At 45.7% G+C, this 115343-nt stretch carries 105 protein-coding genes and 1 pseudogene (1 of these 106 only partly in view); 93 read left to right on the forward strand and 13 right to left on the reverse strand.

The features are described from left to right. The 32 genes from MWG26_RS08985 to MWG26_RS09140 form a co-directional block, all read left to right on the forward strand. Window positions 1-547: the end of a pyruvate formate lyase family protein gene (locus MWG26_RS08985; RefSeq protein WP_025655695.1), read on the forward strand. It extends 1928 nt beyond the left edge of the window; 547 of the gene's 2475 nt are visible here — the last part of the coding sequence; its start codon lies off the left edge, out of view; it ends in the stop codon at window positions 545-547. A gap of 43 nt (window positions 548-590) precedes the next feature. Then, a complete protein-coding gene (locus tag MWG26_RS08990; protein WP_044926753.1) occupies window positions 591-1538 on the forward strand; it encodes a glycyl-radical enzyme activating protein in 948 nt (315 codons plus the stop codon). 2 nt (window positions 1539-1540) lie between these two features. Next, window positions 1541-2260 (forward strand): YczE/YyaS/YitT family protein, encoded by a 720-nt coding sequence (locus tag MWG26_RS08995; RefSeq protein ID WP_025655697.1) that lies wholly within the window; start codon window positions 1541-1543, stop codon window positions 2258-2260. A gap of 125 nt (window positions 2261-2385) precedes the next feature. Further along, entirely contained in the window at window positions 2386-2982 is a 597-nt protein-coding gene (locus MWG26_RS09000) for a response regulator transcription factor (RefSeq protein WP_117441025.1), read from the forward strand. Between the two features lie 26 nt (window positions 2983-3008). Further along, entirely contained in the window at window positions 3009-3305 is a 297-nt protein-coding gene (locus MWG26_RS09005) for a hypothetical protein (protein WP_025655699.1), read from the forward strand. A 16-nt stretch (window positions 3306-3321) separates the two neighbouring features. After that, window positions 3322-3720: a pyridoxamine 5'-phosphate oxidase family protein gene (locus MWG26_RS09010; RefSeq protein ID WP_025655700.1), complete on the forward strand. Its 399-nt coding sequence runs from the start codon at window positions 3322-3324 to the stop codon at window positions 3718-3720. Between the two features lie 22 nt (window positions 3721-3742). After that, window positions 3743-5116, forward strand: coding sequence for an MATE family efflux transporter (locus MWG26_RS09015; RefSeq protein ID WP_025655701.1), 1374 nt, complete (start codon window positions 3743-3745; stop codon window positions 5114-5116). Between the two features lie 39 nt (window positions 5117-5155). Further along, window positions 5156-5965 (forward strand): tetratricopeptide repeat protein, encoded by an 810-nt coding sequence (locus MWG26_RS09020; protein WP_025655702.1) that lies wholly within the window; start codon window positions 5156-5158, stop codon window positions 5963-5965. Then, on the forward strand, window positions 5962-6975 hold the full coding sequence (locus MWG26_RS09025; protein ID WP_049915585.1) for a DUF4037 domain-containing protein: 1014 nt from the start codon (window positions 5962-5964) through the stop codon (window positions 6973-6975). The genes MWG26_RS09020 and MWG26_RS09025 overlap by 4 nt, the downstream gene beginning before the upstream one ends. 5 nt (window positions 6976-6980) lie before the next feature. Beyond that, a complete protein-coding gene (locus tag MWG26_RS09030) occupies window positions 6981-7583 on the forward strand; it encodes a DUF4125 family protein (RefSeq protein WP_025655704.1) in 603 nt (200 codons plus the stop codon). Between the two features lie 23 nt (window positions 7584-7606). Continuing rightward, complete coding sequence (locus MWG26_RS09035; protein ID WP_153973464.1) at window positions 7607-7963, forward strand: hypothetical protein; 357 nt, start codon at window positions 7607-7609, stop codon at window positions 7961-7963. After that, entirely contained in the window at window positions 7960-8688 is a 729-nt protein-coding gene (locus tag MWG26_RS09040) for a F0F1 ATP synthase subunit A (protein ID WP_025657886.1), read from the forward strand. The genes MWG26_RS09035 and MWG26_RS09040 overlap by 4 nt, the downstream gene beginning before the upstream one ends. Window positions 8689-8723: 35 nt before the next feature. Next, window positions 8724-8876, forward strand: coding sequence for a hypothetical protein (locus tag MWG26_RS09045; protein WP_244062715.1), 153 nt, complete (start codon window positions 8724-8726; stop codon window positions 8874-8876). Between the two features lie 2 nt (window positions 8877-8878). Beyond that, entirely contained in the window at window positions 8879-9100 is a 222-nt protein-coding gene (gene atpE / locus MWG26_RS09050) for an ATP synthase F0 subunit C (RefSeq protein WP_025657872.1), read from the forward strand. Between the two features lie 22 nt (window positions 9101-9122). After that, a complete protein-coding gene (atpF, locus tag MWG26_RS09055; RefSeq protein ID WP_025657871.1) occupies window positions 9123-9641 on the forward strand; it encodes a F0F1 ATP synthase subunit B in 519 nt (172 codons plus the stop codon). Continuing rightward, a complete protein-coding gene (gene atpH, locus MWG26_RS09060) occupies window positions 9629-10168 on the forward strand; it encodes an ATP synthase F1 subunit delta (protein WP_117440579.1) in 540 nt (179 codons plus the stop codon). Before atpF ends, atpH begins: the two co-directional genes overlap by 13 nt. Further along, window positions 10165-11679 carry a F0F1 ATP synthase subunit alpha gene (atpA, locus tag MWG26_RS09065; protein ID WP_025657869.1) on the forward strand — a complete coding sequence of 505 codons (1515 nt, stop codon included), beginning with the start codon at window positions 10165-10167 and terminating at the stop codon, window positions 11677-11679. The genes atpH and atpA overlap by 4 nt, the downstream gene beginning before the upstream one ends. Further along, entirely contained in the window at window positions 11672-12547 is an 876-nt protein-coding gene (gene atpG, locus MWG26_RS09070) for an ATP synthase F1 subunit gamma (protein ID WP_025657868.1), read from the forward strand. Before atpA ends, atpG begins: the two co-directional genes overlap by 8 nt. After that, window positions 12540-13934, forward strand: coding sequence for a F0F1 ATP synthase subunit beta (gene atpD, locus MWG26_RS09075; protein ID WP_275891930.1), 1395 nt, complete (start codon window positions 12540-12542; stop codon window positions 13932-13934). Before atpG ends, atpD begins: the two co-directional genes overlap by 8 nt. A gap of 45 nt (window positions 13935-13979) precedes the next feature. After that, window positions 13980-14255 (forward strand): F0F1 ATP synthase subunit delta, encoded by a 276-nt coding sequence (locus MWG26_RS09080; RefSeq protein WP_240285743.1) that lies wholly within the window; start codon window positions 13980-13982, stop codon window positions 14253-14255. Window positions 14256-14493: 238 nt separating this feature from the next. Next, entirely contained in the window at window positions 14494-14985 is a 492-nt protein-coding gene (locus tag MWG26_RS09085) for a Na+/H+ antiporter subunit E (RefSeq protein ID WP_025657866.1), read from the forward strand. Next, window positions 14975-15322 carry an MrpF/PhaF family protein gene (locus tag MWG26_RS09090; RefSeq protein ID WP_049915940.1) on the forward strand — a complete coding sequence of 116 codons (348 nt, stop codon included), beginning with the start codon at window positions 14975-14977 and terminating at the stop codon, window positions 15320-15322. Before MWG26_RS09085 ends, MWG26_RS09090 begins: the two co-directional genes overlap by 11 nt. Next, the gene (locus MWG26_RS09095; RefSeq protein WP_025657864.1) at window positions 15309-15698 is read left to right on the forward strand and encodes a cation:proton antiporter; all 390 of its coding nucleotides are present in this window, start codon (window positions 15309-15311) and stop codon (window positions 15696-15698) included. The genes MWG26_RS09090 and MWG26_RS09095 overlap by 14 nt, the downstream gene beginning before the upstream one ends. After that, window positions 15695-15964, forward strand: coding sequence for a hydrogenase subunit MbhD domain-containing protein (locus tag MWG26_RS09100; protein ID WP_025657863.1), 270 nt, complete (start codon window positions 15695-15697; stop codon window positions 15962-15964). The genes MWG26_RS09095 and MWG26_RS09100 overlap by 4 nt, the downstream gene beginning before the upstream one ends. Next, window positions 15961-16917, forward strand: a complete 957-nt coding sequence (gene mbhE, locus MWG26_RS09105) for a hydrogen gas-evolving membrane-bound hydrogenase subunit E (protein ID WP_025657862.1) — start codon at window positions 15961-15963, stop codon at window positions 16915-16917. Before MWG26_RS09100 ends, mbhE begins: the two co-directional genes overlap by 4 nt. Before the next feature lies 1 nt (window position 16918). Beyond that, the gene (locus MWG26_RS09110; RefSeq protein ID WP_025657861.1) at window positions 16919-17293 is read left to right on the forward strand and encodes a sodium:proton antiporter; all 375 of its coding nucleotides are present in this window, start codon (window positions 16919-16921) and stop codon (window positions 17291-17293) included. A 125-nt stretch (window positions 17294-17418) separates the two neighbouring features. Beyond that, the gene (locus MWG26_RS09115) at window positions 17419-18795 is read left to right on the forward strand and encodes a complex I subunit 5 family protein (RefSeq protein ID WP_081733221.1); all 1377 of its coding nucleotides are present in this window, start codon (window positions 17419-17421) and stop codon (window positions 18793-18795) included. A gap of 31 nt (window positions 18796-18826) precedes the next feature. Then, window positions 18827-20320: a complex I subunit 5 family protein gene (locus MWG26_RS09120; protein ID WP_025657859.1), complete on the forward strand. Its 1494-nt coding sequence runs from the start codon at window positions 18827-18829 to the stop codon at window positions 20318-20320. 12 nt (window positions 20321-20332) lie between these two features. Then, entirely contained in the window at window positions 20333-21805 is a 1473-nt protein-coding gene (locus MWG26_RS09125; RefSeq protein WP_055152690.1) for a complex I subunit 5 family protein, read from the forward strand. Between the two features lie 129 nt (window positions 21806-21934). Beyond that, window positions 21935-23965: a complex I subunit 5 family protein gene (locus MWG26_RS09130; RefSeq protein ID WP_240285558.1), complete on the forward strand. Its 2031-nt coding sequence runs from the start codon at window positions 21935-21937 to the stop codon at window positions 23963-23965. 85 nt (window positions 23966-24050) lie between these two features. Beyond that, window positions 24051-24884 carry an arylamine N-acetyltransferase family protein gene (locus tag MWG26_RS09135; protein ID WP_025657857.1) on the forward strand — a complete coding sequence of 278 codons (834 nt, stop codon included), beginning with the start codon at window positions 24051-24053 and terminating at the stop codon, window positions 24882-24884. Between the two features lie 159 nt (window positions 24885-25043). Continuing rightward, on the forward strand, window positions 25044-26654 hold the full coding sequence (locus MWG26_RS09140; RefSeq protein ID WP_025657856.1) for an MBL fold metallo-hydrolase RNA specificity domain-containing protein: 1611 nt from the start codon (window positions 25044-25046) through the stop codon (window positions 26652-26654). Between the two features lie 118 nt (window positions 26655-26772). Here the strand turns inward: MWG26_RS09140 and MWG26_RS09145 are convergent, their stop codons facing one another. Then, window positions 26773-27534: a uroporphyrinogen decarboxylase family protein gene (locus MWG26_RS09145; RefSeq protein ID WP_025657855.1), complete on the reverse strand. Its 762-nt coding sequence runs from the start codon at window positions 27532-27534 to the stop codon at window positions 26773-26775. A 155-nt stretch (window positions 27535-27689) separates the two neighbouring features. Here MWG26_RS09145 and MWG26_RS09150 point away from each other — a divergent pair, with 155 nt between their 5' ends. The 13 genes from MWG26_RS09150 to MWG26_RS09210 all read left to right on the forward strand — a co-directional run bounded on the left by MWG26_RS09150 (window position 27690) and on the right by MWG26_RS09210 (window position 43135). Next, a complete protein-coding gene (locus MWG26_RS09150) occupies window positions 27690-28796 on the forward strand; it encodes a sensor histidine kinase (RefSeq protein ID WP_025657854.1) in 1107 nt (368 codons plus the stop codon). 4 nt (window positions 28797-28800) lie between these two features. Beyond that, window positions 28801-29847 carry a uroporphyrinogen decarboxylase family protein gene (locus MWG26_RS09155; RefSeq protein WP_025657853.1) on the forward strand — a complete coding sequence of 349 codons (1047 nt, stop codon included), beginning with the start codon at window positions 28801-28803 and terminating at the stop codon, window positions 29845-29847. Between the two features lies 1 nt (window position 29848). Further along, a complete protein-coding gene (locus MWG26_RS09160) occupies window positions 29849-31723 on the forward strand; it encodes a glycoside hydrolase family 3 C-terminal domain-containing protein (RefSeq protein WP_025657852.1) in 1875 nt (624 codons plus the stop codon). Between the two features lie 75 nt (window positions 31724-31798). Beyond that, window positions 31799-32857, forward strand: coding sequence for a uroporphyrinogen decarboxylase family protein (locus MWG26_RS09165; protein ID WP_117441147.1), 1059 nt, complete (start codon window positions 31799-31801; stop codon window positions 32855-32857). 607 nt (window positions 32858-33464) lie between these two features. Further along, window positions 33465-34922 carry an aminotransferase class I/II-fold pyridoxal phosphate-dependent enzyme gene (locus tag MWG26_RS09170; protein ID WP_025657851.1) on the forward strand — a complete coding sequence of 486 codons (1458 nt, stop codon included), beginning with the start codon at window positions 33465-33467 and terminating at the stop codon, window positions 34920-34922. Next, entirely contained in the window at window positions 34922-35776 is an 855-nt protein-coding gene (gene speE, locus MWG26_RS09175; RefSeq protein ID WP_025657850.1) for a polyamine aminopropyltransferase, read from the forward strand. Before MWG26_RS09170 ends, speE begins: the two co-directional genes overlap by 1 nt. 1 nt (window position 35777) lies before the next feature. Then, window positions 35778-37037 (forward strand): saccharopine dehydrogenase family protein, encoded by a 1260-nt coding sequence (locus MWG26_RS09180; protein WP_025657849.1) that lies wholly within the window; start codon window positions 35778-35780, stop codon window positions 37035-37037. A 209-nt stretch (window positions 37038-37246) separates the two neighbouring features. After that, window positions 37247-38389, forward strand: coding sequence for a carboxynorspermidine decarboxylase (gene nspC, locus MWG26_RS09185; RefSeq protein ID WP_025657848.1), 1143 nt, complete (start codon window positions 37247-37249; stop codon window positions 38387-38389). Then, window positions 38389-39501 carry an agmatine deiminase gene (aguA, locus tag MWG26_RS09190; RefSeq protein WP_025657847.1) on the forward strand — a complete coding sequence of 371 codons (1113 nt, stop codon included), beginning with the start codon at window positions 38389-38391 and terminating at the stop codon, window positions 39499-39501. Before nspC ends, aguA begins: the two co-directional genes overlap by 1 nt. Further along, on the forward strand, window positions 39494-40354 hold the full coding sequence (gene aguB / locus MWG26_RS09195; RefSeq protein ID WP_044927453.1) for an N-carbamoylputrescine amidase: 861 nt from the start codon (window positions 39494-39496) through the stop codon (window positions 40352-40354). The genes aguA and aguB overlap by 8 nt, the downstream gene beginning before the upstream one ends. A 935-nt stretch (window positions 40355-41289) precedes the next feature. Continuing rightward, complete coding sequence (sigG, locus tag MWG26_RS09200; protein ID WP_025657846.1) at window positions 41290-42069, forward strand: RNA polymerase sporulation sigma factor SigG; 780 nt, start codon at window positions 41290-41292, stop codon at window positions 42067-42069. A gap of 130 nt (window positions 42070-42199) precedes the next feature. Next, window positions 42200-42853 (forward strand): HAD family hydrolase, encoded by a 654-nt coding sequence (locus MWG26_RS09205; RefSeq protein WP_025657845.1) that lies wholly within the window; start codon window positions 42200-42202, stop codon window positions 42851-42853. 18 nt (window positions 42854-42871) lie between these two features. Then, complete coding sequence (locus tag MWG26_RS09210) at window positions 42872-43135, forward strand: glyoxalase (protein WP_025657844.1); 264 nt, start codon at window positions 42872-42874, stop codon at window positions 43133-43135. 39 nt (window positions 43136-43174) lie between these two features. On the opposite strand, the gene MWG26_RS09215 is transcribed toward MWG26_RS09210, so the two are convergent. Then, window positions 43175-43609: a hypothetical protein gene (locus MWG26_RS09215; RefSeq protein ID WP_025657843.1), complete on the reverse strand. Its 435-nt coding sequence runs from the start codon at window positions 43607-43609 to the stop codon at window positions 43175-43177. 173 nt (window positions 43610-43782) lie between these two features. Between MWG26_RS09215 and pth the strand changes: the two genes are divergently transcribed. The 4 genes from pth to MWG26_RS09235 all read left to right on the forward strand — a co-directional run bounded on the left by pth (window position 43783) and on the right by MWG26_RS09235 (window position 49831). Further along, the gene (gene pth / locus MWG26_RS09220; protein WP_025657842.1) at window positions 43783-44361 is read left to right on the forward strand and encodes an aminoacyl-tRNA hydrolase; all 579 of its coding nucleotides are present in this window, start codon (window positions 43783-43785) and stop codon (window positions 44359-44361) included. A gap of 5 nt (window positions 44362-44366) precedes the next feature. Next, the gene (gene mfd, locus MWG26_RS09225; protein ID WP_025657841.1) at window positions 44367-47726 is read left to right on the forward strand and encodes a transcription-repair coupling factor; all 3360 of its coding nucleotides are present in this window, start codon (window positions 44367-44369) and stop codon (window positions 47724-47726) included. Window positions 47727-47774: 48 nt separating this feature from the next. After that, a complete protein-coding gene (locus tag MWG26_RS09230) occupies window positions 47775-48815 on the forward strand; it encodes a peptidylprolyl isomerase (protein ID WP_025657840.1) in 1041 nt (346 codons plus the stop codon). Between the two features lie 455 nt (window positions 48816-49270). After that, the gene (locus MWG26_RS09235) at window positions 49271-49831 is read left to right on the forward strand and encodes a manganese efflux pump MntP (RefSeq protein ID WP_025657839.1); all 561 of its coding nucleotides are present in this window, start codon (window positions 49271-49273) and stop codon (window positions 49829-49831) included. A gap of 1 nt (window position 49832) precedes the next feature. Here the strand turns inward: MWG26_RS09235 and MWG26_RS09240 are convergent, their stop codons facing one another. Both MWG26_RS09240 and MWG26_RS09245 read right to left on the reverse strand, forming a co-directional pair. Next, on the reverse strand, window positions 49833-50705 hold the full coding sequence (locus MWG26_RS09240; RefSeq protein ID WP_117441146.1) for a metallophosphoesterase: 873 nt from the start codon (window positions 50703-50705) through the stop codon (window positions 49833-49835). Then, window positions 50702-51499 carry a DUF4474 domain-containing protein gene (locus MWG26_RS09245; RefSeq protein ID WP_244062716.1) on the reverse strand — a complete coding sequence of 266 codons (798 nt, stop codon included), beginning with the start codon at window positions 51497-51499 and terminating at the stop codon, window positions 50702-50704. The genes MWG26_RS09240 and MWG26_RS09245 overlap by 4 nt, the downstream gene beginning before the upstream one ends. A gap of 266 nt (window positions 51500-51765) precedes the next feature. Between MWG26_RS09245 and MWG26_RS09250 the strand changes: the two genes are divergently transcribed. Both MWG26_RS09250 and MWG26_RS09255 read left to right on the forward strand, forming a co-directional pair. Beyond that, entirely contained in the window at window positions 51766-52731 is a 966-nt protein-coding gene (locus tag MWG26_RS09250) for an SDR family oxidoreductase (RefSeq protein WP_025657837.1), read from the forward strand. Continuing rightward, window positions 52731-54002, forward strand: a complete 1272-nt coding sequence (locus tag MWG26_RS09255) for a dicarboxylate/amino acid:cation symporter (RefSeq protein ID WP_025657836.1) — start codon at window positions 52731-52733, stop codon at window positions 54000-54002. Before MWG26_RS09250 ends, MWG26_RS09255 begins: the two co-directional genes overlap by 1 nt. A 457-nt stretch (window positions 54003-54459) precedes the next feature. Here the strand turns inward: MWG26_RS09255 and MWG26_RS09260 are convergent, their stop codons facing one another. Then, the gene (locus MWG26_RS09260) at window positions 54460-54945 is read right to left on the reverse strand and encodes a cytidylate kinase-like family protein (protein ID WP_025657835.1); all 486 of its coding nucleotides are present in this window, start codon (window positions 54943-54945) and stop codon (window positions 54460-54462) included. Window positions 54946-55600: 655 nt separating this feature from the next. On the opposite strand from MWG26_RS09260, the gene MWG26_RS09265 reads away from it, so the two are divergent. From MWG26_RS09265 to MWG26_RS09385, 25 genes are all read left to right on the forward strand, one after another. Then, window positions 55601-56107, forward strand: coding sequence for a hypothetical protein (locus tag MWG26_RS09265; protein ID WP_025657834.1), 507 nt, complete (start codon window positions 55601-55603; stop codon window positions 56105-56107). Between the two features lie 71 nt (window positions 56108-56178). Then, the gene (secD, locus tag MWG26_RS09270; RefSeq protein WP_025657833.1) at window positions 56179-58335 is read left to right on the forward strand and encodes a protein translocase subunit SecD; all 2157 of its coding nucleotides are present in this window, start codon (window positions 56179-56181) and stop codon (window positions 58333-58335) included. A gap of 162 nt (window positions 58336-58497) precedes the next feature. After that, the gene (locus MWG26_RS09275) at window positions 58498-60222 is read left to right on the forward strand and encodes an LCP family protein (RefSeq protein WP_244062717.1); all 1725 of its coding nucleotides are present in this window, start codon (window positions 58498-58500) and stop codon (window positions 60220-60222) included. A 26-nt stretch (window positions 60223-60248) separates the two neighbouring features. Next, window positions 60249-62258, forward strand: coding sequence for a polysaccharide biosynthesis protein (locus MWG26_RS09280; RefSeq protein WP_025657831.1), 2010 nt, complete (start codon window positions 60249-60251; stop codon window positions 62256-62258). A gap of 20 nt (window positions 62259-62278) precedes the next feature. Then, on the forward strand, window positions 62279-63481 hold the full coding sequence (locus tag MWG26_RS09285) for a DegT/DnrJ/EryC1/StrS family aminotransferase (RefSeq protein ID WP_025657830.1): 1203 nt from the start codon (window positions 62279-62281) through the stop codon (window positions 63479-63481). A gap of 135 nt (window positions 63482-63616) precedes the next feature. Continuing rightward, window positions 63617-64312 (forward strand): sugar transferase, encoded by a 696-nt coding sequence (locus MWG26_RS09290; RefSeq protein WP_025657829.1) that lies wholly within the window; start codon window positions 63617-63619, stop codon window positions 64310-64312. A gap of 13 nt (window positions 64313-64325) precedes the next feature. Next, on the forward strand, window positions 64326-65549 hold the full coding sequence (locus MWG26_RS09295; protein ID WP_025657828.1) for a glycosyltransferase family 4 protein: 1224 nt from the start codon (window positions 64326-64328) through the stop codon (window positions 65547-65549). A gap of 16 nt (window positions 65550-65565) precedes the next feature. Next, complete coding sequence (locus tag MWG26_RS09300) at window positions 65566-66651, forward strand: glycosyltransferase family 2 protein (protein ID WP_025657827.1); 1086 nt, start codon at window positions 65566-65568, stop codon at window positions 66649-66651. Window positions 66652-66681: 30 nt separating this feature from the next. Further along, window positions 66682-68076, forward strand: coding sequence for an O-antigen ligase family protein (locus MWG26_RS09305; protein ID WP_025657826.1), 1395 nt, complete (start codon window positions 66682-66684; stop codon window positions 68074-68076). Beyond that, window positions 68073-69191: a glycosyltransferase gene (locus MWG26_RS09310; protein ID WP_025657825.1), complete on the forward strand. Its 1119-nt coding sequence runs from the start codon at window positions 68073-68075 to the stop codon at window positions 69189-69191. The genes MWG26_RS09305 and MWG26_RS09310 overlap by 4 nt, the downstream gene beginning before the upstream one ends. 136 nt (window positions 69192-69327) lie before the next feature. Beyond that, window positions 69328-70326 carry a glycosyltransferase gene (locus tag MWG26_RS09315; protein ID WP_117441144.1) on the forward strand — a complete coding sequence of 333 codons (999 nt, stop codon included), beginning with the start codon at window positions 69328-69330 and terminating at the stop codon, window positions 70324-70326. Window positions 70327-70337: 11 nt separating this feature from the next. Then, complete coding sequence (locus MWG26_RS09320; protein ID WP_117441143.1) at window positions 70338-71360, forward strand: glycosyltransferase family 2 protein; 1023 nt, start codon at window positions 70338-70340, stop codon at window positions 71358-71360. Window positions 71361-71368: 8 nt separating this feature from the next. Further along, window positions 71369-72826, forward strand: a complete 1458-nt coding sequence (locus tag MWG26_RS09325) for a flippase (RefSeq protein WP_025657823.1) — start codon at window positions 71369-71371, stop codon at window positions 72824-72826. A 1-nt stretch (window position 72827) separates the two neighbouring features. Next, complete coding sequence (locus MWG26_RS09330; RefSeq protein ID WP_117441142.1) at window positions 72828-74642, forward strand: hypothetical protein; 1815 nt, start codon at window positions 72828-72830, stop codon at window positions 74640-74642. A 23-nt stretch (window positions 74643-74665) separates the two neighbouring features. Beyond that, window positions 74666-75796, forward strand: a complete 1131-nt coding sequence (gene rffA / locus MWG26_RS09335) for a dTDP-4-amino-4,6-dideoxygalactose transaminase (protein ID WP_025657820.1) — start codon at window positions 74666-74668, stop codon at window positions 75794-75796. A gap of 17 nt (window positions 75797-75813) precedes the next feature. Further along, window positions 75814-76752 (forward strand): ketopantoate reductase family protein, encoded by a 939-nt coding sequence (locus MWG26_RS09340; protein ID WP_153921161.1) that lies wholly within the window; start codon window positions 75814-75816, stop codon window positions 76750-76752. Window positions 76753-76825: 73 nt separating this feature from the next. Then, the gene (locus tag MWG26_RS09345) at window positions 76826-78106 is read left to right on the forward strand and encodes an ATP-grasp domain-containing protein (protein ID WP_117441141.1); all 1281 of its coding nucleotides are present in this window, start codon (window positions 76826-76828) and stop codon (window positions 78104-78106) included. A gap of 13 nt (window positions 78107-78119) precedes the next feature. After that, window positions 78120-79100 carry a hypothetical protein gene (locus MWG26_RS09350; RefSeq protein ID WP_025657817.1) on the forward strand — a complete coding sequence of 327 codons (981 nt, stop codon included), beginning with the start codon at window positions 78120-78122 and terminating at the stop codon, window positions 79098-79100. 13 nt (window positions 79101-79113) lie between these two features. After that, window positions 79114-80901, forward strand: coding sequence for a hypothetical protein (locus MWG26_RS09355; protein ID WP_025657816.1), 1788 nt, complete (start codon window positions 79114-79116; stop codon window positions 80899-80901). A 13-nt stretch (window positions 80902-80914) separates the two neighbouring features. Beyond that, window positions 80915-81844 (forward strand): glycosyltransferase family 2 protein, encoded by a 930-nt coding sequence (locus tag MWG26_RS09360; protein WP_025657815.1) that lies wholly within the window; start codon window positions 80915-80917, stop codon window positions 81842-81844. A 17-nt stretch (window positions 81845-81861) separates the two neighbouring features. Continuing rightward, window positions 81862-82281, forward strand: coding sequence for a hypothetical protein (locus MWG26_RS09365; RefSeq protein WP_025657814.1), 420 nt, complete (start codon window positions 81862-81864; stop codon window positions 82279-82281). Between the two features lie 9 nt (window positions 82282-82290). Continuing rightward, window positions 82291-82986 (forward strand): acyltransferase family protein, encoded by a 696-nt coding sequence (locus MWG26_RS09370; protein ID WP_081733214.1) that lies wholly within the window; start codon window positions 82291-82293, stop codon window positions 82984-82986. A 50-nt stretch (window positions 82987-83036) separates the two neighbouring features. Further along, window positions 83037-84182, forward strand: coding sequence for an ATP-grasp domain-containing protein (locus MWG26_RS09375; protein ID WP_025657812.1), 1146 nt, complete (start codon window positions 83037-83039; stop codon window positions 84180-84182). Between the two features lie 98 nt (window positions 84183-84280). Beyond that, entirely contained in the window at window positions 84281-85348 is a 1068-nt protein-coding gene (locus tag MWG26_RS09380; protein ID WP_244062718.1) for an acyltransferase family protein, read from the forward strand. A 64-nt stretch (window positions 85349-85412) separates the two neighbouring features. Then, the gene (locus MWG26_RS09385) at window positions 85413-86690 is read left to right on the forward strand and encodes a lipopolysaccharide biosynthesis protein (protein ID WP_025657809.1); all 1278 of its coding nucleotides are present in this window, start codon (window positions 85413-85415) and stop codon (window positions 86688-86690) included. A 326-nt stretch (window positions 86691-87016) separates the two neighbouring features. Here MWG26_RS09385 and MWG26_RS09390 read toward each other — a convergent pair whose 3' ends face one another. Further along, window positions 87017-87952, reverse strand: coding sequence for a helix-turn-helix domain-containing protein (locus tag MWG26_RS09390; RefSeq protein ID WP_147324104.1), 936 nt, complete (start codon window positions 87950-87952; stop codon window positions 87017-87019). Between the two features lie 185 nt (window positions 87953-88137). On the opposite strand from MWG26_RS09390, the gene MWG26_RS09395 reads away from it, so the two are divergent. From MWG26_RS09395 to MWG26_RS09425, 7 genes are all read left to right on the forward strand, one after another. Continuing rightward, a complete protein-coding gene (locus MWG26_RS09395; protein WP_025657807.1) occupies window positions 88138-89151 on the forward strand; it encodes a uroporphyrinogen decarboxylase family protein in 1014 nt (337 codons plus the stop codon). A 146-nt stretch (window positions 89152-89297) separates the two neighbouring features. Beyond that, the gene (locus tag MWG26_RS09400) at window positions 89298-89639 is read left to right on the forward strand and encodes an arsenate reductase family protein (protein WP_025657806.1); all 342 of its coding nucleotides are present in this window, start codon (window positions 89298-89300) and stop codon (window positions 89637-89639) included. A gap of 16 nt (window positions 89640-89655) precedes the next feature. Continuing rightward, window positions 89656-90216 carry a flavin reductase family protein gene (locus MWG26_RS09405; protein ID WP_025657805.1) on the forward strand — a complete coding sequence of 187 codons (561 nt, stop codon included), beginning with the start codon at window positions 89656-89658 and terminating at the stop codon, window positions 90214-90216. A gap of 147 nt (window positions 90217-90363) precedes the next feature. Further along, window positions 90364-91326 (forward strand): glycosyltransferase family 2 protein, encoded by a 963-nt coding sequence (locus MWG26_RS09410; protein WP_025657804.1) that lies wholly within the window; start codon window positions 90364-90366, stop codon window positions 91324-91326. After that, window positions 91323-93107, forward strand: a complete 1785-nt coding sequence (locus MWG26_RS09415) for a DUF6020 family protein (protein WP_025657803.1) — start codon at window positions 91323-91325, stop codon at window positions 93105-93107. The genes MWG26_RS09410 and MWG26_RS09415 overlap by 4 nt, the downstream gene beginning before the upstream one ends. Window positions 93108-93219: 112 nt before the next feature. Then, a complete protein-coding gene (locus MWG26_RS09420; RefSeq protein ID WP_025657802.1) occupies window positions 93220-94314 on the forward strand; it encodes a DUF3048 domain-containing protein in 1095 nt (364 codons plus the stop codon). Between the two features lie 133 nt (window positions 94315-94447). Beyond that, window positions 94448-97003, forward strand: a complete 2556-nt coding sequence (locus MWG26_RS09425) for a YfhO family protein (RefSeq protein ID WP_025657801.1) — start codon at window positions 94448-94450, stop codon at window positions 97001-97003. 202 nt (window positions 97004-97205) lie between these two features. Here the strand turns inward: MWG26_RS09425 and MWG26_RS09430 are convergent, their stop codons facing one another. Beyond that, complete coding sequence (locus tag MWG26_RS09430; protein WP_025657800.1) at window positions 97206-98417, reverse strand: FprA family A-type flavoprotein; 1212 nt, start codon at window positions 98415-98417, stop codon at window positions 97206-97208. Between the two features lie 300 nt (window positions 98418-98717). Between MWG26_RS09430 and MWG26_RS09435 the strand changes: the two genes are divergently transcribed. The 3 genes from MWG26_RS09435 to MWG26_RS09445 are packed head-to-tail and all read left to right on the forward strand — an operon-like array spanning window position 98718 to window position 100971. Further along, window positions 98718-99431 carry a lantibiotic protection ABC transporter ATP-binding protein gene (locus MWG26_RS09435; protein ID WP_025657799.1) on the forward strand — a complete coding sequence of 238 codons (714 nt, stop codon included), beginning with the start codon at window positions 98718-98720 and terminating at the stop codon, window positions 99429-99431. Beyond that, window positions 99422-100198 (forward strand): lantibiotic immunity ABC transporter MutE/EpiE family permease subunit, encoded by a 777-nt coding sequence (locus tag MWG26_RS09440; RefSeq protein ID WP_049915928.1) that lies wholly within the window; start codon window positions 99422-99424, stop codon window positions 100196-100198. The genes MWG26_RS09435 and MWG26_RS09440 overlap by 10 nt, the downstream gene beginning before the upstream one ends. Further along, window positions 100186-100971: a lantibiotic immunity ABC transporter MutG family permease subunit gene (locus MWG26_RS09445; protein WP_025657797.1), complete on the forward strand. Its 786-nt coding sequence runs from the start codon at window positions 100186-100188 to the stop codon at window positions 100969-100971. Before MWG26_RS09440 ends, MWG26_RS09445 begins: the two co-directional genes overlap by 13 nt. A gap of 49 nt (window positions 100972-101020) precedes the next feature. Here MWG26_RS09445 and MWG26_RS22925 read toward each other — a convergent pair. Continuing rightward, window positions 101021-101554: pseudogene (locus MWG26_RS22925) on the reverse strand (putative immunity protein). A 237-nt stretch (window positions 101555-101791) separates the two neighbouring features. On the opposite strand from MWG26_RS22925, the gene MWG26_RS09460 reads away from it, so the two are divergent. Genes MWG26_RS09460 through MWG26_RS09470 form a run of 3 tightly spaced genes read left to right on the forward strand, consistent with a single transcriptional unit; the run spans window position 101792 to window position 104208 of the window. After that, window positions 101792-102451 (forward strand): response regulator transcription factor, encoded by a 660-nt coding sequence (locus tag MWG26_RS09460; RefSeq protein ID WP_025657795.1) that lies wholly within the window; start codon window positions 101792-101794, stop codon window positions 102449-102451. Then, a complete protein-coding gene (locus MWG26_RS09465) occupies window positions 102442-103848 on the forward strand; it encodes a sensor histidine kinase (RefSeq protein WP_025657794.1) in 1407 nt (468 codons plus the stop codon). Before MWG26_RS09460 ends, MWG26_RS09465 begins: the two co-directional genes overlap by 10 nt. 9 nt (window positions 103849-103857) lie before the next feature. Then, entirely contained in the window at window positions 103858-104208 is a 351-nt protein-coding gene (locus MWG26_RS09470; RefSeq protein ID WP_025657793.1) for an arsenate reductase family protein, read from the forward strand. Between the two features lie 578 nt (window positions 104209-104786). Here MWG26_RS09470 and MWG26_RS09475 read toward each other — a convergent pair. The 3 genes from MWG26_RS09475 to MWG26_RS09485 are packed head-to-tail and all read right to left on the reverse strand — an operon-like array spanning window position 104787 to window position 106634. Beyond that, window positions 104787-105740: a DUF4097 family beta strand repeat-containing protein gene (locus tag MWG26_RS09475; protein WP_025657792.1), complete on the reverse strand. Its 954-nt coding sequence runs from the start codon at window positions 105738-105740 to the stop codon at window positions 104787-104789. Next, the gene (locus MWG26_RS09480; protein ID WP_025657791.1) at window positions 105724-106320 is read right to left on the reverse strand and encodes a DUF1700 domain-containing protein; all 597 of its coding nucleotides are present in this window, start codon (window positions 106318-106320) and stop codon (window positions 105724-105726) included. Before MWG26_RS09480 ends, MWG26_RS09475 begins: the two co-directional genes overlap by 17 nt. Continuing rightward, the gene (locus tag MWG26_RS09485) at window positions 106317-106634 is read right to left on the reverse strand and encodes a PadR family transcriptional regulator (RefSeq protein WP_025657790.1); all 318 of its coding nucleotides are present in this window, start codon (window positions 106632-106634) and stop codon (window positions 106317-106319) included. The genes MWG26_RS09480 and MWG26_RS09485 overlap by 4 nt, the downstream gene beginning before the upstream one ends. 1443 nt (window positions 106635-108077) lie before the next feature. Here MWG26_RS09485 and MWG26_RS09490 point away from each other — a divergent pair. After that, the gene (locus tag MWG26_RS09490; protein WP_025657789.1) at window positions 108078-108749 is read left to right on the forward strand and encodes a response regulator transcription factor; all 672 of its coding nucleotides are present in this window, start codon (window positions 108078-108080) and stop codon (window positions 108747-108749) included. Continuing rightward, on the forward strand, window positions 108713-109765 hold the full coding sequence (locus MWG26_RS09495; RefSeq protein WP_244062719.1) for a sensor histidine kinase: 1053 nt from the start codon (window positions 108713-108715) through the stop codon (window positions 109763-109765). Before MWG26_RS09490 ends, MWG26_RS09495 begins: the two co-directional genes overlap by 37 nt. Before the next feature lie 110 nt (window positions 109766-109875). On the opposite strand, the gene MWG26_RS09500 is transcribed toward MWG26_RS09495, so the two are convergent. Both MWG26_RS09500 and MWG26_RS09505 read right to left on the reverse strand, forming a co-directional pair. Then, window positions 109876-110415 carry a BMC domain-containing protein gene (locus MWG26_RS09500; RefSeq protein ID WP_025657787.1) on the reverse strand — a complete coding sequence of 180 codons (540 nt, stop codon included), beginning with the start codon at window positions 110413-110415 and terminating at the stop codon, window positions 109876-109878. Between the two features lie 15 nt (window positions 110416-110430). Further along, window positions 110431-111780: a 4Fe-4S dicluster domain-containing protein gene (locus MWG26_RS09505; protein WP_025657786.1), complete on the reverse strand. Its 1350-nt coding sequence runs from the start codon at window positions 111778-111780 to the stop codon at window positions 110431-110433. 334 nt (window positions 111781-112114) lie between these two features. Here MWG26_RS09505 and MWG26_RS09510 point away from each other — a divergent pair, with 334 nt between their 5' ends. Together MWG26_RS09510 and MWG26_RS09515 are read left to right on the forward strand one after the other, a co-directional pair. After that, on the forward strand, window positions 112115-112876 hold the full coding sequence (locus MWG26_RS09510; RefSeq protein WP_025657785.1) for an ABC transporter ATP-binding protein: 762 nt from the start codon (window positions 112115-112117) through the stop codon (window positions 112874-112876). Further along, window positions 112876-114849, forward strand: a complete 1974-nt coding sequence (locus MWG26_RS09515) for an ABC transporter permease (RefSeq protein WP_025657784.1) — start codon at window positions 112876-112878, stop codon at window positions 114847-114849. The genes MWG26_RS09510 and MWG26_RS09515 overlap by 1 nt, the downstream gene beginning before the upstream one ends. Window positions 114850-115343 lie beyond the last annotated feature (494 nt).

Consider the following 115343-nt stretch of genomic DNA (forward strand, 5'->3'; position numbering starts at 1 on the left):
TGTAGATTCGCTTGGACGTCAGTTACATGCTGATTTCGCTGAAATCCATAACCGCAGACCTGACTACATGGGGCGTCCGACAATTACACCTTCTGCATACTCAGTAACAGGACATTATCCGTTTGGTATGAGAAGCTGGGCTTCACCGGATGGAAGAAAAGCAGGCGAGACATTTACGGATGCTACACTTTCCGCTACACCTGGAACAGATACAAGTGGACCGACAGCAGTTATCCACTCTGCAGTTAAACTGATTGACCCGGTAGTTTATGGATCTACTCACTTTAACATGAAGTTCCACCCAACAGCCCTGACCGGTAAAGAGAATATCGACAAATTCCTGACTCTTCTGAAGACATACTTCGATGAAGGCGGATACCAGATACAGTTCAACTGTGTAACACAGGAAAAACTGTTGGCAGCAAAGGCAAATCCGGAAGAGAACAAAGACCTCATCGTACGTGTTGCAGGATTCAGTGCTTACTTCGTAACACTGGCAGATGCTGTACAGGATGAGATTATTGCACGTACCAGCCAGACATGGTAATGCTTTGATTACAATGTTTGAGTAAATAATAGGGAGAGAGATTATGAGTGATTTAACAGCCCTTGTATTTAATATCCAGGGATTTTCTATCCAGGACGGTCCTGGTGTAAGGACAACCGTATTTTTAAAGGGATGCCCGCTGAGCTGTCAATGGTGTGCAAATCCGGAGTCACAGGTTTTTAGATCCGATATTATCCATGTCCCTAGCACTTGTGTACATTGTTATCGTTGTGTAAACTTTTGCACCAAAGGTGCGGTTAAGCTGCCGGAGAAGATGGGGGATAACCCAATCTTTGATCACGATGTCTGCGTTACATGCGAAGATCAAGACGTTTGTGAACATTCCTGCTATGAAGGAGCACTTGAGAAAGTCGGTAAACCGATGACTGTTGATGAGGTAATGGATGTAATCTTACATGATGAACCATTCTTTGTTAATGGAGGAGGTATTACCGTCTCCGGTGGCGAACCTTTGATGCATCCAGAATTTCTAGAAGAACTTTTTAGTGAATGTCAGGACAATTATATCCATACAGCTATAGAGACATGTGGATATGTGGCATGGGATAAATTTGAACCTGTATTAAGATATACGGATCTGGCTCTCTATGATGTGAAGCATATGGATCCGGTAGCCCACAAGGAACTGACAGGAGTATCCAATGAATTGATTCTGGATAATCTTCGTAAAATTATGGATGAGACGAATACAGAAGTAATCATTCGCATCCCGGTTATTCCGGGTGCGAATGATACAAACGAAAACATGGACGCGACTGCTAGGTATGCGAAAGAGATAGGTGCCAGAGAGATTCATATCCTGCCCTATCACCGTATGGGAATGGGCAAGTACACAGGTCTCGGACGGGAATATCCATTGGGAGAAGAGGTGGAATCCCCATCAGATGAGCGTATGGAGGTTATCCGTGACATTTTTAGGTCTTATGGCCTGATTTGTAAGATAGGCGGAACTGAAAAGGGGGACTCCTAATAATGAGTAAAGTAAAGTTTTTGGGCAAGCCAATGAGTATTAAGCGCTTGCTGACCTATGTGATTGGTTTGTGGATTATGAGTCTCGGTATTGCATTTGCCGTAAATTCTAATTTTGGTGTTTCACCAGTCACAACGTTGCCTTATGTAGTCGGCAGAATCCTGAATATCAGCGTTGGTACAGGAACATGGATTGCATATGGATGCTATATTATCATTGAAGCAATAGTTTATCGTAAGGAATTTAAAGCTGTTTATATTCTGCAGTTCCCGGCAGCTGTTATGTTTGGGTATTTTACAGACTTCAGTAAGTGGTTGATTTCTCCGCTTGGAACACCGGATAAATGGTATATCCAGTTAGTATTCGTAATTGTTGGTGTTATTATCCTTGGATTAGGATTGATGGCATATTTGGAAGCAGATATTATGGCTATTCCGCCTGATGCTTTGGCGGTTGCATTTGCTTGGCTGGTTAAGAAACCTTTGGGCAATGTAAAGAGAATTTTTGATTTATGTATTGTTGCAACGTCGTTGATTCTTTCTTTAGTATTTCTGCACAGCTATCAGGGCATTTGGATTGGAACAATTATCGCAGCTCTGGGTGTAGGAACGATGCTTAATTTCTGGAGAAAAATACTCCTTAGTAAGATAAAAGTATTCTTATGGGGAAAACAGCCGGTAGCTGAACCAAAATTAGACGAAGCACCGGCGGCAGCAAAATAATTTAAAAATGGCAGTGAGGGGTTATCACTTGGGGGAGAGATTTTCCGCCACTGAGGTAGCCCCCCACGTGTTGGATGAGATGTGACTTCTATTTAATCTGGATTTAATGGGAGAGAGGAACGTGTATGTTTTTAATTGCACATAATCAGATAATGTTACCAAAGCGTTATTTTAGCGATATTGTGCCGGCAGTTGAAGAACTGTCAAGCACGGTAGGTGCTGTATTTCTCAATAAACTGATTTTAGATGAAAGTAATAGACCAGTTGAGTTTAATCAGGCGATTTTTTCCGAGAAACCACTAACCCGTATCGTTACGATGCATTTTCAGAATGGAGATATGTTCGATCAGTTCTGGGATGCAAGAGAACGACAGGATTTATGGCTTATTGGGAAAAATTATGCCTATTTTTGTGATACGATCATGGAAACCGGCAGCACAGAAGCATCGAGAATTATTAAGCCAATACCAGAAAAAGAATCAGACATGGAAATATTAAAAGGACATGGACTTACGGAACGCGAGGCGGAAGTTATGTATTGGCTCTGCCAGGGCAAGAGTAATGGTGATATTGCCTACATACTGAATCTGAGTGTTAGTACAGTCAAAAAACATCTTTCTAATATATTTGACAGCATGGGAGTACGAAGCCGGTCTGCAGCAGTGGCACTAGCACTGGAAATGGTTGGTTCTCAGAAATCCAAAATTCATCTTGTATTTTAAAGAGATTTCGAAAAGGAGGACAGTGTATGATTAAGATAACCAAAGAAGGGAAGAAGATGTTGGAGACAACTTTTGGATCCAAAGGACAGACAAAATTTAAAATCCAGCATATCAAACCTACTTGCAATGCATGCCGGGATGAGCTTCGACTTGTTCCTGGTTCGTCGGAACCGAACGATGTGATTTCGATGGAATCCGGGTATGTTTTTTTTGTTGACAAAGATCTTATGCAGCTTGCGGAGATTATAACAATAGATGCGGCGGGGGATATACCAGTTCTGACAACTCGCAAATCTATTGATCTTCGTGAAAGAAATTTTTAATTTTGGAGGATTAGTTATGGAAAAAAAGGAATTAAATCAAAAGATACTGAAGTTTATAAGTGAGGCAGGTTTCTTCTTCTTTGCTACAACGGAAGATGGAATGCCAAGGGTTCGGCCTCTTGCATACATTGAGGAGATAAAAGATGAGCTGATTATTGCGATCAGTACAACAAAGGCCATGGCGAAGCAGATAGATGCCAAACCTGATTTTGAGATTTGCGCCAGCACACCGGAGACATGGCTGCGTATTAAGGGGACAGCACAGTCGGTGACTGACAAAGACGTCATTGCGAAGGCTATGGAATGCCCAGTTGTAAAAGCAACTTATACGGAAGAGACTGTTGGGGCACGTTACCTGGTTCTTGACAGTGTGGAATATTTTTCTCTGACGGGTGAATACAGCCGCTGGAAATGATTTCGGAAAGGAAGTCTTCTAAATGGCAAAAGAAGTGAACAAGGAAGTATTTGAGGTACTTCCTGTACCGCAGGCAGTGGCTAAATTTGTTCTTCCTTCGCTTGCCAGTACACTCATTACAATTATCTACAGCCTGGCGGACACACTTTTTGTCGGTATGTTAAATAATCCTTCGCAGCTCGCAGGACTTACAGTGGCATTTCCGTACTATCAGTTCCTGAATGCGTTCTCAAGCCTTTGGGGAGTTGGTACGAACAGCGTCATGTCACGTGCGCTTGGAGAAAAGGACTATGACCGGGTATCAAAAGCCTCTTCTCATGGGTTCTGGGGCAGCCTTGTATTTATGGCTGTGATATGCGTCATATTCCAAATACTGGAGAAACCGCTTCTTTACGTGGCAGGAGCCAGCGCACAGTCTTATGATTCGGCATCTGTATACATGCTGATCGTGTTTGTTATAGGCGGCATTCCTACTGTACTTTCTATCGTTATGAGCAATCTTCTGCGTGCAGAAGGACATGCAAAGTCAGCAAGCAGCGGGCTTATGCTGGGAGGCCTGTTAAACTGTATCCTTGATCCGATCTTTATCTTCGGAGCAGATATGGGAGTTGCAGGTGCGGCTGTGGCCACACTGATTTCTAACTGTGTATCGCTGATTTTCCTGATCATTGTTTATATCCGGATACGTGAGACTTCTTATATAACATTGAAACCATTCCCGGGTGGTGTGTCCTGGAAGCTGATAAAAGATGTGATACTGGTTGGGCTGCCGTCAGGCTGTTTGACCGTACTCGGTGCTACAGGATGTATCATACAGACCTCACTTTATTCTTTGTATGGCGATGCAGCAGTAGCAGGCTGGGGCGTTGTTAATCGTATCAGTTTTATTTCCATTTATACAGTTCATGGCGTAGCACAGGGAGTACTGCCTCTGATCGGTTACAATTACGGAGCCAAGAACTTTAAGCGTGTACGGAGTGTTAACAAATGTGCGTTCCTTATCACGGAAGTACTTGCTTGGGCAATTATGATACTTTCTCTGATATTCAGCGCAGGTATCATTAAGATATTCATCAATGATGTAGCAACAATAGAGGCTGGTGTCCAGATTATGCGTAAATATATGCTCTGTACACCGTTTATGGCAATTGTACTGCTGGTAAGTACACTCTGCCAGGCCGTGGGGAAATGGCAATATTCACTGATTATGCTCGCGATTCGGCAGCTTGTATTCAATATTCCGATCACATTCCTTTTAAATTCTCTTTTTGCTATGAAGGGTGTGGCAAGCGGCCAGCCAACTACAGAGTTAATTTGTTTTATCGGAGCATTGTTCGTATATCATAGATGTTTCTATCGAGCTATGAACAGAGAGGAATTGCTAAGTAAAAAGTAAGCTGAATATATAGCTTATGATATAAAGGGAGGAAGAAGGATGGTAATTAAAGAGATACTTGAAAAATCTGATGCATTATTTGCCGAAGGAAAACACCAGGAGGCGGCAGCATTTCTTGAAGGAAAGGCTGTTCTGGCACAGAATCAGGATGAATGGAAGGTGGAGCTTTCCATCATCAATGAATTGATGGGGTATTACCGCGGCATAAGCCAGCTCAGTAAAGCATGGGACTACGCATTCAGGGCAATACAGATTACCGAAGAGAATGCGGTAGGAGACAGTGCAGAAGGAATTACTACTTATCTGAATGTAGCGAATGTCTATCGGGCTGCCGGCAAGCCAAAGGAAGCATTATCACTTTATCAGCAGGTGGAAGAGACTTACAGCAAACAGGGAGTGGAAAAAGAGTACCGTGGAGGCGCCTTATATAATAATATGTCAGTGGCATATTTGGAGCTCGGAAAAAGTGAAGATGCCGTGCGGTATTGTGAAAAAGCGATCGACGTGCTGAAGACGATTCCGGAAGTTTGGGATGAGTGTGCAGCTGCTTACAGCAATCTGGCCGGTGTGTTATTAAGAAGTGAAGTGCCTGATGTTGCAAAGGCGGATGCATGTGTAGACGAAGCATTGAAGCTTTTTGAGGGAAAGGGAGATAGTGCTCATTATTGCAGTGTATTGGCCATGAAGGCGTATATTGCTTATCTGAAGAAGGATCTGCAGGAATCGCTGGACATGTACGAGAAGGCAATGAATGAGACAATGAAGTATTATGGTAAAAATGCAGACTATGAGCGTCTGGAGCGGAATTATAAGGGCGTTCAGGCTTTGCTGAACGGAGAAAAAAAATGATGAGCCAGTTGAGCGGATTAGAAGGTGAGATGAAAGGTCTGGATTTGTCACGGGAATATTATGAAAATGTCGGCAAACCCATTTTGATGGAATTATTTCCCGAGTATATGGAAAAAGCGGCGGTCGGTCTAGTTGGAGAAGGGTCAGAGTGCTTTGGTTTTGACGATCAGATTTCCATGGACCATGATTATGGACCGTCTTTTTGTGTATGGTTTCCAAGAAATATATATACCGAGGTCAGGGAGAGCATGTCCGAGATCTATGATGCACTTCCGAAAGAATACAAAGGTGTCAGCGCAAACTTGATTAGAGAGCAGTCTGCAGGGCGCCGGGGAATTCTGGAGATTGAGGGCTTTTATCAAAAATTTCTCACCCGGGATATAGTCCCGGAAAACTTGACAGACTGGCTCAGGATTCCAGAGCATTATTTTGCTGTAGCGACAAACGGAGAGGTGTTCGAGGATAATCTGGGCATGTTTAGTGAAATACGTGAGAAGCTTCTCAATTATTATCCTGAAGACATCAGGCTGAAAAAGATTGCAGCCTGTGCAGTCAAGATGGCGCATTCCGGACAGTGCAATTATGCACGTATGATGTGGAGGCACGATGTTGTGGCAGCAAAATTTGCTCTGGACGAATTCATGAGAAATGCCATATCTCTGGTGTTTCTTCTGAATCGTGTTTATTGTCCATATTATAAATGGATGTGGAGAGGCATGGAACAACTGCCAAAGCTTGGCAAGGTCAAAGATCTTTTGAAGAATATGGCGGCTGGGGCTTTGGACGTTAGTCACTGGGATTCGGGTAAATGGAAAGAGTGCCGGTATAAACTGAACAGGGAAGATCCGATGGTTGATATGGTGGAGCAGATAGCGGATTTGGTAAGAGAAGAACTGTGGAGCCAGGGGATAAGCAGCAGTACATCGGACTATCTCGAGGAACATGCCTATGCAGTGATGACCCGTATCCAGGATAAGCGGATTCGGTCATTACCGGTACTTATGGGGTAAAAATTATGAGTAATATAAGAGAAATAGTCGAAGAGGAATGGAGACAGTTTCAAAAGGTAAACAATCAGGGCGGAAGGGCATCCTGCCAGGATGACTGGAAAACCTTCTATATCATGAGAAAAAGTCAGTTCCTTGTTTGGCCGCAGGAGATATTGGACAGTTATTACGATGATTTGTGCAAAGCCCGTGAAGAGGGCAGGAATCTGTTGTTTGCAAAGTATGCGTATATGATGGAAAGTACGGCGCCTGAAGAGTTTGAAAAATTAAAAAAAGTTCTCCCCGTAATTTCTGATGAGCGGAAAATGCGCGTGGATGAAACGGTTGCTGCACATGTAAAATGGGCGGAAGAATTTGAGCAGGAACATCCTGAATACGCACGGCGGGGACGTCCTATCCGTGCATGTCAGGAGGCGCCGGGCCAAACCTCTATAGAGACGTATCAAAGAGGGGAATTGTATTCCTACGGTGAAAACACGGAAAAGCTGTATTCTCAATATGTTCAGGAGTGCGTTGCTCAGAATAGAAACCTGGCGTCTCTTATTCGAGAGAACACAACACGGATGTACGGGTATGAGTCAATTTCTGATATAGAAAAGAGAATGGAATAGCTGTCAGCTAAAGGACGATGGGAATGAGGGACAATAGGAGCGGGAAGTTAGCAGCTATCTATATTCTTTATATTATAGTGTCCGGGATAACCGGTATCTTATGTAGGACAGGATACAAGGCCATGATTGGGCTGCTTCTGGGATCCGCAGCCGCCTTCGCTAATTACTTCTTATTAAAATTGGCGGTAGGCCGGCTGCTGGGTGTCAGGAATATTTTTGTTGTCCAGATATTTCTTTTCCGTTACCTGCTTTATATCGCAGCCGCGTACGTGTCCATGAGGGCCGGGAGGGCGGCAGTGCTGATGTATGCAGCAGGAATCTTAGGCTTATCGCTGGCTATTTTCATCGTATATGGAATAGGAGGAGTAAAAAAACAATGATAAACGTGGAAGAACTCGGCGCCCGGATTATATTGGGCTTCGGAGAGGGAAAGCTGTTTATCACAGAGAGTACATTGTTTGGACTCGTGATTGCCGTGATACTGGCGGTGCTGGGGATCTGGCTCGGAAGCGGGCTGAAGACGGTGCCGAAAGGAAAACAGGTGGTGGCGGAATTTATCGTGGGCTGGGTGTATAAGTTTACGGAGAACAACATGGGGAAGGAGAACAAGTCCTATGCGCCCTATGTAGGGAGCATTCTTGGGTTCGTATTCTGTGCGAGCTGCCTGGGGCTGTTTGGGATCCGTCCGATTACGGCGGACTTAAACGTGGCGTTTGCCCTGTCAGGGCTGACGTTCCTGATGATCCTGGCCAACTCACTGAGAGTGCACGGGGTAAAGGGGAAACTCAAAGAGATGTGCGACCCGTACCCGTTCATGTTCCCGCTGAAGATCCTGGAGGAGTGTACATTACCGATCTCCCTGGGGCTCCGGCTTTTCGGGAATATCCTGGGAGGGTTCATCGTAATCGAACTGTGGCTGCATCTGATGACGCACCTAAGCAACATGATTACGACGGTCCCGTTTCTGCGTGCGGTTACGGTACTGCCGTTGAATGCGATCTTTGACATAGCGGAACCGTTAATCCAAACGTACATATTTACCACGCTGACCGTGATAAACCTTGGTGCAGCAGTCAAAATAATGTCTGTGGGACACAGCGAGTAACAGGAAAAAGAAAGACAGTAAATCAGTACAGGACGGTGTATTTACAGGATTGTCTGTACGAAAATATCAAATATGCGAAAGCAGGCCCCACTGCGAAAGGCGGCTTATATGGGCTTGCAGCGTATCTGCTGATGGTTTTGAAAAGATTCAAAGAAAAAATAATAGGAATTGATTACAGGAGGAAATAGATATGGGAATGGTTGCACTGGGAATCGGGATGTGTATGGGATTAGCAGCACTGGGCATCGGCCTGGGGCAGGGGCTGGCACTGAGTAAGGGGCTGGAAGGCATGTCAAGGCAGCCGGAAGTAGCAGGCAAGATCCAGACAGGTATGATTGTAGGTATGGCAATTATGGAGACCATCGGTGTCCTGACCTTCGTTATCGCCATTATGCTGTCGGGAAAGGTATAAGAGAGAAGGGAGGCAGCCGGATTTGAAAGTACAATTATATCAGGATCTGCTTACAATCAACTGGAACCTGCTTTTTTCGCTGATCACCGTGGTTGTGTTAGTGTTAATCTTGAAAAAATTCTTTTTTGAGAAAGTACACCAGTTTATGGAGGCAAGGCAGCAGCAGGTGGTGAACACGCTGCAGGAAGCCCAGACGACGCGCGAAGAGGCACAGCAGAAGCTGGAAGAGTATGAGGCGCAGATGGCGTTTGCAGAGTCCGAGAAACGGGAGATCATAAAGAAGGCAATGCAGGAGGCCCAGGCCCAGGCAGGGGCGGTGCTTGAGACCGCAAGCAAAGAAGCGGGGCAGGTGCGGGAGCAGACGCGCCGTGAAATCGAGCGGGACAAGATGATTGCGAAGAAAGAGCTACAAAGAGAGATTGGAGACATGGCTGTCCTTGCAGCAGGGAAAATCATAGGAGAAGAACTGAACCCGAAAAGACAGGCAGAAGTAGTAGAAAAGATTATAGAAGAAGCTGAGGATTCATCATGGAAAGAATAACAGAACAGACTGAGGTAAAGAAACTGTGCGGGCAAATAGATACAGTGACTGAAGAACTGGCTGTGCTGAAAAGACTCCTTATGGAGGAAGAGAACTTTTTCCAGATGCTGACGCTGGGTGAAATCGGGAAGGAAACAAGGCTTGGGTGGATGCGGGACATATTTGGGAGCCATATCAGCGATGAGACGCTGGCGTTCTTCTGCATCCTGTTAGACCGCCAGGGCCTGTACCATTTCAGCCAGGTGCTGGCCGAAGGGCTGGAGCTTCTGGGAGAAGAAAGACAGGGGATCCGTGGGACGGTATATTCGGTGGTGCCGCTGGAGAAGGAAATGGTGAAGCGCCTGGAAGAGCAGACGGCGGAACTGATCGGCAAGCCGGTGACCCTGGTAAACATGATCGATGAAGGCCTCATCGGCGGGGTATTGATCTCCGCAGACGGGAAACTCATTGATGCTTCCCTGAAGAAGAGAATGGAAGATTTAAGCTTGAGGCTTCGAAGCAGGCCGGAAGGGGGGAGTTCTCTATGATGTGGAATACAGAGGAGATCAGCAGCCAGATCAAAAAGCAGATAGAAACCTATACAAGCCAGATGGAGATCACGGATTTTGGCACCGTGCAGGAAGTGGGGGACGGGGTAGCCCGTGTGACAGGCCTGCGCCACTGTGTGGCGGGGGAACTGCTGGAGTTTTCCGGCGGGATCTACGGGATGGCCATGAACCTGGAGGAAAAGAATGTAGGGGCGGTTATCATCGGAGCAGACCGGGGCATCAAGGAGGGGGACATTGTCCGCCCGACAGGCCGGGTAGCGGAAGTGCCTGTGGGGGAAGAGCTCCTTGGCCGTGTCGTGAACCCGCTGGGTGAGCCCATTGACGGGAAGGGCCCGGTAGAGACGGATAAGACGCGGCCCATCGAGAGCCCGGCGCCGGGGGTGCTGCAGAGGAAGTCAGTGCACCAGCCGCTGCAGACGGGCATCAAGGCGATTGACGCCATGATCCCCATCGGAAAGGGGCAGCGGGAACTGATCATCGGGGACCGCCAGACGGGAAAGACGGCCATCGCCATTGATACCATCATTAATCAGAAGGGCAAGGACGTGATCTGCATCTATGTGGCCATCGGCCAGAGAAAGTCGACCATCGCGCAGCTGGTGAAGACGCTGGAAGACCGGGATGCGATGCGCTATACCATCATCGTGTCGGCGACGGCCAGCGACGTGGCGCCGCTGCAGTACATAGCGCCCTATGCAGGGTGTGCGATGGGGGAGGAATTCATGTATGAAGGGAAAGATGTCCTGATCGTATATGACGACCTGTCCAAACACGCGGTGGCATACCGTGCCATGTCCCTGCTGCTGAGGCGTCCGCCAGGACGAGAGGCGTACCCGGGGGATGTCTTTTACCTGCACAGCCGTCTGCTGGAGCGCTCCGCGAAGCTCTCCGATGAGCTGGGCGGGGGTTCCATTACGGCGCTGCCGATCATCGAGACCCAGGCAGGGGACGTGTCGGCGTATATCCCGACCAACGTCATCTCCATCACGGACGGCCAGATCTTCCTGGAGTCGGAACTGTTCTTCTCGGGCCAGAGACCCGCGGTAAACGCCGGGATCTCGGTGTCACGGGTAGGGGGCAGCGCCCAGATCAAGGCCATGAAGAAGGTGGCGGGAACGATCAAGCTGATGCTGGCGCAGTACCGGGAGCTGAAAGGGTTCTCGCAGTTTGGGTCAGACATTGACAAGGATACCAAAGAGCGGCTGGAGAACGGCATGCTCCTGATGGAGATCCTGAAGCAGGGGCAGTACCAGCCGGTTGCGGTGGAACACCAGGTCATGATCATTTATGCGGCAGTAAAAGGGCATCTGGCGGGCATTGCGCCAAGCCAGGTGAAGCGGTTTGAAAAGGAACTGTACCAGTACATGGATACGAATTACCCCCATGTGGGGAAAGCCATTGCGGATACAGGGAAACTGGAAGCGGAGACAGAGGAACAGCTTTTGAAGGGCATAGAAGAATGCAGGAAGGCGGGTAGATTCGATGGCTGACCAGATGCAGGCGATTAAGCGCAGGATGAAAAGCGTCAGCAGCACGGAGAGGATCACCAATGCCATGAAACTGGTTTCCGCAGCGAAACTGAAGCAGGCAACGAACCGGTTCGACTATATCCGGAAACACCTGGAGGAGGAAAAGCGGCTTTACGGGCAGGTCCTGCGTACCGAGGAGGGGGTGCCGGAAGTGTACCTGGAACCAAGGGACGGGGAAACGCTGTACATCCTGCTCACCAGCAGCAAAGGGCTGTGCGGGAGCTACAATACCTCCATCACGAAGGCGGCGGGGCAGATCGCAGAGGAAGAAAAAGGCAGCTGCTGTTTCGCGGCCCTTGGGACAAAGGGAAAAGAGTTCTGCATCCGGGAAGGCCTGGAGATGCTGGAGACGGAGCGGGAGCAGATGGATGAGATGGGGTACGAGGAAGCGTACCGGCTCTCAGGGGAAGTGCTGGAGCTGTACCGGGAAGGCCGTTTTACAAGCATCCGGGTGCTGTATGCTTCCTACCTGAACTCGATTTCCCATGAGGTGAAGGCGGCCCCGGTGTTCCCGCTGGAGGCAGGGGGGCAGGCAGGGGACTGTGACCTGACCCTGATGGAATACGAACCGGCCGGGCGGGAGCTGTTTGACAGCCTGGCGCAGGAGTACCTGGCTTTGTACCTGTACAGTGCAATCGCGGAGGCGACCTTGTGCGAGCATTCGGCGCGCAGGATTGCGATGAAGAATGCCAGCGACAGTGCCAACGAGATGCTGACAGAATTATCTATTTACTATAACAGAGCGAGACAGGCGGCGATTACCAGTGAGATCATTGAGATCATCGCCGGCTCGGAGGCTCAGAAATTAAGAGGTGAGGCAATTGAATAAAGGAATCATTCAACAGATTATCGGACCGGTTATTGATATTAAGTTTGATGAGGAACAGATGCCGAATCTTCTTAATGCAATACATATCGAGCAAAACGGAAAGACCATTGTAGCAGAGGTGGAACAGCACATTGGTGCGGATCAGGCCCGGTGTATTGCCCTTTCATCCACGGATGGGATGTACCGGGGGATGGAAGCGACCGACACGGGGGAGCCGATCAAGGTCCCGGTCGGGAAAGAAGTATTAGGGCGCCTGTTCAATGTGCTGGGCGAGACGATTGACGAGAAGGGCGCCGTAGAGGCGGAGCGTTACGATGCGATCCACCGCCCGGCGCCGGACTATAAGGACCAGGACACGTCTTCTGTGATCTTTGAGACCGGGATCAAGGTCATTGACCTGCTGGCCCCTTACACAAAAGGGGGGAAGGTCGGCCTGTTCGGGGGAGCGGGGGTAGGAAAGACCGTGCTGATCCAGGAGCTGATCAACAACATCGCCAAGGAACACGGCGGGATCTCTGTGTTTGCAGGGGTAGGCGAGCGTACCAGGGAAGGGAACGACCTGTATTATGAGATGCAGGAATCCGGGGTTATCGATAAGACGGCCATGGTATTCGGGCAGATGAATGAGCCGCCGGGAGCCAGGATGCGCGTGGCGCTGACGGGGCTGACCATGGCGGAGCATTTCCGGGACAGGGAGCACCAGGACGTGCTGCTGTTCATTGACAACATTTTCCGTTTCACCCAGGCGGGGTCGGAAGTATCGGCGCTTTTGGGGCGCGTGCCCTCTGCGGTAGGCTACCAGCCCACCCTGGCAACGGAGATGGGGGCGCTGCAGGAGCGGATCACGTCCACGAGGGATGGTTCCATCACCTCGGTGCAGGCCGTGTACGTGCCGGCGGATGACCTGACAGACCCGGCGCCTGCAACGACCTTTGCGCATCTGGATGCGACCACGGTGCTCAGCCGTGCGATCACGGAGCTGGGGATTTACCCGGCGGTAGACCCGCTGGAGTCCACGTCCCGGATCATGGACCCGTTAATCCTGGGGGAGGAGCATTACCAGACCGCCCGGGGTGTGCAGGAGGTGCTGCAGAAATATAAGGACCTGCAGGACATCATCGCGATCCTGGGGATGGAGGAGCTGTCGGAGGAAGATAAGCTGACGGTAGCCCGTGCAAGGAAGCTGCAGCGGTTCCTGTCCCAGCCGTTCTATGTGGCGGAGCAGTTTACGGGGATGGCCGGGAAGTACGTGCCGCTGAAAGAAACCATCCGGGGCTTTAAAGAGATCCTGGAAGGCAGGCACGATGAGATTCCGGAATCCATGTTCCTGTTTGCAGGAGGGATTGACGACGTGACAGAGAAGTACGCCCAGGGGCAGACCGCATAAGGGAGGCCCGGAAGCGGACCGTGTGCAGAAGGAGGCTTAGGGCGGATGGCAGCAAAAAGTTTTTTATTAAAGATTGTAACTCCGCAGCAGTTATTCTATTCCGGGGAAGTGGAGATGGTCGTGGTAGAGCAAGCCTCGGGGCAGGAGGGCTACATGGCAGGGCACAGCCCGGCCCTGAAGCGCCTGGAAAAGGGCGAGGTAAAGATCCGGGAGGCAGAGGGGAAAGAGCCCCGCATCGTGCAGATCCCGGGGGGCCATATCCACGTGGGAAAGACCATGGCAGTCTATACCAGATATGCCGGCTGGAAGGCGGAGGAATAAAAGCAGAGTTCATGCCTGTGAAATAAAAAAGAGGCGCGCAGATATTATACAGTATGTATCCTGCGCGCCATTTTAGAAGCAAAAAGCAGGCATGTCTACAGAAGACTGGTAAAAACGCAAGGCCCCGAAGGGGAATCTGAAAAATTCCGCAGGGAAATGAATGGGATCCTGCGGGGGGACGGGCAGAAGCCCGGAGAAAAATAGGCCAAAATTCTTAGGAAACCGATGAGGTGATGGGATGTTCATTGTTTTGTTTGTACTGTGGATTATATTAAACGGCAGGATTACATTGGAAATTGCAATATTTGGCGCGGTGATCTGCGGCGCCTTATATTTGTTCTTATATAAATTTATGGAGTACTCCCCGAAGCGGGAGCTGGTGATTGTAAGGTGCACCGGGAAGATCTTAAAGTATGTGGTGTTCCTGGTGGTGGAAGTGATCAAGGCGGCCCTGGCGGTGTCGAAGCTGGTCCTGGAGTTTGACCGGGAGCCGGAGCCGGTGCTTGTCCGTTTTAAAACCGGGATCCGGACCCAGACGGGGCAGACGGTGCTGGCCAATTCCATCACCCTGACCCCGGGGACGATCACCGCAGACCTGGAGGAGGGGAACTACATCGTGCACAGCCTGGACCGGGAATACGCGGTGGGGATCCACGAATCGGGCTTTGTGGAAAAGCTTGTGGAGCTGGAGGCTGCGGCAGAGGGAGGAGGAAAAGGTGATGTTTCATGACATCCCCGTATTGGGGGCATTGAGTGAGAAGTTTTTAATCGTGGTGCTGGCAGTGCTCTGCGTGATGTTCCTCCTGTGCCTGCTGCGCCTGGTGCTGGGGCCGTCGGTGGCAGACCGCCTGCTGGCGGTGAACATGCTGGGCGGGATCGTGACTGCGGCCATCGCGCTGCTGGGCCTGCTGCTGGAGGAATCCTACCTGCTGGACATCAGCCTGATTTACGGCCTGATCAGTTTCCTGGGGGTGGTGATCCTGTCGCAGATCTATATCGGGGCCTGCCGTGCACGCAATGAGAAACGAAAAAAGAGGGAGGAGGGAGCGCTGGATGATGGTTCTTGAATGGATCCGCTTTCTGGCAGGCGCCGTATGCATGGCAGCGGGGCTTGTCTTTTATATCATACAGTTTATCGGTGTTTTCCGGTTCAAATATGTGCTGAACCGGATGCACGCAGCGGCCATCGGGGATACCCTGGGCTGCGGGCTGATGCTGCTGGGTGCGGTGGTTTTCAATGGGTTCACCTTCCCGAGTGTTAAGATCCTGTTTCTGATCGTATTCCTCTGGATGACCTCCCCGGTTGCGGCCCATATGGTGGTGAAGCTGGAAGTGCTGTCCCGGGAAAAGATGGAGGACTGCTGTCCGGTTGAGGCAGCGGAAGAGGTGAAGGCGTGCTGCCCGTCAGAACAGGCAGAAGAGATAAAGGAGGGGGAAGCATGACAGTCATTACCTGGATCTTATTGGTGTTTCTGGTGCTGTGCGCAGCAGCGGTCAGCTTCCATAAGAACCTGTTGAATTCCATCCTGATTTTTATGGCCTACAGCCTGATCATGTCGATCCTGTGGATGATCATGGAGTCGCCGGACCTGGCGATTACAGAGGCGGCGGTAGGCGCGGGAGTGACGTCCCTTTTATTTTTTGTAACTTTGAAGAAGATCAAAGGGATCTCAGCTGAGAAGGATGACGAAAAGGAGAAGGAAGAATGAGCAGAAAACGTCCGCAGGAGGAGTACAATGAAAGCCTGTCCGGCCGGTTCAAGCGGTGGCTGGACGGGGAAAAGGACCCCTTTGTGGGGACCCTGGAGATGAAGCCCCCGGCCCCGGTGCAGGAGCCAGAGGAGCCGTATGGTCCCTCCGACTATGAAGCGATCAGAAAAAAGAGCCGGGACTATCCCCGGAATAAAAGGCTGAAAGGGTATGGGCATGTGTACCGCACGGTGAGCGTGGCAGTGTGCCTGCTGCTGATTGGGATCCTGGTGTATGCGGTGTCCTTCCTCCCCTCCGTGGGGGCAGAGTCCAACCCAGCCAATAATGAAGTGCCTGCGCGTTATATTACCCAGGGGCTGGAGGAGACGGGTTCCGTGAACCTGGTGACGGGGATGATCCTGACGTACCGTGCCTTTGATACCTTTGGGGAGACCACGGTGCTGTTTATCGCGACCTGCTGCGTCATGATCCTTTTGATGGTGGAGAATGAGGAGAAGCGCAGGAAACTGAAGCTGGATGACTACGGCCTGGAGCCTCTGGAGGACACGGTGCTGAAGAAGGTGGCGAAGGTGGTATGCCCGGTGATTTTTTTATTTGGGATCTATATCATCTTAAACGGGCATCTGTCACCGGGGGGCGGGTTCTCGGGGGGCGCGGTGATCGGCGCGGGGATGATCCTTTACGCGGCGTCTTTCGGGTTTCCCAGGACCCAGCGGTTCTTCAATGAAAAGATCTATGTGATCGTGAAGGTGACAGCCCTGCTGCTCTACGGCCTGATCGCCCTGCACTTTTTCTACACGGGGGCCAACGGGCTGGAACACCTTTTCCCGCTGGGGGAGCCCGGGGCTATTTTAAGCGGGGGGATCATCCTGCCCATCAATATCTGCGTGGGGACAGAGGTGGCATGTACAATCTATGCATTTTATGCATTGTTCCGGAGAGGGGGGCTGTAAGATGGGAAGCCATTTAACGGCAAATTTCATAGAGGTGGTGGCGGTCATTTTGTTTGGGATCGGGTTTACGGACCTGTTCCTGCATAAGAACCTGATCAAAAAGATCATCGGCCTGAATATCATGGATACGGCGGTGTACCTTTTCCTTGCGGTAAAGGGGTACATCAAGGGGCTCAAAGCGCCCATCATCGTGGACGGGGTGCAAAGCGTGGAGGCCTACATCAACCCGGTGCCCAGCGGGCTTGTGCTGACGGGGATCGTGGTGTCGGTGTCGGTGACGGCGCTGATGCTGGCGCTGACTATCTGCCTGTATCAGAGATACCACACGCTGGACCTGGATAAGATATCGCTCAAGATAAGGGAGAAGGAAGAATGAGTTTTGTACAGAATGTGCCCTGTTTTTCGATTTTAGCCGCCATGTTTGCGGCGATCATCACGTCCGCGCTGAAAGGGAAAGCGGCCCGGCGGCTCAGCCTGTGCATGACGGGGGCGGTGGGGGTGATGTCCGCCTTCCTGCTGGCGTTTTTGATGGGGACGGGGGAGAGCTATGTGTATGTGATGGGCCACTTCCCGGCGCCCTGGGGAAACGAACTGCGTGCGGGCATGCTGGAGGCGGCCATGGCGCTTTTATTCTGCGTGATCATGCTGCTGGCTTTGTGGGGCGGCATGGAAGAGGCGCGCAGGGACCTGGAAGCGGATAAGGCGAATTTTTACTATATCATGGCGGACCTGATGCTGGCGTCCAACCTGGCGCTGGTATACACCAATGACCTTTTTACCGCCTATGTGTTTGTGGAGATCAATACCATTGCAGCCTGCGGGCTGATCCTGGGGAAATTCAATGACCTGACCATTGCGGCGGGGGTGCGCTACATGATCATGAGCCTGATGGGCTCGGGGCTTTTGCTGCTTGGCATCAGTTTTTTCTACGATATGACCGGGCACCTGCTCCTGAGCAACATCAAGGAGAGCATCCTGCTGCTGTGGCAGACCGGGGAGTACCGGGTGCCGCTGATCGTGACCATCGGGCTGGTGAGCGTGGGGCTTGCCATTAAGAGCGCCCTGTGGCCCTTCCATGCGTGGCTGCCCAATGCCTATGGGAATGCCACGGCGTCCTCATCGGCCATGCTTTCCAGTATCGTATCCAAAGGCTATATCTTCCTGCTGGTGAAGATCATCTACCGGGTGACGGGGGCGGAAGTGTTTGCGGGAAGCGGGATCATCAATGTGCTGTTTGTATTCGGGATCATCGGCATGGTGCTGGGGTCCCTGGATGCGGTGCGGCAGAAGAACCTGCGGAGGATGGTTGCCTATTCCTCCGTGGCACAGATCGGTTATATTTTCATGGGCATCGGCCTGGGCTCAGCGGCGGGGGCCGGGGCGGGGCTCTACCATATCTTCGCCCATGCAGCGGCAAAATCCCTGGTGTTTGTGGCGGCCTTCGGCCTGATCAAGGTGTCTGCGGGGAACGCGGATATCCAGGGGCTTCGTGGAGCCGGGTTCCGCAATAAAGCAGCGGGTGTGGGCTTCGTGGCCGGTTCGCTGTCCATGGTGGGCATCCCGGGGTTCGGCGGGTTTGTCAGCAAGCTGATGTTTGCGGAGGCATCCCTGGAACGGCCGGCCTATGCGGTGGTGGTGCTGGCGGCGCTGGCGGTGAGCACGGTGCTCAATGCGATTTATTTTATGAGAGTGGTCCTGATCCTGTATACTCCGCTGACTGCGGAGGAAAAAGCGGCGGGGATGAAAGAGCAGACAGCGTGCAATCCCTGGCAGTTCAAGGCTGCCATTGGGGGCGGCGTGGCCCTGACGCTGTTTTTGGGCATTGGTGCGGCGCCCGTGATGCAGGTGGTCAGACAGGGGCTGGAGATCTTTGGATAAGGGAGCACTCTAAGGCAGATTAGGAGGAAATATGTACACACAGGCGTGGATTCTATGTTCAATCTTTATACCGGCAGCGGCAGGGCTTCTTTTTCTGGTGCTCCCTGCCAAAAAAATGGAGGAGAAAAAGATGTCCTGGGCGGCGGTGGCAGCCCTGGCCCTTACTGCAGTGTCTGTGGCCCTGCTGCTGGTTTCCTACGGCCGGGGGAGCGGGGCAGAGCTTACGCTGCTGACCCTGACAGAGGGCCTGGACATCACCTTCCGGCTGGATCACCTGGGGGCTTTTTTCCTGGGGTTCATTGCCTTGGTCTGGCTGCTGGGGGGCATCTTTTCGGTAGAATACCTGCACCATGAACACCATAGGCGGCGGTTCTGGGGCTTTTACCTGCTGACATTGTGTGCGCTGCAGGGCCTAAGCCTTGCGGGGAACCTGGTGACCATCTATCTGTTTTTTGAAATGATGACCCTGGTGTCCATGCCCCTGGTTTTGCATGCCCAGAGCCACGAGGCGGTCATGGCGGGGCTGAAGTATCTCTTTTACTCCATGTGCGGGGCTTACATGGCGCTGTTCGGGGTCTTTGTGTTTTACCACTTTGGGAGCAGCATGGATTTCCTGCCCGGGGGCGTGATGGACCCGGCGGTGCTGGCCCAGAACGGGACCATCCTGCACCTGGGGCTGTTCTTCATGATCCTGGGATTCGGCGTGAAGGCCGGTATGTTCCCCATGCAGGCGTGGCTGCCCACGGCCCATCCGGTGGCGCCGGCCCCGGCTTCGGCCGTGCTCTCGGCGATCATTGTAAAGGGCGGGATCCTGGCAGTGCTGCGCTCGGTGTATTACATTGCGGGGGCGGAGTTTCTGCGGGGGAGCTGGGTGCAGTATGCCTGGCTGGTGCTGGCGCTCATTACCATCTTCCTGGGCTCCATGCTGGCCTTTAAAGAGCCGGTGTTTAAGAAGCGGCTGGCCTACTCGTCTGTGAGCCAGGCTTCTTATATTATGCTGGGCATGGCCATCTTAAATCCCGTGGCCCTGACCGGGTCCCTGCTGCATGTGTTATTCCATGCATTGATTAAGACGGCTCTTTTCTTAAGCGCAGGGGCGGTCATTTACCAGACCGGATATACCAGGGTGGACCAGCTCCGGGGGATCGGGAAAGAGATGCCGGTGACGCTGTGGTGCTATACCTTTGTGTCCCTGGCCTTAATCGGGATCCCTCCGGCCAGCGGATTCATCAGCAAATGGTATCTGGCGGAAGGGCTTTTGGAGAGCGGGGTCAGGACCTTCTCCTGGCTGGGGCCGGTGGTGCTGCTTGTGAGCGCGCTGCTCACGGCGGGGTACCTGCTTCCGGTTACCATCGACGGGTTTTTGCCCGGCAAAGATTATAACTGCCAGGCAGGGAAGAAACGGGAGCCTTCGCTTAAGATGGTGCTGCCCCTTTTCATCCTGGCCGCAGGGGCGCTGCTCATGGGCGTGTTCCCGGGCAGCCTGATTACATTTCTTGGAAACATAGCGGCAGCGGTCGTATAAGGAGGTGGGGACATGAACGAAACGTTTTTAATCATAGCCGTGGTTTTTCCGATCGTGACAGCGGTCTTTATTCCGCTCATTCCGTTTCGGAAACGCGCGCACATGGAAGTCTATATCGAAGCCGTGGTCCTGCTGACTTCGGCCCTTGTCCTCCTGCTTTTGTTTAACCGGCCGGGGGAACTGGTGCTGCTGCAGTTTTCAGAGAAGGTGTCCTTTGCTTTGAAAATCGACGGGATGAGCATGGTGTTTGCGGGGCTGGTCTCGGTCCTGTGGCCCATTGCCACCTTGTATTCCTTTGAGTATATGTCTACGGAAGAGCGGGAGCAGCCGTTCTTCATGTTTTATACCATGACCTATGGGGTGACCCTGGGCATTGCTTTTTCAGCCAACATCGTGAGCATGTATTTCTTCTACGAGATGCTGACCCTGGTGACCATCCCGCTGGTGCTCCATACCTTTACCCGGGAAGCGGTCCTTGCGACCAGGAAATATATTTATTTCTCCATCGGCGGGGCGGCCCTGGGCTTCATGGGGCTGGTCTTTTTGGTCCGCTGCGGGGGCCCCGGCGGGTTCACCCTGGGGGGGATCCTCCAGGGGCATACGGCAGGCCTTGGGATGGACCTGGTGCTGCTGCTCTATGTGGTGGCGTTTTTAGGCTTCAGCATCAAGGCGGCCATGTTCCCTTTTTATTCCTGGCTTCCGGATGCGGGCGTGGCGCCTACGCCGGTGACCGCGCTGCTGCATGCGGTGGCGGTGGTAAAGGCGGGGGCATTTGCCGTGATCCGGCTGACCTATTACTGTTTTGGCACGGAGCTTCTGCGGGGGACCTGGGCACAGAACGTGGTAATGGCCCTGGCCATGTTCACGGTGGTGTTCGGCTGCAGCATGGGCGTGAAGGAGACGCACATGAAGCGGCGGCTGGCCTTCTCTACGGTGAGCAACCTGTCCTACATCATCTTTGGGGCCACGATCATGACGCCGGCGGGCCTTTTAGGCGCGCTGTGCCATATGGTGTTCCATGCGGTCATGAAGATCAGCGCTTTTTTCTGCGCCGGATCCATCATGCACCAGACCCACAAGCACTATATCTATGAGATGGACGGTTTTGGGCGGAAAATGCCCTGGGTGTACGGGGCCTTTACGGTGTCGGCCATCGGGATGATGGGGGTGCCCGGGGGGTGCGGGTTCATCAGTAAATGGTACCTGGCAAAGGGGGCCTTAGAAAGCGGGAACCACCTGGCCTGGATCGGGGTGGGGTGCCTGCTGGTGTCGGCGCTTTTGACGGCCATCTATATGATGACCATCGTGGTAAGGGGCTTCTTCCCGGAGAAAGGGTTTGATGAGAAGGCCCTGGCGGGGGTGAAGGACCCCAGCTGGCAGATGGTCCTGCCCCTGCTGCTGTTTTCCCTGGCGATCATCGGGTTCGGGCTGTACAGCACGCCGCTTACGGATTTCCTGGCGAAGGTTGTGACGGGCGTGTATTAGAGTGGATAACCGGAAGGCTTTTGTGAAAAGGCCGGTGTGTTTTTGAAGACGGTAACCGGTGAATTTGAGGAAGCAGTAACCGGTGGATTACAGGAGGTTGAGAATGAGGTATTTTAGGAGGTGGCACGCATGAATGGAATCCAACTGGCAGTCCCGGTGTTTTATCCCATGGCCGGGGCGCTGCTGACCTATCTGATCGGGAGGAAATCCAAGGAGGGACGGAATTACTTTGCGGATTTCATCGTCATTACGGAATTCCTGCTGCTGCTCTATGGGGCATTGCGCCTGCAGGGGAGCGAGGGCATCCTGGAGGGGATCTGCGGGATGGGCCTGCATTTCAGTATGGACGGCTTCCGGGGGATCTACGCGGTGGTGGCCGGGTTCATGTGGATGATGACCATTGTATTTTCGCGGGAGTATTTCAGGCATTACCGGAACCGGAACCGGTATTACTTGTTCCAGCTGGTGACCCTGGGGGCTACCGTGGGAGTTTTCCTGTCCGCGGATTTATATACCACGTTTCTGTTTTTTGAGATCATGTCCTTTACGTCCTACGTGTGGGTTGCACAGGATGAGAGGAAGGAATCCTTAAGGGCCGCCCAGACTTACCTGGCAGTGGCGGTGATCGGGGGCATGGTGCTGCTGATGGGGCTGTTTCTGCTCTACACGTCCGTGGGCACGCTGGAGACCGGGGCGCTCTATGAGGCCTGCCAAAGTTATCCGGATAAAAGGCTGCTTTATATAGCCGGGGGCTGCCTGCTGTTCGGGTTCGGGGCGAAGGCGGGCGCCTTCCCGCTCCATATCTGGCTGCCCAAGGCCCATCCGGTAGCGCCGGCGCCGGCTTCCGCCCTGCTGTCCGGTATCCTGACTAAGGCGGGGGTATACGGGATCCTGGTGGTCAGCTGCTACATGTTCTACGGGGACGAAAAGTGGGGCAGCCTGATCCTGGCCCTGGGCGTGGTGACCATGTTTGGGGGCGCGGTGCTGGCAGTCTTTTCCGTGGATTTAAAGCGCACCCTGGCGTGCTCGTCCATGTCCCAGATCGGGTTTATCCTGGTGGGGACGGGGATGCAGTGCCTGCTGGGGGAGGAAAACGGGCTGGCAGTGCACGGGACCTTCCTGCACATGATGAACCACTCCCTGATCAAGCTGGTGTTATTCATGGCGGCGGGCGTAGTGTTTATGAACACGCACCAGCTGAACCTGAATGAGATCCGTGGGTTTGGGCGAAAGAAACCGTTCTTAAACCTGGCCTTTCTGATGGGGGCCTTAGGGATCGGGGGCATCCCGTTCTGGAACGGGTATATCAGCAAGACCCTGCTCCATGAGAGTATCATCGAGTATTCCAAGGCCCCGGTGTTTGTGTTTGTGGAATGGATGTTCCTGATCAGCGGGGGGCTGACGGTGGCGTATATGCTGAAGCTGTATGTGTCGGTGTTCTGGGAGAAGAATGCGGATCCGGCAAGGCAGGCGGAATTTGACGGCATGGGAAAGCACTACATCAATAAGCAGAGCATGGCGGCGATTGGCGTGAGCGCGGCAGTCCTGCCGGTGCTGGGGATGACGCCGGTGAAAACGATGGAAGCGCTGGCAGGTGCGGCCCAGGGCTTTATGCGGATGGAAGGGGAGGCACATATCCCCCACTTCTTCAGCATGGAGTGCTTAAAAGGGGGGCTGATCTCAATCGCCATCGGGGCCCTGGTGTATCTGCTGGTGATCCGGAGGGTGTTCCTGCGCAAGAAGGAAGGGGGCGCCAGCACCTATGTGGATGCGTGGCCGAAATGGCTGGACCTGGAGAACCTGGTGTACCGTCCGCTGATCCAGGGGGTGCTGCCGTTTATCGGGATCTTTGTGTGCCGGATCGGGGATTCGCTGGTAGACGGCCTGGTGGTGGCGCTTAGGAAGACGCTGTATAGGGACCGGAAGATTCCTTACCGTACGGGGTCGCTGCCGAAAGTGGACACGGCCATCGGGAAGCTGCTGGATCAAGGCGCGGCGTACTTAAAGAAGCAGGAGGAGAATGTGTCATACCGTAGGAAGCTGGGGATCCGTGCGCTGGAGAGGAAGGAAAGCCGGGATATGATCCGTTACAGCCTTTCATATGGGCTGCAGCTGGCGGGGATTGGGATGATCCTGATCCTGGTGTATCTGCTGCTGTAGGGCAGGAAAGCTGAGGAGGAAAATAAATGGGGAACGACCATTTATAATAAAAGAGGAATAGAAGAGAAAGGATTGGTGTCAGAATATGGAAGAAGTGAGAGATATAATCAAAAAATTTTCTCCCGAACAAATCAAGCAATATCTGGATCGTATAGGAATGCCTCCGGTGAAGGGACCTACCAGAGAAGTATTAGACGAGCTGATCTATCGCCATCAGTGCACGATTGCATTTGAAAACTTAGACAGCTACGACTTCCATAAGGAAGTATGCCTGGATGGAGATTATTTGTTCCAGAAAATTATTCAGGGTACAAGAGGCGGCTACTGTCTGGAATTAAACGGCTTATTTTACCGTCTGGTCGTCAGCCTTGGATATGATGCAAGACCATGTTTTACAAGAGTTTTATTGGGAAAAAATGACCTGAGATGGCCAATTGACCACAGGGGAACTCTGGTAAAGCTAGACGGTGCAGAATACTTTTGCGACGTCGGCCTTGGCGGGCCAATGCCGTCAGGCGCACTAAACATCGAAACCGAAGAATGGCAGACCTTTGGAGATGAGTCATTCCGTGTCGTTCCCTGCATGAGAGGCTGGTTAGCAATCCATCGCAAAACCCGTATCAAACAAGAAGTCGAACCGGGAAAAGCACCTCAGACCGAAAGAATAGAAGTGGTTATTTCCGACATCGCATGCTTTGACACAGACTTCAACTTCTTAAACTACTATAAATCGACTAAAAAAGAGTCTTTATTCTGTGCCCACAGAGTCTTTAACCTTAGAATCGACGGAGGGTATCGGTCGATAAGAGACGATATATATAAAGAGGTAACAACAAAAGGCCTTGTTACAGAAAAAATCAGTGAGCAATTAGAAGAAATCGAACCATTGATAAAGGAAAAGTTTAATATAGAAATATAACTGATAAAGAAGCCAGCTCCAAAAGGCGCACCGCTGTAACCGTTCTGGCTTATCTGAACTGTTGCGTACCGCTTTCTGCCCCATCTATTTTCCAAAAGTACGGACTACTAGTTTTGGGCAAAAGATGATACAATGAAAAGAAAAGGGTTGGTGAAGCTTATGAAACTGACATTTATTGGAGCAGCCCATGAAGTGACGGGAAGTTGTCATCTGCTGCAGGCGGCAGGTAAAAACATTCTGGTTGACTGCGGCATGGAACAGGGCCCGGATCTGTATGAGAATCCGGGGCTTCCGATTCCGGAGACAGATATCGACTATGTGTTTTTAACCCATGCGCATATTGACCATTCGGGCATGCTGCCTTTACTTACGAAAAATGGGTTTAAAGGCCAGATTATCACAACTTATGCAACGGCGGATCTGTGTAACATTATGCTTCGTGACAGTGCGCATATTCAGGAATTTGAGGCGGAATGGCGCAACAGAAAGGGCAGGCGTGCAGGGCAGCCGGTGTATGAACCCATCTATATACTTCAAGATGCGCTGGATGCGATAGAGCTGATTGTACCCTGTCAATATCAGGAACGTATCCGGATCTGTGATGGCATTGAAGTACGTTTTACAGACGTGGGGCATCTGCTGGGATCTGCGAGCATCGAGGTATGGATTGCGGAGGGAGATACTACAAAGAAGATTGTATTTTCCGGAGATGTAGGCAATACAAATCAGCCTATCATCAAAGATCCAAGTTATACCGAATCGGCGGACTATGTAGTGATTGAATCCACCTACGGGAACCGTGTCCATTCTACAGAGAAGATCGATTACCTGAAGGATTTCACAATGGTTCTGCGGGAAACATTTGAGCGGGGCGGCAACGTGGTTATTCCATCCTTTGCAGTCGGCAGAACGCAGGAGATGCTGTATTTTATCCGAGAGATCAAAGAGCGGAAGCTGCTGAAGGAATATCCCGATTTTGAGGTTTATCTGGACAGTCCGCTTGCCATTGAGGCTACAAAAGTCTTTACCAAAAACATGCGGGAATGCTTTGATGAGGAAGCAATTAAGCTGGTAAATGAAGGAATCAACCCCCTGGTTTTTCCAGGATTAAAAACCTCGACAACCAGTGATGATTCCAGAATGATTAATTTTATTGAAAAGCCAAAAGTAATCATATCGGCCTCTGGTATGTGTGATGCCGGCCGCATCAGGCATCATCTCAAACACAACTTGTGGAGGCCGGAGTGTACCATTTTATTTGTAGGATATCAGGCAAACGGTACTTTGGGAAGAAGGCTGCTGGATGGAGACAAGAATGTCAAGATATTTGGTGAGCCAATCGAAGTGCGTGCCCGGATAGAGAGTCTTCACGGGGTCAGCGGCCATGCTGATATGAACGGCCTTCTGGACTGGCTGGGAGGATTCAAAACACCTCTGGAGAGAGTTTTTGTTGTACATGGATCAGACAAAGTAACAGAAGAATTTGCAGAAACGATACAGGAGAAGCTGGGGCACCCAACCTGGGCGCCATTCCCAAGCTGTGAAGTCGACCTGTTAACCAACGAAATCCTCGACGAGGGCGTCAAAATCCCAGTAAAGGCGAAGAAACCAACCCAGAAGAAAGCAGACGCAGCATTCGAAAGACTGCTTGCGGCAGGCAAAAGACTTCTGGATGTTATATACAGAAATCAAGGCATTGCCAACAAAGATAAGGCTAAATTCGAAAACCAAATCAACAACCTCGCAGACAAGTGGGATAGCTGGGAGTAGGAGGGGAAAACTAAACTGTTGCGCCGCCACATCTGAAACAAGATAAAAAAGAAAGATAGGGCTTGCCTTTACGTAGCAGCCCTTATCTTTCTATGTGATAAATAGCAGTATGAGATATTTACAGGGCATTTTTCATTAGTGATATTTCATATTGCAATTGTTTGGGGGATATATGTATAGCGGCTGGCTGTGAATAGATTTTGTACATAAATCCACCTTTTTTTGAACAGAGCGCTTGTATCATCTTAGCAGTATATTCTTTCATCTGTTCAGGGGTCATGGCAGGACTGGATTGAATATCTATTGGACACCAGAAACAGATTTTATCTTTCCACTGGCTAAGGATATCAAGCCCCATATTCATTTGCTGATCCAATTGAATAACATCAATTCCCATTTCGATAAATGTATCTAGAAGATAAATAATATGCCCGCAAGAATGTAATATGTATTTCATGTTTTTACCGTGTACATAGTTTACAAAATCTTTCATACGCTCATAATAAAAATCCTTCCACAAATCGTACGATATCATAGGGCCATTTTGAAGTCCCCAATCTTCCCATGCGATCACCGCATCAAGTCCGGCATTGGCATATCCGTCAACCATTTTTTTGCCTGCATCATAGATACAGTCAATTAATTGGTTCAAATTGGCTTCCTCATCATAATAATCCATCATACAATTCGCATATCCGCGCAGATTGATGATCTCCATCATCATCATACTTAAACCGCCAATCAAAAATTTATCCGGGTATTTTTTTCTCATTATATGAGATTCACGATATCGGCTATTTGATGTGAAATCTGGTAAATTTGCTTTCCAATGTTCAAAATTATCCCAACGCCCAAGTGGGGGATTGCGAACTTCTCCCATTGTTTCTCCGAATGATTCTAATTTATATCCCCATTGGGAATACCCATGCTTTAGCGGTTTGAAATCAGGATCATCCCCATAAATAGAAATGATATCACCTTCTTCTTCTGGCGGAAGTTCCTGTGCTATTTTTTGGTTATAGGGGGCTAGGAGTAATGGCTGTATATGTAGATAAAGCGTATTTTTATGATATTTTGGATGATTTTGAAATGCAAGGTGTTGGAATGTGCTATTTATTGAATGAGGATGGAAATGAAATAAACGGCATACAAATTCCGAAAGAGAATAGTAAAAGATATAGTTACCCATTAACGAGCAATGATTGGTCACTTTTATGTATACAAAATATAGATAAAATTAATTTAGATCTTGTTTTGATTCGGTGGCTTGCAATAGGCCTATTCCTAGTATTGGTTGTTTTAATGGTGCTTATAAGCATTGCCATGTCCCGTACTATATCAAAACCTATTATTGATTTGGAATATTCAATGAAAGAATTTTCCAGGGGGAATTTTGATATGACCATCTCTGCTAAATATAATGATGAGATTGGTAATTTACGCAGATGCTATAATCAGATGATTTTAGATATGGGCCGATTAGTAGAAAGAAACTTACAGGAAGAAAAATTAAAGCAGGAGGCTCAAATAAAAATGCTGCAAATGCAGATTAACCCTCATTTTTTTTATAATACATTAGATACCATCCACTGGTTAGCACAGATACATGGAGAGAATGAAATTGTTGAGGTTTCACAGGCATTTGGAAAATTGATGAGGTTTTCTTTGGAAAAAAATGAAATAATACCGTTCGAAAAGGAACTAGATGCTATCGATAACTATATGAAGATACAGTTTTATAGATTTGGAAATCAGTTATCTTTAGACGAGAAGATTGAAGAAGATTTGTATTATGAGTACATACCAAAACATATTATACTTCCAATAGTAGAAAATGCTATAGAACACGGTTTCTCTGGAATGGAAGATGAAAAAAAACTTATAATCAGAGGCAAAATTAATGATGACCAGATTATAGTAGATGTATTTGATAACGGATGTGGGATTAATAAGGAACAAATAGAAGATATATTGTACCGTAAGAACATATCGAAAGAAAAACATATGTCAATCGGCCTTGCAAATGTGCAGCAAAGATTAGCGTTATTATATGGAGAAAAGGCGGGTATTAAAATAAATAGTAAAAAAGATATGGGTACTGTTGTGTCTGTATTTTTACCGATGAATAGAAGAGGTGAGTAGCTATATGAAAGGAAAAGACTTTTTAAAAGACATTTGGAATATGGTGGAGGTAAATAGACCGGGATTTGTTTTGGAAGAGCCGGCATTTCGTTATCAGAGCCTGAGCGTGAATAAAAGTATTGAGCAAATATATCAAAACCGTTATCAGAAATACGAAGCTTTAAATGCAGGAAGAACAGATAATGTGGGAGTAATGGACTGCATGTTTGGTACACATATATTGCCGTGTCTTTTTGGCGGAGAAGAACGGGTTTTTGCTGATGGACATACTTATTTGGAAGGCCCGATTATTTTTTCGCCGGAGGATGTGTACAAATTAAAGGTGAATGATATTAAGACGGGGGTAATTGGCCGGCAAATTGAGATATTGAAATATATGGCCGATAAAACCCAGGGAGAGATTCCAATTCGGGTGGGTGATATTCAGAATCCATTGGGTATTTTGGATATGATGTGGGAGACTGCAGATTTTTATTGTTCGTTGCTGGAAGAATCGGATGCTGTTCATAAAGCATTGGAAATTATAACCGAAGTAGAAATTGAGTATATCCATGAAATGTATAAGATTAGTGAAAACATTGTGCCGCTTTCCTGGCCGTTTATTTGGGCACCGAAAGAAAAGGGCGTATATCTTGCTGATGATACAATGGGTATGATTTCTCCGGATATGTATGAGGAATTCGGTGTTACTTATAATAATAAAATATCAGAAGAATTTGGTGGTATTATGTTGCATAGCTGTACTACAAAAGAAGAATATTTTGATAAAATTATGAAAAATAAAAATATTCGCTCTATAAATTTCGCCTCACAATATTCATCGGATATGAATAAAATCTATGAATTTTTTGGAGGGAAGGTTGTAATAATTCCTCATTATTGCCATACTGACAATCCTCAAATTGGTACAGTGACAGAATTTTTAGAAAAAGTTATTTCTTGTTGGAAGCCCGAGTATCCGTCAATAATTTACATTATGGAGAATCCGGAACAACTGATACAACAGGATGTATATGAAGTTTTTTGTAAGTATTTCAATTTAGGAGATTAGTATGAATGATAGAGAACGAGCGGAACTATTGGTATCCAAAATGACATTTGCTGAGAAAATGGCGCAGATGCGGTACGATGCACTGCCTATCGAACGACTTGGAATTCCCGCATATAACTGGTGGAATGAGTGCTTGCATGGTGTGGCAAGATCAGGAAGAGCAACCGTGTTTCCGCAGGCAATTGGCATGGCATCCAGCTTTAATACGGAGTTAATGTATGCGGTGGCAGATGCTATATCAGATGAAGCCAGGGCAAAATATAATGAATATAAGAAGTTTGGAGAAACAGAAATTTATCAGGGCCTGACGATGTGGTCGCCGAATATAAATATTTTCAGGGATCCGCGCTGGGGCAGGGGGCAGGAAACATATGGCGAAGATCCATATTTGACAGGGAGAATGGCAGTTGCATTTATTCAGGGATTGCAGGGAAATGGCAGATATCGAAAAGTAGATGCTACGATTAAGCATTATGCAGTTCACAGCGGTCCGGAAGACCAAAGACATGGTTTTAATGCGGAAGTAACGCAGAAGGATTTGTATGAAACTTATTTGTGGGCTTTCAAATATTGCATAGATAATGCAGACCCTTCTGCGGTGATGGGAGCCTATAATAGTGTAAATGGTGATCTTTGCAGTGCCGGTAAGAAAATGCTCCGGGAAATTCTCCGCCAGGAATTGCATTTCGATGGTTATGTTGTATCAGATTGCGGTGCAATCTGTGACATTAACAAATATCATAAGGCAACTAAAAATGAAGCAGAGAGTGCTGCGATGGCGGTTAATAATGGCTGTGACCTAAATTGCGGAAACGCTTATAAATGGTTGAAGACAGCGGCAACAATGGGATTGGTATCAGAAGAAACTATCACAGATTCTGTGGTTCGTCTTTTTACAGCCAGATATCGACTGGGAATGTTTGATACAGATTGTGAGTATGATAAGATACCTTATGAAGTTGTGGAATGTGAAAAACATAGAGAGTTAAATCGGAAAATGGCTCAGGAAAGCATCGTGTTATTAAAAAACGATGGCATACTGCCGCTGAAAGAGGATGTAAGAATTGCAGTGATTGGTCCGAATGCAGATGATGTATCCGTTTTATTGGGGAATTATAATGGAACACCTTCATATTATACGACAATTTTGAGAGGGATACAGGAGAATGCGAAAGGACAGGTGCTGTATGCCAGAGGCTGTGAGTTATATGATGATGCTGTTCGTGAGTGGGCAGAGAAACCAATGAGAGAAGCGATAATAGCTGCACAGAAATCAGATGTGGTGGTTTTGGTTATGGGCCTGAATCCTTATATGGAAGGAGAAGAAGGCGATGAATATAATGGCTTTTTATCTGGAGACAAAAAAGACCTGGAATTTCCGGCGCCCCAAAAAAAATTATATGAGGCAATTGTAAAGACCGGGAAAAAAATAGTGTTTGTTAATGTATCAGGAAGTTGTTTGAATTTATACAATCAGGACAGGGAATGCTCAGCAGTGCTGCAGTGTTTCTATCCGGGAGCGGAAGGCGGAAGAGCATTTGCAGACATTTTATATGGACATGTCAGTCCCAGTGGAAGACTGCCGGTCACGTTTTATCGGTCTGTAGAAGACCTGCCTTTATTTAAAGACTATTCAATGGATAATAGAACTTACAAATTTTATAAAGGGAAACCAGTTTATGAATTTGGTTATGGCCTCACCTTTTCTGAAATCCAGGAAAAATGGGTGGATGAGAACCATGTTGAAGTCCACAATGTGGGGGAATATGATACTGCATATACAGTATTAAAATATGAATGGATACCGCACAAAAGTTTGTGTGGATTTCAAAAGATTTTTTTACGGAAAGGCGAAACAATAGAGGTTCGTTTTTAGTGTGGATAAAAGATTTATAATAGGGCTGACTAACTGGAAAACATCTGTAGATAGTCAGGAAGGAGGACACAAAAGATGGTATTCAAGGAGTTTACGGCAGAACAATTAAAACATATCATAGAAGGCAAAAATGCCTATGAAAGGATTCCGATGATTTATGATTTCTGGACCCCAGCAGAAAGATTGGGAAAAGATGAGGCAAGGGCGGTAGAATTGATGGAAGTGTATCCTTGTGATGCGCAGTTCATACAAATATGTATGCCGGACGTATCAGATGCACCTGCAGATGATCCGGAGTACAAATGGCTTTACAGAGAACAAAAGAAACAGGAATCAGCGAGCTATGACGCGCAGATATTAATCGAAGACTGGGAAGAGCTGGATGAGATTATTGCTCATTTTCCAGACCCCAAATATCCGGGGATATTTAAGGAGAAAGGAAAGGAAGACTCCAGATATAAAGTCGCCTGCTGGTGGTACTGTTTTTTTGAACGGCTATGGTCATTGCGGGGAATGGAAAATGCGCTGACGGATTTCTATTTTTATCCGGATGAAGTACACAGATTATTTCAGAAGCTGACAAATTTTTATATGCAGGTTATGGAGCGGGCTAAAAATGAACTTAATGCAGATGCTATATTCACGTCGGATGATATAGGTACACAGACAGGGCCTTTTTTTTCCGAGAAAATTTTTGTTGAATTTTTTAAACCCTATTATAAACAGCTGTTTGATAAGGCCCATTCTCTGGACATGCATTTCTGGTTACATTCATGTGGAAATATTGAATTATTTTTACCGCACTTCATTGAAATTGGTTTGGATGTGATTCATCCAATTCAGAAATATACGATGGAAGAAGCAAGAATTGCAAAGTTATATGGTGATAAGATCTGTATCTGGGCCGGATTTGATGTACAGAAGACCATTCCATTTGGAACGGGTGATGAAGTTCGAGAAGAAGTAAGATTTATGATAGACACATATGCCCGTAAAAACGGCAGATTTATGCTGGCCTGTGGAAATCGCATCACATCTGACTGCTCAATAGACTCCTTTGAGGCGTTGCTGGGAGAATCTTATGATTACGGAAACGAAAAAATGAAAAATTTGGTTCATGCGGAAGAGGTTTAAGGCAGTGCCTGAAGCGGAACGCCGGAGTTTCGGATCAAGTTAGCTCAAGGGAACAGTTCAGGCTTGCCTGAACTGTTACGGCTTGAGGATGGTTCACAAACTCATTCGCCAAAAACTATTGACTTTTAGGTGTGATATGCTAAAATTATCGTGACATGCATAGATACAATCGTTCTATCATGCAAATATAGGCCTGACAGTTTTTTCTGTGAAAAGCTCATCGGACAGGGCTGGCCGCTGCCGCGGGTGGCGATAGCGCCACATTTATTGATCGAGTTAAAAGCTCAGTTTTATAAGTTGGTTACTTTATAACCTGCAAATGCATACCACTTGTGAAATGTTCAATAGAGGAGTAGTAAAAGTATATTTGCTGTATAGACTCTGATAAGAGGACAAATTGATTGTATACGCTGTGCGGATATTCTATCTTTCCAGAGGAAAGGCGGACTTTGTAACCCATAATGTATATGACAGGTAGTGTTGCTTTTGCACACTGCCTTTTTTGATATAGGAAATTATTCTGAAATTTCCTATTGCGAATGTTTTCTGTTTTGTGTTTTATATCTGCAAAACTTAACGAAATCACAGATACACAGGAGAAAGAAGAATGGATAAAAAGCGACAATTACAGGCACCGATTTACAGCGCTCTGGAGCGCTTCCGCAAGCAGCGGGTCGTACCTTTTGACGTGCCGGGCCATAAAAGAGGCAGAGGGAATCCGGAGCTGGTGGAACTGCTGGGGGAAAAATGCGTCGGAATCGATGTGAATTCCATGAAACCGCTGGATAATCTCTGCCATCCGGTTTCTGTAATCAAGGAGGCGGAGGAACTGGCGGCGGATGCGTTTGGCGCGGCACATGCCTTTCTGATGGTGGGCGGAACGACCTCCTCTGTGCAGAGCATGGTTCTCTCCGCGTGCAAAGCGGGGGATAAGATTATACTGCCCAGAAATGTACATAAAAGCGTGATCAATGCGCTGGTGCTTTGCGGAGCCGTTCCGGTATATATTGACCCGAAAGTAGACCAGCTGCTGGGGATTCCGCTGGGGATGGAGCTGGAGGACGTACGCAGTGCGATTGAAGAGCATCCAGATGCCTCCGCGGTCTTTGTTAATAATCCGACTTATTATGGAATCTGTTCTGATATCAGGAGCATTGTGGAGCTGGCGCACAGCAAGGGAATGCTGGTGCTGGCAGACGAGGCTCACGGGACGCATCTTTATTTCGGCCAGGGTCTGCCCTGTTCTGGTATGGAGGCGGGGGCAGATATGGCCGCAGTCAGTATGCATAAATCCGGAGGGAGCCTGACGCAGAGTTCCCTGCTTCTTCTGGGACCGGGCATGAACGAGCGCTATGTCTCCCAGATCGTGAACCTTACCCAGACGACCAGTGCTTCCTATCTGTTAATGGCAAGCCTGGACATCTCGAGGAGGAACCTGGCGTTAAGAGGCGAGGAGACTTTCCAGAAGGTAGCGCAGATGGCGGAATACGCCAGAGAGGAGATCAATGGGATCGGGGGGTATTATGCCTATGGTTCCGAACTAAAGAACGGCGGCAGTATCTTTGATTTCGATGTGACCAAGCTGGCTGTCTATACGCGGGACATCGGGCTGGCCGGGATTGAGGTTTATGACCTGCTGCGTGATGAGTATGACATACAGATTGAATTCGGGGATATCAGTAATATATTGGCCTATATATCTATCGGGGACCGGCTGCAGGACATAGAGCGGCTTGTGGGGGCTCTGGCGGATATCAAGCGGCTGTACCGGGAGCCAAAGAAGAATGTTTTTCTGGCGGAATATATCGCCCCGGTTGTGGTAACAACGCCGCAGCAGGCATTTTATGCGGAGAAGGAGAGCCTGCCGATTGAGGAGACCGCGGGAAGGGTCTGCGGGGAATTTGTTATGTGTTATCCTCCGGGAATCCCAATTCTGGCTCCGGGCGAGCAGATTACGGAAAAACTGATCCACTATATCCGGTTTGCACAGGATAAGGGATGTTCTATGCAGGGGCCGGAGAGCCTGGATCTTTCAAGGCTGAATGTGCTAAAGGAGGATGGTTGATGGATTTTTGGGTAAGTGAGATGCATACCAATAATGTAAAGATCTCGATTCGTGCAGAGAGGCAGCTGTTTAGCGCGCAGAGCGAATTTCAGCGGCTGGATATTTTCGAGACGCCTGAATTCGGAAAAGTACTGACCTCGAACGGAAATGTGATATTTACGGAGAAAGATGAATTTATTTACGATGAAATGATTGTCCATGTGCCTATGGCGGTGCATCCTCATGTCAAAAATGTACTGGTGCTGGGCGGCGGGGACGGCGGAGTGGCGAGAGAGCTGTCGTATTATGAGGAGATAGAGCATATTGATGTAGTCGAGGCGGACCAGCTGTTTGTCTATGCGTGCCGGGAACATTTTCCGGAGGATGCAAACGGGCTGGATGACGACAGGGTGTCTATGTATTATGAGGACGGACTGAAGTTCCTGCGCTCCAGACAGGATGCCTATGACCTGATCATTAATGACTGTACGGATCCCCTGGGGCATGCAGCGGGGCTGTTCACCAAGGAATTTTACGGAAGCTGTTTCCAGGCGCTGCATGAGGACGGGATCATGGTGTATCAGCATGGAAGTCCTTTCTATGCTGAGGACGAGGAAAGCTGCCGGATCATGCACAGAAAAGCATACCGCAGTTTTCCCGTAAACAGGGTCTATCAGGCCCATATCCCCACCTGCCCTGCAGGCTACTGGCTGTTCGGCTTTGCATCGAAAAAGTACCATCCACTCAGAAACCTGGACGCTAAGAGATGGAGAGAACGGGAAATACAGACGAGATATTACACGACAAACTTGCATACAGGGGCATTTATGCTCCCCAGATATGTGGAGGATTTATTAGAAGAGGAGGAAGTTTGATATGAGCAGAATATTAGTGATCGGTTGTGGAGGCGTTGCTTCGGTTGCCATCAGAAAATGCTGTCAGAATGAGAAGGTATTTACGGAACTTTGTATTGCAAGCAGGACAAAAGCGAAGTGCGATGCACTTAGGGAAAAGCTGGAAGGGAAAACATCCGTAAAAATTACAACCGCACAGGTGGACGCAGACCATGTATCGGAGGCTGCGGCATTGATCCGCAGTTATCAGCCGGATGCGGTTTTGAATCTGGCGCTGCCATATCAGGATCTCTCTATCATGGAAGCCTGTCTGGAGTGCGGCGTCCATTACATCGATTCCGCGAACTACGAGCCGGAGGATACGGATGATCACGCGTGGCGTGCAGTCTATGAAAAACGCTGCAGGGAGAAAGGATTTACCGCGTATTTTGATTACAGCTGGCAGTGGGAGTACAATGAAAAATTTCGGGAAAAGAATCTCACCGCGCTGCTTGGATCCGGATTTGACCCCGGGGTGACAAGTGTATTTACCGCCTATGCAATGAAACATTATTTTGACGAGATCCATACGATTGATATACTGGATTGCAACGGCGGGGACCACGGCTATCCGTTTGCAACCAATTTTAACCCGGAGATCAATCTGAGAGAGGTGTCTGCAAACGGGAGCTACTGGGAGGACGGCCACTGGGTAGAGACTGAACCGATGGAAATAAAGCGCACCTATGATTTTCCACAGGTGGGGCCAAAAGAGATGTATCTTCTGCACCATGAGGAGATCGAATCTCTGGCCGTGCATGTTCCGGGAGTGAAGCGTATCCGTTTCTTCATGACCTTTGGAGAGAGCTATCTCACCCATATGAAATGCCTGGAAAATGTAGGGATGCTCTCCACCAGCCCGATTGTTTTTGAGGGAAAGGAAATTGTCCCCATCCAGTTTCTGAAAGCGCTGCTTCCGGATCCTGCCACACTCGGACCGCGCACAAAGGGAAAGACGAATATTGGATGTATTTATACAGGCGTGAAGGATGGACAGGAGAAAACCATCTATATCTATAACGTGTGCGATCACGAGGAATGCTACCGGGAGGTGGAAAGCCAGGCTATCAGTTATACCACAGGGGTACCGGCGATGATCGGGACTGCATTGGTTGCTTCGGGTATTTGGAATAAAAGGGGTGCTGTGAACCTGGAAGAACTGGATCCGGATCCGTTTATGGATATGCTGAACCAGTACGGCCTTCCCTGGGTGGTGGATGAAAATCCTGAAACCGTGGAGTAGGGGAACCCACATCCGGCAGGAGGTACGGCAGGGTAACAGTTCAGACAGGTCTGAACTGTTACGCATCCAGCCCATTGAAATTCGCCTGCGGCGAAGGGCTGAATGCCGGCAACCACTATGCTTTCTTACGGTCTGCGCAGTAAATGCGCAGACCTGTCTGAACTTTTACTCGGCAGGCCGCATAATCATGAAAACACGAGGAAAGAGTAGTGAAAGAAAACTTATTAAGAACAGAAGACCTTAGGACACCGGTTTATCTTGTGGATGAAGCAAAACTGGAGCATAATCTGGAGATACTTGAAAGCGTGCAGGAGGAGACAGGATGCAGAATACTTCTGGCTCAGAAAGCATTTTCCATGTATCGGGTGTATCCGATGGTCCGGCATTATCTTGCGGGCGCTACCGCAAGCGGACTGTATGAGGCGAGGCTAGCTGCGGAGGAGATGGGCGGAGAGAATCACGTATTTTCTCCTGCGTATACCGCAGAAGAGATGGAGAAGCTCTGCAGGATTTGCAGCCATATCAGCTTCAATTCGATTGCACAGCTTGAGCGCCACCGGCCCTTGTGGGAAACGAAGGGGATCAGTGCAGGGCTTCGGATTAACCCGGAGTACTCTACTCAGGAGGGGCCTGCCATTTATGATCCCTGTGCGCCGGGATCGAGGCTTGGAATCCGGCGGGATCAGTTTCCGGAGCGGCTTCCGGCAGGGGTGGAAGGCCTGCATGTCCATACACTCTGTGAGCAGGATGCGGCCCCGCTTGTGGAGACGTTCGAGGCGGTGGAGGAGAAGTTCGGGGAATACCTTCACCAGATTCGATGGCTTAATCTCGGAGGCGGACACCACATCACAAGGCCGGGATATGATATTGCTGTATTGAAGGACCTGCTCTGCCGGATACGGGATACCTACCATGTACAGGTTTATCTGGAGCCAGGGGAAGCGGTTGCACTGAGTGCAGGATATCTGATCACGGAAGTGATGGATATTGTGGAGAATGTACCTCCGGTTTTGATACTCGATGCATCCGCAGCCTGCCATATGCCGGATGTGCTGGAGATGCCTTACCGCCCGCCTCTGAGGGATAGCGGTAAACCGGGGGAAAAGGCGGTTACATGCACTCTTGGCTGCAGAACCTGTCTGGCAGGGGATGTAATTGGAGATTACAGCTTTGACGAGATGCCCAGAATCGGGGAACGCCTGGTGTTTGAAGATATGGCAATCTACACGATGGTGAAAAATAATACTTTTAACGGTATGCCGCTGCCGGACATTGCGCTTCTCAGAAAAGACGGGATGTGCGAGGTTGTAAAACGGTTTGGCTATCAAGATTTTAAGGAGCGTTTATCCTGATGAATAAGTTGACAACGCCGCGGGAAGACGGCTATTTTATGCCTGCAGAATTTGCGCCTCACGAGGCTGTTATTTTAATCTGGCCGGTGCGGCCGGGAAGCTGGGGAAAGAATCCTGAGAGGGCAAGGAAGGCATTTTTAGAGATTATACGAGAGGCATCCCGGAGTGAAAAAGTATATTTACTGGCAGACCGGGAACATAAGGAAGAGGCGGTACGCGCGGCAGGCAGGTTTGCGGAAGTTCTGGCAGTGGGGAGCGATGATGCCTGGGCCAGGGACGTGGCCCCCACTTTCGTAACCAATGGAAGGGATGTCAGGGGCATCAGCTGGCGTTTTAATGCCTGGGGCGGCAGCATAGACGGCTTGTATGCCTCCTGGGATAAAGACGATGCGGTTGCAGGTGTGCTTCTGGACAAACTGGGTTATTTCTGCTATGATGCCGGAGATTTTGTGCTGGAGGGCGGTTCTATCCATTCTGATGGGGAGGGAACCATATTGACAACAAGGAGCTGCCTGCTCAGCCCCGGCAGGAATCCGCGGCTGTCAAAGCTGCAGATTGAGGATAAATTAAAGCAATATCTGGGAGCCGAAAAGATATTGTGGCTGCCCAGGGGAATCTATATGGATGAGACGAATGAACATGTGGATAACGTCTGTGCGTTTACTGCGCCAGGAGAGGTTGTGCTTGCCTGGACAGATGACCGTGAGGATCCCCAGTATGAACTTTCCAGGGCCTGCCTGGATTATCTGGAAAAACAGACGGATGCAAAAGGCCGCCGGCTGACCGTGCACAGGCTGCCTATACCTGATGTACCCGTGAGGGTCACACGAGAAGAAGTGGAGCAGTTTGTGTTTGAAGCCGGAGAAGATATGCGGGAAGCCGGGGAACGGCTGGCCGCCAGTTATGTGAATTTTTATTTTACCAACGATGCCGTGCTGGTGCCTCAGTTCGGTGGTGACAATGAAGAAAGTGACAGGCGTGCGCTGGAAATACTGCGGCCCCTGTGTCCGGGACGCAGGGTGACAGGGATAGACAGCAGGGCGATTTTGCTTGGAGGCGGCAATATCCACTGTATTACCCAGCAGATTCCAGAAGGAGGAGGAAATGAGTGAGGTTACGGTTGCTGTGATTCAGATGCAGTGTACTGCAGATGTACAGCAGAATATGAAAACAGCAGAACGGCTGGTCAGGCAGGCGGCAGAGCAGGGCGGTCAGGTGATTCTGCTTCCGGAACTGTTCGAGCGGCAGTATTTCTGCCAGGAACGGCGATATGAATACTATAGCTATGCGCTTCCGACAGAGGACAATCCTGCGGTGCGTGCAATGCAGAACCTGGCAGGTGAGCTGGGGCTTGTGATTGTGGTCAGCTTTTATGAGCGGGCGCAGAACACACTGTATAACTCTGCTGCTGTGGTGGATGCAGACGGCAGCCTGCTGGGAGTGTACCGGAAGACACATATTCCGGATGATCATTTTTATCAGGAAAAATTTTATTTTACACCGGGAGACACCGGATTTACCGTGTGGGATACAAGATATGGCCGGATTGGAGTCGGGATCTGCTGGGATCAGTGGTTTCCGGAGACGGCTAGAAGCCTGGCGTTGAAAGGAGCGGATGTGATCCTGTATCCGACTGCCATAGGCAGTGAACCGATTCTGGACTGTGACAGCTCGGGACATTGGAGAAGAGCTATGCAGGGCCACGCGGCGGTCAATATCGTGCCGGTGGCGGCTGCCAACAGGTTCGGGCTGGAAAAAGTAGAGCCATGTCCGGAAAATGCGGGCCAGAGTTCCAGCCTGGTGTTCTATGGCAGCAGTTTTATAACCGATGAAACAGGAGCAGTTCTGTGCCAGGCGGGCAGAGATACGGAAAACGTGCTGTGCGCCCGGTTTGATTTCGAGAAGATCAGAAGAGAAAGGCTGGAATGGGGGCTTTTCAGGGATCGGAGGCCAGAGTGGTATTGAGTTGACGAGATTTAGACTCGTCGACGGATGGGGGGCGCACCGTAAAGGGATAGCCGGGAAGCGCCGGAAGAGTATATGCCCGGCGGAAGTGCAACCCGTACATTAAGAAATTCTAAGCAGAAAAAGGCAGAAAATTGGAGCACAGCTGACACATCGTAAGAAATCTGATGATTTCTCACGCTGGGTCAGCAGAAAACGCGCTTCGGAAGCACGTTTTCTCTCCAATTTTCTGCCTTTTTCTGCTAAGAATTTCTAAGATGTACTCCAGCATTTCCGCCGGGCATATACTCTTCCGGCGCTTCCCGGCTATCCCTTTACGGTGCTGCGTGCATCCAATCGGCAGGCAAGAACAGTTCGTCAGGAGGGCTCCAAACGGGGGCAGTGTATGAATTCGTTCTTTCCATTGATAAATGAATGCAGATTTTTGGTTCCACAAGCGAATCAATACGCTGCCCCGGTTCCGAGCCTCCCGAGTTGACAATCATAACTACCGATTGGATGCACTCAGCGAAATGAAGGGAGAGACGCAAGCCTCCCAAGTGCACATATGCCGTTTCGAGGTGCTAAAGCGGATCTTAGAAATTCTTGGAAGCCGGCAGCCGAAAAAGTAGGGAAATTTTGTGATCACCGAATCACAAAATTAGGCGGCCCAGCGCGAGAAATCATCGGATTTCTCGTGATGTGCCGCCGGTGCCCTGCTTTTTTTAGCTGCCGGCTTCCTAGAATTTCTTAGGTCCGCGTCCGCATATCGAAACGGCATATGTGCACTTGGGAGGCTTGCGTCTCTCCCTTCATTTCGCGCCCCCCTTCATCAATTCCCCCTTTCATTTGTCAAGGTCTAAAACTTTTTTTAATTTGCGCATCTTCGAATAACCCGCCTTCAGATTGAGAATGATTTTACTAGATTCAAATTTTCATCTAGGAGGGTTTATATTATGGCACTGAATAAAGTTGAATTGTGTGGGGTTAATACGGCGAAGCTTCCGCTCTTAAAGGAAGAAGAAAAAGAAGCTTTGTTTGTGAGAATCAAGGCAGGAGATGAGGAGGCCCGTGAGGAATATATTAAGGGCAATCTCCGCCTCGTTTTGAGTGTGATCAAGCGGTTTTCCAACAGCAACGAAAATGCGGATGACCTGTTTCAGATTGGCTGCGTGGGGCTGATGAAGGCGGTGGATCATTTTGACCCGGACAGACTGGTGAAGTTCTCTACTTATGCGGTGCCCATGATTATCGGAGAAATCAGGAGATATCTGCGGGATAATAATTCCATCCGGGTCAGCCGCTCCCTGCGTGATACGGCCTATAAAGCAATTTACGCAAAGGAAGGCTACATGAAGAAACATCTGAAAGAACCTACCGTGCAGGAGATTGCCGAGGAGATCGGAATCTCAAAAGAGGATATCGTCTTTGCACTGGACGCGATTCAGATGCCGATGAGCCTGCATGAACCAGTATATAGCGATGGCGGCGACACGCTTTACGTGATGGATCAGGTCAGTGACAAAAAAAATAAAGAAGAAAACTGGGTGGAGGAGCTGTCCCTTGAGGCTGCTATGGAACGCCTGAATGAAAGGGAACGCTATATCATTACCTTAAGGTTTTTCGAGGGAAAAACGCAGATGGAAGTCGCAGAGGAGATTAAAATATCCCAGGCTCAGGTGAGCCGGCTGGAGAAAAATGCGCTCAAGGTCATGAAACAGTATCTGCTGGGCTAAAATAACTGCTATGCATACCAGGGCCCTGCACTGAAACAAAAATATATAGAATCCCTGTATTTTATGGTTGAAATTTCCATGACTTCATACTATTATAAACGTAGACTAAAGGAGGGTATGGAGAGGAACCATGTATAAACTATGCATTTTTGATTTAGACGGAACTTTAACGGATACGTTGGATTCTCTGACTTTTTCTGTGAATGAGACATTGAAGGAGATGGGGCTTTCCCCGATCACCAGTGAACAGTGCCGCATGTTTGTGGGAAATGGAGCAAGGGTATTGATGGAGAAGGCGTTGTGGGAAAGCGCCAAGGCTGGTCCGGAAAGGCTGGACGAGGCAATGGAGATATACGGCCGTATATTTGACGCTAACTGCACATATCATGTAATACCATATGACGGTATCTTAAAGCTCCTGGAGGGCATGAAGGCGCGCGGTATCTGTCTGGCAGTGCTGTCCAACAAACCTGACAGGCAGACCGTGCATGTGGTGGAAGAGATATTCGGTAAGGATACGTTTCAATGGATTCAGGGCCAGAAAGAAGGCATACCCAGAAAGCCGGATCCTTATGCCGCCCTGCAGATTGCCGGGAGGTTTGGGGCTGAGCCGGAAGAGTCACTGTATGTAGGCGATTCGGAAGTGGACATTGCAACCGGCAGGGCAGCCGGGATGAAGACCATAGGAGTGTCCTGGGGCTTTCGGGGAAGAGCTGCGCTTGCAGAGGCGGGAGCCGTGCATGTTGTAGATTCTCCGGAGGAGATTCTGAATTTGATTACTTAAAAGGGAGGGAAAAGAATCATGTATGAATATGATGATGAGTGTCTGCTTACATTTCTAAAGAAGCAGTCTCAGCTATTTGATGAGCCGGTGGCAGAGACCATCGAGGCAGCGGAGGCTTTCCTGGAGGACTGCATGGCCGCAGTCGTGGATTCCCTTGATGAGGTGAGGGAATATTTTGAGGAAAGCGGGATTGACGTGGATGGAATGTCGGACGAAGAACTGGAAGAGGCGTCCGAGGTCTTTGCACTTCCGAACGGACAATATTTGATTGTGGAAGGTTAATCCGAATACTTAAAGCAATGAAACACAAAAGCCGCAGCATCATTTCACTGCGGCTTTTTCTGTGGCCTCTTTTATGGCATCCAGAATAACCTGGGATGTATAGGGGGTGTCGTCTGACAGTGAGATATCCTCCAGGGACTGCTTCTCATAGACCTGATCTGCTATATCTTCGATTGCCGGCTGAATCAGAGGAAACATGGTGGTCATTGCCTCATCCAGATTGGAAAATCGGATAGAATTGATATGGGATTCATCTACGGATACTTCCACTTCTAGATTTGTATTGTTTAACGTCAGCGTCGAGGTATAGACTCCCGGAGTATACTGCTTTTTCGCATCTGCACTCTTATCTTTTCCGCCGGGACGGAACATGACAATCAGCAGTATGATCAGAAGAATGCCAAGTGCCGCGAAGACTGCCGTATAGATGATTTCTTTCATATGCAGAACAATAATTTTTGTTTTGGAACCCATTGAAGAGACCTCCCGTGTTAGTCAATTTTACTTCCCTGTAATGGGCAGGTAAGGAAAACTGTCCATTGCGCTTTTTATAAGTGTATGACGTGAAGGGAAAAAATATTCGCGTCTTTTGCGTGACAAATAGAATGGCATCCTGTAAAATGGATAAGAATGAAGAGGTGAAAAGGATGTATATCATAGCAGGTCTGGGAAATCCGGACAGACAATATGAAGGTACGAGACATAATGTGGGATTCGAAGTGATAGATACCATTGCTTCGAAATATAATATAGCAGTGGACACGAAAAAACACAGAGCCTTCATTGGCAAGGGTGTGATAGGCGGGCAGAAGGTAATTCTGGCAAAACCGCAGACATATATGAACCTGAGTGGAGAGAGCATTATCAGCCTTGTGGAATATTATAAGATTGATGAAGAACAGGAACTGATCGTAATATACGATGATGTCAGCCTGGGGGTCGGGAAGCTCCGCATCCGTGCAAAAGGCAGTGCCGGCGGCCACAATGGAATCAAAAATATCATCGCTCATCTTGGAAGTGAGGTATTTCCCAGGATTAAAATAGGAGTTGGTGAGAAACCGCCCAAATATGATCTGGCGGACTATGTACTTGGACATTTTACCAAGGCGGAGCACGAGTTGATGGAGGAAGGTTATGGGAATGCGGTTCATGCCATAGAGATGATAATATCCGGTGAGATTCAGGCTGCAATGAATGAGTATAACCGGAAAAAGAAGGAAGAGTAGAGAATATGCAGGCTTTTTTAGCGCCGCTTGCCGAGCTGGCGGAGTACAAGGAGATATTCGGCAGACGAAAGAAAAACAGCGGGGTTCTGCAGATTACAGGCTGCGTCAATTCCCAGAAAACACATTTAATGTATGCACTGAGCGATGGTTGTTATTATAAAATCATCGCTTTTTCCAGTGATGAAAAGGCAAAGAAGGCTTATGAGGAATACCGGTTCCTGGATGATAATGTGTATCTGTATCCGGCGAAGGACCTTCTGTTTTACCATGCGGACATCAAGGGAAAGTACCTGATTAAGCAGCGGATGGAGGTGGTGCGTGCCATACTTGAGGCGGAGGAAATGGAGAGCCGGGGGAAGGGCGGAATCACGGTTATCACAACGATGGACGCTTTTTTGGATGGTATGCCTCCTCTGCGGGAAATTGCAAAACGCAGGATTCATGTGGAAGGGACGGGGACACTGGATTTAATAAAGCTGCAGGAAAAGCTTTCCGCAATCGGTTACGAACGGGAGGTTGAGATCGAAGGCCCCGGGCAGTATGCGGTCAGGGGAGGTATACTGGATGTGTTCCCTCTGACGGAGGAGCTACCGGTCCGCATTGAACTGTGGGGGGACGAGGTGGATTCCATCCGGACTTTTGATGTGGAAAGCCAGCGGTCGATCGAGAACCTGGATGATGTGGACATTTATCCAGCAGCGGAATTCCTTGGAGAGCGCGGGAAAAGCGTCTCTTTCCTGGATTATTTCCCAAAGGAAAAGAGTCTGTTGTTTTTGGATGAGCCTCTGCGTCTGGCAGAACATGCGGATGAGACCGCAGAGGAGTATCTGAACAGCCGGAAAAACAGGGAAGAAGCCGGAATGCAGGAGGAAGAGGAACCGGAAATCTTTTCTACGAAGGTGATTGTAGAAAAGATGAATCAGTATTACGGCATCGGCCTGACAACGCTGGAATCTAAATGCGGCGGGTTTCATGTGCGGGATACCTACAGCCTGCAGACGAAAGGGGTCAATCCGTACAACAACAGCTTCGAGATGCTAACAAGAGACCTGAAGCGCCTGAAAAGGAGCGGTTACCGGGTGATACTGCTTTCCGGTTCCCGGACCCGTGCAAGACGGCTCGCCGAGGATCTGCGGGATTATGATCTGAGTAGTTTTTACAGCGAGGATATGCACCGGGAAGTGCAGCCGGGGGAGATCATGGCTGCCTACGGACATGTTGCGGAGGGGTACGAGTACCCGATGCTGAAGTTTATGGTGATATCCGAGACGGATATTTTCGGAAAGCAGAAGCGCAAAAAACGGCGCAGGACCTATGAAGGCCAGAAAATCCAGAATTTTTCCGAACTCAAGGTAGGCGACTATGTCGTCCATGAAAATCACGGTCTGGGGATCTACCAGGGGATTGAGAAGATCGAAGTCGACAAAGTAACAAAGGATTATATGAAGATTTCTTATGCAGGCGGTGGGGCGCTGTATATTCTGGCTACCCAGCTGGATCTGATCCAGAAGTATGCCGGTGCGGATGCGAAAAAACCGAAGCTGAACAAGCTGGGCACCAGCCAGTGGACAAAAACAAAGAGCCAGGTGCGCAGGGCCGTCAGGGCAGTGGCAAAGGATCTGGTGGAGCTTTATGCGGCAAGACAGGAGTCCCAGGGATTTGTATATGAACCGGATACCGTGTGGCAGAAGGAATTCGAGGAGATGTTTCCTTTCGAAGAGACTGATGACCAGCTGCAGGCGATTGCGGACACAAAGCGGGACATGGAAAGCAAAAAGATCATGGACCGGCTGATCTGCGGGGATGTGGGCTACGGAAAGACGGAGATCGCGATCCGGGCGGCTTTCAAGGCGGTACAGGAAGGAAAACAGGTGGTCTATCTGGTACCGACTACGATTCTGGCCCAGCAGCACTACAATACCTTTGTGCAGCGGATGCGGGATTTTCCGGTCAGGGTAGACCTTCTGTGCCGGTTCCGCACAACGGCTCAGCAAAAGAAGACAGTGGAGGATTTAAAAAAAGGGCTGGTGGATATCGTGATCGGCACCCACAGAGTGCTTTCTAAGGACGTACAGTTTAAAGACCTGGGGCTGCTCGTGATCGATGAGGAACAGCGTTTTGGTGTTACCCATAAAGAGAAGATCAAAAAGCTCCGGGAGAATGTGGATGTTCTGACGCTGACCGCAACGCCGATCCCGAGGACGCTCCATATGAGCCTGATCGGAATCCGGGATATGAGCGTCCTGGAGGAGGCCCCTATGGACAGAATGCCGATCCAGACCTATGTCATGGAATACAATGACGAGATGGTCCGGGAGGCTATAGAGAGGGAACTGTCCAGGGACGGGCAGGTATACTATGTTTACAACCGGGTTAGTGATATCGCGGATGTGGCGGGGAGAATTCAGAAGCTGGTGCCGGACGCAGCCGTTTCCTTCGCGCATGGACAGATGAATGAACGCCAGTTGGAAAACATTATGTATGATTTTATCAACGGGGATATTGATGTTCTGGTATCCACAACGATCATCGAGACCGGACTGGACATCTCCAACGTGAACACCATGATTATCCACGATGCGGACCGCCTGGGGCTGTCACAGCTGTATCAGCTCCGGGGGCGCGTGGGCAGGTCCAGCCGGATGGCCTATGCATTTTTATTGTACAGAAGGGATAAGATGCTCAAAGAAGTGGCAGAAAAACGCCTTGCGGCCATCCGGGAATTTACGGATCTGGGTTCCGGGTTTAAGATCGCGATGCGGGATCTGGAGATCCGCGGAGCGGGCAACCTTCTCGGGGAAGAGCAGCACGGCCATATGGAGGCAGTTGGATACGATCTGTACTGTAAGATGCTCAATGAAGCGGTGAAGCAGCTCAAAGGCGAGATGGAGGAGGATGTTTACACCACAACGATGGACCTCAATATTGACGCTTATATTCCGGAATCCTATATCCCGAACGAATATCAGAAACTGGATATATATAAACGGATTGCCAGCATTGAGAATGAGGAAGAGATGGATGATATGATAGAAGAACTGATTGACCGTTTTGGGGATATTCCAAGGAAGGTGCAGCAGCTTTTGAATATTGCAGGTCTGAAAGCGCTTGCCCATTCCGCCTATGTGACCGCGGTCGAGCAGAAAGGGGATGCTTATCAGTTTACCATGTATGAAAAAGCGAAGGTACAGCCGCAGAAAATCCCGGGCCTTTTACAGGCCTATCATGGGAGCCTGGTGTTCAAAGCAGATGATCCTCCGTACTTCCTGTACCAGAAGAAAGGACGCAGCGGACGGGAGAAGGATGAGAACGTGCTGGAATTGGTGAAAAAGGTGTTAAATGACATAAAAGGCTTGTTAGAATAAGAAAAACAAGCTATAATAATGAAGTTAAAATGTACGTAGGAGGATGTTATGGGACAGTTCAGAAAAAGAGTGATGATAATGGCTGCTGCGGGCCTTATCGCGGTATCTTCCCTGGCTGGGTGCAGCCGCTCTATGAATAATGATGCCGTAGTTGCCGAAGTAGGAGAAGACAAGATTGTGCTGGGGGTTGCCAATTTTTATGCAAGAATGCAGCAGGCGCAGTATGAGACATATTATGCCGGGATGATGGGTACCACCGGCGAGGCCATGTGGACACAGGAAGTAGAAGAGGGCAAGACCTATGAGGATACGACAAAGGAAAGTACCTTGAAAGCAATCGAGGACATGTATCTCCTGAAGCAGCACGCGGCCGATTATCAAGTGGAACTGACCGACGATGATAAAAAGGCGATTAAGAAGGCCGCTGAAGCCTTTGTGGAAGACAACACGCTGGAGGACAAAGAGGTTGTTTCCGGTTACGAGAAGTACGTCAAGACATTTCTGGAGCTGGCAACCATTCAGGCAAAGATGAATGCTCCGATGAAAGAAGGCGTGGACGAAGAGGTTTCCGACGAAGAAGCGGCGCAGAAGAGTATGCAGTATGTGCTGTTCTCCTATAATAAGACAGATGAGGAAGGTAATTCAGAAGCCATGACAGACGATGAAAAGTCGGCCCTGAAAGAAACCGCAGAGGAGTTTGCAGAAGACCTAAAAGATAGTGACGGTCGGGATTTGGAGGCAGCGGCATCCGAAGCCGGTCTGGAAGTACAGACAGCAACCTTTGATTCCGAATCCACATCGCCCACGGCTGACCTGGTAAAGGCAGCAGATGCGCTGGAGGAAGGCGATGTAACCGGCATCGTAGAATCTGACAATGGAATCTACGTAGCAAAGCTGACCAGCAACCTGGACAGGGAGGCCACAGACGCCAAGAAGGAATCCATCGTGGAGGAAAGAAAGCAGGAACAGTACGATTCTCTCCTGGAACAGTGGAGAAAAGATACAAAGATAACAGAACATGAAAAAGTATGGAAAAAAGTAAAATTTGAAAAGCAGGGTGTGACCATAATGCAGAGCGAGGATGAATAGGTAACGGGTTTTCGTCTTGTTGGCAAATGGGGACGCTTCATGACAGCCCCAGTACCTTCCCGGCAGCCCTGTCATGAAGCTGGTTCATCCAATCGGGAGGATAATATACATTCATTTGGGGCCTCTGGGCGGGAGCAGCGGATGTGAACTGGCTATGCGCAGCGTGTTTTCTTCGGTATGCTTTTGTCTGTCCCCGTCTCGTTCAACGCTAGGCTTCCCCCCATCAAAAAACATTTTATACTTGAAGTTTTCTTGATGTGATGGTAGAATATTAAGAGTTCGTGAGGGAGTAATTAGCGTAGTGCATACGTGGTAAGTCAACATACTGGCCGAGGAGGTCTGGCTTATCTTAATTAATGAGACTCATGTACAGTTTATTTGCTGTACATGTGTCTCTTTTTATGTTGCAGCGCAGGCTGGCACGTGGGAAGGTTCACAAAGGAGGAAGATGACAGATGGGAATTCTTGAATTGTTTTTATTGGCGGTAGGTTTATCAATGGATGCTTTTGCGGTGTCTGTCTGTAAGGGGCTGGCGATGCCAAAGATTACCGTGAAAAAGGCTTCCGTGGTAGGGGTGTGGTTTGGTGGATTTCAGGCGCTGATGCCGCTGGTTGGTTATTTTCTAGGGGTGCAGTTTAAAGATAAGATTACGGCTATTGATCATTGGATCGCTTTTATTCTGCTGGGCATCATCGGATTTAATATGGTCAGGGAGGCGCTGTCCCCGGGCTGCGAGGCGGCCAGTGATGAGCTGGATGTCAAAACGATGTTCGTTCTTGCTGTTGCAACCAGCATAGATGCACTGGCCGTTGGTATTACTTTCGCTTTTCTTCATGTAGATGTGATATCAGCGGTCTCCTTTATCGGAGTGACGACCTTTCTTTTATCCGCAGCCGGCGTGAAGATTGGAAATGTCTTTGGAACAAAGTATAAGGCGAAAGCGGAGCTGGCGGGGGGCGTAATTCTGATTCTGCTGGGATTGAAAATTCTGCTGGAGCACCTGGGGGTTCTGTAAATCAGAAATCCCAGCTTTCCCCCAGCTTTTCTCGCGCAACATATAGGGTGCGGTCTTCTCTGGTGCGCAGCGTCCATTTTACCAGCGTCAGGCGCCGGTTTTGAATTTCAATGCAGGTGATGCACCTGGGGTGTACACAGCTGCCGGTATTGAAGTAGGGAGAGGCATCCGATCCGGTCATGGGGCGGTGGGTATGGCCTGCTATGAGTACTTTCTGTTCCCTGAGCGCCCAGTCGGAGAGACGCTTTTCTACTTTTTTCTTCCTGGAATAATTCCTGGCGGCACTCGTTGGATCGGAGACCCCAAGCGCCTCCAGCGGTTTCCAGAGGTACCGTACGAGAAATCTTGCGGCCGCGCTGCCCGTACTGTTCAGAAAATCAGCCTGGTGTCCGTGGGTCAGATACAGATCTCTCCCATGTTCCATATCTTTTAATATCATCCCCTGAAGATAGCACATATCAGGAAAGAGAGGGACTTCGTCCGCCTGTCCGCTGGCATGGTATGTGGAGCAGTGCTTTCGGCAGTAGCCGCAGTGGCGTTTGCTCTGATCATGGTTTCCGTAAAGCATATACAGCCGCCCCTTGTTTTTAAATTCCCGGAGCAGCCAGAACACATTGCTGTGAATGTCTATAATCCTGGAAAATGACCTGTTTTCCCACAATTCATCTCCGTCACCCAGTTCAATATATGAAAATCCCCTCTCATAATAGTAATTTAGGGCCGCAAAATAGAGGTTCTGATTCTTTAGAAAATTGTCGTTGTGATCGCCGGTTCCACGATGACAGTCGCTGATGAGCACAAAGCGGGAGGTGCTGTATAAGGGAATCTCCAATGCGTCTGAAAAGGCACGGGAAATCCTCTGATACCAGCTCATGAGTGCCTCCTGGTTCTTTTTCCGATTCTGCGGATGCGAAGTGTCTTCCGAAATAGAAAAGGAGACAGATAATAGAGGAAAAGAAGCCTGTCAGCAGTGCTGTAAAATGGCCTGGTTATCCAGAGGTACAGCCGGCAGGCAAACCTGGATTTCCACAATACATAGCTTTGTACCCAGGTATCCCACGGGACGCCCGGCACCTTGGGGTCAGTGAGGTAAAATTGTACGGTAGTGCCGTAGGCCAGGATTTCACTGTCTTTATAGCCCAGCCCAATGAGGGCACGGGTAAAAGCGCGGCACATAGATTCCTCCGGAAAAGTCAGTACCGCCTCCAGTAGCAGATCCTCCGGCTGCGTACAGGTACCCATGACAAATCCCCCCGGCCGCCAGTGAGTCTGGGACAGATTGAAAAACGGACATTCTGGTCCCATCAGCCTGAGCCGGACAGGCAGCATTTCATCCGGTTCTGCGGCTGGAAAGATTGTCTGGCGCCGCAGCGCAGGCGGTACGATGGTATCTGCATGGTAGATTCCAGCCTCGGCTCCAGTACTGATCCCATACTGCCCCTTCCAGAACTCGATCAGCCAGGTCTTTCCCCGATAATTAAAGTAGACGGGCTCACGGTCAAAAACCATGTTTGCAGACAGGGCTGTCTGGTCGTAAAATTCTCCGCAGCCGGATTCTTTTTGCCACGCGTCCGTACTGGTAGTAAAAATATCCTGTACAAACTGATATGTGAAGCCGAAAGGCTCCGCGAGTTCATTTAGGAGACTGCATTTTTTCGTGCAGGACATTTTCCGGACATTTGTCAGGCTCCGTTTTCTGCGGATGCAGAAAAACGCGCAAAGTAAGAGCAGTATTACAATGAAAGAAGTGATGATAAGATACATACGCAAAATCCTACAGTGATTCTTCCTATATTATATGCAAAATTCTGTAAAATGGCCGTAAAACCTTGAAATTTGGGGAAATCCCATATATAATACACGGGTTGTGGATATGACAGGAACAGTGTGCAGCGAGGAATCAATTGAGGACTTTACTGAAGGGAGAAGAGCGAATGGGATACGACTATGGGAAAATCTGGGTTGCAGGCGCGTCCGGACGTGTAGGTACGATGATACACAATATGCTGGATATGCGGGATGTTGAACTCCTGGAGACAGATGTGGAGGAACTGGACATTACTTGTGCAGCTGATGTGAATTTGTTTGGCAGCAGAAATCGTCCGAACACAATTATTAACTGTGCGGGAATGACGGATGTGCAGGAATGTGAGGATAATATAGAACAGGCCTACAAGGTAAACGCATTGGGTGCGAGAAACCTAAGCGCTATTGCCAGAAAAATTGATGCAAGGATTATTCAGATATCAACAGATGATATTTTCTGGGATAACAGCTGCAGGCGGTTTCACGAGTTTGATACGCCAAATCCGAGAACGGTCTATGGGAAATCAAAGCTTGCCGGGGAAAATTTCGTCAAAGAACTGGCACCTAAGCATCTGATAATTAGAAGCTCCTGGGTATATGGAAAGGAAGGGCATAACTTTGTAAATTCTATTATAGAGCAGGTTCAACGCGGCGGCATCATCGAGGCAGCCGTCAATGAGTATGCATGTCCCACCAGCGCAAGGGAGCTGTGCAAGGTAATCCTGCGTCTGATCCAGGAGGAGCAGGAAGGAATCTACCATGCAGTCTGCAGCGGGTCCTGCAGCCGTTATGAACTGGCGCAAGAGATACTGCGGATCATGGGCAGACAGGATGTTAGGCTGGAACCGGTAGAACTGGGAGACCCTGGACAGATTCCTGGCGGGTCCGCAGCAAACTGCGGAATAAGGTATACCCAAAGGGCATCCCGTAACTCATGCCCTGCGGGCGGATCCGCAGTAAACTGCGGAATAAGGTATACCATCCTGGATAATATGATGCTTAGGATGTGCGGAATTGAAGAGCCGGAACCGTGGCAAGCTGCACTGAAAGAGTATTTACAGGAGCTTAACCTGCAGGAAGGAGCGGAAATTTAATGGAAGAGACAAAGAAGAAAAAATTTGGGCTTACGACATTGATTTTCATCAGCCTGCTGCTCGGTGCTGCGGCAGGGATTATTCTCCACTATCTGGTGCCGGCAGGCTATACCAGAGATACCGTTATCATTAACGGGATCTTTTATGTGGTCGGCAATGGATTTCTCAGGGCCATGCAGATGCTGGTTGTACCGCTAGTGTTTTGCTCTCTTGTCTGCGGCAGTATGGCGATAGGGGATACTAAGACGCTCGGGAAGGTGGGCGTTAAGACGATTATTTTTTATCTGTTTACTACGGCAGCGGCGATCACACTGGCACTGGGGATCGGCAATCTGATCAATCCTGGAGTGGGGCTGGATATCAGCAGCGTGGAAAAAACAGAGACAGCAGCTGCAGAGGCAGTCAGTTTTGCGGATACGATCCTGGAAATAATTCCGAAAAATCCAATACAGGGACTGGCGGAAGGGAATATGCTTCAGATTATTTTCTTTGCTATATTTGTGGGGATTCTGCTGGCAAAAAGAGGGGAGCGTGCGGCGTCCGTGTCTCAGTTTTTTGCCCAGTTCAATGACCTGATGATGGATATGACGATGACGGTGATGAAGGCCGCCCCGATCGGGGTATTCTGCCTGATTGCAAAGACCTTTGCCGGAATCGGATTCGATGCATTCCTTCCCATGCTCAAATATATGGCGGCGGTATTTTTGGCGCTGCTGCTGCAGGGGTTCGGTGTATACCAGATCCTGCTGAAAATATTTACAGGGCTGAATCCTGTTAAATTCGTAAAAAAGTTTCTACCGGTTATGGGATTCGCATTCTCTACGGCAACGTCCAATGCTACCATACCGCTATCCATAGAAACGCTGGATAAAAAAATGGGAGTGTCCAAAAAGATATCCTCCTTTACGATACCGCTCGGAGCAACGATCAATATGGATGGAACAGCAATCATGCAGGGGGTGGCTGTCGTTTTTGTGTCCCAGGCCTTTGGGATCAGCCTGTCGCCGGCGGATTATATTACGGTGATCGCAACCGCTACCCTAGCGTCAATCGGTACGGCGGGAGTGCCGAGCGTAGGTCTGATTACACTCTCCATGGTGTTCAATGCGGTCGGGCTTCCGGTAGAGGGAATTGCACTGATCATGGGCATTGACAGGATACTGGATATGACGAGAACGGCGGTTAACATAACGGGGGATGCGGTTTGCACAACTATCGTGGCACATCAGAATAAAGAACTGCGCAGAGAGGTCTTCGAGAGGGGAGTTTGACGCCCAGCGGACCGCAAGAGGAAGGATGCCTTGTGAGATGCGGGACAGAATGCGCGGCAAGGTCTGTGCTGTTTTGCAGGGCGACCCGCAGGCGAACCAGCAGTAGGAGAAAAAAGACAGGATTGCAGAGAGCCAGAGACATTCACCGCTGAAGCTGATGCTTAAGCGGCTCAGGTCTCTTTGGAAATTGCTTTGGCGAGCAATTCCCATCTCTGCAATCCTGTCTTTTTTTCTTACTGCTGGTAAGCCTGCTCTACGCCCTGCAAAACAGCACAGACCTTGCCGCGCATTCCGTCCCGCATCTCATAGGGCATCCTTCCTCTTGCGGTCCGCTGGGCTGGTGCATCCTGGCGGGAGTGGGAGAGGCGGATTGAACTGGGGGACGGGGCTGTATTGGACTCGGACGGGCTGTTTAGCTATCTTTGATTGCTTATCTTCAGGCGGTTAAATACTTTGTTTATATGTATTCTAATTTTTCAAAGTAGTGCATCAGGATGTCGGCGCAGTTTTCTACTCCTAGTTCGGAGGTGTTCAGAATCATGTGGTAGTCGTTTACGTCGCCCCAGGTTTTACCGGTGTGCTCGTAGTAGTAGGCGGCTCTTTCTTTGTCGGTACTCTCGACTTTTTCTTTGGCCTCCTCGTGGGTGAGGGATTCCAGCTCCATGATGCGGGATATACGGTCTTCTTTGTCTGCGCAGACGAAAATGTTCAGGACGTTTAAACGGTCTTTCAGAATGTCGGATGCGCAGCGGCCGAGAATGATGCAGGGGCTTTTGGCAAGTTCGCGGATTGCTTCGGCTTCTGAGTCGTACATTTTGTCATCTATTGTATGTTCAATGTAGGCTTTGTCGTATACCGGGATGTCCAGTCGCTGGGACAGCTCATTTGCAATTATGCTTGCTCCGGTACCAAAACGGCGGCTCATTGTAATTATTAATTTCATAGTTTTTCCTCCTTCGTGTATACACTTGGGTTTGGCTTATAGGTCTATGTGTTTCCTTATTATAACACTGATGTGTGGAAAAGTGTATATTTTATTGCTTAGAAATCTTAGTATTTGCGGGAGGGGGACGCTGAGAAAAAGGGGAGGAAGGTTTCTGCCGGGGCTGTATATGCCGTTTCGGAAACCGGCCGCCCGCTAAGAATCCGTAGAAGAAAAAGCGGGAAAAACAGAGGGATCAGCGGCATGCAACCCGAAATTTGATAATTTCGGGTCTTAGGCCGCCTCGGAATTTGATGCGGACATCAAATTCCGCCCTCTGTTTTTCCCGCTTTTTCTTCAACGGATTCTAATACGGACTTTAAGGCTTCCGAAACGGCATATACAGCCCCGGCAGAAACCTTCCTCCCCTTTTTCTCAGCTGGTGCATCCGGGCGGTAGGATCTAATTTCCAAGAAGGGGGAAATCCGGGAGTGGCTTATGTGTGTTTCTTTGGTGTTGCTTTATCTTCCGGGGGGGGTGAATGAATGATATGTGAAAGAAGTGCATTTTTAAGAATATGGAAGTGCATTTTTTAAGAATTTGGTGTTGTGATAAATGGGGAGGGAGGTTATAATGGGGCTGTGACAGAAATCAGCGGAAAGGCGGGAAGGACATCGTGAAGAACAGGAATCAGAGAGCAGCTGTGGTTGTTTTGATTGTTTGTATGGTGTTTTTTGCGGCTTTGGAGAGCGTTGGCGGATTTCGGACGGGCTGTCGGAACGAAGGGGGCGGCGTGCTACAGTCTGCTGCTGTTTCGGGAAACGATATATGTGCAGAACGTTTGGGAGAAGGATTCCGGGCTGGCGGATGTGGATATGCGGGGCAGAGGATGGACGCGGGAGACAGCCTGCGTACGGGGAGTTTGGATTTTATGCCTGCTTCGGAAGCGAAGGATACGGTTTTTGTGCGCGGCGGCAGGATGGATGAGGATTCTGCGGAGCCTTCTTTGTTTTTTGTTGAAGTCTTTCTTATATTAAGTGTTTTTCAATTTCTTCTGGATGGCAGAACGTGGTCTGCGGTTCAGTCTTTTTGCATGGGTTTTCAAAATTATGCCATGCTTCAGGTTCATATTATCCAGCAGCGGGACGGGAAAAAGGGCCGGCTTTCTTATTCTTTTTCATAATGAGTGTTCATAAGTGAAAATAGGGAGGATCCTCAGGGGATCATCTGGTTGAATAAGAGGAGGCTTATACTTTGAAAGAACATAAACGAAATATATGGATTGTGCTGTGTGTAACCGCAGTGTTTCTTTATGCTGCCATTTTCGGACTGGGCAGTGATTTTAAGGGTGCGGTAGATATGCGTTTTGGGATTGATATACGGGGCGGTGTGGAAGCGGTCTTTGAGCCGGAGGGTGTGACAGAGACTCCGTCTGCAGAGGATCTGGATGCGGCGAGAACGGTGATAGAAAACCGGCTGGATGCGCAGAATATTTTGGACAGGGAGGTAACTGCAGACAAGGAGCATGGAAATATTATTGTACGGTTTCCATGGAAGTCGGATGAGAAAAAATTCAATCCGGAGGCTGCCATTGCTGAATTGGGTGAGACTGCGAAGCTGACCTTCAGGGACTCTCAGGGGAATGTTCTGGTGGAAGGCAAAAATGTTGCAGACAGCAGTGTGGTTAAAAACAAGCAGACAGGAGAGTATGAAGTTTCTCTTGAATTTGATAAGCAGGGGGCAGAAGACTTTGCAGATGCCACGGAGAAGCTGGTCGGCCAGTCCATGGGCATTTATATGGATGAGGAGCAGATATCCAATCCAGTGGTCAGGGAAGCAATCAAAGGCGGGCAAGCCGTGATCAATGGCATGGGTTCTCAGGAAGAGGCGGAAACGCTGTCTGAAAAAATCAATGCGGGGGCGCTGCCGTTTTCGTTGAAGACGACGAATTATAACACCATCAGCCCTACGCTGGGAAGCGGGGCACTGAAAGCGATGACAACGGCTGCGGCCACGGCCTTCATTCTGGTTTGCATTTTTATGATTTTATATTACCGGCTGCCGGGGACGATCGCCTGCCTGGCGCTGGTATTTCAGATGAGCCTCCAGGTTCTGGCTTTGTCTGTGCCCCAGTATACATTAACGCTGCCCGGGATTGCAGGGCTCATACTATCCCTGGGAATGGCGGTGGATGCAAATGTGATCATCAGCGAGCGGATCGGGGAGGAGCTGCAGAAAGGCTCCAGTATCCGGACGGCAGTGCGGCGCGGCTATAAGAATGCTTTTTCCTCTGTACTGGACGGAAATGTGACGACCGCAGCAGTGGCAGTGATCTTGATGATTTTTGGCTCGGGTACCATGCTGAGCTTTGGCTATACTCTGCTGACGGGAGTACTGATCAATCTGGCAGCAGGCGTATGGCTTTCCAGGGTCATGCTGAGTTCTGTGATTCTTTATCCGGGATTCCAGAAGCTTAAGTTGTTCCGTGTGAAAAAGGAGCGTAAAGTAATCGACTTTCTCGGCAAGCGTAAAGCTATCTTTATATTCACGGTATCTGTGCTGGCTGCCGGAAGCATTATAAGCGCGGTGAGGGGTGTAACGCTGGATACACAGTTTACCGGCGGGGTTATTTTAAAATATACCTGTGAGGGTGCGCCGGATACGGAAAAAGCTTCTAAGGCAGTCGAAGGCGTATTAGATCGTCCTGTCAGCGCCCAGGCGGGAGAGGATTTTGTGTCGGGGCAGGAGAAGCTGGTTTTGAATCTGGGAGGCAATCAGGGCATTTCGCCCCAGGAGCAGGAAAAGGTGCTGCAGCAATTGCAGGCAGTTCAGCCGGAATTAAACTATCAGTCATCGGAAACCTATGCGGTGGAACCGTATATCGGAGCCAGGGCTCTGAAAAATTCTGCAATTGCCATCGTTTTGGCCGCTCTGTTTATTGTTATGTATATCAGACTGCGTTTTTCCGCGCTGTCGGGCTTTTCTGCGGGAGTGTCGGGGGTGATTGCTCTTCTGCACGACGTTTTCATTGTATTTCTGGTATTCGGAGTTTGTAAAATACCCTTAAATGATGCGTTTGTATCAGTAACTTTGACAATAATCGGGTATTCTATTAACGATACGATCGTACTGTACGACAGAATACGGGAGCATATGAGCGGCCACACAAAAGAAGGCCTGGTTCCGCTTGTGAACAGGAGTATAACGGAAACATTAGGGCGTTCTGTTAATACGGCGTTTACTACGGTGCTGTGTGTGGCAATTGTACTGGTGTTTGCAATCTTTTATAATATAGAATCTATAAAAATATTTGCACTTCCTATGCTGATCGGCATGATCAGCGGCTGCTATTCCTCAATCTGCGTAGCCGGAGCGATCTGGGTTACCTGGAAGGAACGGAAAAAATCTTAATATTTGCGTAATATAATATTAATAAGTTTCCATCCTGTTGCGAAAAATGTTGAAAAATGCTATTATGTTTTGGTATGTAACTTAGTTTTGCATATAGAAAGCATATAAATTATTGAAATAAGATAAAGAAATGGAAGGGGCATACCGATGGGCCAGAATAAAATGAGCGATAGCGAAAGAGAGGCATACAGGAGAGAGCAGGCCAGACAGCGCCGCAGGATGGAAGAAAAGCAGAAAAAGACAGTACAGGGGAATCCGGCCAAATCTGTGGCCAAAGGAGGCAAAAGCGGCGGTGGTAAGAACAAAGCTGCAAGGCCGGGAATCGACGGCAGCAGCAGGAATGCGGCAAACGGCGGCAGACCCTCCGGGGGCACAGGTAAAGGCGGAAACGGCAAAAAAGGCGATTTCGGCAGGCGTCCGGCGGCAAACAAAGTGAGCAGGCAGGTAGGGCTCGTACTCTGCGCAGTTCAGCTGGCTGTAACGCTGGTGTTTATAGCTGCATTGTTTGTGCTGAATATGCTGCCCATGAAATATCTGGGGATTATTATTGCGGTTCTTGTATTACTCTGGGTACTTCCGCTGTCAAGCCAGTTGATATCTAAGAAAAAAGCAATTGCCGGAAAAGTGCTGAGCGTGCTGATGTCCATCGTGCTGATTTTGGGATCCTATTATATATTCAAGACAAACGGAACTGTAAAGGACATTAGCGGCGGCAATAAAAAAGTCGATAAGATGGTTGTTGCTGTACTGGCAGAAGACCCGGCAGAAAACATCAAGGATGCATCCGGCTACGACTTTGGCGTGCAATACGCGATGAAAGGCGACGATGTGAAATCTACGGTGGATATCATTAATAAGGAAGTGGGCAGCAGCATCTCGACGGTAGAATACAGCAGCCTGAATGAGCAGGCGCAGGCGCTGCATGACGGCGCCGTGGAAGCGATCATTTACAACGATGCCTATACGGCTATTCTGGAAGAGGCATTTACAGGATACAGCGACAGTGTTAAGATTATTTACACCCATGAAATAACAAGCAAGCTGGAGAATACTGCGGCTGACGTAAAAGTAGATGATGACTGCTTTACGGTTTATATAAGTGGAATAGATGTATTTGGCGCGATTGAGACTAACAGCCGAAGCGATGTGAATATCATTGCGGTTGTCAATCCGACGACGCATCAGATCCTGCTTGTAACGACGCCGCGTGATTATTATGTAGAGATTCCGGGTATTTCGGGCGGACAGCTGGATAAACTAACTCATGCAGGAATTTATGGGGTAGATGCATCAATGGCAACGCTGGCGAAGTTGTACGATACGGATATCGACTTTTATGCAAGAGTGAACTTTACATCCCTGGTACAGATGGTAGATGCACTCGGCGGTGTGGATGTCGTTTCTGAACAGGAATTCAACACCAGTTATGATTCAGGCCTTGAAATGTATGTGGCCCAGGGAGTTAATCATTTTAATGGACAGCAGGCACTGGCCTTCTCCAGAGAGAGACAGAATGTAGACGGCGGGGACTTCCAGAGAGGAAGAAATCAGCAGGCCGTCATCACTGCGATGATCAAGAAGGCGATATCACCGGCAATCCTGACAGGAGCAAACGGAATTCTGAGCAGCATCAGCGGGAATGTAGATACGAATATGTCCCAGGAGCAGATTCAGGAGCTCATTAAGAGCCAGTTGAATCAGCCGTCCGCATGGAATATCAAATCCATGTCGGCAACGGGAACCGGAGATGATCAGGAATGCTATTCCTCACCGGGAAGCATCCTCTATGTAACGCAGCCGGATCAGAATTCAATTAACGAGATTAAACAGGCCATCGACGCAGTGGAGGCAGGAGAAACGCTGCCGGATTCTGAAGTGGCACAATAAAATTCTAAAATACCGAGGAAAAGAATATGATGAAACTGTTAAAAAAGTGGGATCTTTCGATTATCTATAAAGCATTGCTTGTGATTTTGGATATCGTATTTATTAATGCCAGTTCCTTTCTGGCATTGTGGATCCGCTTCAATATGCAGATCAGTGAGATACCGGCCGAATACTATACTTCTGTGTTAGATTTGGTCGTAGTTAATACGATTGTGACCGTTGTGATCTTTGCTGCCTGCAGATTATATACAAGCCTTTGGAGATTTGCGAGTATCAAAGAACTGGTATATGTGATTGAAGCCTGCCTCGCATCGGTTTTGTTTAATATTCTGGCCTATTATCTCACTTACAGGACCATATACAGGGGATATTTTCCTCTTTATGTGGTTGCCTTGTTTCTGCTGACATGCCTGAGCAGGTTTTCATACAGGCTGGCAAGGCTGTTGTACCGGGGGAACATTCACGGGAGGCATGTCCGCAATACTATGATTATCGGGGCCGGCGAGGCCTGCAATGTGGTGATGAAGGAACTGGAGCTTAGCACGGAGCTGGATGCAAAGATCTGCTGTGTGATCGATGATAATCCAAGAAAACGCGGCACATTTATCCACGGTGTTAAGGTAGTGGGCGGAAGGGAAGAAATCCTGCATAGTGCGGAAAAATACAGGATCAATGAAATTATCATTGCAATCCCAAGCGCAGATAAGCGGGAGCGGCAGAAGATCCTGGATATCTGCCAGAAGGTGCCGGATTGTGAGTTGAAAATTCTTCCCGGAGTATACCAGCTGGTAAATGGAGAAGTCAGTGTGTCAAAACTGCGCAATGTAGAGATTGAGGACTTGCTGGGAAGAGATCCGATTCGGATTACGACGGAGAAAATCGGGCGGTATGTGTCCGGCAAGGTCGTACTGGTGACAGGCGGAGGCGGCAGCATTGGAAGTGAGCTGTGCCGTCAGATAGCGGCAAACGGTGTAAAACAGTTGATTATTTTTGATATCTATGAAAACAATGCCTATGATATCCAGCAGGAACTGAAAGCAAAATTTCCGTATCTGGATCTCGTGGTGCTGATCGGATCGGTCAGAAACGGCAGGAAGGTAAATAGTGTTTTTGCCCAGTACCGCCCCGATATTGTCTACCATGCGGCCGCGCACAAGCACGTACCGCTGATGGAGGACAGTCCCAATGAGGCGATCAAAAATAACGTCTTTGGAACTTATAAGGTAGCGCTTGCGGCGGACAGGTACGGCGTTGATAAATTTGTGCTCATTTCTACGGATAAGGCGGTTAATCCGACAAACATTATGGGCGCCTCCAAGCGGATGTGCGAGATGATTATCCAGGCCTTTAACAACCGTTCAAGGACAGAGTATGTCGCAGTGCGCTTTGGTAACGTGCTGGGCAGCAACGGCAGCGTGATTCCTCTGTTCAAGAAACAAATTGAAGCTGGAGGGCCGGTTACCGTTACACACCCGGATATTATCCGCTATTTCATGACGATTCCGGAGGCTGTATCACTGGTTCTGCAGGCAGGGGCCAGCGCAAAGGGCGGAGAAATCTTTGTGCTGGATATGGGCCAGCCGGTGAAGATTGTGGACCTGGCAAAGAACCTGATCCGGCTGTCGGGCTATACGCTTGGAGTAGATATTGAAATTAAGTATACTGGACTGCGGCCGGGAGAGAAGTTATATGAAGAACTTCTGATGGCAGAAGAAGGTCTGGAGAATACGGAAAATGAAAAAATACACATCGGAAAGCCGATTGAATTTGATGAAGAAGAATTTTTAAACGATCTGGAAGATTTATATCGTGAGGCGTATGCGGAGACAGACCGTATGAAATATATTGTTCACAAGATTGTTCCGACCTATCATCTGCGGGATGCAGATATTATCAGGGATCAGCAGATACAGGCCGGATGGAATAAAGAATTTTCAGATACCCGTTCCAAACTGCCCAGCGCTTTTTTAGACAGAGGGATTGCGGATGCAGATATACGGACAGACAGTCCGAAATCCAGAAAAAACCGATCATGACAGGAAAGAAGGCACAAAATATGAAGGTACCATTTTCACCACCGGATATTACCGAAGAAGAAATTACAGAGGTTGTGAAGACCCTGCAAAGCGGCTGGATCACTACCGGTCCGCGGACCAAGGAATTCGAACGCAGAATCGCGGAATACTGCGGTACACGAAAGGCTGCCTGCCTGAATTCCGCTACCGCCTGTATGGAGATGACACTCCGCGTGATGGGAATTGGAGCAGGAGACGAAGTGATTACGACTGCATACACGTATACGGCTACCTGCAGCTGTATCTGCCATGTGGGGGCAGTTCCTGTTTTAGTGGATACGCTGCCCGGATCCTATGAAATGGATCCTGAAAAAGCGGCGGAGGCGGTGACAGAACGTACAAAAGCAATTATATGTGTGGATCTGGCCGGAATTATTTACAGCAGGTACGATGAAATATTCCGCATTGCCGAAGAAAAAAAACAGATATACCGGCCTTCAAATGAGCGGCAGGAAGCGCTTGGGCGTATTCTTGTAATGGCAGACGCCGCCCATGCCTTTGGCGCGCGCAGGGAGGGCAAAATGTGCGGAGAGATTGCGGATTTTACCTGTTTTTCATTTCATGCAGTTAAAAACCTGACTACGGCCGAGGGCGGGGCAGTGACCTGGTCCGATACAATACAGAAGGCAGGTCTGGATGCGGAAGGACTATACAGGGATTATATGCTCCTTTCCCTTCATGGGCAGTCCAAGGATGCGTTGGCGAAAACACAGGCAGGAGCGTGGGAATACGATGTTGTGGCGCCTTATTATAAGTGCAACATGACGGATATTATGGCGGCTATAGGACTGGTACAGCTGGAGCGGTATCCGGAGATTCTGGAGAGAAGAAAAAAAATCATCGGCATGTACGATGTAGGGCTGGGGCAGAGCCCGGTGCAGGTGCTGACACACTATGGAGAGCATCATCAGTCCAGCGGACACCTATATCTTGTACGTGCGCTTGACAAATCACGTGAAGAGTGTAACAATATTATCACAGAATTGGCAGAAGCTGGAATTGCATCCAATGTCCACTACAAACCACTTCCGATGCTGACCGCCTATAAGCGGATGGGATTTGACTTGGAGGACTTTCCGAATGCTTATGCACAGTTTGAGAATGAAATTACGCTTCCGCTTCATACATGCCTGACTGATGAACAGGTGCAGTATGTGTCCGAAACATTTCGGGCGCTGCTATGAGCGCAGATATAGCATTACGATAGAATAGAGATCCAATGTGAAAAGTCCTCCGGGACTTGAGATATGATGAAGGATGTATTAGAATGTTATGACAGGGCAAAGCAGCCGTTATTCTTACAATCAGGAGTAAAAAGAATGATCAGATGGGAACAGCTGCCGGATTCAATGAAGAACAAGACACTCCGGCCTTATTATGATAAATTGAAAAAGAAGAAGATTAGTCTGTGTATGAAACGCATCATGGATCTTCTTTTTGCATTAGTTTTGACCGTTGTTTTAGCGCCGGTCATGGCTGTGCTTGCACTATGGATAAAATTGGACAGCAGAGGGCCTGTCTTTTACAGACAGGAGCGGATTACACGATATGGGAAACCATATCGTATTTTCAAGTTCAGGACTATGGTCGCAGATGCGGATCAAAAGGGACCTTTAGTCACCGGCAAGGCGGACAGCCGCATTACCAGGGCAGGAAAGATGCTCCGCAAATGCAGGCTGGATGAGCTGCCGCAGCTTTTTAATGTACTTACCGGGGACATGTCTTTTGTTGGAACCAGGCCGGAAGTAAGAAAGTATGTGGAGCAATATACCGAAGAGATGAAGGCAACGCTCCTCCTTCCCGCAGGGATCACATCCCGTACCAGTATTATCTTCAAGGATGAGGATTTAATGATGGAAAAATATCTGAGGGAGACGGGAAAATCGGTAGACGAAGTATATGTGGATCATATACTTCCCGTGAAAATGAAATATAACCTGCAGTATCTCCGGAACTTTCATTTCTGGGGAGATATCAGGGTAATGATAGATACAGTACTCGCAGTGATAAAGTAGAGGGGGATATACGATGAAGAAGATAGCAGTCATTACAATGGGGGTAAGACTGGACGGAGAAAAAGGCTATACCCGGTTTCGCTACCTTTGTGATTTTCTGACAGAAGCGGGATATCAGGTGGATTTGATAACGACCACATTCCAGCATTGGGAAAAATCCCAGAGGGATATGGAAAAGATTAAAAAAGAGGATTACCAGTTCGGGATCAAGTTTATATATGAGCCGGGATATAAGAAAAATGTGGATCTGAAAAGAATCCGCAGCCATAAGATCGCAGCAAAGAATCTGACGGCGCTGTTGGAGAAAGAAGGGGACTATGATCTTCTCTATGCGGAAATTCCCCCGAATGATGTGGCGCTGGCGGCAGCCGAATACGCAAAGCGGCGGGGGATTCCATTTGTGGCGGATGTAAACGACCTTTGGCCGGAGGCCATGCGGATGGTGCTGGATATTCCCGTGATCAGTTCCATTTTATTCCATCCACTGCAGAGAGATGCAGAAAAGGTTTATTCCCTAGTATCGGGAGTCATCGGCACATCGGATGAATATAGAGACAGGCCGTTTCAGAACCAGAAGAGGGAAGTGCCTAAGGCCACGGTTTATGTAGGCAATGAGATCTCAGAATTTGATAAAGGCGCCGAGGAGAATGACTCTCTGGTTACAAAGGCAGAACGTGAATTCTGGGTGAGTTATGCCGGTACAATCGGAACCAGCTATGACATACGTACCATGGTGCTGGCAGCGGAAGAATTGGCAGGAAGAGGCAGGCAGGATATCCGGATCAAGATACTGGGCGGCGGACCAATGAAAGATGAGTTGGAAGCGCTGGCGCGGGAACGCCAGATCTACAATGTAGAATTTGTTGGTTACGCACCCTATGATAAAATGGCTGCTTACCTGAAAAAGTCGGATATTCTGGTCAATTCTTTTGTAAGAAAGGCTCCGCAAAGCATTGTTACCAAGATCGGTGATTATCTTGCCGCCGGCAGGGCAATGATTAATACATGTATGAGTCCTGAATTCAGAAGAAAAGTTGAGGCGGACGGTTTTGGCGTAAATATCGAACCAGAGGATGTCAAAATCCTGGCGGATGCCATCGAAGATTTGTATGAGAATGAAGAAAAGCGCCTGGAAATGGGGAAAAAAGCAAGAAAGATTGCGGAAGAACAGTTTGACAGGCCCAAATCATACAGAAAGATAGTAGAGTTAATCAGGGAACTGACTGAAAAGAAGTAAATTGAGAGGTACATTTATGGATAAAAAAGAGGCAAAAACGCCTTATTTTTCTATCGTTATGCCCGCCTACGGTGTGGAGAAATATATAGACAGAGCGATTCAAAGCATACAGAATCAGACATTTGGCAATTGGGAGATCCTGGTGGTAGATGACTGTACTAAGGATGGAAGCGGAAGGATTGCAGAAAAATACGCCTCGGAGGACTCCCGCATCCAGGTGATACGCCATGAGGTAAACAGGGGCTTGAGCGCAGCACGCAATACCGGAACCAGGGCGGCACGCGGAGAGTACATCTGGTTTATGGATCCGGATGATTATGTGGATCATACCCTGCTGGCGCAAGTGTATGCCTCTATCGGGAAAAATCCAGCGCAGGTAGTGCTGTTCGGTCATATTGAAGAATACTATGATAAGAAGGGGCATCTCCAATATACACACCCTATCTGCCCAGAAGAACATTATTACCGGTCTGCTGAAGAATTCCGTCCCCATATAATAGAGCTGGAACAACAGACACTGTATGGGTATGCTTGGAACAAGTTTTATCTGCTTTCCTATATCCGGGAGCTGAGGCTGGATTATGAAAATGTCAGGCTGATCGAGGATATCGTCTTTAATATTAAATATTTTATGGATATAGAAAGAATGAATATTCTGCCCATTGTGCCGTATCATTACGGCAAAAGGATGGAAGCCAACCTGACGAATAAGTTTGTACCGGATTATTTTAAACTCCACAGGCAGCGGATTGAGATGCTGTTTGACCAGTTTTCCTACTGGGGGATCTGTACGGAAGCAGTCAGGAGTGTTCTGGGGAGCTTGTATGCAAGGTATATTCTTTCCGCTCTGGAAAGAAACTGTGACAGACGTTCAGGCATGAATCATGCACAGCGGTATAAGTGGTGCAAAGGGGTGTTTGCCCAGGGCCTGTTCAATGAATTGATTCCGATGGCACGGGCAAAGGAAAGCGTGACACTTCGGACTGCACTGATGCTGTTCCGCTGGAAGAAAGCAATCCCATGTTTGATGATGGGGAGGGGGATCTATATGGTAAGGAGATTTCTGCCTATGGTTTATTCGAGGGTGAAATCAGGACGTTAATGTGTTTTAAAAATAACTGCAAGGAGAATTATGACAGAGAATAAGAGATTTAAACAGGTACTTTTTATATTTAAGATGTATTATATGATTTATTTACTGCTGGCTTTCAATGCCTTTGTAAACGGCACTGTATGGATGAAATATGCGACGATATTATCGGCGGTCTGGGGAGCGGTGCTGGGGCTCTGGATGCTGAAGGATTACCGCCTGTATCTAAAGGTTCCGAATCTTTGGCCCCTGGCTGCGTTCTTACTGAGCGCGGTATTCAGCGCGGTTATGAATATAAGGTATGGATATCTGGAGAATATAGAAGGCCTTGTATGGATGTTTATCTCTTTATTTATTATATATATACCGACCTGTACGTATAGCAGGGAAGAGGTATTGAAGGAATTGAAAATTACGGCGGTGGTATATGTAGTTTACTGCACCGTTGTTCATATAATCAGCCTTTCTATGGTATATTGGGGCAGAAATATGGGATATACAGACCCTCTGGGGACAGAGCATATTGTAGGGTTCAACTGGGGGCGGCTTTGGGGAATCTACGACGAACCCAATAGGGGATCTGTTATTGCTCTGGCAGCAGTTTTTCTGGCAGTCTATCTTTTCTGGATATCCAAAAGGAAAGTCGGGAAAGTATTCTGGGTTTTCAGTATCATTGTGCAGTTTCAGTTTCTTGTGTTTTCCGATTCCAGAACCGGGGAAGTAGCTTTGGCTGCTGGTCTGTTTGTAATGGCAGGTCTCTGTCTGTACCGCCGGTTTGGAAAATGCAGAGGAAGGGCGGCGGCAGCGTTCGCTGCGGCGCTGGTGATCGGATTAGCAGCAGTGGCGGGAACCGTGGGATTCAAACAAATTTATAATACAGTAGATAAAAAAATAGAAGCAGTCCACAAGGCAAAGAAAAATATTCCAAAGAAGAGCATCTCAGGACGGAAAGCGATCGGACGGAAAGATGATCTTGCAAATGACCTGAGTAATGGCAGAATGGGAATTTGGGAAAGCGGTCTTGAGATCATAAAGGCATCTCCGGTATACGGCACCAGTTACCGCAATATTACGGAATTTGCAGAGGATCAGTTTCCGGAAACATATCTTGTGAAGAATTCTTTAGGTATAAAATATGACTCTATGCACAGCATGGTGGTGGATACAGCTACGGCACAGGGAGCTTTGGGTATAGCAGCGCTTATATGGCTCATGGTTAATACACTGTTGTATATGAAGAGAAAGGTAAAGGGAGCGGCACCTGATATCTTCAGGCCTGCGGTGGCCGTTTTCACGGTAATGGCTTCCATTTCGGCGGCGGCCACGGTGCTTTCCACGATCTTTTATGTGAATTCACCGGAGACATATTGTTTTTGGCTGTGCTTTGGATATTTCATTGCCCTGCTTCAAACAGGGCATAAGGAAGAGGCAAAATGAAAAAGGTTTTAATTGGCTTTATTATGGATGGCACAGGCGGAGGAATTGATGGATATCTGCTAAACTTTCTGGAAACCGTCGGGGGAGAGGATGTGCAGATGGACTTTCTTACCAACCATATCGATGAGGGGCTGCGGCAGCGGCTCGAAAAGTATCATTCCCGTTTATTTGAGATTCCCAGCCTGCACCACCCTTTTAAGCAGTATGCGAGAGTGTGCCATTTGATCCAGAAAAACCACTACGATATTGTTTATTTAAATATATCTACGGCAATAGATTGTGTGGCAGCTCTGGCGGCAAGAAAGTGTATGGTAAAGAAACGGGTTCTGCATTGCCATGCCAGTGGTAATGACTGTTCAAATGCACTGAAACGTCTGGTTTTTAACAGCATTCATAAGATATGCAGACTGTTTTTGTACCGGACAGGCACCGAGTACTACGGTGCTTCCAGACTGGCCGGAGAGTGGGCATTTCCGAGAAGAATCGTAGATTCGGATCGTTTTCATGTAGTAGTGAGTGGAATTGATACCCAAAAATATATGTTCAGTCAGTACATCAGGGATGACGTGAGAAGGGAACTGCAATTAGAGGACTCTTTCGTGGTCGGTCATGCTGGTACGTTCACCTATGTGAAAAATCATGAGTTTCTTCTGGAAGTATTCCGGGAAATCTATAAAAAAGATTCCAGGGCTGTTCTTCTGCTGATCGGAGCAGGAGAGGAATTGGAAATCATAAAAAAGAAGGTGCGGCAGTATGGGCTGGAAAGTGCGGTGCGTTTGACAGGCTGGAGGAATGATGTGGACAGGCTCCTTCAGGGCATGGATTTTTTTGTTCTTCCGTCTCATTTTGAGGGCCTTTCCATGATCAGTCTGGAAGCACAGGCGGCGGGGCTGCGCTGTGTATTAAGCAGCGGCGTGCCCGAAGAGGCAAAGATCAGCAGGGAATGTTATTTTCTTCCGTTAAGCGCAGGGGCTGATAAATGGGCAGAATTTATACTAGCTCACAGGGAATATGACAGAAATAACGTAAAAATAGATATGGACGGCTGCTTATTTGACCTTAATGCCCAGAAGGCTGTTCTGAGAGGAATATTATACCCAAAGGGCACCCCGTAATTCACGCCCTGACGGGCGGTCTGCAGCATAACTGCAGAACAAAGTATAGAATGGCGGCAGCTATTCCTGGATTTGAACTGCTGTGAACCGTAAAAAACTGGTGATAAACTTTGTCAGGAAGTGAGGAAATATACACATGGTGTTGGTAAGTGTTGTAGTTCCTGTGTATAATGTGCAGGATTTTCTTGAAAAGTGTGTAAAAAGTATAAAAGCACAGACATATCAGGAGTTGGAAATTATACTGGTGGACGATGGATCCACGGATTGCAGTAATGAGATGTGTGACAAATTTGCACAGGAAGACTCCAGAATTCGGGTGATCCATAAAAAAAACGGGGGACTGAGCGATGCGCGAAATGTGGGGGCAGGACTGGCGGCAGGAAAATATCTTTTTTTCCTGGACAGTGATGACTATGTGGACAGCAGGCTAGTTGAAAAAGCGGTGGGGGCAGCAGAAAAATTTGACAGCGACATCGTATATTTTGATTATAAACGGCTGGAACCAAACGGGGATGTTGAAGTATGTGACTGTAATCTCCCGGAGATGTGTCCTATCAGCCTTAAGACGAACCCGGAGCTGATGCTGCAGACACTTTCTGTGTGTGCGAAACTGTTCCGCCGGGACTTTTTTACAAAAACAGGATTGTTTTTCCCGGTAGGATACCGCTACGAGGATCTGGGTACGATTCCCAAATTAGTTCTCACGGCAGACTGTGTTGTATATTTAAGAGAACCGTTGTATTATTATATGATAAGGGAAGGCTCTATTACCACCGGCACGGAGGACGAAAAGAATTACTCCCACAGAAAAAAAATGGTGGAGGGGGTTCTGGACTATTATCGGGAAAAAGGACAGTTTGAGACTTTCCACAGGGAACTGGAGTATCTGACATTTTATAATATGTATTTTATTCCTGCCAGGGAAATGATATATCATGACAGGAAAAGTCCCTATGTGAAAAAGTGTAGGGATTTGACCGTAAAACTATTTCCCGGGTTTCGAAAGAATCCTTATATAAAAAATATGGGCAGGAAAGAAAAAGTACAGTTCTGGATACTGGAAAAACGGCAGTTCTGGATGATGAATGTACTGTCCTGGGCGAGAAAACAGTCGGACAAGATGAGAAGACGATAGGAGAAAAGACAATGGATAAGGTATTATCAGTAGTTATTCCATCATATAATGTGGAACGTTTTTTAAGGCAGACACTGGATTCTTTTCTGGATAAAAGAGTATTGAAGGATATAGAAGTGTTGATTGTAGATGACGGCTCTTCGGACGGTACGGCTGCAATAGGAAAAGTATATGAGAACAGATATCCGGACAGCTTCCGCCTGATTTCGAAGAAAAACGGCGGGCATGGTTCTACAATTAACCGGGGGATAGAGGAATCCAGGGGGACATATTTTAAAGTCGTCGATGGGGATGACTGGGTAGATACAGAGGGATTTGTCTGTATGGTGGAGAAACTGAGAACGTGCAGCGCAGACTATGTTGTATGTAATTATTATGAGGTGGACGATCAGACAAAAGAGAGGACACCGCGTGAGTTTAAAATGCTGCAAAGGGAACAGGGCAGCGGGGAATACTGGAATTTTAGTGAGATTGTCACAAGGACACAGATCCCAATGCATTCGCTGGCAATCCGTTCGGCAATTCTCAAGGAACATCATATCCGGCTGGATGAGCACTGTTTCTATGTTGATGTAGAATATATTTTGTATCCGGTTCCTTATGTGGAAAAGGTTGCTTTTTTTGATATTTATGTGTATATGTACCGTCTGGCTCAGGCGACACAGAGTGTCAGCATGCAGGGGTATCAGAAGCACATACAGAATCATATAGATGTGATCATGCATCTGACAGATTTTGTTACGGAATATGCAAAACAAGAGGACAGCCAAAAAGAAAAAATAGAGTATATATCAAAACGGATTGCGGAGATGGTAGGGGAGCAGATTACGATCTTCATGAGTTATCCGGTTGAGAATGAGGAGATGAAGCAGAAGTTTATAGAATTTGACCAAGAACTGCTCTCTAAAAATCCTGAGATATACAGACTGGCGGGGCAGGAGAGCGGGACATTAAGTCTTTTGCGGCGCACTGGGTTCAGGGGATATAAGACAATAGTGAAAATGGGGAAAAAAAGAAACGGGATGGAAGGATAACAGGCATTATGAGAATCCGTTCAGTAAAATTTAACTTCATAATGAATTTTCTCCTGACAGCATCGTCCATTATATTTCCGTTGATTACATTCCCTTATGTATCGAGGGTTCTGCAGGCGGCGGGAAATGGAAAAGTAGCGTTTGCCACAGCGGTTCTAACCTATTTTACAATGTTTGCATCTCTCGGCATTCCAACCTATGGAATCCGCGTATGTGCCCAGGTAAGAGATGACAGGGAAAAGCTTTCCAGGACAGTCCAGGAACTGTTGATCATCAATACGATTACTATGGTGATCGTATATGCAGTATTTGCAGTTATGGTATTTCTCGTCCCTGAATTTGCGAAAGAGAAGGAATTGCTGTTTATTAACAGTATCACGATGGTGCTGAATGTGTTCGGTGTCAGCTGGTTCTACAGCGCTTTGGAACAGTATGCATATATTACCGCATGTTCCCTGACATTTAAAGTTATATCCATTGTTATGATGTTTGCGTGGGTAAAAAATCCGAAAGATTATATTATATATGGTGCAATTACTGTATTTGCATCTGCCGGTTCCTATGTGTTGAACTTTATAAATCTGCATAAATATGTTACATTAAAGAAGAAAGGTCCCTATAACTTTAAACGGCACTTAAAGCCTATAGGAATCTTTTTTGCCATGTCTGCGGCTACCAGTGTATATACCAATCTGGATGTTGTTATGATCCAGTTTATAAAAGACGAGACTGAGGTGGGATATTATAATGCAGCAGTCAAAGTGAAGACTATATTAGTCAGCCTGATAACTTCACTCGGAACGGTTCTGCTTCCCAGGCTGTCTTTTTATGTGAAACAGAAAGAGCAGGACGCCTTCCGGAAAACAATTGTAAAGGCATTCAATTTTGTTTTGATCCTGGCCTCTTCCGTTATGCTTTACTTCATGATATTTGCGCGGGAGACCATTTTGACATTGTCGGGAAGCGAATATCTTCCGTCTATTCTGCCGATGATATTATTAATGCCAACGGTTCTTTTTATCGGTCTGTCAAATATTACAGGCATCCAGATCCTTACCCCCCTGGGAAGAGAAAGGGAAGTGCTGATTTCCATTATCTGCGGGGCGGTTGTGGATTTTGTGCTGAATCTGATACTGATAGGAAGATACGGAGCTTCGGGAGCTGCTTTCGCAACGCTGCTGGCTGAACTGATAGTTTTGGCGGTGCAATGTGTTTATCTGAAAGACATGCTGAGCAAAGTAGTCAGAGAGATCAGCCTGGGCAAAACAGCGGCGGCACTGGCTGCTGCAGGAATTGTGGGAGGCGTGCTCAAGATGCAGCTGGAACTACCTTCGTTTATAATGATCTGCATAACTGGCGTTGCTTTTTATGGTGTGTTTGGTATGGCGCTTCTTATATTGAAAGAACCATTTGTCATGGAAATGTGGGAAATGGTGAAAAATATGCTTTATAAAGGATACAAATAGGATGATGAATAAAAGTATAAATAGGATACATGACAGGATAAGCCCTGTCTGGGATAAAGTGAAAAAACATAATCTTTTGACGGCAGTCATCATAAATGCCGTCTTTCTGGCACTCGTACTTGTATTCTGCGAGATTAAATACGAGACCTCGGATGATTATATTATGGCTGCGATCATGTCCGGAGCCTACAGCGGTACACCAAATCCGCATATGATATTTATTAATATCTTATGGGGGTATCTTTTACTGCCATTTTATTATCTGGTTCCGCAGATCAGTTGGTATCTGATCGCGCAGCTGGCATTGTGTTTCTGTGCATTCACGGCGGTTACTTATCTGTTGCTGAAGAGGCTGGATACGATTATGGGTATCATGCTTTCCGTTTTATTTATTACTTTTTTTTCAGATGATGCATATATTATGGTCCAGTTTACAAAAACAGCGATACTTGCAGTAATGGCGGGAAGTATCCTGTTTTTGTGGGCATTGTTTCATGACGAAAGGTGCAGGAAACGGGAGATTGCTGCAGGAGCGGCGCTTGTAGTTGCGGGGAGCTTGATAAGGTTTAGTGTGATTTATATAGCCGGTGGGTTTTTACTATTTATATTGATTGTAGAATTTATACAATTTTTTCGCCATAAAAGTGAAGGAAAATGGAGGAAGTTTGTGCAAATTGCTGTTTCTGGTGTTATACTTATAACGGCAGTAGTCGTGGCAAAGCAATTAGACAGTTATATATACAGTAGAAATGAAAAATATAGTTTTTTTAATGAATATAGTAGTGCACGGGCAGGAATAGTAGACAAAAAGGATTACGGATATTGGGCAGGGGAAAAGGAGTATAAGAAATTAGGACTGTCTGAAAATGATTATTTATTGCTACGAACTTGGAATGCCGCTGATCCAGACTTTTATAATTTAGATTTGCTTCAGCAGACAAAAAAAATAATTAATGATTATGAAGAGACATTGGGACTTGACAGGGATTATATTAAAGCGGAGCTGAGGGCAAGAAATTATTGGTCATACCCGGCTTTATGGGGGGGGTTTATTTTAACTTTTCTAACCATTTGTTTTATTAAGCGATACTGGGGAATAGCAGTAATATCTGCAGGAATAACGTATTTATATATGGTTTATTTTGTGGTCATTGGACGGATCATATATCGAATAGAATACGCAGTATTTATAAGTTTTTTCTTGACTATAATTTATTGTTGGGATAAAAAAAGATGTCGAACTATGCAAAATAGTTTGGAAATCAAAAACATTTGTGGTATATTATTAATATTACTGTGTACTTATCAGTTACCCACTTATCGTCTAAATAATTGGGCTCAATTTATTTCAGGGGATGAGTATAAAAGTTATATTGAAGATAATTTCTATGAGTCGTGGAATTATGATAGTAGGAGATACCGTTGTGCTACGTATAACGAAAATAGCTTTAGTAATCTTAAAACTAAAATTATTTCAAATCCGCAAGATTATTATTTTTTAAACTTTAGTACTACAATTCAGGTATTATACCTTGCTGATAACCCGTTTTTTACTAATGGTGAAGAAGAAACATATCAAAACTGTTCTTTCTTATATGGGGTTACAGTTAATTTTCCTGATATACTAGACAAATTAGAAGTAAATGGAGTGGACAATCCTTTAAGAGATTTAGTTAATGAGAATATTTATTTAGTAGATAATCTCTATCAAGAGAAGATTTTAAAATATTTACGTGAGCATTACTATCCTGATGCTAGGATGGAACTTGCTGAAGAGATTGATGGATTTAAGATATGGAAGTTTTATAAATATTAAAAAGGAACAAAAGAGGGAAAAACATGATTAATTTTAATGTACCACCAGTTATTGGAAAAGAGTTAGAATATATTAAAGTTGCTATTGAAAATAGAAAGATATGTGGCGACGGGGAGTTTACTAAAAAGTGTTCTTCTTGGATAGAACAAAACACAGGAACAGCTAAAGCTTTATTAACTACTTCATGTACACACGCAACTGAAATGTCAGCAATATTAGCAAATATAAAAGAAGGTGACGAGGTAATAATGCCTTCATATACTTTCGTTTCTACAGCAGATGCTTTTGTTCTTCGGGGCGCGCGAGTTGTTTTTGTTGATATTAGACCAGATACAATGAATATTGACGAAACGTTAATTGAAAATGCGATCACAGATCGGACGAAAGCTATTGTGCCCGTTCACTATGCCGGAGTCGCTTGTGAAATGGATACAATATGCAGCTTGGCAGATAAATATGGCCTATTTGTAATCGAAGATGCTGCACAAGCTGTTATGTCAAGTTATAAGGGGATTCCATTAGGGAGTATTGGGGATTTTGGGTGTTTTAGTTTTCATGAAACAAAGAATTTTAGTATGGGTGAAGGTGGCGCTCTTTTGATTAAAAGAGGAGAGGATATTGAAAAAGCAGAGATTGTTCGTGAAAAAGGAACAAACAGAAGTAAATTTTTTAGAGGCCAAATAGATAAGTATACTTGGGTAGATGCTGGATCGTCATATTTACCAAGTGAATTAAATGCAGCATATCTATGGGCGCAATTCGAAGAAGCAGATAAAATCTTTAATAGCAGGATGAGCAACTGGAATATTTACTATGATAGGTTAAAGCATTTGGAAGATAAAGGAGTACTAGAATTACCTCAAATACCTAAAGAATGTAAACATAATGCACATATGTTTTATATTAAAGTTCAGGATCTAAGTGAACGAACAGAACTAATTAATTATTTGAAAGAGAAAAATATCAATGCTGTTTTTCATTACATACCATTGCATAGTTCTCCGGCTGGTTTGAAGTTTGGAAAATTTATTGGAGAGGATAAATATACCACAACTGAGAGTGAAAGACTTTTACGTTTGCCATTATATTATGGATTGAAAAAAAATGAGGTTCAGTATATTACTGAAATTATAGAAGGATATTATTCTAGATAAATGATTGGAGGAAAAGAATGATTAAACGAGTTGGTATTGTCGGAGCGGGAGCAGTCGGTAGTTCTTTAGGAAGTGCACTATACTTAAAATACGGAAATGATTTTTGCTTTGTTGCAAGGGGAGCAAGAGCAGAAAGGTTAAGAAATACAGGCATTACAGTTAATGGAGAAAAGTTACGGCCGGACATATATTCCGCACCAGATGGAAGAAAGTTAGATTTAATTCTGTTATGTGTTAAAAATTATAGTTTAGAGGAAACCATTGAAGACATAAGAGAACTTATAGATGAAGACACAGTAATATTACCATTGCTTAATGGAGTTACTGCTGTTGGAAGGGTAAGAGAAGCCTTTCCAAAGAATTCTGTTCCTTATGGTATTGTAATGAGAACAGATGCAGAAAGAATAGATAAGAATATAACAGTTTCCGTTAGAGGAGAAATACAAATAGGATTTGGAAAAGGCGAAGCCATTTCAGCCGATTTAGACGAAATAAGGCGGTGTTTTTGTGATGCGGGAATTTCCACAGTTATTTATCAAGATATGCGATATATGTTGTGGCGTAAATGGATGATTAATATCGGTTCAAATCAAGTTTCTGTTCTAACGGGGGCCAAATTTAAATATTTTGGAGAATTTGAAGAAATAATTATTTTAGTTACTGATGCAATACAAGAAATTTTAGATATTTCTAAAAAAATGGAAATAGGATTAACAGAGAAAGATCGGGATGATATAGTTCAAATATTAATCAATTATCCGCCCGAGAAAAAGACCTCAATGTTGCAAGACATTGAGGCTAAAAGGAAAACGGAAATTGACTATTTTGCTGGTACAGTCATCGAATTAGGAAAAAAGACTGGAATTGCTACGCCGGTTAACAGAATATTATACTATGCTATCAAGGCGAAAGAGAAAGTTGGACTTGCTGAAAAACTAGGAGAAGAGCGTTTATAATACACCTTTTAAAAACAAACTATAAGTATATGTGAAATTAAAATTTAAATTACATGAATGATGAGGTATAAACATGGAATTACAGGGTAAAAAGTTGGTCGTTTTAGGTGGGGTAGCAATGATTTGTGAACTTGTAGAAAATGCAAAAAATAGAGGGGCTTATGTAATTGTAGCCGATTATTATTCGAATTCACCGGCTAAAAAAGTAGCTGATCAAGCTTGGCTCATCAGTACAGCAGATACAGAGCAATTGGCGGTAAAATGTATTGAAAATGGTGTTGATGGTGTTATAGCTGCATTTGATGACTTTAATGTAGCCTGTGCACAAAAGCTGAGTGAAAAAATAAAGAAACCTTTTTACGCGACAGCAGCACAGGTTGAAGCCACTATGGATAAAGTGAATTTTAAAAAGTTATGTAAATTGAATGATGTTCCATCAACTCCTGAATTTGAAATAGATGATGAACTATCTCAGAATTGTTTAGATAAGATAAATTATCCAGTTATTATAAAGCCTGTTGATGGCAGTGGGGCTAGAGGTATTACAATCTGCTATTCTGAGAAAGAGCTGATTGACGCTTATAAGAAAGCTAAATCTACATCAAAGAAAGGAAACGTAATTTTAGAAAAATATATTGTAGGTGATGAAATAGGAGTAAATTACGTGCTACAGGATGGGGAAATTTCTGCAACTGTTTTGCATGATCGATATATGCAGAAAAGTAATGGGAATAGTGTGCGTTTACCTGTGGCATACGTATATCCATCTAAGTATACAGAAAAATACTTAGAAAATGAAAACCAAAAAGTTATAGCTATGTTTAAGTCTATTGGTATGGAAAATGGAACACTCTTTCTTCAGGGATGCATGGAAAATGAAGTATGTTATTTTTATGAAATGGGATATAGATTAAACGGCGCAAAACAATATCAAATTTTAAATGATTTATGTGGTTTTAATCCTATGGAGATGATTGTAAACTTTTCTCTAACTGGAAAAATGGAAGAGCACAGTATAAAACCATTAGTTAATCCGATGCTTTCAAAAGTTTGTTGTACTTTATCAATTCTCGCAAAACCAGGCTATATCAGTAAAATTACAGGATTAGATAGAATAAAAGCATTAAAGGAAACATTAGCAGTTACACAATGGTACAAAGAAGGAGAAAGTATAGATGAAGATGCTTTAGGGACACAAAAGCAAATAGCCATGCGTATTACAGTTGCAACAGAAGATAGAAAGCAGCTTGCTAGAGTGATTAACCAAATCTATGAAATTTTAGATATACTGGACGATAAACAAAATAGCATTTTAATAGATCAATTTGATACTACAGAGCTTTTAACAGATTAGAGGAGTTTGTAGAATGGATGTTTATGAAATGGGGGGATATCTTCCATTAGAATTAGGTGCCGGGACTGGTTTTTTTAAAAATATAGAAGATACTCACATTTTGGAATTAAATACGGGTAGAGCGGCTATTTGGTGTGCTGTTATGAGTCTAGATGTGGATAAAGTGATGGTTCCTTATTTTTATTGTCCCGATATAATTAAAATGTTACAAAATATGGATGTTGAAATTATTTTTTACCATATTGGGGAAGACTTAATGCCAGTTAATATAAATATGGATGAGTCTAATTTTGTTATTATTCTAGTAAACTATTATGGCATTATCGGCAATGAAGTAGTGAATTATTCCAAAAAATTTAAAAAGGTTATTATAGACCAGGCTCATGCATTTTATTATCCTCCGGTTATGAATGACGGGGTTATGAATGTTTATTCATGCAGAAAATTTTTTGGGGTACCTGATGGTGCTTATTTAATTGGAAAAGGTATAAAAGACTTTTCACTGGAAAGAGATGTTTCATATAACAGAGCAGTATTTTTGTTGAAAAGTATTGAATTAGGGACCAATAGCGCATATTTGGAAAGTAAATTAAATGAGACTGAAATTGGAAAAAATATCTTAAAAATGTCTTTGTTAACAAAACATATACTAAACGGAATTAATTATGAATTAATATCTGAAAAAAGAAAAAGAAATTTTGAATATTTGCATAATAGGTTCGATAACATTCAATTATTGAAAATACCAAATGGAGATAAGGTTCCTTATGTTTATCCGTTAATGCTTAATCAAGGGATACATGAAACATTGGTACAGCATAATGTATATGTGCCAATTTTATGGAAAGATCTTATAAATAATAATGATAAAAATACAGTGGAATATATGTACGCGAGTAGGATCATGGCACTACCAATAGATCAACGCTATGATATTCCAGATTTAGAGTACTTGATATCATTAGTACTAGATATATCAAAAAATAACAACTAATAAGGAATATGAAATGCGTCGAAACAAAAGTAAGAAAAAATTCAATATAAATAAAGTTTATGCCAATGATATAGGACGTTTTGGATTATCGTTTTTTATAACGCTGGCAATAATAGTTGTTGTATTTTTATTTGTTCAACCAGTATTTATGACTATAGATGATGCTAGATTATTATATGTTTATGCAGGCTATGCAACAGGGGTTCCAGAGGCTAATTATTTATTCAGTTATTATCCTTTAGGTTGGCTCCTTTCAAATTTATACTCAGCTTTTCCACAAATATCATGGTATGCAATATATCATTTTACATTGATTTGTTTATCTAGTTGTCTTATCGGTAAGACAATATATAAAATAGGTTTACAAAAAAATATAAAGATTGTTTATTTAGTAATGATACATGTGATCTTATACTTATCTTTCTATCTTATTTCAACAATACTAATGCATTTTGAGGTTACGGCAACAATTATAGGAACAGCTGGTGTAATACTCTTATTAGGAATTGATTTTAAGAACAGTAAAAAAGGGATAATAATATTCGAATTGCTAATTTCAGTCTTTTGTATCTCTCTGTGTTATATACAACAATTTAATGCATTTTATGCTATTTGCTGTTATTTATTGGTTGCAATAGTATATATTTTCTTACATGCATTTATTGAAAAGAACTTATCTAGAGTTTTAAAATATAGTATTGTGTATCTCTTTTTTTTAAGCCTGATATTATTATTTGTAAAAGGAATTGAGGATAAATCGAAAAGTTCTGTTGAATGGCAAGAATACTATAAATATAATAAGTATAGAGTGAGTTTTTGGGATTATGAGCATGAAACATATGAAGATAATCCGGAATTATTTGATAAAATAGGTTGGAGTGAAGAATTTTACCAGTTATCAGAAAACATGTATTTTATGGACAAGCGGTTTAATAAGGAAAATTTGGGTGAAATAGTTGAAAAATTTTCCTGGTTCGAACTAGACGAGTGGGATAAATTATTACAAACTTGGAAAACAACTCTTAAAGAACTACTAACTGGAGAAAAGTTAACACTATTACACATATATATTGTAGTGCTTCTTTTTATTGTCTTTATAAAAATGGGTATAATGAGAACATATAGAAAGTTATATTATCCCCAAATAATTGCTGCTTTATGTTGTATTCTAGGCACTATGTTAGTTATTTCATATCTTGCAGCGCGTGGACGCCTACCTCTGCGGGCATGGCTGGCAAGTTTAATACCATGTGGTACTATTGTATTTGTTCTTTTTTTAATGACTTATGATAAAGCAAAGCTTTCAGAAAAGAAAATTCAAAAATTATGCACAGCATTATTATTATTATTTCCTTGGGCGGGAATATTAGCAAACGCATATACGAAGATTTACACTGTTGACTGGCAATATCGGCAGAGTTCTATCAATATTGTTGGTCAAATAGAAAATTATGCACTCGAACATTCAGATCATGTTTATGTATTTGATCAATTTGGTGCACAGAATTATGGCGTCTTTACCAATTATCCTGACCCTAAAAAAAGGCCTGTAAATTTAGTACCATGGGGTTCAAGTTATGTGTTTACCCCAACTTATTATAAACAGCTTGAATATTTAGGCAAGGATAAACTTTTGACAGAAAATCTTTTTGACGAAGATGTTTATTATGTAACGTCATATGATTCAAACTATAAGGATTTGCTATCAAATATGCTAAATAAAGAATATGATCATGTAGAGTTTAGAGAGGTAGGAGCCATTGGGGATGCTGCTATAATTTATAAAATATCAAAAGAGTAATATGAGGTGTGTGATGGTTATTACAATTATAATTCCGTGTTATCGTTCAGAGAATACGTTGGAGTTTGTGGTAAATGAAATAAAAGATGAGATTTTAAAAAGGAGTGGTAATGAATATCAAATTATATTGATTAATGATTGTTCACCCGATAATACCTTTGGTGTTATTACAAAATTAGCTCAGGCTGATAAAAATATTATTGGCGTTGATCTGGCAAGAAATTATGGTCAAAATATTGCACGAATGGCGGCTGTTTCTTATATAAAAGGTGATGTGGCTGTATGTATGGATGATGATGGACAACATCCTGCGGATCAAATATATAAACTGGTTGATAAAATCAGTGAAGGGTATGATCTAGTATATGCAAAATTTGCAACCCAAAAGCAAAAATTTTACAGACGCTTTACTAGTCGAATAAATACTAAATTGCTTGAATTTACTGGAAGTAAAATGAAAGGTATTTATAATTCTCCTTTTTTGGCCTGGAGCAAATTTGCTATTGAAAATTTGAAAGCATACAAAAGTCCATTTCCGTCAGCTGGTGCGTATTTAATGAGAACAACGAATAGAGTTACGAATGTTGAGGTCGAACAAAGAAAAAGAATATCCGGATCCTCAGGTTATACATTAAAAAAGTTAGTTAATCTCTGGCTTACCGAATTTACGAATTTTTCTTTAGTGCCATTAAGACTTGCATCGTTATTAGGTGTATTCACGTCTGGATTAGGTATATGTTGGGGTATTTTTCTAGTAATCAGAAAAATAATTAATCCCCATATAGCTATGGGATATACGTCAACAATGGCTGTGTTACTTTTTATTGGTGGAATCATTATGTTAATGCTAGGCTTGATTGGAGAGTATATCGGTAAGATATACATGACTATCAGTGATTTACCCCAATATATGGTAAGAGAGGATTTAAATGCAGACGTTTAAAAGTGAGGTGATTACTGATGGATAATGAAAGAAAAACGTTCGTACTTCGGGACACGCAAATTCAAAAAGGGGTAGCAATACTTATACTAATATTGCTACACCTTTTTTTCCGTGGTGAAGCAGCGTGGCCTTTCTTTGATTATTCTTGGACAATAGAAAATAAGCCGTGGATTACTACACTGTTAAAGAATGGTAAGATATGTGTTGACATTTTTGTTATTTATAGCGGATATGGTCTAAATGAGAGTTTTAATAAGAAGATACAGGGAAAACAGAAGAGCATCAGGATTAGTATAAAATTTGTAACTGCGCATTTAGTTAAACTTTATACAAATTTTTGGGTAATCTTCTGGATCTATTTAAGTGCAGGTATGATATTTGAAAAATTTAATATATTTACTATTTATGGTGAGGGTAAAAATGGTGTCTTAGCATAGCTGATTGATATGTTAGGATTAAGAGATATATTATTTGAATGGTGTCATACAGGAACAATAAATGTTACATGGTGGTTTATGTCAGCAATTATAATACTTTATCTAATATTTCCTATAATAAAAAGCATGATGTCAAAAATGCGTTATTTACCACTATTGCTATTTTTATTTATTAATGTTAGTGCTTGTTATACTACATATAGGCAAATGAGTACAGGGGTATTTTTTTACTTATCGGCATTTGCCTTAGGAATGTTGTGTTCTGAGTTAAAAATAATGGATAAATTAATTAATCTCGATCTAAGATATAAAGATAAATTAATTTATAGTTTAATCTTATTTTTTGTTACCTATATTTGGGGATTTCATGATAGGTTTAGCGGAGAATTGCCACATGCTTTTTCAGTGATTTTATTAGTTAATGTTCTAGTTATCGAGAGAAATGCTATTTTAAAAAAAGCAAGTGGTGTTTTAGTATTTTTGGGAAAACATTCCACTAATATTTTTATGTTCCATACTTTCATACTGCTCTATTTTGAAAAACAGGTGTATTATTTTAGAAATCCATTTCTTATTTATATAAACTTTATAATAATAGTAATAGTGATTTCTATTATATTAGAATTTATAAAGAAATATAGTGGTTTTTATAAATTGCAAGAAAGGTTAATTAGCTTAATCTGGCAAGAAAAAGGTTCAAGATAAGTTTTATAGCAATTTATTTTTTAGACTGTTAATAGTATAAGGAGATAGCTATGATTACAAATAACAGGATAGTAATAATCGGAGCGAATGAATTTCAAAATCAATTAATTGTAAAGGCAAAGGAGATGGGTCTTGAGACGCATGTTTTTGCATGGAAATGTGGTGATGTCGGCGAGAAAACTGCTGATTTCTTTTATCCAATCAGTATCACAGAGAAAGAAAAAATTTTAAAAGTATGTAAAAAGATAAAGCCAATTGCTGTTACTTCAATAGCATCAGATTTAGCTGTAGTGACTATAAATTTTGTTGCAGAAAAACTGGGATTGGTTTGTAACGGAATTAAAACAACAAAATATACAACAAATAAATTCGAGATGAGGAAGAGGCTTGCCGAATCTTCTTTGCCAGTACCCCAATTTGCATGTGTAAACAAAACTTGGAGTTGTGAAGAAATAGGTGATTTAGAATATCCTTTGATAGTAAAGCCAACTGATCGATCTGGAAGTCGTGGTGTAACAAAAGTTTTTTCTAAAAATGATCTTAATAATGCAATTAATTATGCGTACAAATATTCTTTTGGAGGACAGGTTATAATCGAAGAATTTATATCAGGTGAAGAGTATAGCTGTGAAACTATTTCTTACAATGGTGAACATAAATTATTAGCGATAACTAAAAAGTATACTACGGGTGCCCCACACTTTATAGAAACAGGACATCTCGAACCGGCGCAGATTGATGATCATCTATTTGAAAAAATTGAGTCTCTTTTAGAAAAGGCATTAGACGCATTATCAATTACCTCAGGTGCTTCACATTCAGAAATTAAAATAGATGAGGATGGAAATATAGGGATTATTGAAATAGGTGCCAGGATGGGAGGCGATTGTATAGGTTCAGACTTAGTGTACCTGTCAAGCGGATATGATTTTTTAAAGATGACAATACAAACAGCATGTGGAAAGCAACCTGATTTAGAAAGAAAACATGCGCCGCGGTATGCGGGAATTCGATTCTTGTTGAATAAAAACGATTTAGCCCAATTAAGAAAAATTGAGAAGGAAAATCCAGAACTGATTTATAGAACTTGGATAGATAGTGAAGACGAACGAATAGTAGAAGACAGTTCTACAAGATTGGGGTATTTTATTATATCAGGGAATGAAATCAATGCAATTAAATGCCTGTTTGAATGAAACGTAAGAGTTTACTACTATAATTGATGCCATTTCTCTTATATATTAAGAGTATTCTGAAGTTTTGTCATGGCTTATGAAATACAAGGAGAAAAAGTATGTTTAAAAGGATAGATACATTAAAGGTAAAAGGTATAGCGATCTCTTTATTATTATTCCATCATTTATTTTACTCAACGGCTCGGATTGAAGCAAATGGGGTGGTTTTTCATATATTTTCGCAAGACACAGTGGAAGGACTGGTTACGGCATCACGAATATGTGTATGGATTTTTGCTTTTTTATCAGCCTATGGTTTAACTTGTAAATATATAAAAGAAGACATTAAAAGACCGACAATATTTATTGCTAAAAGTTGGATTTCCCTAATGAAGTCATACTGGTTTATTTATATAATTGTTTTTATTTTATCATTTATATTTTTTAATAATCCACTTGAAATATATCAACATAAGGCCTCTTATTTAGTATTAGACGCGTTGGGACTGACAGACTTTTTTGGATCACCAATGTTATCTAATGTATGGTGGTATATGTGTTTTGCACAGATTCTTTTGATAATTTTGCCGCTGATTATAGCAGTTTGCAGTAAATTTGGATGGGCAAGCTATTTACTAATGATAATTATTATTCAGTATTTGGGGAGCGGCATATCTTCAAATTTTGGAGGAGAATACATAAATTATTTATTAGTTATTGTTTTGGGTGTGCTATGTGCTCAAAATAGTTTTTTTGACAAAGTGAAGAGCAAGCCAAAACATTTAATAGGAAAAATTATTGAAATATGTATTTTAGTTGGAGTAATTTTTATATGCTTAATTCTACGCCTTAAACTGGAAGAGGTTGATGTTTGGAAGGTTAGAAGTATACTAAGCAGCCTAGCTGTTTTATGTATATGCTGGATGTCATATAAGTATTTAACTAATAAAATAGTAGAAAAGGTTTTATCATTTTTAGGTAAACACTCTGGAAATATTTTTATGACTCATGCTCTGATATATACTTTTTATCCAAATGTGGTGTATTATACTAAAAATGTAATTTTAAGTTGGTTAACACTGTTATCCATTAGCTTGTGTTTATCTATAGTATTAGAAAAATTAAAAGAGTTAACGAAATATAATTGTTTGATAAAAAATATAGAGAATATGATATTTCCAGAATAATTCAGTACCTTATTAAGGTATAATATAACAAAACCATTTGTATAGTATATTTGGAGAGCAAAAGATGAAATTAAAGCATTTTATACTGAATGATGAAAATATAGAGAAGAGTAGCTACATATGGAATATGGCCGGGAGTATGCTTATGGCATTTCAATCGGTAATTATGCTCATGATATTGACTAGAACAGTAGGGTTAGGAGAAGCTGGTGTTTTTACTATAGCTTATGCCAATGCAAGCTTGTTTTTAAATATTGGCAAATATGGTATGCGAAATTTTCAAGTATCTGATGTATATGGACAGTTTTCATTTATTGAGTATCTACGCTCCAGATGGATCACTACTCTCTTAATGATCATTGTAGCCACTTCCTATATAGTGCATAGCTCTTTGGTTAATAACTATAGCTTTGAGAAAAGTATGGTGATTATATGGATGTGCTTGTTTAAGGTTGCTGATGCAATAGAAGATGTTTATTATGGCATGTATCAGCAGAAAGGAAGACTTGATATAGCTGCCAAAGCTATGACGTTACGCATGTTCTTTACGATCATTATATTTGGTATTGGTATTATTGTATTACGTAGTCAATTAGTATCTTTGATGATAGCTACTATGACTACTTTTGGTTTTTTAGGGCTTTTCCTCTCATGGACTTATGGCACATTTAATGTAAAAAAGGGATATTGCAGAAAAGGACAAGTAGCCCGGCTATTAAAAAGTTGTTTCCCATTATTTGCAGGTGCATTTTTATCATTTTATATAGGAAATGCTCCTAAATATGCTATAGATGCCTTGCTATCAGATGAACTGCAGGCCTGCTATGGATTCATAGCAATGCCAGTATTTGTTATAGGTTTGCTAAACAGTTTTATTTTTAACCCTATACTTTTTCAGATGTCTTGCCTTTGGAACGAAGGTAAAGTAAAAAGGTTCATAAAGAGAACGATTGTTCAGATAGGCGTTGTAGTGGGGATAACTATCATTTGTATAATTGGCGCTTATTTTTTAGGGACTCCAGTACTTTCAGTTTTATATAATACAAATTTAGCACCATACAAAAAGGAACTTCTGATTTTATTGGTTGGGGGAGGCTTCTTAGGACTAACAGGATTGTTAAGTACAGTAATTACAATAATACGTTTTCAAAAGGGGATTGCCTGGGGATATGCTGGTGTTGCTGTTTTGGCATATGTATTCTCAAATCCAGTTATTAGCAAGTATGGAATAATGGGGGCTGTGGTATTATATGTAATGCTTATGGTAATTTTGTGTCTATGCTTTGCTGGACTATTTATTTCGGGGGTTTATATTCAAAATAAAAAAAGAAAATTAAATTAGGTTTATTACTTAAATATTGAGGATGGAAATAAAACATAAGCGAAGCTTTATTGGACAGAAAAATAAATTTATGGTAAAACAAGTTACTTGATCTTGGGAAGCGCAATAAGATGATTTTATTTATATAATCTAGGCGGGCTACTCTCAAATATCCTAGAGCCTGAGTTTTATATTATTTTGCCGTTTAAGTGTGCTTTAAGTATTGTAATAATATACTACAACTCTAAGTAACGCCGTATTCCAATTCTATAAAATGCAGACGAAGCCATTCGCATCGTAATAATCAGAAACAGATTATAAAACAGGTCTATTACTATATAGTTACATTAATGTACAGAGGGACATTTCTTCAATTCTAAAAGCTGTACACAGTTCTTATTTTTAAGGCTTTTACAGTATTCGCTGGGCTTTAAATTAGTATACCGTTTAAACTGATTAGAAAAATAATTCACATTACAAAAATTTAAAAAGTCTGATACCTGGGTTATATTATAAGCGCCTAAGCACAGCAGTTCTTTTGCCTTATCTATTTTAAGCTGCGTATAATAATTCATGACGGTTGAGGCGGTATACTTTTTAAATACAGCAGACAAAGTTGACTTCGAACAGTGCAGTTTTTGACAGAGAGACGAGAGCGTAAGGGAAGAAAAAAGACATTGTCTCATTATCATAATTGCTTCGCCAACCAAAGGCGGATATTCATCTTCTGGCACATGACGTTCCGGATATGTAAGAGTATCCATAGATATCAGCAACTCCAGCAAAAAGGATTCTAAATTATTAAGCAGCAGCTGTTCTTGCGCCGGGCTGTGGTCAGGTGAAATTATCTGGTAGATCAGTTCTTTTGTGTCAATAACAGAGGAAAAGATCTCACTGCAGTATTTCAGTGCATTAAAAAAATAATGTTTCATAGAAGTTGTCAGAAGAATCGGTTGATCAGCTATTTTATCGAGGACATTACCCTCGTAATAAAAGGCTCCGTTGCATATGGAAGTTTTTATGTTCTTTATCGATCTATGCCGGTGATATTCATTAGGCGCATGGAAATAAATATGGCCTTCTTCAAGTATAACAGTCTTAGACCCGGTAATGATTTCCACACTTCCAATATCTGCATAAATAAATTCCCAGTAGTTATGAGTTTCCCCGATAGATGTAAATTTAGGATTAAGATCGCAGTAAAAGAAACTAACGATATTATCTAATTGAATTGTTTTATTAAGAAAAGTCTGCTGAAATGATTTTTGCATATCTATTTTCACTCTTTCCGTTTGTAAGGCTCAAAATCTTATTGTTTCAACCGAAACACTTTACCTTCCTATAAAATATAACACAAAATGGATTTTCTTACAAATATCATGTAAGAAAGTGTATGTTTTTATTGCGGAATATCAGGTATTATCTAATAAATTATACTATGTAAAGTTATTGAACAGGAGGGTATCAAATGAATGGCAGAGAAAGAACCTTAAAATTTTTGAATGGTGAAAAAGTGGATTATATTCCATTCCATCCATTGGTCATGCAGTTTGCATCTGAATATGCAAAGATTCCGTTTAGAGAGTATTGCCTGGACTATAGGAGCCAATGTAATGCAATGATAAAGTTTGCAGAAGACTTTGGCGTGGACTGGTTCCATCCGTCGGGATTTGCATATTGTGAAGCGGGTGCATATGGGATGGATATCGTGTATCCTGAAGATGACTGCCCATATCCAAAAAAGCATTTAATCCTTGATTTTGAAAGGGATTATAAGAAGATAAGGGCGCTGAATATAAAAGACAACGATGCGATGATGAATCGCGTGAGAGGAGTTAAGCATTATAAAGATACGGTCGGCGATGCGTATTTTATAGCAGGACACGTAGAAGGCCCTTTGGCGGAATATACGGATTTAAGAGGCGTATCTGAAGGACTCATAGATTTACTGGATTATGAGGATGAACTGTCAGAGATATTTCAGATTATAGTGGATAATTCGAAACGATGGATTGATTTACAGGCAGAAGCAGGGGCAGACTGCATTAGTATAGGCGATGCTATTTGTTCTCAAATTAGCGAGTCAATGTATTTAGAACGTATTTTTCCATATCATGTAGAAATGATTGAACATGCAAACAAGTTGGGGATATATACTAAATTCCATATCTGCGGCGATTCATCCAGGATCCTGCCGCATTTAATAGATGCCGGAGCCAATATCCTGGATATCGATTCATTAGTGAAAGATGTGCCTTCCCTGATAAAACGACTGGGTAAGGGGCAGGTTCTATGCGGCAACCTGGATCCGGCCGCGGTCTTGAGATTTGGCACAACGCAAAAGATTGATGATGAAGTTAAAAAAATAATTGATGATACAAAAGGAAAATGCATGATTGGAGGCGGCTGCGAGATACCGAAGGGGACGCCGGCTGAAAATATGCATAAGTTTTTAGAAGCGGTTAAAAAATACTCTTATTAGATAAAATATAGAATTGAATAAAAGTTATTAAAAAGGAATTTGCTGTCTGTATAAGAAAGAACTATTGGTTTGAAGTGGATTCTATGATATAATCTCCTAGTGGATAAACTTTAAGAAACAAGAAAATCTAAAAGGAGACAAGGCCCATGAATATACAGATCTTTGGAACAAAAAAGAGCTTTGACAGCAAGAAAGCAGAGCGTTATTTCAAGGAGCGGGGCATAAAATATCAGTTTATAGACATGAAAGAAAAGGGACTCAGCAAAGGAGAGTTCTACTCCGTCTGCCAATCAATTGGCGGCTATGAACAGTTGCTCGATCCGAATTGCAGGGACAAAGATTTACTTGCCCTGGTCACATATATTGCAGAAGAAGACCGGGCAGAAAAAATTCTTGAAAACCAGCAAGTGATAAGGACACCGATTGTTAGAAACGGAAAACAGGCAACAGTCGGCTATCAGCCGGACATATGGAAAATTTGGAAATAATAGGAGGACTAATATTATGAGAAAAAACTTTGGAGCAAAGCCATACACATACCCACAGCCTGTATTGATGATTGCAACCTATGGCGAAGATAATATGCCAGATGTAATGAACGCGGCCTGGGGCGGCATCAGCGACAACAATGAGATTTCCATGTGCATCAGTGAAGGGCATAAGACAACCGAGAATATTTTAAAAAGAAAAGCCTTTACGATCAGCATGGCAGACGAGGCACATATGGCAGCATGTGATTACGTGGGCATCGTTTCCGCTAATAAAGTGCCGGACAAATTTGCAAAAGCAGGATTTACTGCAGAGCACTCAGACCTGGTGGACGCACCGATCATCAAAGAACTTGCCATCTGCGTGGAATGTAAGCTGAAAAGTTATGACCCTAAGACTTGCCGCCTTGTGGGAGAGATAGTGAATGTCAGTGTAGATGAATCCGTTCTGGATGACAAGGGAAATGTAGACGTAGCAAAAGCAGCGCCGATTACTTTTGATCCATTTAATAATGCTTATATCAAACTGGGCGAAAAAGTGGGAAATGCATTTAAGGATGGAGCAATTTTGAAATAGACAGAAAGAAGCATATACATATGGGTGACCTGTCAGGAGGAGAAATCGGGGTGTTCTGGCCTTACCGTTTTTGGTGTTGAATATACCCAGAAGAAGCGTTATGATTAAAAAACAGGATGACTAAACGAAGTAAGGAAGTATTTGATTATGCCAAAAGAAAAGATATCGCTGATTGTCCCCTGCTACAATGAAGAGGAGGTTCTCCCTTATTTTTACGAGGAGTTCAAAAAGACAGCAGGGCAATTAGCAGAATATGAATTAGAGCTCCTTTTTATAGATGACGGCTCGAAGGACAGCACATTAGATCTTGCAAAAGATATGGCCAAAAGTGATAACAGGGTCAAATATCTTTCTTTCTCCCGCAATTTTGGCAAGGAAGCTGCCATCTATGCGGGACTTAAGAATACGGACGGTGATTATGTGGTTCTGATGGATGCGGATCTGCAGGATCCTCCGTCCCTGCTGCCTGAGATGTTAAAGGCAGTGAAAGAAGAAGGATACGATTCCGCTGCTACCAGAAGAGTGACCAGGAAAGGTGAACCGCCCGTCCGTTCTTTCTTTGCGCGCCGGTTTTACCATCTGATGAATAAGATTTCTTCAGCTGAGATTATGGATGGAGCGAGGGACTACCGTTTGATGAACCGGAAGTTCAAAAATGCAATCCTGGAAATGAGTGAATACAATCGTTTTTCGAAAGGTATTTTCGGCTGGGTAGGTTTTCGGACAAAGTGGATTGAGTTCGAGAATGTAGAACGTATTGCAGGTGAGACAAAATGGTCCTTTTTTAAACTGTTCCGCTACAGTCTTGAGGGAATTATCGGTTTCTCAACGGCACCTCTTGCCATGGCATCCATATTGGGGATGACAGTTTGTGCGGCCGCATTTATATTTTTAATTATTATCCTGGTTAAGACTTTATGTTTTGGAGACCCGGTTGCAGGCTGGCCTTCTATGACCTGTATTATCCTGATGCTGGGCGGGATTCAGCTGCTTTGTATAGGGATTTTAGGCATGTATCTCTCCAAGACGTATCTGGAAACCAAGAAAAGGCCTGTCTATATCTGCGATGAAAGTAATTTGGAAGAAGAGGATGAGGAGAAAAAGGAATGAACCGGGCAAAGAACTTTATGAGAGGGAATTCGGATATACTTTCGCTTATCCTGTCTATTACAATAGCAAATCTGTTGTTTTTTCATCAGGAAAAGTGGCTGATGAATCCGGTTTATATTGCAGGATTATCGATTCTGATTTATGCGGGGCTTAAAGCGGCCCGAAAGAATGCGTATCTGCTGAAGCACGGCCGCATATTGCCGGGAACCGTACTACTGGGTATCTTGTTTTCTCTGATGATTGTTGTTGGACAGAAGATACATGCGGACAGCGTATCTTTTTTAGTTTTTACGGGATTTGATATTATCTGGTTTATTCTTTATTTTTTTGTTGGATGGCTTCTGTTTTTTGATTTATATCTGGCTGGTGTGAATACGGCGGTAAGAGGCCGCATGACTTCAGGAGAACTGCCGGTTCCGAAATGGAATCAAAGAAAATGGCTGCTCTACAGCGTTATTTTGTTTGCAGCCTGGGTTCCCACATTTGTAACTTATTTCCCGGGGATTGTACCTGATGATGCTACGGTTTCCATGGCAATTGCTTTCGGGGAGATGCCATGGGACAACCATTTTCCTGTTTTTTATACCTTAATGGTTGGCGGATTCATGCTCGTGGGCTATATCTTCCATAACTTTAATATTGGGATTGCGCTTTATTCTGTATTTCAGATGCTTATTATGGCAGGAATTCTGGGGTATTTGCTGGAGTGGATTGAGCGGAAAGGGTTTAAGAAGATTCTGATCTATCTGGGGCTCGCATATTTTGCGGCGGCTCCGGTTTTTGGAAACTATGCGGTTGTTATGTGGAAAGACCCCATTTTCAGCGGTGTTCTTATTCTTTTAGCACTGATATTAATCGATCATGTCGCAGTGAATCCGGATTCATTTTTAGAAAAGAAAGTTTTGATCAGCTATGCAGGGCTGATGATTCTGGCCTCTCTTTTGAGAAATAACGGAATCTATATCGGGATCTTGCTCAGTGCGGGACTTTTGATCGTTTACAGGAAGCGGTTAAAGCGGGTTTTGATAACATCGGTGGTCAGTATTGGCTTGATCTGGTTTATTACGGGGCCTGTATATGTGCACATGTTTTCTGCCGAAAATGTTTTTGTGGAATCAGTCGGCATCCCTTTGCAGCAAATGGCCAGAGTCGTTGTCACAGAGGGAGAGATGAGCGCGGAAGAGGAAGAATTTATGGATCATCTGCTGCCATTGGAAAAGTATCAGGATTATTATTGGCCGTTTTTAGTGGATCCGATCAAATGGGCGCCCGAATTCGATACGGAATATTTAGACAGCCACAAAAAAGAATTTTTTCATGTCTGGTTTTCCATGCTGACTAAAAATTTTGATGTCTATGTAAAGCAGTATCTTATGGGAACGTATGGCTTCTGGCATATAGGCGGGGAGACGAAATACGAGTTTGTGAAAACGGATATTGCCAGGAACTGGTGGGACATGTATCAGAATCAGCCTTTTGAAAATGTGCTGGGATATCCTATGCAGGAAAAAATAGTGGAAAAGTACGATTATATATCAACGGGGCTGTTGGTATGGATCCTTTTATTTGATATTGTTTTCTGCTGGATGCGTAAAAAATCAGTGTATATCATTCCTCTGCTGGTCATGGCGGGCAACTGGCTGACTTTGATGGTGGCTACTCCAACGGCATTTGGCGTCAGGTATATCTATCTCCTGGTAATCGGCCTGCCTCTGGTGCTGCTTTATCCGTGGCTGCTGAACAGAGATCCGCAGGGGAAAGGCGCTGCTGTTCACAGATAAGCATGTAAACAGTAACTTCCAAAAGCAAGGGCATTTGTGATATAGGGTTGTACTTTTGTATGAATTTGGTAAAATAAGAAGCAGGAAACTTCAGACTGGAAGGAGAGGTCAAATGAAAAGGCTAAAAAAGGTAAGTATTGTTTTGCTGGTATTTCTCATGATATTTGGCGCGGCCGGCTGTAAGAAGAAGGAAGCGCCCAAAAGAGCAGAGAAGACAGAAGAAAAAGTAGTAAAAGAGAAAAAAGAAGAGCCAAAGCAGGAAAAGGTGCCTGCAAACCAGAACCTGCTGACAGGGCTGGCGGATCTGACAGACGGCGCCATAGGCAAAAGGCCTGTGGCTGTTATGGTGAATAATGTGGAGGCGGCGCTCCCACAGCTTGGAATTTCAAAGGCAGACATTATCTACGAAATTCCGGTCGAGGGAGATGTGACGCGCCTTATGGCTTTATACGCAGATTACACTGCAGTACCTAAGATTTGTGCCGTGCGCAGCTGTCGTTATTATTTTCCGGCATATTCACAGGGATATGATGCCTTTTATGTGAATTGGGGAATTGATGACAGTATTGCAGACTATCTCGAAGCGCTGAACCTGGACCAATATGACGGGATGAACAATGCAGGGGGGCTGTTTGGGCGTGACCAGGACAGGCTGAATGCAGGATATTCATTGGAGCATACAGGATATTTTGATGGGACCAGATTCGCAGAGGTGGTACAGGCAGAAGGCAGGAGAACTGATTTAAACGAGGATAAAAAGGGGACGGCATTCCAGTTTAACGGGATGGACGAACAGCTGAAGCCGGAAGGACAGGACTGCAAAAATGTCAACATTAATTTTGGGGCTGCCACGGCAACCCTGACTTATGACGAGGGCTCAAAGACTTACTTAAAGCAGATTAACGGAAAACCGCAGATGGACGGCAGTGACAATACCCAGCTCGCTTTTACAAATGTATTTGTTTTGGAGACGGATATTTCTGTAAGGGATGATATTGGGCATAAAGAAATCAACTGGTATGGCGGTTCTGATTACGTAGGATATTATGTGTCAAACGGCGGCATGCAGAAGATACATTGGAGCAAAGAAGCGAATAATGAGAATTCGTACCTGCGTTTTTACGATGAGAGCGGCAAGGAGATCAAAGTAAATCGTGGGAAGAGCTATATCGCCGTAAACTATAAGGGACAGAGTGAGTTCCAGTAGAGCCGGGAATTGAGGCTAGTTATAATGCTGAATATCAATGTGTCAGACACGCTCTAGGGCAATAAGCAGAAAGCTTCGGTTATTTGATTTCTACAGTTTATGAAGTAAAGGGAAGCGGATGGAGAGTTAAGCAATGTCGGGAAAATTTAGATCAGATGATACAAGAAAACGAAATTTGCTGGCGCTGGGGATTGTTTTCCTCAGCTCCATCTTTTTGTTTATCCTAATACAGGCCGGGAGTGGATTATATCCCTTCGGCAGCAAGTCTAATATGCTGTGGGACCAGGATATTCAGTATGTAGATTATTTTGCGTATTACCGGAATGTACTGTTGGGAAAAGCAGACATCGGGTATTCGTTCACAAAATCTCTGGGAGGTTCCCTGGTTGCATTGTTCGGCTATTATCTTGGCTGTCCGCTGAATCTGCTTGTTGTGTTTTTTCAGATAGAGCAGCTGCCTTTGTTCCTGTTTATTCTTACGGCAGTAAAACAAGGGCTTGCGGGGGTGACTGCAGGAATCTTTTTCTGGAAGCGTTTTCCGGCGGTATCATTAAGAATGCGGACCCTTATTTCGCTCTCGTATGCTCTGATGCAGTACAATATGCTGCAGTCATCTAATATTATGTGGCTGGATGGCGTAATCCTTCTGCCGCTTTTACTGCTGGCTGTTTACAGGTTTGTTTCCGGGAACCGGAAGCGGTGGCTTTTTCTTACCGTTCTATTTTCCATTGCAATTAACTGGTATACAGGCTATATGACAGGTTTGTTCGCCGTATGTTATTTCCTGTACGAAAGAATCTTAAAAATTGACAAGCCGGATCCAAAGGAGCGAAAAAGATTCATAAAAGATACCATATTGTGTGGCGGCATCATGCTTGCAGGGGTGCTCGGAAGTTGTTTTATTTTTTATCCGGTGGTGGTGGGACTGCAGAAAGGCAAGGATGCTTTTGTTCCTGAGATCTTCCATTTGGCCACACATGGCTCCCTCTTTGATGCTTTCAAAGGCTTTGCACTGGGCAGCTATTTTGAATCAGTATCGTTATACTGCGGTCTGCTCTTTTTTGGATTCTTTCTTTATTATTTTTTCTCACGCCATGTGGAAAAAAAGGAGAAGATATTATCCGTAATTGCGGTAATGTTTATGCTGGTAAGCTGCTGGTTTGTACCGCTGGACTGCGTCTGGAGCGGATTGAGGTACGTGGCAAGCTATCCATTTCGATTTGCCTTCATTGTCATTTTTCTTGTTCTGTATCTGGCGGCAAGAGGGGTGCAGGAGTATGAAAAGATAAAAGACGGTAAAAAGATGGCGGCGGTATATGCGGGATGCATCCTGCTGTTCCTGGTGTACCATTTGGCTGGCGGATATGGAAAGAATCAACTGCTTTTGACTGTAGCGGTTCTTGCAGTGTATGCTCTGCTGTATCTGTTTTCAGGAATGGGGGAACGAAAGCGGGCAGGGCTGCAGAATATGGTTCCAGCTGTGCTGGCCGTGGAACTGGTTTTAAATGGGATCATGACGTTTCAGATGAATTACGAGTGGAATCAGGATATTTCCGCTTACCAGGAATATACGGCCCGGAATGCAGAACAGGTTGCAGCGGTGAAAAAACTGGAATCGGACGAGTTCTACAGGATGGACACCCTGAATAAAAGGTATGACGAGGAGAGCAGATGCTCGGCCTTTTTAAATGAGGCCATGGTTTATGACTACCGCGGCCTGAATCATTATTCCTCCACATTTGATGGAACGACAGGGGATTTTCTACGGGATATTGGGTATTCTTCTGAGAGTACCATAAGCATCGTATCCGAATCAAGCCTGCCGGCAGATTCGCTGCTGGGGATAAAGTATCTGTTGTCTGCATCAGAGGTGGCAGGCTATGAAAAATTGGATTCCATACCGGAAGCAAACGGAAAATCCGTGTACTATAACCCATATGCGCTGGACGCAGGCATGGAGGCGGCGGATACTGTTTATGAAAAAACGGAGAGTGCCAACCCCTTTGAATATCAAAATATGTTGTTTTCCAAAATCCTTGGAAGAGATGTAGAACTTTATAAAAAAGCAGAGCCGGAGGTACTTATTGAAGACCAGGTGCTGAAGTTCAGTATACCTGCGTCGGGAAAGGACGATCTGCTCTATGGATATGTAGACTCCTGGGTACATGACCTTGTATTATATGTAGATGGCGGGTACCGCTGTAATTATGCCACATGGCTGAGCTATAAGATTTTTAATGCCGGAGACGGGACGAAGGCGCATACAGCGGCACTGGACGGGTACAGTGGAAAAGAACAGGATATGACGCCATATTTCTATTATCTGGACCAGGATTTGTTCGAGGAAGCTATTCAGGAACTGAAGGACAAAGAGATGGTAACAGAAAAATTTGAAGACGGATATGTGAAAGGCAGCTATACCGCAGACGAAGACTGCAATATGCTCCTGAGTATCCCCTATGATGACGGCTGGACAGCCTCCGTGAATGGGAAGAAAGTGGAAATCAGGCCGGCAGCCAATGCGCTGATGGCAGTTCCGCTTTCTGCAGGGGAGAATGTAATCGAATTGAAGTATGAGATTCCGGGGGTGAAAGCGGGAATCGGCCTATCCATTATGGGGTTGTTCATATTTTTCGGGATATGCTGGATGGACAGAACGAAAAAGCCGCATGCATGGTACAAGAATTGAGAGAGGAATATTTGAATTGTACAGCACCGATCGTATACTTAAATTTCCGGCAGCACTGCTCCACAAACTTCAGCGTATACCACTACGCCTGCGTTTGGGGAGCAGTACCCTCGAAAATTAATCTCTGCTTAAGTGGCAGTGCTATCGTAAATTCAGGCCGGCTTATATGGCAGTTAATTATGATACGATGTACCAGTCTGAACTACTCGTTTCCGAGAATCTCTTTTGCAAGTCTTGCAGCTAAAACATTCATCTCTTCCATCTGTGAATCCTTTAGTGATGATTTCATTGCAAAGTTTTCCGTCAGGATCGTCATATTCTTCATCTCACCGATCTTCGCTTCCATGAGTTTAGCAGACATCGGAGCCCAGGTTCCGTTGCCAAGCACAGCGACCGTACGGTTCTGCACATTCAGCGCCTTCATGTCATCCAGATAATTGGCCATGACAGGGTATACCCCGCCGTTATAAGTAGGGGAGGCAAGCACAAGGTGGCTGTATTTGAAGCTGTCGGATATCAGCTGGGAAACATGGGTGCGGGAAATGTCATGGACAACCATGTTCTTCACGCCCGCGTCGGCAAGCTTGACAGCCAGTACATTGGCAGCATTTTCCGTATTGCCGTACATGGAAGCATAGGCGATCATAACGCCACGGACTTCCGGCTCATATGTGCTCCAGATATTATATTTTCCAATGATATAATCCAGATTGCTTCTCCAGACAGGTCCATGGAGTGAGCAGATATACCGGATGTCCAGCGCAGCGGCTTTTTTCAGTACATTCTGGACCTGAACGCCGTACTTGCCCACGATGTTGGTATAATACCTGCGGGCATCATCCAGCCAGTCTCTGTCGAAGTCGATTTCATCATTGAAAATCGTGCCTCCAAGAGCGCCGAAGGTTCCGAAGGCATCTGCAGAGAACAGAACCTTGTCGGCCTCGTCATAAGTCATCATTGCCTCCGGCCAGTGTACCATTGGAGCCATCACAAAATGAAGGGTGTGTGTACCACTGGAAAAGGTATCCCCTTCTTTGATGATGATTTTCCTGCCTTCTAAGTCCATATCATAAAACTGGCCGATCATGGGGAATGTTTTGGCATTACCGATAATCTGCATTTTAGGATAGCGCAGCGCCAGTTCTGCGATAAGGGAACAGTGATCCGGTTCCATGTGATTCACAACCAGATAGTCCAGGGTTCTTCCGTCGAGAACTGCTTCTACATTTTCCAGAAACTGCCTTCCGATAGAAGCGTCTACGGTGTCAAAGAGAACGGTCTTCTCGTCCATCAGCAGGTAAGAGTTATAGGAAACACCGTTCGGGATGGGGAAAATGTTTTCAAACAGCTCCAGGCGGCGGTCGCTTCCGCCTACCCAGTATAAGTCATCGGTTACTTTTCTAAAACAGTACATATGTGATCCTCCTTTTTATATTCCCCCAGGCAGTGAACCGGGCAGATGTGCAGGTATGGCCGTCCGGCTGCAGATACCGGGGAAGTTTGTCCTCAGTTCGTTATGTGTTTTTAATAGAAATAGATTCACTGAATATGTGGCAGAAAATTGTCTTCCGTCACTATTCTACCATAAAAGGAAAAATACGCAACCCGGGTATCCACATTTTTTAGTTTATGTTACAATATAAAATATTTATTTCCCTTATAAATTCCTTATAATTGTCTTTTAGAATGTCCTTATAGACAAGGAGGTTTTAAAATGAATGAAATGATTTTGGAAACAAAGGGAATTTGCAAGAGGTTTGGCCGTCAGGTTGTGTTGAACCAGGTATCTCTGATGGTGCCAAAAGGCTGCGTATATGGGCTTCTGGGGCCAAACGGCGCCGGTAAGTCCACATTGATGAAAATGTTTTCGGGCATGATGCGCCCGGATGAAGGAGAGATCTTTTTTAGGGGAAAGCCATGGAGCCGGAAGGATCTGAACAGAACGGGAGCGCTGATTGAGCAGCCCCCGCTGTATGACAATCTGACGGCACGGGAGAACCTGGAGGTACGCACCCTTCTGCTGGGGCTTCCGAAGAAAAGAATAGACGAGGTCCTGGAAATCGTTGATTTAAAAAATACGGGGAAGAAGCGGGCAGGACAGTTTTCTATGGGAATGAAACAGCGTCTGGGGATTGCGGCGGCGCTTCTTAATAAACCCAGCCTTCTGATTTTGGATGAACCAGCCAACGGGCTGGATCCGTTTGGCATTCAGGAACTCAGAAATATGATACGGGATTTTTCCGATGAAGGAATCACTGTTATCGTTTCCAGCCACATATTAAGCGAGGTCGAGCAGGTCGCCGATTATATCGGGATCATATCGGGGGGCGTTCTGGGATATCAGGGCGGCATGAAGCAGGGAAAGGACCTGGAAGGCCTGTTTACGGATGTGGTCAAAAAGAACAGGGGGCTTGAGGCATGTTGTTAGCATATGTGAAATCGGAGAATCTAAAGAACAGACATACCGTGGCGTCCAGGCTTTTTTGGCTGGTACCTCTTTTTAGCATTTTGTTGTCATTTGTTTTTTCAGGGCAGGACGGCAGGTATTACCAAATGAATCAGTATAATTGGTGGTATACAACGTTTTTCCCTATGCTGCTGCTTCTTAGCACGGCATTTGCAGGCCAGCGGGAAAGGAAGATGAAGAATAGGGCTATGGGTGCACTGCCGATAAACATGAAGACTTTATGGAGCGCGAAGATCTTATACAGCCTGAAAACGCTTGTACTTGCCGTTCTGATCTTATTCTGTGTACAGGAAGTGGTCAGCCGTCTTCTGGTTTTTGGCGGCGCCAGAGAGATCTCAGGGCTGGCCGGCCTTGCGGCAGCTGTCCTATGGATTGTGCTTAGTTTGTGGCAGATCCCGCTCTGGCTGTTTGTGAACCAGTCGCTGGGATTTGCCGCAGGAATACTTCTGGGCCTGGCAGGTAATATAGGGCTGGGAATTCTGGGCGCTCTGACAAAATGGTGGGTGGTGAATCCATTTACTTATATCAGCCGCCTGATGTGTCCGATTCTGAAAATCCTCCCGAATGGGCTGCCGGCGGAACCGGGCAGCCAGACCTTTTTCCCGGAAGTATTAAAGATAACAGTCATCCCTCTGGGAGTCTGCATTTCTGTGGCGCTGTTTTTGGGAGTCTGGGCCTTGACGGCCGGCTGGTATGCAGGAAAGGGGCGAAAAGGATGGGAAAGCTGAAACAGAAGAACAGGGGGGGTCAGATGCTGTGTGCTGAATTGGTAAAGCTGCGAAGAACATGGATATTGTGGCTCCATGTCATTATGCCGCTGACGGGAATCGTTATATTTCTTTTTTACTACCGTATCTCAGGGTGGAGCAGCTGGGGAAAGATCTCGGGCTATGTGGAAGTGGTGTCTGTTGTATGCCCGACACTTGTAGGGTTTATCTGCGGACTTGCGGCGGACCAGGAAAAACAGGCAGGGCATCTTCAAAATCTTTTAGGGACAGGACAGCGAAGGACAGCGAATCTGTCCGCGAAACTTTGTACATTACTGCTCTGGAACCTGGCAGCAGTGCTAGTGACAATTGGCGGTTTTGGCGCCGGATATTATTTGTTTATTGAACGGACTGCCGTACCGGAGATGTTTTATATAACGGTGACAGGACTGATCTGGATCAGCCAGATATTCACTTACTGCCTTCATTTGTTTTTAGGTCTGCGGTTTTCAAAAGGCATTAGCATAGGGACCGGAATTGTGGAAAGCCTGCTGGCCGCGATACTGATGACCGGGCTTGGAGATGGGATCTGGCAGTGGATCCCGTGTGCCTGGGCGGGCCGTTTCACGGGATTGTATGTACAGCGTGCAGCAGGTATGGATTCCGCGGCTTGGGCACTGGCAGAGTCCCAGATGAAAACAGGAGGAATCGTGATGGCGGGAATCACCATTGCAGGAATACTGCTGACATATCTCTGGTTTCACTATTACGAAGGAAAACGGATGGAAGATTAGGGGTGTGTTAAGATATCTTCCATCCTGGAGACAAAAGCAGCCCCATGTATCAGCAGTTCCAGTTTATTTTTACGGGATCCGGTTCATCGGGAACCGCGGCTTTCTGCAGGGAGGCTAGCATTTTAGAAAATTCTTTTTCTGCCAGCTGATCATAAACCTCCGGGGATTCCAAAAGCCCGGCCCTGTGGTAGACGATCGCAGCGGCTCCGTAGAATGTCATACCAAGCGCACCGGTGGGAGTGGAGATTACGGAGGCGGCCACGGAAACAGCGCGTGCTGCGGCCTGGGCTTAGGGATAGTCTTCTGCCTCTTTCGCAGCGGCCGCGGCTTCCCGTATGATTTTTTTGGCATCGGTCGGTTTTAAGACTTTATTCAGCCAGCCCGCTGAAGCTTCCAGGGCGGCGCGGGGACGCCGGTCTGTGGGAAATGTCTCTTCGTAAATGGGAAGAAAATATTCCTGGGCATAGCGGATGCACCAGTTAACAAGCGTCGTTTTTGATTGAGTTTCTATGACCCGCATCAGAGCGTTGATAACGGGATCATCTGCATGGCCCAGCATTTTTCTAAGTGTAGGTTTCGCCATTATATTTGGCCCTCCTTGGGATTGATTGTAGAGAGTATACCATTTCCAGGCGCAAAAGACAATATTTATGAGCAGTTAAGTTATACCTATAGGACACCCCGTAATTCATGCCCTGCGGGCGGTTCTGCAGCAAAGCTGCAGAACAAAGTATGAAATAATATGGAAAGTTTTTGTCCGCTGTCCAGACTGTGGAGGGCAGAGAAAATATTTAAAAACATGAGAAAGGGGATGGAGTGGATGGCCAAAATTCTTGCGGTAGACGATGAGCCGGCAATACGGAATCTAATACGGAGGGCTCTGGAAAAGGAGGGGCACTGTGTGACAACCTTAAACTGTGCGGATGAGATTATAATAGAAAACCTGAACCAATATGACCTGCTTTTGCTGGATATCATGATGCCGGGAACGGATGGCATCACATTTGTGAAAAAGATCCGCAGCCAGGTCGACAGCCCGATTCTTTTCCTGACGGCAAAGACAGACGAAAACAGTATTATGTACGGGCTTGCATCGGGCGGAGACGATTATATAATAAAGCCCTTTGGGATCGGGGAACTGCGGGCACGGGTACAGGCCCATCTGCGCAGAGAAAAGCGGGAGAAGAGGCATACGGCGGAGGTGTCAGGTGTGCGCTTCGATCTGGCGGGAAAAACCGCCGGAGTTGGGGAATGCCGCGTGCCCCTTACAAAAAGCGAATATGAGATCAGTGAGTTTCTGGCAATGAACCATGGGCAGATGTTTTCTAAGGAACAGATCTATGAGCGCATATTCGGGTATGACAAGGATGGGGACGTATCAGCAATTACGGAGCATGTAAAAAACATCCGCGCTAAATTTTCTCGGGCCGGCAGGGAGCCCATTGAGACAGTATGGGGGATTGGATATAAATGGAAATGAAACGCAAGGTAACAGTACAGTCTATATTTCGGAGGTTTTTGGTCTGGTTCTGTCTGATGACAGCAGGCCTTTTCTTGATATGCGTAATCATGTTTGGCGTTTTAAGTGCGGCAGGCGCAGTACTGCCGGCTAATTACAGTGAAGTGGCGCTGGAAAGGCGGCGCACAGAGATACAGGAAGCCGATATTGTGACAAAAGAAATGATACCGGACAATTGTCATTATGGAGTGTACAGCGAAGACGGTACATTTCTGTACGGAAACTTGAGGCAGAGTTCACAGGAAAAGGTGTGGAAAGAGTACAAAAGAGGCGGGGGCGGTGACGGCGCCTTAGGGTATCTGAAATATTTTCCACGGGATGGAGAAGTTTGCCTGGCGGTCTATCAATTAAGAGCGGAGTTCACAAATCCGTTACTTAAAAAAATACTGCCGGGGGTACCGGAGGGCCTATTTCTTTTATTTATAATCCTGTTTTTCATACAGTCCGTTCTGTTGATCCGGCGTTTCGGCAATGTGATACGCAGGGAACTGGAAGCGGTCAAGCTGGTGACGGAAAAGGTCAAACTTCAAAACCTGGATTTCGAAAAGCCGGATTCCAGGATTGTCGAGATAGATGAAGTTATGGAGTCTCTTGTGAAAATGAAAGAGGCCCTGGAGGCATCTCTTAAGCAGCAGTGGGAAATGGAAGAGAACAGACGCCAGCAGATCCGCGCGCTGGCCCACGACATTAAAACTCCGCTGACCGTCATAAGGGGTAACACCCAGCTGTCCTGCGAAGCGGAGTCGCTTGAGGAGAGCAGGGAATGCCAGGAATATATTCTGCAGGAGACGGACAGAATAGAGCAGTATATCTGCATCCTGCAGGAAATGCTGAAATCTGACGGCGCCGTTAAGCTGTTGGAAGAAACCGTGGCAATCCGGGGACTTGCCGAATCCTTTGCTGAAAATGCAAGAGTCGTGGCATCTGCATTCGGACGGAACTTAGAGGTTGTAATTTCTCTGATTTCAGACTATATTATTAGTGACAGGCAGATGCTCTTGCGCGCCTGGGAAAATCTGCTGGACAACGCAGTGGAATACACGCCCAAGGGTGGAAATATCACCATCAAACTGTACGAAGAAGAGGACAGGCTTTGTTTTCGGATTGAGGACAGCGGCCCTGGTTTTACGGAGGAAGATATCCGGCGGGGACCGGAACAGTTTTATCAGGGCGATAAAAGCCGGAATTCCAAAAGCCATTACGGCATGGGACTGTTCATAGTCCAGTCCTTCGCAAAACAACAGGGTGGAAGGCTCACCCTTGGCAACGCAGGCACCCATAAGGGAGCCTGTGTCTGCCTGGAAATCGGCATAAGGCCTGCTTGTCCGGAGATGGATGATAAGAAAAATGGAAAGTGAGGAAAACATATGCTATTCGTCTGTTACCCCAAATGCACAACCTGCCAGAAGGCCAGAAAGTGGCTGGAAGAGCAGGGCATCTCTTACGAGGAAAGAGATATCAAAACAGAAAATCCCCAAAAAGAGGAACTGAAGGAGTGGTATAAAAAAAGTGGTCTGCCGTTGAAAAAATTCTTCAATACAAGTGGGATGCTGTACAAACAAATGAACTTGAAAGATAAACTTCCAGATATGAGCGAGGAAGAACAGCTCGAACTGCTCGCAACCGATGGGATGCTTGTGAAACGTCCTATAGTAGTGGATGGGGATATCGTACTCACCGGCTTCAAGGCGGCTGAGTGGGAGAAATTGAGGAGTTAGGGGAGGAGCGGCGGAGGGACGCCTGCCAGGGATGCCGCCTGTGGTGTCAAGCGGGATCTCTGCCTGTGCTTTCGGCTGCCGGCCGTTTAGTCTAGTTCCCGTAGGGATAAAATAGAAAAATCTGATGGAACCAGCGACATGCAGCCCACAATTTGATAATTGTGGGCCTTAGTCGCCTCAGACTTTGCTTGGGAAAGCAAAGTCTGTCCATCAGATTTTTCTATTTTATCCCAACGGGAACACGACACACTTTGAGACATCCAAAAACACAGGCAGAGATGCCGCTTGACACCACAGGCGGCATCCCTGGCAGGCTGCGCTCATCCGGGAGGAAGATACCTAACTTTAGGGGGATTTCTTACGGGAGAGGCGGATGGTCATGGGCTAGGGAGCGAATTAATCTGTCCTCCAATCCTTCCGTCTTCCCCAGGCAGCAGTGTCCCTAATCCCCATTAAAAGTCCGCAGCCCGCGTCTGCGGAGCCCCCTCTGGGGGAAGATTCTTAACTACCGTATCCAGGATAGCCCGGCCACGCTTCCGCACAGCGTCCCCTCCGAGCCATCTAACAAATCTCTCCTCCTAGCGTTCACGGATATCAATATCTCCGGAGTCGGCGTAGATTCTGATGAGCTTTTGTTCTGTTCCGTCTGTCTGGTAGTATTCTTCAGAGTCGTCCCTGTCCCTATAGTGCCCTTTTGGAGCGTTCTCGGGAAGGTAGATCTGGCCGTATTCGGCTGTGATGTCAAAGGTGTATGTCTCCAATTTTTCTGGAAGATACAGGTCCACATCCCCGTATTCACTGTTGCAGCTCAGGGAGCTGAGTTTGGCTGCGTCCAGGTAAAGACTGCCGGAATCCAGCTGTATTTTTGCAGTATCACATTTGAAATTCTCTATGGTGCTGTCCCCATATGCGCTGTATAAAGTGAACGCTTCGGTTTCTGTGTCTTTTAGTTCCAGGTCGCCGCCGTCAAGAGTCAATTTCAGGGAGCTTGAACTGCTTTCTTTTAAGGTAAGGTCACCGTAATCTAATGAAATATCCATATTTGCAGCATTGGCTCCGGTTACGGATACATCACCGGAATCGTCGTATATTTTCAGTGCGTCAAGGGTCTTATCTTTTGGTACATATAAGTTGATATAGGTGTTGAGCGAGTCGCCGACTGTGGAGAAGGCGAGAAATACACCGTGGTTCTGATCTGGCTGATAGAGGGTGAATTTACCATCAGTTACATTATACTTGGGATTTCCGAATGCCTGATCCAACAGGTATTCTACATAAAAGTTATTGTCTTCCGATGGCAGAACCCGGATATCGGCATAGGCATCCATGGTGATTTCTGCTTCCGTGAAGGCTTCCAGCTTCGTTTTTTCCAGCGTGACGGGATCGGAAGCTGCTGAGTTGGGATGAATCCCGCCTCTGGAGAAGGAGACTCCGGCCCTGCCTCCAAAGAGATAGCCGATTCCGGCAAGCACGGCACCTGCCGCCATGAGGCAGACAGAGACAGTTATAATTTTTTTAGTGATTGCTTTCATTCTTTTTACCCCCTTTAGAGATATTTCCCAGTGATTTAGAAGTCTTTCCTAAAAACCAGCGGCAGAAATTGACAGCCCCATAAACAAGAAGCACTCCGGCGCCCAGTGCGAATAAGCCGAATCCGATGGTTGCAAGGCCGTCTGCAAATGTGGAGAAAAGCAGAATACCACCTCCGAAAACGCCGACGATACCGCTTGCTACAACTGCCACTGCAGCCAGGAACAAACAAAAGATTACGGCCAGAATCACGATTAAAAAGCAGATAAATACGGCCAGCAGAGCGAAACCCAGCGGAAGCGCAATTGGTGCGGCACAGATCCCCAGAATGCCGATCCAGATGGCGGATAGCCCTCTTTTGACAGTCTTGGGCGGTTCCTGTACATTTTTTGCCGCAAGGTCTATAATCAGCTGATTTGCGGCATCCTCGGGGGAGCCGAGATCCTCGATTGCCTGCTGCTCGAATTCGGGTCCTGCCTCGGCAAAGTATTCTTCGAAATATTCCATCGCCTTATCATAATCTTCTTTGGGAAGACGGCGCAGCTTATGTGCGAGTGTCCTCATATATTCTGTCTTAGTCATTGCGAAATCCCTCCTTTAACAATCTCATCAATTGTTGCCTTATATATTTCCCATTCTTTCATTAGTTCCTGATGATGTGTCTTTCCGATCTCTGTAATCGTATAATATTTTCGGTTGCGCCCCTGATACTGCTGGTCATAAGTCTCTACATACTGACTATCCTGCAGCCTTTTCAGAATTGGATAAAGAGTAGAATCCTTTGTGTTGGCAGCCTTTTTAATAATCTGGCTGATCTGATAACCGTATGCATCATTATTAGCAATTACCGATAGGACTAGAAAGTCGAACATCGGGGTGTTCAGTGTAAAGGTCATGTTATCATTCCTTTCTATATGTTTTTGTTTTACATATATGTTTTATAAGTATATTATATTCAGTATAATATATATTGTCAACATATATAATCTAAAGAATTTCAAAAGATAATCTTTAGGAGGACTTTCATATTGCAGCTAACATCTAAATCGGGATTTAGCGACGAGCTTTAGTCTCGGCGCGGATGGGGACGCTCCATAAAGGGATAGCCGAAAACCTCCCGGAGAACATCCATGTCCTTTCAAAAACGCGGCCGCGGACCTAAGAAATTCTAGGCGGGAAACAGCCCTGAAAATGGAGCACCACTGACACATCACGAGAAATCCGATGATTTCTCGCGCTGGGTCAGTTGATTTTTGGATTCGGAATCCAAAAATCTCTCCATTTTCCGGGCTGTTTCCCACCAAGAATTTCTAAGATCCGCGGCCGCGTTTTTGAAAGGACATGGATGTTCTCCGGGAGGCTTTCAGCTATCCCTTCATGGAGCTGGCGCATCCAACCGGCAGGAAAAAGCTCGTTTCTAAGGAGAGGCCTCAAGCGGGGGCAGCGTATGGTATTGAATTGGCGGGACTTTTATGCCCCCAGTAGGTGTACATAAGCAATGGGATACGAAAGACTCGTTCCTAAGGTGGAGCCCGAGACGGGGGAGGCGGATGGAATTGGCTATGAGTATCATGCATCTTGATTAAATGGATTTTAAGGCTTTTATGTATGGGAGCTTTGGGACTGTTTTTGAAGAAATCTATTTATTTAGTAACGATTATCGTGTGTAACTCCATATGATTTTTTATTAATGAACCATACAATTTTTTAAATCCTGTATATTTACGGGTAACAAGGCGATCTAACACTTACACTTATATAAACGAATCACCAATTCTGTTCCATCCGTTGCTACCGTACGAGGGCCCCTCTGGGGAATGAGCTCTTAACTACCGTTTGGATGCAACAGCGAATGACGAGGTGAGTCCGGGAGCTGGCGGGGCAATGTCTGCTGGTGAAAAGTCCATAAAGCGAGCGATTAGAAGCTGTTGAAGAAAACGGAACGGAAGGGAGGGCAGAATTTGCCTTACCAGGCAAATTCTGATGCCGCCTGCGGCGCGAATGCATCGGCATTCGGGCCAAATGCGGCATGTACCTCCCTTCCCGTTCCGTTTTCTTCTACAGCTTCTTCGCGAAGTGTCAGGACATTTCACCAGCAGACATTGCCCCGCCAGCTCCCGGATTCACCTCGTCATTCGCGTCCGCCATCCGTCAACGAGTCTAAAGCTCGTTAACTAACTCCCGATTTATATGTTGACCGGGATACGAAAAGTAATGATTTAGGTATTGTGATATGCAAAAGAAGCAGAGTATAATAGGAGAAGAAAGATGACAGTAAATAACAGAAATTGTGTGAGAGTTGCACAGGGGTCTGACCCCTTTGCAAAGGAGAGGGCATTATGTATAAGATTTTAATTGTAGAAGACGATTTGACAATTGCGAAAACGATTGAGGCACACCTGGTGAAATGGGACTATGAGGTGAGATGCATCAAGGATTTTAAAAATGTTCAGGAGGAGTTTATTGCATTTGAGCCTCAGCTTGTGCTGATGGATATACTGCTCCCATTTTATAATGGATTCCACTGGTGCACGCAGATCCGGGCGATATCGAAAGTTCCGATGATCTTCCTGTCCTCCGCCAGTGATAATATGAATATTGTTATGGCCATGAATATGGGCGGAGATGATTTTATTGAGAAGCCCTTTGACCTGAACGTGCTTACGGCGAAGATCCAGGCTCTTCTGCGCAGGACGTATTCATTCCAGGGACAGTTGAATGTGCTGGAGTACAAAGGCGTCATTTTGAATTTGAACGATGCCGCTTTAACATACGAGGGCAGGAGGCTGGATTTGACGAAAAATGATTTTAAAATCCTCCAGATTTTGATGGAAAATGCAGGAAAGATTGTGAAGCGCGAGCGGATTATGGAACGTCTTTGGGAAAGCGATGAGTTTATAGATGACAATACATTGACGGTTAACATTACGAGGCTGCGCAGAAAACTGGAGGGAATCGGAATCACGGACTTTATATGTACAAAGAAAGGGATTGGGTATCTGCTGGAATGAAGAAAAAACTGGGCTTTTTTATAAAATCAAGATTAAAATATATGGTCTTGTTCCTTGTTATATTGGGAATATTCTGGTTTGTCCTGTACCTGTATAACATCAGGTCAGATGCACTGAGATATGCGGTACTGCTTTCTGCTGCATTATTTGTAGTTTTTGCAGTGTGCGATTTTGCCGGCTTCTTCCGCCATGTTGAAAAGGTTAAGGAAGCGCAGGCGGCTCTGCCGCACGAATTGAGAGAGACGCCTTCTACGACAGATTTGACGGAATTACTATACCGTGAGAAGCTAAAAGTTCTGTTTGATTATAAAGAAGAAATGGAAACAGGAGCCCGCATTGGAAGACAGGAGATGCTGGACTATTATGGCCTGTGGGCCCATCAGATTAAGACCCCCCTGGCGGCCATGCGCCTGCTGCTTCAGTCATTTGAGGAAGGGGAGATTGAGGAGGAGGCTGAGCTGATCCGACCGATGAAGATGGAGCTGTTCAAGACGGAACAGTACGTGGAAATGGTGCTTTCTTATCTGCGGATGGGGGATATGTCATCCGACCTGTCACTGCAGTGGTACTCCATTGATGATATCGTTCGCCAGGCGGTGCGCAAGTATTCTCAGCTTTTCATATTGAAAAAAATCCATCTCAATTATCAAAAATGTGAGGGAATGGTATTGACGGATGAAAAGTGGTTCCTTCTCGTCTTGGAACAGCTGCTGTCAAATGCGTTGAAATATACAGATCAGGGTACCATTTCCATATATATGGAGCCGGGGCCGGAAGAAGTGCTTGTAATAGAAGATACAGGCATCGGTATCCAGGCGGAAGACCTGCCCAGAATATTTGAAAAAGGATTTACGGGATATAATGGGAGAAAGGATAAAAAGTCAACGGGAATCGGATTATATCTCTGTAAATCCATCTGTGACAAATTAAACCACGGCCTGACCGCGGAATCTGAAGTCGGAAGAGGGACAAAGATACGACTGTATCTACACCGGGAACTTCTGGTTACAGAGTAGGAAGAAACTGCGGTAAAGAATAAAGTGAAAAAAAGAAGTTCTGCCATGAAGATTCCCATCATGGCAGAACTTTTTCTTTGAATGATAAAACGCCTTAACGCTGCATTTCTTTACATCAGTGCCTCAAACAGTTTTTCAGTCGGCCGTGGAATAACCACACTGTTAACCATCAGTTCGCTTACAGCCTCCGCAGCTTTTACTGCAGCCGTCACAGCGCTGACATCGCCGCACATGGTAACAAATCCCTTGCCGCCCACGGCAAAACCGGTGCGGATCTCGATCAGATGAATATCGGCAGCTTTCGCAGCAGTATCCGCCGCTACAATTGCAGAAGATACGGAATAGAACTCGATCACGCCCACAGCTCCGGTGGTCGGAACCTGTGAGGTATTGCTGATCGCCGGCATCAGCTGGTCGCTGATATTGGGGATCAGCAGTTTATCTACCAGGAATGGTCCTGCTATCTCTTCCCCTACGTTCATAGCAGCATTCACGCTGCTGGTATCACCGCCGATAATGATCAGATATTTACCGGGGCAGATCGTGGATGACCTTAATAATTCAACCTCTGCGGCCTTGAGTACATGGTCGCAGGTCTCAATTCCTTTCGCTATACTGGACAATTCTAACATTCCTACTGAATTTCCCATTTTTAAATTCCTCCATTAGTTTACATTTATTCGAATACCGTTTGGTGCTGCTTCGGTGACTGTTCCGTTCACGCTTGCGTGAATATTAGCTGACAGCGCTTTTTCATCTGCCTGTCCGATTAAGTCGCCTTTATGTATGGTGTCGCCGGCTTTGACAACTGCTGCCGCCGGCTTGCCGATATGCTGTGATAATGGAATGAATACTTCCCTGGGAAATAGTTCCGTACAGCTGTGTGCATGCAGCCCATTATATTTTCCGAGCCCCAGACGCGCGATCAGGCGGTCGGTTGGAATCCGGTTGAGATCAATCGTCGGCCTTGCCGTAGGATCCGGAGTCTTATCGATCATAATTCCGCGTTCACGAAGCTGTACCTTCATATAATCATTCACTTGTCTCGGGGAAAGTCCCATTGGACATGAGAACATCTCACAGACGCCGCAGCTGCAGCAGTTCACTGCATCGCCGTAGCATTTCGCGAATTCTTCGTTGGAATCAATCGTCTCTTCTCTCCAGACATTTCTCATTACAAGATGAGGCTTGATGCTGTGTCCGATCTGGAAACGCGGACACAGATCTGTACACATTCTGCACTGGATACAGGCGCTTCTCGCCTGATGCTTAATTCTCTGGATGGAAACCTGTGTTCTCCTGATCAGATAATGGTCCTTCGGGAGAACGATGATGTTGCCGGTTGTCTTTGTTACGACTTGCTGGTCAATGGCGCTGTCATCTGCAAAGACCTTTCCCATCATAGGGCCGCCGAGAATGACGGCATAATCGGAGATCGCAGGCTGCGCCGCCTCGATGCAGGTTCTGACGGATGTTCCGATGGGCACCTTCAGCATGATGGGTTCCTTCACTTCACCGACAACGGATAAATACTTATCCGTTACCTTGTCACCGTTCGTCAGCGCACGGTAAATCCCAAGCACGGTTCCCACATTATCCACGACGGCGCCGACTTCAATCGGAATGCCGCGCTCAGGGACGGTCCTGCCGGTAACCTGCTGCACGATAATCTGTTCATCCCCGGCGGGATAGAAGGTTCTCATCTCAAAAATCTCGATATCTGCATTATTTTTTTCAATTGCCTCTCTTAAAGCGGCAATTTCGGCTTTGTATTTAGCTTTGAGCGCTATGTAAGACTTCTTTGCCTCGAGATGTCCGGCAATATACATGACTCCTTTAATTAACTCATCGGCAAAGGTTCTGCACAGATATTTGTCAGTCTCAATCAATGGTTCACATTCGGCGGCATTGACGATAAAATACTCGGCCTTAGTGTTCAACTTCACATGCGTAGGAAATCCTGCCCCGCCGGCCCCTACAATACCGGCATCTTTTACTGTTTCGATTAAACTCATAGCTTCTTTCTCCATTCATTGATTTTCGCGAAAGCAGCGGGCCCTTGCCGGGATAATCGTGCAATACACAGCGATTCCGGGGAGTCAGCTGCCCGCGGGGCCAAAGGATATTTGGCCTGGTGGACATAGGTTGTGTTTATCTGATAAAATAATAACACAGTGCCATCATATCATATTTTTCGTAAAAGAAACAGAGAAAAATGACCGAATCTTACAAAAACGTAAGGATTCCCCCGGGTTTTGAAAGGCAAAGTTATGGATGGAGACAGTACGGGTGCCTTATAATATGTGCATAGACAGGAAAACAAGGAAAAAAGAAAGGCAGGAAAGCTTTATGTCATTATTAGATGTAAAAAATGTAAAAAAGATTTATACAACCAGATTCGGAGGCAGTCAGGTGCAGGCCCTTGCAGATGTCACCTTTTCCATAGAGCCGAGGGAATACGTGGCAATCATGGGCGAATCCGGTTCCGGAAAAACGACATTGCTGAACATTCTGGCATCTTTGGATAAACCTACCAGCGGAAAAGTACTCCTGAAAGGACGTGACTTAAGTACAATTAAAGACAGGGAAATGGCGGCATTCAGAAGACAGAACCTGGGCTTCGTCTTCCAGGACTTTAACCTGCTGGACACCTTCTCACTGGAAGACAATATCTACCTTCCGCTGGTTTTGGCGGGGAAAAAATACGAAGAAATGAGACAGAGGCTGGAGCCAATAGCCGCTCAGCTTGGAATCACAGATTTGCTGAAAAAATTCCCCTACGAAGTCTCCGGAGGGCAGAAACAGCGTGCGGCCGTTGCAAGGGCCTTGATTACGAGACCTCAGCTGATCCTCGCGGACGAACCGACAGGAGCGCTGGATTCCAGGGCTTCGGATGACCTGATGAATCTTTTTAACACAATCAATCAGAACGGGCAGACCATTCTGATGGTAACACACAGTGTAAAAGCTGCAAGCAGTGCGAACCGCGTCATGTTTATCAAGGATGGGCAGGTCTACCACCAGATATACAGAGGCAATCAGACAAACGAGGAAATGTACCAGAAGATTTCGGCGGCGCTGACTGTCTTAATCACAGGGGGTGAGCAGTAATGTTTTATCCAAAGCTTGCATTTACAAACTTAAAAAAGAACGGAAAGGTTTACATCCCCTACCTGCTTACCTGTGTGCTGACAGTTATGATGTTCTACGTCATGAATGCCATCAGCAGAAACACCGGGCTGGATCAGATGCAGGGCGCAGATACACTGAGGCTGGTTCTGAGATGGGCGGTTACGATTACGGGAATATTTTCCGTGGTATTTCTGTTTTATACGAACAGTTTCCTGGTTAAACAGAGAAAAAAGGAATTCGGGCTATATCAGGTGCTGGGGATGGATAAGGGCAACCTGACAAAAATGATGGCATGGGAATCAATCCTTACAACCCTTATCAGTATCCTTCTGGGTCTGGTGCTGGGTGTTCTGCTTGGAAAGCTCATGTTTTTAATTTTATTAAAAATGATCCATTTTAAGGTTCCACTGAAATTTGCAGTAGAACCGGCGGCCATGATCGGCACCATTGTATTGTTTCTTATCACGTTTGTGGTAACTTTTATCTTCAATCTGTTTCAGGTGCAGAAGGCCAACCCGATCGAGCTGCTGCACGGCGGCAGTCAGGGAGAAAAAGAACCAAAGACAAAATGGCTGCTCGCGCTGATTGGGGCGGTGACCCTTGGAATCGGCTACTATATTGCACAGACCACGGACTCTCCGCTGGCAGCCATTGGAAAGTTCTTCATAGCAGTCATTCTGGTAATCATAGGGACATACTGCCTGTTTACTGCCGGAAGCATTGCTGTTTTGAAAATCCTGAAAAGGAATAAAAAGTTTTACTATAAGAGCAGGCATTTTACTGCCGTATCGGGAATGATATACAGAATGAAGCAGAATGCGGTGGGACTTGCAAATATCTGTATCTTAAGTACTATAGTCCTGGTCATGATTTCCGTTTCCGTTTCGTTATATGCAGGTATGGAGAATTTGCTGGCAACGCGTTTTCCTACGGACATGGATGTGATGGTTTTTGACGCGTCACAGGAAAATCGGGCCAAGACGGACCATATTATAGAAGAAGAGACAAAAAAGGCCGGGGTAAAGATAGGAGACCGTAGATCTTACAGTTCCGGAAGTTTTACTGTAATATATGACGAAAAAAACAGTACGGTTCTGCTGGAAGAAAAGACGGATAAATCTTACACAACAGAAGATTTCAGATGGATGGAAATCATCCCCTTATCAGACTACAACAGGCTGGAGGGAACCAATGAGACACTGGAGCGAAATGAAGTACTGATCCATATGTCCGGTGGAGAATGGAACTCAGACGTGTTACAGATAGAAGATGAATCCTACAAAGTAAAAAAGGCGGTCAGCCTGAAAGAAGAAGCAGAGAATGAAGTTTCCGGCGCAGTAGAGGGAATGGTCGTAGTGATGTCAGATATACAGCAGATCGCAGACCTAAAACAGCAGTACGGCTATGAAGGCGCAGACACGATCATCTATTCCGATTCCTTCAACATGAGCGGAAAGGAAGAAGATAAAAATACCGCTGCAAAAGCAATAGAGGAGCGTCTGGCAAAGGAGGTTGCAGAATCACGCATAGAGTATAGAGAAGCCTACAGAGGAGAGTTTTATGCAATATACGGCGGTTTCTTATTCCTTGGTGTATTTGTAGGCGCATTGTTCCTGATGGCCACCGTCCTGATTATCTATTACAAGCAGATATCCGAGGGCTACGATGACCGCGGCCGCTACCAGATCATGCAGAAAGTGGGAATGAGCAAAAAAGAAGTAAGACGTTCCATCAAAACTCAGGTACTAATGGTCTTCTTCCTGCCATTGATCGCAGCCATTATTCATGTAGGCTTCGCCTTCAAAACGGTTACAAAATTGCTGGCGGTCATGAATCTCACAAACGTACACCTGTTTTTCCTGTGTACCGTGGGAACGGTATTCATATTCGCAGTATTTTACGCAGCTATATTCCTAATAACCTCCAAACAATATTATAGGATTGTGCAGTGAAGTCGCGGGAGCGGATGAGCGGACGCTTTAGGAACCGGAGATAGGGGCATCTGGAGACGGGGTACGACGGTAAACTGGAGTAAAGTAAAATAGAAGGAAAACCGGGGCAACCTGGCCACATCACGCGAAGCCCTGATGGCTTCGCGCGCTGGGGCCAGGGATTTTTGTGATTCGGAATCACAAAAATCACCCCGGTTTTCCTTCTATTTTACTTAACTCCAGCTAACCGCCGTAAGACGCCTCCAGATGCCCCTATCTCCGGTTCCTGAAGCTGGTGCATCAAAACGGTAGAAGTGGCTTCACTGACGGGGGATCTTGGCGGGGGCAGCGGATGGAATCGATGAAGCGGGAATGAATGGCTGGGGTAGTATATATCGTAAAAGGGCAGGATATCTACAAAGGTAATGGGGGCTTTGATATCCGCGTAGTTAGTTTAATCCGCTGTTACCGTGAATCTTTCTGCAGGCGGCCCGTTTGCAGGAAGGTTCCCTGAA

The organism is Faecalicatena contorta (assembly GCF_022835095.1).
In the GTDB taxonomy this organism is placed as follows: domain Bacteria; phylum Bacillota; class Clostridia; order Lachnospirales; family Lachnospiraceae; genus Faecalicatena; species Faecalicatena contorta.

Bases quoted from the DNA above. Each gene is read 5' to 3' on its own strand.
- MWG26_RS08990 (WP_044926753.1), top strand. From the start codon at position 591: ATGAGTGATTTAACAGCCCTTGTATTTAATATCCAGGGATTTTCTATC.
- MWG26_RS08995 (WP_025655697.1), top strand. From the start codon at position 1,541: ATGAGTAAAGTAAAGTTTTTGGGCAAGCCAATGAGTATTAAGCGCTTG.
- MWG26_RS09000 (WP_117441025.1), top strand. From the start codon at position 2,386: ATGTTTTTAATTGCACATAATCAGATAATGTTACCAAAGCGTTATTTT.
- MWG26_RS09005 (WP_025655699.1), top strand. From the start codon at position 3,009: ATGATTAAGATAACCAAAGAAGGGAAGAAGATGTTGGAGACAACTTTT.
- MWG26_RS09010 (WP_025655700.1), top strand. From the start codon at position 3,322: ATGGAAAAAAAGGAATTAAATCAAAAGATACTGAAGTTTATAAGTGAG.
- MWG26_RS09015 (WP_025655701.1), top strand. From the start codon at position 3,743: ATGGCAAAAGAAGTGAACAAGGAAGTATTTGAGGTACTTCCTGTACCG.
- MWG26_RS09020 (WP_025655702.1), top strand. From the start codon at position 5,156: ATGGTAATTAAAGAGATACTTGAAAAATCTGATGCATTATTTGCCGAA.
- MWG26_RS09025 (WP_049915585.1), top strand. From the start codon at position 5,962: ATGATGAGCCAGTTGAGCGGATTAGAAGGTGAGATGAAAGGTCTGGAT.
- MWG26_RS09030 (WP_025655704.1), top strand. From the start codon at position 6,981: ATGAGTAATATAAGAGAAATAGTCGAAGAGGAATGGAGACAGTTTCAA.
- MWG26_RS09035 (WP_153973464.1), top strand. From the start codon at position 7,607: ATGAGGGACAATAGGAGCGGGAAGTTAGCAGCTATCTATATTCTTTAT.
- MWG26_RS09040 (WP_025657886.1), top strand. From the start codon at position 7,960: ATGATAAACGTGGAAGAACTCGGCGCCCGGATTATATTGGGCTTCGGA.
- atpE (WP_025657872.1), top strand. From the start codon at position 8,879: ATGGGAATGGTTGCACTGGGAATCGGGATGTGTATGGGATTAGCAGCA.
- atpH (WP_117440579.1), top strand. From the start codon at position 9,629: ATGGAAAGAATAACAGAACAGACTGAGGTAAAGAAACTGTGCGGGCAA.
- atpA (WP_025657869.1), top strand. From the start codon at position 10,165: ATGATGTGGAATACAGAGGAGATCAGCAGCCAGATCAAAAAGCAGATA.
- atpG (WP_025657868.1), top strand. From the start codon at position 11,672: ATGGCTGACCAGATGCAGGCGATTAAGCGCAGGATGAAAAGCGTCAGC.
- MWG26_RS09080 (WP_240285743.1), top strand. From the start codon at position 13,980: ATGGCAGCAAAAAGTTTTTTATTAAAGATTGTAACTCCGCAGCAGTTA.
- MWG26_RS09085 (WP_025657866.1), top strand. From the start codon at position 14,494: ATGTTCATTGTTTTGTTTGTACTGTGGATTATATTAAACGGCAGGATT.
- MWG26_RS09090 (WP_049915940.1), top strand. From the start codon at position 14,975: ATGTTTCATGACATCCCCGTATTGGGGGCATTGAGTGAGAAGTTTTTA.
- MWG26_RS09095 (WP_025657864.1), top strand. From the start codon at position 15,309: ATGATGGTTCTTGAATGGATCCGCTTTCTGGCAGGCGCCGTATGCATG.
- MWG26_RS09100 (WP_025657863.1), top strand. From the start codon at position 15,695: ATGACAGTCATTACCTGGATCTTATTGGTGTTTCTGGTGCTGTGCGCA.
- mbhE (WP_025657862.1), top strand. From the start codon at position 15,961: ATGAGCAGAAAACGTCCGCAGGAGGAGTACAATGAAAGCCTGTCCGGC.
- MWG26_RS09110 (WP_025657861.1), top strand. From the start codon at position 16,919: ATGGGAAGCCATTTAACGGCAAATTTCATAGAGGTGGTGGCGGTCATT.
- MWG26_RS09115 (WP_081733221.1), top strand. From the start codon at position 17,419: ATGTCCGCCTTCCTGCTGGCGTTTTTGATGGGGACGGGGGAGAGCTAT.
- MWG26_RS09120 (WP_025657859.1), top strand. From the start codon at position 18,827: ATGTACACACAGGCGTGGATTCTATGTTCAATCTTTATACCGGCAGCG.
- MWG26_RS09125 (WP_055152690.1), top strand. From the start codon at position 20,333: ATGAACGAAACGTTTTTAATCATAGCCGTGGTTTTTCCGATCGTGACA.
- MWG26_RS09130 (WP_240285558.1), top strand. From the start codon at position 21,935: ATGAATGGAATCCAACTGGCAGTCCCGGTGTTTTATCCCATGGCCGGG.
- MWG26_RS09135 (WP_025657857.1), top strand. From the start codon at position 24,051: ATGGAAGAAGTGAGAGATATAATCAAAAAATTTTCTCCCGAACAAATC.
- MWG26_RS09140 (WP_025657856.1), top strand. From the start codon at position 25,044: ATGAAACTGACATTTATTGGAGCAGCCCATGAAGTGACGGGAAGTTGT.
- MWG26_RS09145 (WP_025657855.1), bottom strand. From the start codon at position 27,534: ATGGGAGAAGTTCGCAATCCCCCACTTGGGCGTTGGGATAATTTTGAA.
- MWG26_RS09150 (WP_025657854.1), top strand. From the start codon at position 27,690: ATGGCTGTATATGTAGATAAAGCGTATTTTTATGATATTTTGGATGAT.
- MWG26_RS09155 (WP_025657853.1), top strand. From the start codon at position 28,801: ATGAAAGGAAAAGACTTTTTAAAAGACATTTGGAATATGGTGGAGGTA.
- MWG26_RS09160 (WP_025657852.1), top strand. From the start codon at position 29,849: ATGAATGATAGAGAACGAGCGGAACTATTGGTATCCAAAATGACATTT.
- MWG26_RS09165 (WP_117441147.1), top strand. From the start codon at position 31,799: ATGGTATTCAAGGAGTTTACGGCAGAACAATTAAAACATATCATAGAA.
- MWG26_RS09170 (WP_025657851.1), top strand. From the start codon at position 33,465: ATGGATAAAAAGCGACAATTACAGGCACCGATTTACAGCGCTCTGGAG.
- speE (WP_025657850.1), top strand. From the start codon at position 34,922: ATGGATTTTTGGGTAAGTGAGATGCATACCAATAATGTAAAGATCTCG.
- MWG26_RS09180 (WP_025657849.1), top strand. From the start codon at position 35,778: ATGAGCAGAATATTAGTGATCGGTTGTGGAGGCGTTGCTTCGGTTGCC.
- aguA (WP_025657847.1), top strand. From the start codon at position 38,389: ATGAATAAGTTGACAACGCCGCGGGAAGACGGCTATTTTATGCCTGCA.
- aguB (WP_044927453.1), top strand. From the start codon at position 39,494: ATGAGTGAGGTTACGGTTGCTGTGATTCAGATGCAGTGTACTGCAGAT.
- sigG (WP_025657846.1), top strand. From the start codon at position 41,290: ATGGCACTGAATAAAGTTGAATTGTGTGGGGTTAATACGGCGAAGCTT.
- MWG26_RS09205 (WP_025657845.1), top strand. From the start codon at position 42,200: ATGTATAAACTATGCATTTTTGATTTAGACGGAACTTTAACGGATACG.
- MWG26_RS09210 (WP_025657844.1), top strand. From the start codon at position 42,872: ATGTATGAATATGATGATGAGTGTCTGCTTACATTTCTAAAGAAGCAG.
- MWG26_RS09215 (WP_025657843.1), bottom strand. From the start codon at position 43,609: ATGGGTTCCAAAACAAAAATTATTGTTCTGCATATGAAAGAAATCATC.
- pth (WP_025657842.1), top strand. From the start codon at position 43,783: ATGTATATCATAGCAGGTCTGGGAAATCCGGACAGACAATATGAAGGT.
- mfd (WP_025657841.1), top strand. From the start codon at position 44,367: ATGCAGGCTTTTTTAGCGCCGCTTGCCGAGCTGGCGGAGTACAAGGAG.
- MWG26_RS09230 (WP_025657840.1), top strand. From the start codon at position 47,775: ATGGGACAGTTCAGAAAAAGAGTGATGATAATGGCTGCTGCGGGCCTT.
- MWG26_RS09235 (WP_025657839.1), top strand. From the start codon at position 49,271: ATGGGAATTCTTGAATTGTTTTTATTGGCGGTAGGTTTATCAATGGAT.
- MWG26_RS09240 (WP_117441146.1), bottom strand. From the start codon at position 50,705: ATGAGCTGGTATCAGAGGATTTCCCGTGCCTTTTCAGACGCATTGGAG.
- MWG26_RS09245 (WP_244062716.1), bottom strand. From the start codon at position 51,499: ATGTCCTGCACGAAAAAATGCAGTCTCCTAAATGAACTCGCGGAGCCT.
- MWG26_RS09250 (WP_025657837.1), top strand. From the start codon at position 51,766: ATGGGATACGACTATGGGAAAATCTGGGTTGCAGGCGCGTCCGGACGT.
- MWG26_RS09255 (WP_025657836.1), top strand. From the start codon at position 52,731: ATGGAAGAGACAAAGAAGAAAAAATTTGGGCTTACGACATTGATTTTC.
- MWG26_RS09260 (WP_025657835.1), bottom strand. From the start codon at position 54,945: ATGAAATTAATAATTACAATGAGCCGCCGTTTTGGTACCGGAGCAAGC.
- MWG26_RS09275 (WP_244062717.1), top strand. From the start codon at position 58,498: ATGAGCGATAGCGAAAGAGAGGCATACAGGAGAGAGCAGGCCAGACAG.
- MWG26_RS09280 (WP_025657831.1), top strand. From the start codon at position 60,249: ATGATGAAACTGTTAAAAAAGTGGGATCTTTCGATTATCTATAAAGCA.
- MWG26_RS09285 (WP_025657830.1), top strand. From the start codon at position 62,279: ATGAAGGTACCATTTTCACCACCGGATATTACCGAAGAAGAAATTACA.
- MWG26_RS09290 (WP_025657829.1), top strand. From the start codon at position 63,617: ATGATCAGATGGGAACAGCTGCCGGATTCAATGAAGAACAAGACACTC.
- MWG26_RS09295 (WP_025657828.1), top strand. From the start codon at position 64,326: ATGAAGAAGATAGCAGTCATTACAATGGGGGTAAGACTGGACGGAGAA.
- MWG26_RS09300 (WP_025657827.1), top strand. From the start codon at position 65,566: ATGGATAAAAAAGAGGCAAAAACGCCTTATTTTTCTATCGTTATGCCC.
- MWG26_RS09305 (WP_025657826.1), top strand. From the start codon at position 66,682: ATGACAGAGAATAAGAGATTTAAACAGGTACTTTTTATATTTAAGATG.
- MWG26_RS09310 (WP_025657825.1), top strand. From the start codon at position 68,073: ATGAAAAAGGTTTTAATTGGCTTTATTATGGATGGCACAGGCGGAGGA.
- MWG26_RS09315 (WP_117441144.1), top strand. From the start codon at position 69,328: ATGGTGTTGGTAAGTGTTGTAGTTCCTGTGTATAATGTGCAGGATTTT.
- MWG26_RS09320 (WP_117441143.1), top strand. From the start codon at position 70,338: ATGGATAAGGTATTATCAGTAGTTATTCCATCATATAATGTGGAACGT.
- MWG26_RS09325 (WP_025657823.1), top strand. From the start codon at position 71,369: ATGAGAATCCGTTCAGTAAAATTTAACTTCATAATGAATTTTCTCCTG.
- MWG26_RS09330 (WP_117441142.1), top strand. From the start codon at position 72,828: ATGATGAATAAAAGTATAAATAGGATACATGACAGGATAAGCCCTGTC.
- rffA (WP_025657820.1), top strand. From the start codon at position 74,666: ATGATTAATTTTAATGTACCACCAGTTATTGGAAAAGAGTTAGAATAT.
- MWG26_RS09340 (WP_153921161.1), top strand. From the start codon at position 75,814: ATGATTAAACGAGTTGGTATTGTCGGAGCGGGAGCAGTCGGTAGTTCT.
- MWG26_RS09345 (WP_117441141.1), top strand. From the start codon at position 76,826: ATGGAATTACAGGGTAAAAAGTTGGTCGTTTTAGGTGGGGTAGCAATG.
- MWG26_RS09350 (WP_025657817.1), top strand. From the start codon at position 78,120: ATGGATGTTTATGAAATGGGGGGATATCTTCCATTAGAATTAGGTGCC.
- MWG26_RS09355 (WP_025657816.1), top strand. From the start codon at position 79,114: ATGCGTCGAAACAAAAGTAAGAAAAAATTCAATATAAATAAAGTTTAT.
- MWG26_RS09360 (WP_025657815.1), top strand. From the start codon at position 80,915: ATGGTTATTACAATTATAATTCCGTGTTATCGTTCAGAGAATACGTTG.
- MWG26_RS09365 (WP_025657814.1), top strand. From the start codon at position 81,862: ATGGATAATGAAAGAAAAACGTTCGTACTTCGGGACACGCAAATTCAA.
- MWG26_RS09370 (WP_081733214.1), top strand. From the start codon at position 82,291: ATGTTAGGATTAAGAGATATATTATTTGAATGGTGTCATACAGGAACA.
- MWG26_RS09375 (WP_025657812.1), top strand. From the start codon at position 83,037: ATGATTACAAATAACAGGATAGTAATAATCGGAGCGAATGAATTTCAA.
- MWG26_RS09380 (WP_244062718.1), top strand. From the start codon at position 84,281: ATGTTTAAAAGGATAGATACATTAAAGGTAAAAGGTATAGCGATCTCT.
- MWG26_RS09385 (WP_025657809.1), top strand. From the start codon at position 85,413: ATGAAATTAAAGCATTTTATACTGAATGATGAAAATATAGAGAAGAGT.
- MWG26_RS09395 (WP_025657807.1), top strand. From the start codon at position 88,138: ATGAATGGCAGAGAAAGAACCTTAAAATTTTTGAATGGTGAAAAAGTG.
- MWG26_RS09400 (WP_025657806.1), top strand. From the start codon at position 89,298: ATGAATATACAGATCTTTGGAACAAAAAAGAGCTTTGACAGCAAGAAA.
- MWG26_RS09405 (WP_025657805.1), top strand. From the start codon at position 89,656: ATGAGAAAAAACTTTGGAGCAAAGCCATACACATACCCACAGCCTGTA.
- MWG26_RS09410 (WP_025657804.1), top strand. From the start codon at position 90,364: ATGCCAAAAGAAAAGATATCGCTGATTGTCCCCTGCTACAATGAAGAG.
- MWG26_RS09415 (WP_025657803.1), top strand. From the start codon at position 91,323: ATGAACCGGGCAAAGAACTTTATGAGAGGGAATTCGGATATACTTTCG.
- MWG26_RS09420 (WP_025657802.1), top strand. From the start codon at position 93,220: ATGAAAAGGCTAAAAAAGGTAAGTATTGTTTTGCTGGTATTTCTCATG.
- MWG26_RS09425 (WP_025657801.1), top strand. From the start codon at position 94,448: ATGTCGGGAAAATTTAGATCAGATGATACAAGAAAACGAAATTTGCTG.
- MWG26_RS09430 (WP_025657800.1), bottom strand. From the start codon at position 98,417: ATGTACTGTTTTAGAAAAGTAACCGATGACTTATACTGGGTAGGCGGA.
- MWG26_RS09435 (WP_025657799.1), top strand. From the start codon at position 98,718: ATGAATGAAATGATTTTGGAAACAAAGGGAATTTGCAAGAGGTTTGGC.
- MWG26_RS09440 (WP_049915928.1), top strand. From the start codon at position 99,422: ATGTTGTTAGCATATGTGAAATCGGAGAATCTAAAGAACAGACATACC.
- MWG26_RS09445 (WP_025657797.1), top strand. From the start codon at position 100,186: ATGGGAAAGCTGAAACAGAAGAACAGGGGGGGTCAGATGCTGTGTGCT.
- MWG26_RS09460 (WP_025657795.1), top strand. From the start codon at position 101,792: ATGGCCAAAATTCTTGCGGTAGACGATGAGCCGGCAATACGGAATCTA.
- MWG26_RS09465 (WP_025657794.1), top strand. From the start codon at position 102,442: ATGGAAATGAAACGCAAGGTAACAGTACAGTCTATATTTCGGAGGTTT.
- MWG26_RS09470 (WP_025657793.1), top strand. From the start codon at position 103,858: ATGCTATTCGTCTGTTACCCCAAATGCACAACCTGCCAGAAGGCCAGA.
- MWG26_RS09475 (WP_025657792.1), bottom strand. From the start codon at position 105,740: ATGAAAGCAATCACTAAAAAAATTATAACTGTCTCTGTCTGCCTCATG.
- MWG26_RS09480 (WP_025657791.1), bottom strand. From the start codon at position 106,320: ATGACTAAGACAGAATATATGAGGACACTCGCACATAAGCTGCGCCGT.
- MWG26_RS09485 (WP_025657790.1), bottom strand. From the start codon at position 106,634: ATGACCTTTACACTGAACACCCCGATGTTCGACTTTCTAGTCCTATCG.
- MWG26_RS09490 (WP_025657789.1), top strand. From the start codon at position 108,078: ATGTATAAGATTTTAATTGTAGAAGACGATTTGACAATTGCGAAAACG.
- MWG26_RS09495 (WP_244062719.1), top strand. From the start codon at position 108,713: ATGTACAAAGAAAGGGATTGGGTATCTGCTGGAATGAAGAAAAAACTG.
- MWG26_RS09500 (WP_025657787.1), bottom strand. From the start codon at position 110,415: ATGGGAAATTCAGTAGGAATGTTAGAATTGTCCAGTATAGCGAAAGGA.
- MWG26_RS09505 (WP_025657786.1), bottom strand. From the start codon at position 111,780: ATGAGTTTAATCGAAACAGTAAAAGATGCCGGTATTGTAGGGGCCGGC.
- MWG26_RS09510 (WP_025657785.1), top strand. From the start codon at position 112,115: ATGTCATTATTAGATGTAAAAAATGTAAAAAAGATTTATACAACCAGA.
- MWG26_RS09515 (WP_025657784.1), top strand. From the start codon at position 112,876: ATGTTTTATCCAAAGCTTGCATTTACAAACTTAAAAAAGAACGGAAAG.